General features: G+C 71.7%; 106 protein-coding genes and 5 tRNA genes (2 of these 111 cut by a window edge). 68 read left to right on the top strand and 43 right to left on the bottom strand.

What is annotated here, in order from left to right:
- The 8 genes from gltX to ACZ63I_RS08885 all read left to right on the top strand — a co-directional run.
- Positions 1-88, top strand: partial view of a glutamate--tRNA ligase gene (gltX, locus tag ACZ63I_RS08920; RefSeq protein ID WP_469336776.1) — the 3' portion only. 1,385 nt of this gene lie to the left of the window's left edge; only the last 88 of its 1,473 coding nucleotides appear in the window; the start codon falls outside the window, past its left edge; it ends in the stop codon at positions 86-88.
- A gap of 5 nt (positions 89-93) precedes the next feature.
- On the top strand, positions 94-249 hold the full coding sequence (locus ACZ63I_RS08915; protein WP_469336774.1) for a hypothetical protein: 156 nt from the start codon (positions 94-96) through the stop codon (positions 247-249).
- 24 nt (positions 250-273) lie between these two features.
- Positions 274-993, top strand: a complete 720-nt coding sequence (locus tag ACZ63I_RS08910; protein WP_469336772.1) for an HAD family hydrolase — start codon at positions 274-276, stop codon at positions 991-993.
- 87 nt (positions 994-1,080) lie between these two features.
- Positions 1,081-1,152: transfer RNA gene (locus ACZ63I_RS08905), tRNA-Gln, on the top strand.
- A 21-nt stretch (positions 1,153-1,173) separates the two neighbouring features.
- A tRNA-Glu gene (locus ACZ63I_RS08900) sits at positions 1,174-1,246 on the top strand.
- Positions 1,247-1,307: 61 nt separating this feature from the next.
- Positions 1,308-1,380 (top strand) — tRNA-Glu (locus ACZ63I_RS08895).
- Positions 1,381-1,389: 9 nt separating this feature from the next.
- Positions 1,390-1,461, top strand: a tRNA-Gln gene (locus tag ACZ63I_RS08890).
- An 18-nt stretch (positions 1,462-1,479) separates the two neighbouring features.
- Positions 1,480-1,552 (top strand) — tRNA-Glu (locus tag ACZ63I_RS08885).
- A 105-nt stretch (positions 1,553-1,657) separates the two neighbouring features.
- Here the strand turns inward: ACZ63I_RS08885 and ACZ63I_RS08880 are convergent.
- Positions 1,658-2,122 carry a GNAT family N-acetyltransferase gene (locus tag ACZ63I_RS08880; protein WP_469336770.1) on the bottom strand — a complete coding sequence of 155 codons (465 nt, stop codon included), beginning with the start codon at positions 2,120-2,122 and terminating at the stop codon, positions 1,658-1,660.
- A 112-nt stretch (positions 2,123-2,234) separates the two neighbouring features.
- The gene (gene ndgR / locus ACZ63I_RS08875; RefSeq protein WP_041995019.1) at positions 2,235-2,954 is read right to left on the bottom strand and encodes an IclR family transcriptional regulator NdgR; all 720 of its coding nucleotides are present in this window, start codon (positions 2,952-2,954) and stop codon (positions 2,235-2,237) included.
- Positions 2,955-3,136: 182 nt separating this feature from the next.
- Between ndgR and leuC the strand changes: the two genes are divergently transcribed.
- The 4 genes from leuC (at position 3,137) to ACZ63I_RS08855 (ending at position 6,307) form a co-directional block, all read left to right on the top strand.
- A complete protein-coding gene (leuC, locus tag ACZ63I_RS08870; RefSeq protein WP_469336768.1) occupies positions 3,137-4,570 on the top strand; it encodes a 3-isopropylmalate dehydratase large subunit in 1,434 nt (477 codons plus the stop codon).
- A gap of 2 nt (positions 4,571-4,572) precedes the next feature.
- On the top strand, positions 4,573-5,181 hold the full coding sequence (gene leuD, locus ACZ63I_RS08865) for a 3-isopropylmalate dehydratase small subunit (RefSeq protein ID WP_469336766.1): 609 nt from the start codon (positions 4,573-4,575) through the stop codon (positions 5,179-5,181).
- A gap of 104 nt (positions 5,182-5,285) precedes the next feature.
- Positions 5,286-5,513: an SCO5555 family protein gene (locus tag ACZ63I_RS08860; protein ID WP_469336764.1), complete on the top strand. Its 228-nt coding sequence runs from the start codon at positions 5,286-5,288 to the stop codon at positions 5,511-5,513.
- Positions 5,514-5,656: 143 nt separating this feature from the next.
- Positions 5,657-6,307, top strand: a complete 651-nt coding sequence (locus tag ACZ63I_RS08855) for an HU family DNA-binding protein (RefSeq protein WP_469336762.1) — start codon at positions 5,657-5,659, stop codon at positions 6,305-6,307.
- Between the two features lie 112 nt (positions 6,308-6,419).
- Here the strand turns inward: ACZ63I_RS08855 and ACZ63I_RS08850 are convergent, their stop codons facing one another.
- Both ACZ63I_RS08850 and cofC read right to left on the bottom strand, forming a co-directional pair.
- Positions 6,420-6,623, bottom strand: a complete 204-nt coding sequence (locus ACZ63I_RS08850) for a hypothetical protein (protein ID WP_041984012.1) — start codon at positions 6,621-6,623, stop codon at positions 6,420-6,422.
- Between the two features lie 16 nt (positions 6,624-6,639).
- Positions 6,640-7,329, bottom strand: a complete 690-nt coding sequence (gene cofC / locus ACZ63I_RS08845) for a 2-phospho-L-lactate guanylyltransferase (RefSeq protein ID WP_469336760.1) — start codon at positions 7,327-7,329, stop codon at positions 6,640-6,642.
- A gap of 157 nt (positions 7,330-7,486) precedes the next feature.
- Here cofC and ACZ63I_RS08840 point away from each other — a divergent pair, with 157 nt between their 5' ends.
- The 3 genes from ACZ63I_RS08840 to ACZ63I_RS08830 all read left to right on the top strand — a co-directional run bounded on the left by ACZ63I_RS08840 (position 7,487) and on the right by ACZ63I_RS08830 (position 10,521).
- Complete coding sequence (locus ACZ63I_RS08840; protein WP_469336758.1) at positions 7,487-8,290, top strand: lysophospholipid acyltransferase family protein; 804 nt, start codon at positions 7,487-7,489, stop codon at positions 8,288-8,290.
- Complete coding sequence (locus tag ACZ63I_RS08835) at positions 8,287-9,288, top strand: NAD(P)H-dependent glycerol-3-phosphate dehydrogenase (RefSeq protein ID WP_469336756.1); 1,002 nt, start codon at positions 8,287-8,289, stop codon at positions 9,286-9,288. The genes ACZ63I_RS08840 and ACZ63I_RS08835 overlap by 4 nt, the downstream gene beginning before the upstream one ends.
- Before the next feature lie 69 nt (positions 9,289-9,357).
- Complete coding sequence (locus ACZ63I_RS08830; protein WP_469336754.1) at positions 9,358-10,521, top strand: D-alanine--D-alanine ligase family protein; 1,164 nt, start codon at positions 9,358-9,360, stop codon at positions 10,519-10,521.
- Positions 10,522-10,534: 13 nt separating this feature from the next.
- On the opposite strand, the gene ACZ63I_RS08825 is transcribed toward ACZ63I_RS08830, so the two are convergent.
- Together ACZ63I_RS08825 and ACZ63I_RS08820 are read right to left on the bottom strand one after the other, a co-directional pair.
- Positions 10,535-11,035, bottom strand: coding sequence for a DUF3515 domain-containing protein (locus ACZ63I_RS08825; RefSeq protein WP_469336752.1), 501 nt, complete (start codon positions 11,033-11,035; stop codon positions 10,535-10,537).
- Positions 11,036-11,055: 20 nt separating this feature from the next.
- Complete coding sequence (locus ACZ63I_RS08820; RefSeq protein WP_041984003.1) at positions 11,056-11,289, bottom strand: Lrp/AsnC family transcriptional regulator; 234 nt, start codon at positions 11,287-11,289, stop codon at positions 11,056-11,058.
- A gap of 217 nt (positions 11,290-11,506) precedes the next feature.
- Between ACZ63I_RS08820 and ACZ63I_RS08815 the strand changes: the two genes are divergently transcribed.
- Both ACZ63I_RS08815 and thiD read left to right on the top strand, forming a co-directional pair.
- On the top strand, positions 11,507-12,478 hold the full coding sequence (locus ACZ63I_RS08815; RefSeq protein ID WP_469336750.1) for a thiamine-phosphate kinase: 972 nt from the start codon (positions 11,507-11,509) through the stop codon (positions 12,476-12,478).
- A gap of 31 nt (positions 12,479-12,509) precedes the next feature.
- Entirely contained in the window at positions 12,510-13,322 is an 813-nt protein-coding gene (gene thiD, locus ACZ63I_RS08810; protein ID WP_469336748.1) for a bifunctional hydroxymethylpyrimidine kinase/phosphomethylpyrimidine kinase, read from the top strand.
- Positions 13,323-13,430: 108 nt separating this feature from the next.
- Here the strand turns inward: thiD and rpmB are convergent, their stop codons facing one another.
- A complete protein-coding gene (rpmB, locus tag ACZ63I_RS08805; RefSeq protein WP_003957616.1) occupies positions 13,431-13,616 on the bottom strand; it encodes a 50S ribosomal protein L28 in 186 nt (61 codons plus the stop codon).
- 231 nt (positions 13,617-13,847) lie between these two features.
- Between rpmB and ACZ63I_RS08800 the strand changes: the two genes are divergently transcribed.
- From ACZ63I_RS08800 to mutM, 9 genes are all read left to right on the top strand, one after another.
- Positions 13,848-15,488, top strand: coding sequence for a DAK2 domain-containing protein (locus tag ACZ63I_RS08800; protein WP_469336746.1), 1,641 nt, complete (start codon positions 13,848-13,850; stop codon positions 15,486-15,488).
- Between the two features lie 25 nt (positions 15,489-15,513).
- Positions 15,514-17,736 carry an ATP-dependent DNA helicase RecG gene (gene recG, locus ACZ63I_RS08795; protein ID WP_469336744.1) on the top strand — a complete coding sequence of 741 codons (2,223 nt, stop codon included), beginning with the start codon at positions 15,514-15,516 and terminating at the stop codon, positions 17,734-17,736.
- Positions 17,737-17,930: 194 nt separating this feature from the next.
- The gene (gene rsmD / locus ACZ63I_RS08790) at positions 17,931-18,515 is read left to right on the top strand and encodes a 16S rRNA (guanine(966)-N(2))-methyltransferase RsmD (protein ID WP_469336742.1); all 585 of its coding nucleotides are present in this window, start codon (positions 17,931-17,933) and stop codon (positions 18,513-18,515) included.
- Positions 18,516-18,541: 26 nt separating this feature from the next.
- Complete coding sequence (gene coaD / locus ACZ63I_RS08785; RefSeq protein WP_469337057.1) at positions 18,542-19,021, top strand: pantetheine-phosphate adenylyltransferase; 480 nt, start codon at positions 18,542-18,544, stop codon at positions 19,019-19,021.
- Between the two features lie 98 nt (positions 19,022-19,119).
- Entirely contained in the window at positions 19,120-20,355 is a 1,236-nt protein-coding gene (locus ACZ63I_RS08780) for an ATP synthase F0 subunit B (RefSeq protein WP_469336741.1), read from the top strand.
- 71 nt (positions 20,356-20,426) lie between these two features.
- The gene (locus ACZ63I_RS08775; protein WP_469336739.1) at positions 20,427-21,155 is read left to right on the top strand and encodes a YceD family protein; all 729 of its coding nucleotides are present in this window, start codon (positions 20,427-20,429) and stop codon (positions 21,153-21,155) included.
- Positions 21,156-21,157: 2 nt separating this feature from the next.
- Positions 21,158-21,331 (top strand): 50S ribosomal protein L32, encoded by a 174-nt coding sequence (gene rpmF, locus ACZ63I_RS08770; protein WP_030753522.1) that lies wholly within the window; start codon positions 21,158-21,160, stop codon positions 21,329-21,331.
- A gap of 19 nt (positions 21,332-21,350) precedes the next feature.
- Positions 21,351-22,178 carry a ribonuclease III gene (rnc, locus tag ACZ63I_RS08765; protein WP_469336737.1) on the top strand — a complete coding sequence of 276 codons (828 nt, stop codon included), beginning with the start codon at positions 21,351-21,353 and terminating at the stop codon, positions 22,176-22,178.
- Positions 22,179-22,311: 133 nt separating this feature from the next.
- Entirely contained in the window at positions 22,312-23,172 is an 861-nt protein-coding gene (mutM, locus tag ACZ63I_RS08760; protein ID WP_469336735.1) for a bifunctional DNA-formamidopyrimidine glycosylase/DNA-(apurinic or apyrimidinic site) lyase, read from the top strand.
- Positions 23,173-23,183: 11 nt separating this feature from the next.
- Here mutM and ACZ63I_RS08755 read toward each other — a convergent pair whose 3' ends face one another.
- Positions 23,184-24,077 (bottom strand): CAP domain-containing protein, encoded by an 894-nt coding sequence (locus tag ACZ63I_RS08755; protein ID WP_469336733.1) that lies wholly within the window; start codon positions 24,075-24,077, stop codon positions 23,184-23,186.
- 133 nt (positions 24,078-24,210) lie between these two features.
- Between ACZ63I_RS08755 and ACZ63I_RS08750 the strand changes: the two genes are divergently transcribed.
- The 5 genes from ACZ63I_RS08750 (at position 24,211) to ftsY (ending at position 31,892) form a co-directional block, all read left to right on the top strand.
- Positions 24,211-24,492: an acylphosphatase gene (locus ACZ63I_RS08750; protein WP_469336732.1), complete on the top strand. Its 282-nt coding sequence runs from the start codon at positions 24,211-24,213 to the stop codon at positions 24,490-24,492.
- Between the two features lie 390 nt (positions 24,493-24,882).
- Complete coding sequence (locus ACZ63I_RS08745) at positions 24,883-25,101, top strand: hypothetical protein (RefSeq protein WP_469336730.1); 219 nt, start codon at positions 24,883-24,885, stop codon at positions 25,099-25,101.
- A 219-nt stretch (positions 25,102-25,320) separates the two neighbouring features.
- Positions 25,321-29,040 carry an AAA family ATPase gene (locus tag ACZ63I_RS08740; protein WP_469336728.1) on the top strand — a complete coding sequence of 1,240 codons (3,720 nt, stop codon included), beginning with the start codon at positions 25,321-25,323 and terminating at the stop codon, positions 29,038-29,040.
- 106 nt (positions 29,041-29,146) lie between these two features.
- Entirely contained in the window at positions 29,147-30,568 is a 1,422-nt protein-coding gene (locus ACZ63I_RS08735) for a sugar porter family MFS transporter (RefSeq protein ID WP_469336726.1), read from the top strand.
- A 94-nt stretch (positions 30,569-30,662) separates the two neighbouring features.
- Positions 30,663-31,892, top strand: coding sequence for a signal recognition particle-docking protein FtsY (gene ftsY / locus ACZ63I_RS08730; protein WP_469336723.1), 1,230 nt, complete (start codon positions 30,663-30,665; stop codon positions 31,890-31,892).
- 51 nt (positions 31,893-31,943) lie between these two features.
- On the opposite strand, the gene ACZ63I_RS08725 is transcribed toward ftsY, so the two are convergent.
- Positions 31,944-32,579: a bifunctional DNA primase/polymerase gene (locus ACZ63I_RS08725; protein WP_469336721.1), complete on the bottom strand. Its 636-nt coding sequence runs from the start codon at positions 32,577-32,579 to the stop codon at positions 31,944-31,946.
- Between the two features lie 426 nt (positions 32,580-33,005).
- On the opposite strand from ACZ63I_RS08725, the gene nsdA reads away from it, so the two are divergent.
- The 5 genes from nsdA to ffh all read left to right on the top strand — a co-directional run bounded on the left by nsdA (position 33,006) and on the right by ffh (position 40,374).
- Positions 33,006-34,478, top strand: a complete 1,473-nt coding sequence (nsdA, locus tag ACZ63I_RS08720) for a transcriptional repressor NsdA (RefSeq protein ID WP_469336719.1) — start codon at positions 33,006-33,008, stop codon at positions 34,476-34,478.
- Between the two features lie 238 nt (positions 34,479-34,716).
- Positions 34,717-35,997 carry an ammonium transporter gene (locus tag ACZ63I_RS08715; protein WP_041983967.1) on the top strand — a complete coding sequence of 427 codons (1,281 nt, stop codon included), beginning with the start codon at positions 34,717-34,719 and terminating at the stop codon, positions 35,995-35,997.
- Positions 35,994-36,332 (top strand): P-II family nitrogen regulator, encoded by a 339-nt coding sequence (locus ACZ63I_RS08710; protein ID WP_041983966.1) that lies wholly within the window; start codon positions 35,994-35,996, stop codon positions 36,330-36,332. The genes ACZ63I_RS08715 and ACZ63I_RS08710 overlap by 4 nt, the downstream gene beginning before the upstream one ends.
- The gene (locus ACZ63I_RS08705; RefSeq protein ID WP_469336716.1) at positions 36,322-38,742 is read left to right on the top strand and encodes a [protein-PII] uridylyltransferase; all 2,421 of its coding nucleotides are present in this window, start codon (positions 36,322-36,324) and stop codon (positions 38,740-38,742) included. The genes ACZ63I_RS08710 and ACZ63I_RS08705 overlap by 11 nt, the downstream gene beginning before the upstream one ends.
- Before the next feature lie 96 nt (positions 38,743-38,838).
- Entirely contained in the window at positions 38,839-40,374 is a 1,536-nt protein-coding gene (gene ffh, locus ACZ63I_RS08700; protein WP_469336714.1) for a signal recognition particle protein, read from the top strand.
- Between the two features lie 140 nt (positions 40,375-40,514).
- Here ffh and ACZ63I_RS08695 read toward each other — a convergent pair whose 3' ends face one another.
- Entirely contained in the window at positions 40,515-41,444 is a 930-nt protein-coding gene (locus ACZ63I_RS08695; protein ID WP_469336712.1) for a sirohydrochlorin chelatase, read from the bottom strand.
- A gap of 112 nt (positions 41,445-41,556) precedes the next feature.
- The gene (locus ACZ63I_RS08690; RefSeq protein ID WP_469336711.1) at positions 41,557-42,558 is read right to left on the bottom strand and encodes an N-acetylglucosamine kinase; all 1,002 of its coding nucleotides are present in this window, start codon (positions 42,556-42,558) and stop codon (positions 41,557-41,559) included.
- A 134-nt stretch (positions 42,559-42,692) separates the two neighbouring features.
- On the opposite strand from ACZ63I_RS08690, the gene ACZ63I_RS08685 reads away from it, so the two are divergent.
- The 3 genes from ACZ63I_RS08685 to ACZ63I_RS08675 all read left to right on the top strand — a co-directional run bounded on the left by ACZ63I_RS08685 (position 42,693) and on the right by ACZ63I_RS08675 (position 44,752).
- On the top strand, positions 42,693-43,370 hold the full coding sequence (locus ACZ63I_RS08685) for a uracil-DNA glycosylase (RefSeq protein WP_469336709.1): 678 nt from the start codon (positions 42,693-42,695) through the stop codon (positions 43,368-43,370).
- A gap of 78 nt (positions 43,371-43,448) precedes the next feature.
- On the top strand, positions 43,449-43,988 hold the full coding sequence (locus ACZ63I_RS08680) for a SigE family RNA polymerase sigma factor (protein WP_469336707.1): 540 nt from the start codon (positions 43,449-43,451) through the stop codon (positions 43,986-43,988).
- Positions 43,985-44,752, top strand: a complete 768-nt coding sequence (locus ACZ63I_RS08675) for a hypothetical protein (protein ID WP_469336705.1) — start codon at positions 43,985-43,987, stop codon at positions 44,750-44,752. The genes ACZ63I_RS08680 and ACZ63I_RS08675 overlap by 4 nt, the downstream gene beginning before the upstream one ends.
- A gap of 101 nt (positions 44,753-44,853) precedes the next feature.
- Here ACZ63I_RS08675 and ACZ63I_RS08670 read toward each other — a convergent pair whose 3' ends face one another.
- Complete coding sequence (locus tag ACZ63I_RS08670; RefSeq protein WP_469336703.1) at positions 44,854-45,933, bottom strand: NADH:flavin oxidoreductase/NADH oxidase; 1,080 nt, start codon at positions 45,931-45,933, stop codon at positions 44,854-44,856.
- 160 nt (positions 45,934-46,093) lie between these two features.
- Here ACZ63I_RS08670 and ACZ63I_RS08665 point away from each other — a divergent pair, with 160 nt between their 5' ends.
- On the top strand, positions 46,094-46,933 hold the full coding sequence (locus ACZ63I_RS08665; protein ID WP_469336701.1) for a DUF6214 family protein: 840 nt from the start codon (positions 46,094-46,096) through the stop codon (positions 46,931-46,933).
- 10 nt (positions 46,934-46,943) lie between these two features.
- On the opposite strand, the gene ACZ63I_RS08660 is transcribed toward ACZ63I_RS08665, so the two are convergent.
- Positions 46,944-47,621 carry a DUF305 domain-containing protein gene (locus tag ACZ63I_RS08660; RefSeq protein WP_469337055.1) on the bottom strand — a complete coding sequence of 226 codons (678 nt, stop codon included), beginning with the start codon at positions 47,619-47,621 and terminating at the stop codon, positions 46,944-46,946.
- A gap of 196 nt (positions 47,622-47,817) precedes the next feature.
- On the opposite strand from ACZ63I_RS08660, the gene ACZ63I_RS08655 reads away from it, so the two are divergent.
- A complete protein-coding gene (locus ACZ63I_RS08655) occupies positions 47,818-49,302 on the top strand; it encodes an LVIVD repeat-containing protein (protein WP_469336700.1) in 1,485 nt (494 codons plus the stop codon).
- On the opposite strand, the gene ACZ63I_RS08650 is transcribed toward ACZ63I_RS08655, so the two are convergent.
- The 3 genes from ACZ63I_RS08650 to ACZ63I_RS08640 all read right to left on the bottom strand — a co-directional run bounded on the left by ACZ63I_RS08650 (position 49,287) and on the right by ACZ63I_RS08640 (position 51,493).
- Entirely contained in the window at positions 49,287-49,931 is a 645-nt protein-coding gene (locus tag ACZ63I_RS08650) for a TetR/AcrR family transcriptional regulator (RefSeq protein ID WP_469336698.1), read from the bottom strand. The genes ACZ63I_RS08655 and ACZ63I_RS08650 overlap by 16 nt on opposite strands.
- 171 nt (positions 49,932-50,102) lie before the next feature.
- Complete coding sequence (locus ACZ63I_RS08645) at positions 50,103-50,813, bottom strand: HAD family hydrolase (RefSeq protein WP_469336696.1); 711 nt, start codon at positions 50,811-50,813, stop codon at positions 50,103-50,105.
- The gene (locus ACZ63I_RS08640) at positions 50,810-51,493 is read right to left on the bottom strand and encodes a phosphatase PAP2 family protein (protein ID WP_469336694.1); all 684 of its coding nucleotides are present in this window, start codon (positions 51,491-51,493) and stop codon (positions 50,810-50,812) included. Before ACZ63I_RS08640 ends, ACZ63I_RS08645 begins: the two co-directional genes overlap by 4 nt.
- A 369-nt stretch (positions 51,494-51,862) precedes the next feature.
- Between ACZ63I_RS08640 and lanKC the strand changes: the two genes are divergently transcribed.
- The 4 genes from lanKC to ACZ63I_RS08620 all read left to right on the top strand — a co-directional run bounded on the left by lanKC (position 51,863) and on the right by ACZ63I_RS08620 (position 58,509).
- A complete protein-coding gene (gene lanKC, locus ACZ63I_RS08635) occupies positions 51,863-54,517 on the top strand; it encodes a class III lanthionine synthetase LanKC (RefSeq protein ID WP_469336692.1) in 2,655 nt (884 codons plus the stop codon).
- 34 nt (positions 54,518-54,551) lie between these two features.
- Complete coding sequence (locus tag ACZ63I_RS08630) at positions 54,552-54,683, top strand: SapB/AmfS family lanthipeptide (protein WP_041993935.1); 132 nt, start codon at positions 54,552-54,554, stop codon at positions 54,681-54,683.
- Positions 54,684-54,835: 152 nt separating this feature from the next.
- Entirely contained in the window at positions 54,836-56,617 is a 1,782-nt protein-coding gene (locus ACZ63I_RS08625) for an ABC transporter ATP-binding protein (protein ID WP_469336690.1), read from the top strand.
- Entirely contained in the window at positions 56,614-58,509 is a 1,896-nt protein-coding gene (locus tag ACZ63I_RS08620) for an ATP-binding cassette domain-containing protein (protein WP_469336688.1), read from the top strand. Before ACZ63I_RS08625 ends, ACZ63I_RS08620 begins: the two co-directional genes overlap by 4 nt.
- Positions 58,510-58,563: 54 nt before the next feature.
- Here the strand turns inward: ACZ63I_RS08620 and ACZ63I_RS08615 are convergent, their stop codons facing one another.
- From ACZ63I_RS08615 to ACZ63I_RS08605, 3 genes are all read right to left on the bottom strand, one after another.
- Positions 58,564-59,169 carry a response regulator transcription factor gene (locus tag ACZ63I_RS08615; RefSeq protein WP_469336686.1) on the bottom strand — a complete coding sequence of 202 codons (606 nt, stop codon included), beginning with the start codon at positions 59,167-59,169 and terminating at the stop codon, positions 58,564-58,566.
- 238 nt (positions 59,170-59,407) lie between these two features.
- The gene (locus tag ACZ63I_RS08610) at positions 59,408-60,343 is read right to left on the bottom strand and encodes a M56 family metallopeptidase (RefSeq protein ID WP_469336684.1); all 936 of its coding nucleotides are present in this window, start codon (positions 60,341-60,343) and stop codon (positions 59,408-59,410) included.
- A 114-nt stretch (positions 60,344-60,457) separates the two neighbouring features.
- Positions 60,458-61,096: a DUF5134 domain-containing protein gene (locus ACZ63I_RS08605; RefSeq protein ID WP_469336682.1), complete on the bottom strand. Its 639-nt coding sequence runs from the start codon at positions 61,094-61,096 to the stop codon at positions 60,458-60,460.
- 356 nt (positions 61,097-61,452) lie between these two features.
- Between ACZ63I_RS08605 and ACZ63I_RS08600 the strand changes: the two genes are divergently transcribed.
- The gene (locus ACZ63I_RS08600) at positions 61,453-62,727 is read left to right on the top strand and encodes a glycoside hydrolase family 99 protein (protein WP_469336680.1); all 1,275 of its coding nucleotides are present in this window, start codon (positions 61,453-61,455) and stop codon (positions 62,725-62,727) included.
- A gap of 35 nt (positions 62,728-62,762) precedes the next feature.
- On the opposite strand, the gene ACZ63I_RS08595 is transcribed toward ACZ63I_RS08600, so the two are convergent.
- From ACZ63I_RS08595 to ACZ63I_RS08570, 6 genes are all read right to left on the bottom strand, one after another.
- On the bottom strand, positions 62,763-65,027 hold the full coding sequence (locus tag ACZ63I_RS08595; RefSeq protein ID WP_469336678.1) for an ROK family protein: 2,265 nt from the start codon (positions 65,025-65,027) through the stop codon (positions 62,763-62,765).
- Positions 65,020-68,130 (bottom strand): alpha-mannosidase, encoded by a 3,111-nt coding sequence (locus tag ACZ63I_RS08590; RefSeq protein ID WP_469336676.1) that lies wholly within the window; start codon positions 68,128-68,130, stop codon positions 65,020-65,022. Before ACZ63I_RS08590 ends, ACZ63I_RS08595 begins: the two co-directional genes overlap by 8 nt.
- A gap of 280 nt (positions 68,131-68,410) precedes the next feature.
- The gene (locus ACZ63I_RS08585; RefSeq protein WP_469336674.1) at positions 68,411-69,490 is read right to left on the bottom strand and encodes a Gfo/Idh/MocA family protein; all 1,080 of its coding nucleotides are present in this window, start codon (positions 69,488-69,490) and stop codon (positions 68,411-68,413) included.
- Entirely contained in the window at positions 69,475-70,134 is a 660-nt protein-coding gene (locus ACZ63I_RS08580) for a ThuA domain-containing protein (protein WP_469336672.1), read from the bottom strand. The genes ACZ63I_RS08585 and ACZ63I_RS08580 overlap by 16 nt, the downstream gene beginning before the upstream one ends.
- Entirely contained in the window at positions 70,131-71,417 is a 1,287-nt protein-coding gene (locus tag ACZ63I_RS08575) for an enolase C-terminal domain-like protein (protein WP_469336670.1), read from the bottom strand. The genes ACZ63I_RS08580 and ACZ63I_RS08575 overlap by 4 nt, the downstream gene beginning before the upstream one ends.
- A 104-nt stretch (positions 71,418-71,521) precedes the next feature.
- Positions 71,522-72,307 (bottom strand): IclR family transcriptional regulator, encoded by a 786-nt coding sequence (locus tag ACZ63I_RS08570; protein ID WP_469336668.1) that lies wholly within the window; start codon positions 72,305-72,307, stop codon positions 71,522-71,524.
- Between the two features lie 157 nt (positions 72,308-72,464).
- On the opposite strand from ACZ63I_RS08570, the gene ACZ63I_RS08565 reads away from it, so the two are divergent.
- The 5 genes from ACZ63I_RS08565 to ACZ63I_RS08545 all read left to right on the top strand — a co-directional run bounded on the left by ACZ63I_RS08565 (position 72,465) and on the right by ACZ63I_RS08545 (position 77,271).
- Entirely contained in the window at positions 72,465-73,853 is a 1,389-nt protein-coding gene (locus ACZ63I_RS08565; RefSeq protein WP_469336666.1) for an ABC transporter substrate-binding protein, read from the top strand.
- On the top strand, positions 73,850-74,824 hold the full coding sequence (locus tag ACZ63I_RS08560; protein ID WP_469336664.1) for a carbohydrate ABC transporter permease: 975 nt from the start codon (positions 73,850-73,852) through the stop codon (positions 74,822-74,824). Before ACZ63I_RS08565 ends, ACZ63I_RS08560 begins: the two co-directional genes overlap by 4 nt.
- Positions 74,821-75,699, top strand: a complete 879-nt coding sequence (locus ACZ63I_RS08555; RefSeq protein WP_469336662.1) for a carbohydrate ABC transporter permease — start codon at positions 74,821-74,823, stop codon at positions 75,697-75,699. Before ACZ63I_RS08560 ends, ACZ63I_RS08555 begins: the two co-directional genes overlap by 4 nt.
- Entirely contained in the window at positions 75,699-76,562 is an 864-nt protein-coding gene (locus ACZ63I_RS08550) for an NAD-dependent epimerase/dehydratase family protein (protein ID WP_469336660.1), read from the top strand. The genes ACZ63I_RS08555 and ACZ63I_RS08550 overlap by 1 nt, the downstream gene beginning before the upstream one ends.
- Before the next feature lie 160 nt (positions 76,563-76,722).
- Positions 76,723-77,271 (top strand): GNAT family N-acetyltransferase, encoded by a 549-nt coding sequence (locus tag ACZ63I_RS08545; RefSeq protein WP_469336659.1) that lies wholly within the window; start codon positions 76,723-76,725, stop codon positions 77,269-77,271.
- A gap of 37 nt (positions 77,272-77,308) precedes the next feature.
- Here the strand turns inward: ACZ63I_RS08545 and ACZ63I_RS08540 are convergent, their stop codons facing one another.
- Positions 77,309-77,992 (bottom strand): glycerophosphodiester phosphodiesterase, encoded by a 684-nt coding sequence (locus tag ACZ63I_RS08540; RefSeq protein ID WP_469336657.1) that lies wholly within the window; start codon positions 77,990-77,992, stop codon positions 77,309-77,311.
- Positions 77,993-78,229: 237 nt separating this feature from the next.
- Between ACZ63I_RS08540 and ACZ63I_RS08535 the strand changes: the two genes are divergently transcribed.
- Genes ACZ63I_RS08535 through ACZ63I_RS08525 form a run of 3 tightly spaced genes read left to right on the top strand, consistent with a single transcriptional unit; the run spans position 78,230 to position 81,541 of the window.
- A complete protein-coding gene (locus ACZ63I_RS08535) occupies positions 78,230-79,639 on the top strand; it encodes a DUF6421 family protein (RefSeq protein WP_469336655.1) in 1,410 nt (469 codons plus the stop codon).
- A gap of 55 nt (positions 79,640-79,694) precedes the next feature.
- On the top strand, positions 79,695-80,474 hold the full coding sequence (locus ACZ63I_RS08530; protein ID WP_469336653.1) for an SDR family NAD(P)-dependent oxidoreductase: 780 nt from the start codon (positions 79,695-79,697) through the stop codon (positions 80,472-80,474).
- The gene (locus ACZ63I_RS08525) at positions 80,453-81,541 is read left to right on the top strand and encodes a threonine aldolase family protein (RefSeq protein ID WP_469336651.1); all 1,089 of its coding nucleotides are present in this window, start codon (positions 80,453-80,455) and stop codon (positions 81,539-81,541) included. The genes ACZ63I_RS08530 and ACZ63I_RS08525 overlap by 22 nt, the downstream gene beginning before the upstream one ends.
- Before the next feature lie 73 nt (positions 81,542-81,614).
- On the opposite strand, the gene ACZ63I_RS08520 is transcribed toward ACZ63I_RS08525, so the two are convergent.
- Together ACZ63I_RS08520 and ACZ63I_RS08515 are read right to left on the bottom strand one after the other, a co-directional pair.
- Positions 81,615-82,343, bottom strand: coding sequence for a lysophospholipid acyltransferase family protein (locus ACZ63I_RS08520; protein ID WP_469336650.1), 729 nt, complete (start codon positions 82,341-82,343; stop codon positions 81,615-81,617).
- 141 nt (positions 82,344-82,484) lie between these two features.
- A complete protein-coding gene (locus ACZ63I_RS08515; protein WP_469336648.1) occupies positions 82,485-82,901 on the bottom strand; it encodes a DUF4395 domain-containing protein in 417 nt (138 codons plus the stop codon).
- 75 nt (positions 82,902-82,976) lie between these two features.
- Here ACZ63I_RS08515 and ACZ63I_RS08510 point away from each other — a divergent pair, with 75 nt between their 5' ends.
- The 5 genes from ACZ63I_RS08510 to ACZ63I_RS08490 all read left to right on the top strand — a co-directional run bounded on the left by ACZ63I_RS08510 (position 82,977) and on the right by ACZ63I_RS08490 (position 87,570).
- A complete protein-coding gene (locus ACZ63I_RS08510; RefSeq protein WP_469336647.1) occupies positions 82,977-83,396 on the top strand; it encodes a TlpA family protein disulfide reductase in 420 nt (139 codons plus the stop codon).
- 89 nt (positions 83,397-83,485) lie between these two features.
- Positions 83,486-83,992: a flavin reductase family protein gene (locus ACZ63I_RS08505; RefSeq protein WP_469336645.1), complete on the top strand. Its 507-nt coding sequence runs from the start codon at positions 83,486-83,488 to the stop codon at positions 83,990-83,992.
- Between the two features lie 226 nt (positions 83,993-84,218).
- Positions 84,219-85,004: an electron transfer flavoprotein subunit beta/FixA family protein gene (locus ACZ63I_RS08500; protein WP_469336643.1), complete on the top strand. Its 786-nt coding sequence runs from the start codon at positions 84,219-84,221 to the stop codon at positions 85,002-85,004.
- A 156-nt stretch (positions 85,005-85,160) separates the two neighbouring features.
- On the top strand, positions 85,161-86,123 hold the full coding sequence (locus ACZ63I_RS08495) for an electron transfer flavoprotein subunit alpha/FixB family protein (protein WP_469336641.1): 963 nt from the start codon (positions 85,161-85,163) through the stop codon (positions 86,121-86,123).
- Positions 86,124-86,271: 148 nt separating this feature from the next.
- Positions 86,272-87,570, top strand: a complete 1,299-nt coding sequence (locus tag ACZ63I_RS08490) for a DUF6986 family protein (protein ID WP_469336640.1) — start codon at positions 86,272-86,274, stop codon at positions 87,568-87,570.
- A gap of 24 nt (positions 87,571-87,594) precedes the next feature.
- On the opposite strand, the gene ACZ63I_RS08485 is transcribed toward ACZ63I_RS08490, so the two are convergent.
- The 4 genes from ACZ63I_RS08485 to ACZ63I_RS08470 form a co-directional block, all read right to left on the bottom strand.
- The gene (locus ACZ63I_RS08485) at positions 87,595-88,515 is read right to left on the bottom strand and encodes a carbohydrate ABC transporter permease (RefSeq protein ID WP_469336639.1); all 921 of its coding nucleotides are present in this window, start codon (positions 88,513-88,515) and stop codon (positions 87,595-87,597) included.
- Entirely contained in the window at positions 88,512-89,456 is a 945-nt protein-coding gene (locus tag ACZ63I_RS08480; RefSeq protein WP_469336637.1) for a carbohydrate ABC transporter permease, read from the bottom strand. Before ACZ63I_RS08480 ends, ACZ63I_RS08485 begins: the two co-directional genes overlap by 4 nt.
- Before the next feature lie 129 nt (positions 89,457-89,585).
- On the bottom strand, positions 89,586-90,941 hold the full coding sequence (locus ACZ63I_RS08475; protein WP_469336635.1) for an ABC transporter substrate-binding protein: 1,356 nt from the start codon (positions 90,939-90,941) through the stop codon (positions 89,586-89,588).
- A 354-nt stretch (positions 90,942-91,295) separates the two neighbouring features.
- Positions 91,296-92,339, bottom strand: coding sequence for a LacI family DNA-binding transcriptional regulator (locus tag ACZ63I_RS08470; protein ID WP_469336633.1), 1,044 nt, complete (start codon positions 92,337-92,339; stop codon positions 91,296-91,298).
- A 163-nt stretch (positions 92,340-92,502) separates the two neighbouring features.
- On the opposite strand from ACZ63I_RS08470, the gene ACZ63I_RS08465 reads away from it, so the two are divergent.
- Complete coding sequence (locus ACZ63I_RS08465) at positions 92,503-93,462, top strand: ROK family protein (RefSeq protein ID WP_469336632.1); 960 nt, start codon at positions 92,503-92,505, stop codon at positions 93,460-93,462.
- Positions 93,463-93,582: 120 nt separating this feature from the next.
- On the opposite strand, the gene ACZ63I_RS08460 is transcribed toward ACZ63I_RS08465, so the two are convergent.
- Complete coding sequence (locus tag ACZ63I_RS08460) at positions 93,583-93,969, bottom strand: hypothetical protein (protein WP_469336631.1); 387 nt, start codon at positions 93,967-93,969, stop codon at positions 93,583-93,585.
- 35 nt (positions 93,970-94,004) lie between these two features.
- Positions 94,005-94,181 (bottom strand): hypothetical protein, encoded by a 177-nt coding sequence (locus ACZ63I_RS08455; protein WP_198533456.1) that lies wholly within the window; start codon positions 94,179-94,181, stop codon positions 94,005-94,007.
- A 144-nt stretch (positions 94,182-94,325) separates the two neighbouring features.
- Here ACZ63I_RS08455 and ACZ63I_RS08450 point away from each other — a divergent pair, with 144 nt between their 5' ends.
- Positions 94,326-95,366 (top strand): NUDIX hydrolase, encoded by a 1,041-nt coding sequence (locus tag ACZ63I_RS08450; RefSeq protein ID WP_469337053.1) that lies wholly within the window; start codon positions 94,326-94,328, stop codon positions 95,364-95,366.
- A gap of 45 nt (positions 95,367-95,411) precedes the next feature.
- Here ACZ63I_RS08450 and ACZ63I_RS08445 read toward each other — a convergent pair whose 3' ends face one another.
- Entirely contained in the window at positions 95,412-96,776 is a 1,365-nt protein-coding gene (locus ACZ63I_RS08445) for a M20/M25/M40 family metallo-hydrolase (protein WP_469336628.1), read from the bottom strand.
- Between the two features lie 160 nt (positions 96,777-96,936).
- Between ACZ63I_RS08445 and ACZ63I_RS08440 the strand changes: the two genes are divergently transcribed.
- From ACZ63I_RS08440 to ACZ63I_RS08430, 3 genes are all read left to right on the top strand, one after another.
- A complete protein-coding gene (locus tag ACZ63I_RS08440) occupies positions 96,937-98,229 on the top strand; it encodes a geranylgeranyl reductase family protein (RefSeq protein WP_469336626.1) in 1,293 nt (430 codons plus the stop codon).
- Between the two features lie 690 nt (positions 98,230-98,919).
- Positions 98,920-100,119, top strand: a complete 1,200-nt coding sequence (locus ACZ63I_RS08435) for a sensor histidine kinase (protein ID WP_469336625.1) — start codon at positions 98,920-98,922, stop codon at positions 100,117-100,119.
- Positions 100,116-100,781: a response regulator transcription factor gene (locus ACZ63I_RS08430; RefSeq protein WP_469336623.1), complete on the top strand. Its 666-nt coding sequence runs from the start codon at positions 100,116-100,118 to the stop codon at positions 100,779-100,781. The genes ACZ63I_RS08435 and ACZ63I_RS08430 overlap by 4 nt, the downstream gene beginning before the upstream one ends.
- 69 nt (positions 100,782-100,850) lie before the next feature.
- On the opposite strand, the gene ACZ63I_RS08425 is transcribed toward ACZ63I_RS08430, so the two are convergent.
- Entirely contained in the window at positions 100,851-102,140 is a 1,290-nt protein-coding gene (locus ACZ63I_RS08425) for an MFS transporter (RefSeq protein WP_469336621.1), read from the bottom strand.
- A 75-nt stretch (positions 102,141-102,215) separates the two neighbouring features.
- Here ACZ63I_RS08425 and ACZ63I_RS08420 point away from each other — a divergent pair, with 75 nt between their 5' ends.
- The gene (locus tag ACZ63I_RS08420; protein ID WP_469336620.1) at positions 102,216-103,436 is read left to right on the top strand and encodes an ROK family protein; all 1,221 of its coding nucleotides are present in this window, start codon (positions 102,216-102,218) and stop codon (positions 103,434-103,436) included.
- Between the two features lie 7 nt (positions 103,437-103,443).
- Here ACZ63I_RS08420 and ACZ63I_RS08415 read toward each other — a convergent pair whose 3' ends face one another.
- Positions 103,444-103,743, bottom strand: coding sequence for a hypothetical protein (locus ACZ63I_RS08415; protein WP_469336619.1), 300 nt, complete (start codon positions 103,741-103,743; stop codon positions 103,444-103,446).
- Between the two features lie 144 nt (positions 103,744-103,887).
- Here ACZ63I_RS08415 and ACZ63I_RS08410 point away from each other — a divergent pair, with 144 nt between their 5' ends.
- On the top strand, positions 103,888-104,217 hold the full coding sequence (locus tag ACZ63I_RS08410) for an SHOCT domain-containing protein (protein ID WP_469336617.1): 330 nt from the start codon (positions 103,888-103,890) through the stop codon (positions 104,215-104,217).
- A gap of 108 nt (positions 104,218-104,325) precedes the next feature.
- Here the strand turns inward: ACZ63I_RS08410 and ACZ63I_RS08405 are convergent, their stop codons facing one another.
- Positions 104,326-104,850, bottom strand: coding sequence for an ATP-binding protein (locus ACZ63I_RS08405; protein ID WP_469336615.1), 525 nt, complete (start codon positions 104,848-104,850; stop codon positions 104,326-104,328).
- Between the two features lie 488 nt (positions 104,851-105,338).
- Positions 105,339-105,650: a hypothetical protein gene (locus ACZ63I_RS08400; protein ID WP_469336613.1), complete on the bottom strand. Its 312-nt coding sequence runs from the start codon at positions 105,648-105,650 to the stop codon at positions 105,339-105,341.
- Positions 105,651-105,859: 209 nt separating this feature from the next.
- On the opposite strand from ACZ63I_RS08400, the gene ACZ63I_RS08395 reads away from it, so the two are divergent.
- On the top strand, positions 105,860-106,987 hold the full coding sequence (locus ACZ63I_RS08395) for a PLP-dependent cysteine synthase family protein (protein ID WP_469336611.1): 1,128 nt from the start codon (positions 105,860-105,862) through the stop codon (positions 106,985-106,987).
- Between the two features lie 22 nt (positions 106,988-107,009).
- Here ACZ63I_RS08395 and ACZ63I_RS08390 read toward each other — a convergent pair whose 3' ends face one another.
- From ACZ63I_RS08390 to ACZ63I_RS08380, 3 genes are all read right to left on the bottom strand, one after another.
- On the bottom strand, positions 107,010-108,983 hold the full coding sequence (locus ACZ63I_RS08390; protein ID WP_469336609.1) for a hypothetical protein: 1,974 nt from the start codon (positions 108,981-108,983) through the stop codon (positions 107,010-107,012).
- Positions 108,984-109,174: 191 nt separating this feature from the next.
- Positions 109,175-109,618 (bottom strand): SRPBCC family protein, encoded by a 444-nt coding sequence (locus ACZ63I_RS08385; protein ID WP_469336607.1) that lies wholly within the window; start codon positions 109,616-109,618, stop codon positions 109,175-109,177.
- 95 nt (positions 109,619-109,713) lie between these two features.
- The gene (locus ACZ63I_RS08380) at positions 109,714-110,562 is read right to left on the bottom strand and encodes a DeoR/GlpR family DNA-binding transcription regulator (RefSeq protein ID WP_469336606.1); all 849 of its coding nucleotides are present in this window, start codon (positions 110,560-110,562) and stop codon (positions 109,714-109,716) included.
- Positions 110,563-110,881: 319 nt separating this feature from the next.
- On the opposite strand from ACZ63I_RS08380, the gene ACZ63I_RS08375 reads away from it, so the two are divergent.
- A complete protein-coding gene (locus tag ACZ63I_RS08375) occupies positions 110,882-113,275 on the top strand; it encodes a hypothetical protein (protein ID WP_469337051.1) in 2,394 nt (797 codons plus the stop codon).
- On the opposite strand, the gene ACZ63I_RS08370 is transcribed toward ACZ63I_RS08375, so the two are convergent.
- Positions 113,233-113,317 carry the 3' portion of a right-handed parallel beta-helix repeat-containing protein gene (locus tag ACZ63I_RS08370; RefSeq protein WP_469336605.1) on the bottom strand. 2,333 nt of this gene lie beyond the right edge of the window, so only the last 85 of its 2,418 coding nucleotides appear in the window; the start codon falls outside the window, past its right edge; its stop codon occupies positions 113,233-113,235. The two genes, ACZ63I_RS08375 and ACZ63I_RS08370, sit on opposite strands and share 43 nt — an antisense overlap.

Below are 113,317 nucleotides of genomic sequence, written 5' to 3'. Positions count from 1 at the left end.
CTTGCCGCTCTTCGAGTCCCTGGAAGTCCTGGGCCGCGACCGCACCCTGTCCCGCATCGACGCGGCGCTCGCCAAGCTCACGGGCTGACGGCCATGACCCCGGACCGGGCCGGCCGCACCGCGGCGACGGCGCGCGGGATCGCCTCGGTACGGGCGTATCCGCGGCCGGATCTCACGGACGAGGACGTACGCCGAGCCCGGCTGCGGCGCGCGGCCATTCTCGCGAGGCTGGTCGGCGCCCGGAGGTGACCGGCTGTCGGTAGCGTGGCAGGCATGGCGATCCGTGCCGTCCTGTGGGACATCGACGACACCCTGTTCGACTACACCGGCGCCGACCGCGCCGGAATGCGGCGGCATCTCGCCGCCGAGGGCCTGATCGACCGGTTCGCCACCGTCGACCAGGCCCTCGGCCGCTGGCGCGAGATCACCGACGCGCAGTGGCTGCGGTTCGCCGCGGGGGAGACGGACTTCCTGGGCCAGCGCAGGGACCGTACGCGGGTCTTCCTCGGCGCCGGGCTGACCGACGCCGAGGCCGACGCCTGGTTCGGGCGCTACCTCGGCCACTTCGAGTCCGCCTGGACGCTCTTCCCCGACGCGCTCGCCGCCCTGGACGGCCTCGCGGGCGACTACCGGCAGGCGGTGCTGTCCAACTCCAGCAGCCTGGTCCAGGACCGCAAGCTACGGGTCCTCGGTGTGCGGGACCACTTCGAGGCCGTGGTCTGCGCGGCCGAGGTCGGCGCGGCCAAGCCCGCTGCCGCCGCCTTCCACGCGGCCTGCGACGCCCTCGCGCTGCCGCCCGCCGAAGTGGCGTACGTGGGCAACGAACCCGACATCGACGCCGGCGGCGCCGTGGCCGCCGGGCTCGCCGGGATCTGGCTCGACCGGGGGCGGCTCGGCGGCCGTCCCGATCTTGTGCGGATCGCCGCTCTCGCCGAGCTGCCGGGCCTGCTGCGGGGCGATACTCGTTTTGGAGCGCTGTCCGGCATCGGGTAATGTTCTTCCTGCGTCACCGGAGCAGACCGAAAGGTCCGACCGGGAAACGCAAGCCAAACCAACCCCCACCAGGGGGTTGATTTTTGGTGGGCTATGGTGTAATTGGCAGCACGACGGTTTCTGGTTCCGTTAGTCTAGGTTCGAGTCCTGGTAGCCCAGCTTGCAGACGTTGTCTGCGACGCCCCCGTTGTGTAGCGGCCTAGCACGCTGCCCTCTCACGGCAGTAGCGCCGGTTCGAATCCGGTCGGGGGTACAGATCCTTCTCTCCGACGCCTTCGGGTCGCACCCGGATGCGTCGACGCAGGATCGCCAGGGCCCCCGTTGTGTAGCGGCCTAGCACGCTGCCCTCTCACGGCAGTAGCGCCGGTTCGAATCCGGTCGGGGGTACTACCACCATGGGCTATGGTGTAATTGGCAACACGACGGTTTCTGGTTCCGTTGTTCTAGGTTCGAGTCCTGGTAGCCCAGCCGGACCTCATGGTCCTCGCCCCCGTTGTGTAGCGGCCTAGCACGCTGCCCTCTCACGGCAGTAGCGCCGGTTCGAATCCGGTCGGGGGTACCCACAGATACGAGCAGGCCCTTCCCCAGCAGGGGAAGGGCCTTACTCATGTCCCCTTGTCGGAGCGCCCGTTGGGCTTCGGTTCGCCCCCCACGCCGTTCTGGACTATCCGGCAGGTGAGACATAGCAGATGGCCGCGATCTGCCGGCCGTCTCCGTAGTGATGAGCTGCCTCGCCGATCACCCGCCAACCCATGCGCTCGTAAAGGCGGACAGCGCCGACGTCCTTGGCCATCACGTCGAGGACGAGACGCATGTCGTGCTGCCGGGCGTAGTCCATGGCTGCTCGCGCGAGTCTTTCACCGAGTGCGCGACCTCGCGCTTCCCGCACGACGTAGAGCCGGGCAAGAACGCCGATGCGAGCTTCCTCGTCGCCGCTCTGTGCCTGCCAGAGCAGGACGGCGTCCTCTCCCCGCGGACGCATGACCGCTACGTGTCCCACGATCCGCTGTTCGCCTTCCGCGACCCAGGCGTGGACGACGGCGGGGGAGCTGATCCACTCCTCCGGCCGTTCCACGCCCTCGACCGGGCAGTTCGTACAGCAGCCCGGTCCGATCGGCACGATGCGCATACCGGATTCGGCGTAAGCGGGCGCGTTCTTGAGCGGGAGAGAGTTCAGGCCGATGCGGTCAAGGCCGGGCGTGCTGGGGCGAGTTGCGATGGTGTACGGCCGCGCGGCCGTGTCAACTGCCGCCCCGGCGCAGCGCCTCGCTCAGTCGGCCCGCCGCGTCGATCACGGCCTGGGCGTGCATCCGGCCCGGGTGCCGGCTCAGCCGCTCGATCGGGCCCGATACCGAGACGGCGGCCACCACCCGGTTCGACGGGCCGCGTACCGGCGCCGAGACCGAGGCGACGCCCGGCTCCCGCTCGCCGATCGACTGGGCCCAGCCCCTGCGCCGTACGCCCGAGAGCGCCGTCGCGGTGAAGCGGGCGCCCTGCAGGCCGCGGTGCAGCCGCTCAGGCTCCTCCCAGGCCATCAGGATCTGCGCCGACGAGCCCGCCTTCATGGTCAGCGTGGAGCCGACGGGGACGGTGTCCCGCAGCCCCGAGAGCCGCTCGGCCGCCGCCACGCAGATCCGCATGTCGCCCTGCCTGCGGTAGAGCTGGGCGCTCTCGCCCGTCACGTCCCGCAGATGCGTGAGCACCGGGCCCGCCGTCGCCAGCAGCCGGTCCTCGCCGGCCGCCGCCGCCAGCTCGGCGAGCCGCGGGCCGAGAATGAACCGGCCCTGCATGTCACGCGCCACCATCCGGTGGTGTTCCAGGGCCACCGCGAGCCGGTGGGCCGTGGGCCGCGCGAGCCCGGTCGCAGCGACCAGCCCGGCGAGGGTGGCCGGCCCCGACTCCAGGGCGCTCAGTACGAGAGCAGCCTTGTCGAGAACGCCGACGCCGCTAGAGTTGTCCATGAAACGATACTCGCGTCTCACTCTGTGAAACGCAAGTTCCTTTTTCCGGTGAACTTGCCAACCTGTACGTACGGGCTCGCGGAGACCACGGGTCACCGGCCGGCGTCCGGCTCGCGGGGGGACGGACGTAGGCCCACACATCTCTAGGAATGCCGGCGACGCAGCCGGCCGGAGGGAAAGCGATGGGTAGGACACTCGCGGAGAAGGTCTGGGACGACCATGTCGTCCGGCGCGCAGAGGGCGAGCCCGACCTCCTCTTCATCGATCTGCATCTCCTGCACGAGGTGACCAGCCCGCAGGCCTTCGACGGCCTGCGGCAGAACGGCCGGCCGGTGCGGCGGCTCGACCTCACCATCGCGACCGAGGACCACAACACCCCCACCCTCGACATCGACAAGCCGATCGCCGACCCGGTCTCCCGGGTCCAGCTCGAGACGCTGCGCAAGAACTGCGCCGACTTCGGCGTCCGGCTGCACCCGCTCGGCGACGTCGAGCAGGGCGTCGTCCATGTCGTGGGCCCGCAGTTGGGACTGACCCAGCCCGGCACCACCGTGGTCTGCGGCGACAGCCACACCTCCACCCACGGCGCCTTCGGCGCGCTGGCGTTCGGCATCGGCACCAGCCAGGTCGAGCACGTACTCGCCACCCAGACCCTGCCGCTGGCCAGGCCCAGCACCATGGCCATCACCGTCGAGGGCGAACTGCCCGAGGACGTCACGGCCAAGGACCTGATCCTCGCCGTCATCGCCCGTATCGGCACCGGCGGCGGCCAGGGCTACATCCTCGAATACCGGGGCTCCGCCATCGAGAAACTCTCGATGGAGGCCCGCATGACCATCTGCAACATGTCGATCGAGGCCGGCGCGAGGGCGGGCATGATCGCCCCCGACCAGACCACCTTCGACTACCTCAAGGGCCGCGACCACGCACCCGCCGCCGAGGACTGGGACGCGGCCGTCGCGTACTGGCAGACGCTGCGCACCGACGACGACGCGGTCTTCGACGCCGAGGTGTTCATCGACGCCTCGGAACTCGCGCCGTTCGTCACCTGGGGCACCAACCCCGGCCAGGGCGCGCCGCTCTCGTCGCACGTCCCCGACCCCGCTTCGTACGACGACGCCGCCGAGCGGCTCTCCGCCGAAAAAGCCCTGGAATACATGGGGTTGACGGCAGGTCAGGCGCTGCGCGACATCAAGGTCGACACCGTCTTCGTCGGCTCCTGCACCAACGGCCGTATCGAGGACCTGCGATCGGCCGCAGCGATCCTGGAAGGCCGCAAAGTCGCCGACGGCGTACGGATGCTGGTGGTCCCCGGATCGGTACGGGTCGCCCTCCAGGCCGTCGCCGAGGGCCTGGACAAGGTGTTCACCGGGTCGGGAGCCGAATGGCGGCACGCGGGCTGCTCGATGTGCCTGGGCATGAACCCCGACCAACTGGCGCCAGGTGAGCGCTCGGCGTCCACCTCCAACCGCAACTTCGAGGGCAGGCAGGGCAAGGGCGGCCGCACCCACCTGGTCTCCCCGCAGGTCGCCGCCGCCACCGCCGTGCTGGGCCATCTGGCCTCGCCCGCCGACCTGTCCGACGCCGAAGACCGCACGCCCGCAGGAGCCCGATAACCATGGAAGCCTTCACGACACACACCGGCCGGGCCGTCCCGCTGCGCCGCAGCAACGTCGACACCGACCAGATCATCCCCGCCCACTGGCTGAAGAAGGTCACCCGCGACGGCTACGAGGACGGGCTCTTCGAGGCGTGGCGCAAGGACCCGGAGTTCGTGCTGAACCAGGAGCGGTACGCGGGTGCCTCGGTGCTGATCGCCGGACCCGAGTTCGGCACCGGCTCCTCCCGCGAGCACGCCGCCTGGGCCCTGCAGAACTACGGCTTCAAGGCCGTCATCTCCGCGCGGTTCGCCGACATCTTCCGGGGCAACAGCCTCAAGAACGGTCTGCTGACGGTGGTTCTGGACCAGGACGTGGTCGAATCCCTCTGGCAGCTCGTCGAGAGCGACCCCAAGACCGAGGTCACCGTGGACCTGGAGGGCCGCCAGGTGCGGGCCACCGCCCCCGACGGGACCGCAGTGTCGGCTGATTTCGACCTTGACGAGAACGCCCGCTGGCGGTTGCTGAACGGGCTCGACGACATCGGACTCACCCTTCAGAACGAAGCTGACATCGCGACTTACGAGGCCTCGCGGCCGTCCTTCAAACCCCGCACAATTACCGTCTGATCAGGGCTTTTACCCTCCTGCACCCCCTGCCTCAAGGCAGGGGGTGCAGTTGCATGTTGAGACCCTGTCGGGCGACAACTCGCCCCAGATGGCACAATCGGTGCATGGAACCCGACGGCCAACTCAAGCTTTACCGGTTGGTCGCCGAACAACTGAAAGAGGCGCACATCAGGGTGCGCACCCTGCAAGTCCCGGAGGGCGTACGCACGGCGCTCTCCAGGAAACTGCTGGTCATCACGGCTGCCGCGAAGCACGATCTCCCGGATGCAGCAAGGCGTCTGGACCGATTGATGAAGGACCTCGACGAGGGTCGATTTCCGGAAGGCGACTGACCTCCGAGGAACTCCACCAGGTCGACTTCGTTGCGGCACTAGGGTGATTAGCCCGTTTCGTGTTTGATTTGCGGTATATATCTGCCTAACGTGCGAAAAAGCTTGAACACTTTCGTTCTGGCAATGTCTCCGAAGGGGAAGACGTGAACAAGGCGCAGCTCGTAGAAGCGATTGCGGACAAGGTCGGCGGCCGTCAGCAGGCCGCGGACGCGGTCGACGCGGTACTCGACGCGGTGGTCCGCGCGGTTGTCGCCGGTGACCGGGTCTCGGTGACCGGATTCGGCTCGTTCGAGAAGGTCGACCGTCCGGCCAGGTACGCCCGCAACCCGCAGACGGGTGAGCGCGTACGGGTCAAGAAGACCTCGGTGCCGCGCTTCCGCGCGGGCCAGGGCTTCAAGGATCTGGTCAGCGGCTCGAAGAAGCTCCCCAAGAACGACGTGGCGGTCAAGAAGGCCCCCAAGGGCAGCCTCTCGGGCGGTTCTTCCACCCGTACGACCGCCAAGGCCGCGGCCAAGAAGGCCACCGCCAAGAAGACCACCGCCGCGCGCGGCACCACCGCCCGTACCTCGGCGGCCAAGACGACAGCGGCGAAGAAGACCGGCGCCGCGCGCAAGTCCTCGGCCAAGAAGACCAGCGCGGCCTCCTCGACCGCCAAGAAGACCACCGGCACGGCCAAGAAGGCCGCCGCCAAGAAGACGGCTCCGGCCAAGAAGGCCGTCGCCAAGAAGGCCCCGGCCAAGAAGGCCACCGCTCGCACCACCACGGCGAAGAAGACCGTCGCCAGGAAGAAGTAAGCGGTACAAGGCCACTCACGCACCGGGCCGGGCTCCCTCCGGGGAGCCCGGCCCGCGGCGTTGAGCCCTGTCCGGTCCTGCCGGACAGGGGCAGCACGTCTGCCGGACAGGGTCAGAACGTCTGGAGCGTCACCAGCGTGATCCGGCGCTCCGCGCCGTCGCCCTCGGTCTCGATCCGCACCCGCTGACCCGGCCGGAGCAGTCGGAGCCCGCCGGCGTCGAACGCCTCGGCGGCGAACTCCACGGGTGTGCCGTCGTCCAGGAGGACACTGCCGCTGCGCGTCTGCGCCGAGTAGGTGTAAGCGGTCGCCTGCATGGCCCCAGCGTATCGGTCAGTGCCAGGGCTGCGGCCCCGCCAGCGGCTCGTACCCCGGGTAGCGCGACGCCGTGTGCGGACCGAGCCCCAGCGCCGCCGCCACCAGCAGATCCTCGCCCGTGTCCACATCACGCCGAACCGAATCGACGTCCGTCAGGACAATTTCCACCGCGCCCGACGACAAATGCCGAAGCCGGGAAGGACCGCCGAATGCGGGGGCCAATTCCACGGAAGGGGCAGCGGTCAGCAATGTCGTACCGATTCCTGAAGCATCGGCGAGAAAAGCGCGGGGAAAAACAGCGGCGGCCGACAGCACCCTGGCCAGTTCCTCCGGACGCAGCGCCGGCAGATCCGCGTTGAGCGCCGCCACCGCCGCACCCGGCCTGCGCGCCCTGACCGTACGAGCGCCGTGCGCCAGCGCCGCGTTGAGCCCGGCGCCCGGCGCGTCCGGCACGATGCGCGCCCCCAGCGCCGACAGCCCGTCCGCCGCCGTCGGATCGTCCGTGACGACGGACACATCGCGCACCGCGCCGCAGGACAGCGCCGCGGCCACCGTGTCCTGCGCGAACGCCAGCGCGAGCCTGCGCCGGCGCACGTCACCCGCCGCCTGCGCGAGCCTGCTCTTGGCAAGCCACAGCGGCTTGAGCGGTACGACGAGGGACCAGCGGTCCCGCGGGTCGGTGTTCGTGGCGTGCTCCCCATGCATGTGTACCGGCCCTCTATTGTGGCCCGACCGCGCCGTTGTCCACGGCGCCGGTCACGGAGGCTGGGCGTACGGTGTTCTCGACAGACCAGGGGCCTGGGGCGACACTTGACCCCCGGCGGCCAGGCAGCCAGCCAGGCCCTAAGAGGAAGGTGTCCGAGTGTCCCGCCGCAGAATCGGCTTCTGGTACCGCCTTGCGGCGGTCCTCGCGAAACCACCGCTCATCCTTCTGCTCAAGCGGGACTGGCAGGGAGCGGAACGTATGCCGGCCGACGGCGGATTCATCACCGCGGTGAATCACAATTCGCATCTCGACCCCTTTGCCTACGCCCACTTCCAGTACAACACCGGCCGCGTCCCGAGATTCCTCGCCAAGCACGGTCTGTTCACCAAGGGATTCGTCGGCGCCGTGATGCGCGGTACGGGGCAGATCCCGGTCTACCGCGAGAGCACCGACGCGCTGAGCGCCTTCCGGGCCGCCATCGACGCCGTGGAGCGCGGCGAGTGCGTCGCCTTCTACCCCGAGGGCACCCTCACCCGCGACCCGGACCAGTGGCCGATGACCGCCAAGACCGGCGCGGCCAGAGTCGCTCTTCAGACCAAGTGCCCGGTCGTCCCCGTCGCGCAGTGGGGCGCCAACGCCGTGCTCCCGCCGTACGCGAAGAAGCCCGACCTCTTCCCGCGCAAGACGCACCACGTGCTCGTCGGCGACCCGGTCGACCTGTCGCGGTTCTACGGCAAGGACATGACCCCCGAGGTGCTGCGGGAGGCCACCGAGGTCATCATGGCCGCCGTCACCGAACTGCTGGTGGAGCTGCGCGGGGAGCCCGCGCCCGCCGAGGTCTACGACCACCGCAAGGCCAGGGCCGAACAGCGCCGCGCCGCCGCCGGGAAGGCGGCCGGGCAGGCCGCCGACAGGCCGGCGCGCGGCGAACGAGAAGTGGAAGAAGAGGGATCGACGTGACACGGGTTGCCGTCTTCGGAGCGGGATCGTGGGGCACGGCGTTCGCCATGGTCCTCGCCGACGCGGGGAGCGAGGTGACCCTGTGGGGCCGCCGCCGTGAACTCGTCGAGACCATCGACCGTACCCACACCAACCCCGACTACCTGCCGGGCGTCGAACTCCCCGCCTCCGTACGGGCCACGGCCGATCCGGCGGAGGCCGCCGAGGGCGCCGACTTCACCGTGCTCACCGTCCCCTCGCAGACACTGCGCGCCAACCTCGCCGAGTGGGCGCCGGTCCTGCCGCCCGAGACCGTCCTCGTCTCGCTGATGAAAGGCGTCGAACTCGGCACCGCCAAGCGGATGAGCGAGGTGATCGAGGAGGTCGCCAAGGCGCCCGCCGAGCGGATCGCCGTCGTCACAGGACCCAACCTGGCCGGCGAGATCGCCGCCAGGATGCCCGCGGCCGCCGTGGTCGCCTGCCGCGACGAGTCGGTCGCCGAACGGCTCCAGGCCGCCTGCCACAACCCGTACTTCCGCCCGTACACGAACACCGACGTCGTCGGCTGCGAACTCGGCGGCGCCGTCAAGAACGTGATCGGTCTGGCCGTCGGGATCGCCGACGGCATGAAGTTCGGCGACAACACCTCCGCCTCCCTGATGACCCGCGGCCTCGCCGAGACCACCCGGCTCGGCCTCGCCATGGGCGCCGACCCGCACACCTTCTCCGGACTCGCCGGGATGGGCGACCTGATCGCCACCTGCTCGTCGCCGCTCTCCCGCAACCACACCTTCGGCATCAACCTCGGCCGCGGGATGACGCTCCAGGAGACCATCGCCGCGTCGAAGCAGACCGCCGAAGGCGTCAAGTCCTGCGAGTCGGTGCTCGATCTGGGCAGGCGGCACGGTGTCGACATGCCGATCACCGAAACCGTCGTGGACATCGTCCACAACGGCAAGTCGCCGCTGGTCGCCCTCAAGGAACTCATGTCACGCAGTGCCAAGGCCGAGCGGCACTGAGTAGCGGGCGCGCCGGTGCGGGCGCGGGCCGCTGACCTGGGCGCCTGCACCGGGTACTCTCATCGCGATATGAGCAGCGAGAACTCCTTCCAGAGCCCTGAGCAGCCGCTCCGCAAACCCCGCGTGGCCGTCGTCTTCGGCGGCCGGAGCTCCGAACACGCCATTTCGGTGGTCACGGCCGGCGCCGTACTGCGGTCCATCGACCGCGAGAAGTACGACGTCCTGCCCATCGGGATCACCACGGACGGCCGCTGGGCCCTCACCGCCGACGACCCGGAGCGGATGGCCATCACCGGGTCGACCCTGCCGAGCGTCGAGAACATCGCCGAGTCCACGGACGGCGCGGTCGTCCTGTCGGTCGACCCCGGCAGCCGCGAAGTCGTCTACAGCGAACCCGGCTCGGTGCCCAAGGCACTCGGCGAGGTCGATGTCGTCTTCCCCGTCCTGCACGGCCCGTACGGCGAGGACGGCACCCTCCAGGGGCTGCTGGAACTGGCCGACGTGCCCTACGTCGGGGCGGGCGTCCTCGCCTCCGCCGTCGGCCAGGACAAGGAGTACATGAAGCGGGTGTTCACCTCGTTCGGGCTGCCGGTCGGCCCGTACGTGGTCGTACGCCCCCGCGAATGGCAGGCCGCCGACAACGGCGCCGCCGCCCGCAAGAAGATCGTGGACTTCGCCGCCGAACACGGCTGGCCGCTCTTCGTGAAGCCGGCCCGCGCCGGGTCGTCCATGGGCATCACCAAGGTCGACGACGCCGCCGGGCTCGACGAGGCCATCGCGGAGGCGCAGCGCCACGACCCCAAGATCCTGGTCGAGTCGCTGCTGCGGGGCCGTGAGATCGAGTGCGGTGTGCTGGAGTTCGAGGACGGGCCGCGCGCCAGCCTGCCCGCCGAGATCCCGCCCGTCGTCGACCACGGCTTCTACGACTTCGAGGCCAAGTACATCGACTCGGCCACCGGTCTCGTCCCCGCGCCGCTCACCGACGAGCAGACCGCCGAGGTGCGGCGGCTCGCCGTCGAGGCGTTCGAGGCCGCGTCCTGCGAAGGGCTCGTGCGCGCCGACTTCTTCCTCACCGAGGACGGCACGTTCGTCATCAACGAGATCAACACCATGCCGGGCTTCACCCCGATCTCGATGTTCCCCCGGATGTGGCAGGAGACCGGCGTGAGCTACGCCGAACTCATCGACCTGCTGATCCAGGCGGCGCTGCGCCGCCCGACCGGTCTGCGCTGAGCACCGCCGCGAGCTAGAGGCTGGCGGGCACCGTCTTCTTGACCGGTTCCGCCAGCCCGGCGAGCGGGGTGGCGTCGTTCGCGTACTGCTTGCCCATGGTGACCTCCACATACGTCTTGCGGTAGGTCGTGGTGAAGCGGGGCCCCGAGTCCCGCTGCTCCACCAGCCAGTTGACCCCGTCGGCCTCCACGGCGTTCGCGGCGGGGTCGGTCATCTTCGCCGGCCGGGGGATGCCGCAGCGCAGGACGATCGCGCCATCCCCCCAGCCGGCGGTCAGCTCGGAACTCGGCTTCGGATCCTTCCGGTCGAGCCCCGCCAGGGTCTTCGGCAGCGCCTTGTGCAGCGCGTCGCAGAGCTTCGCCTCCGGCGGGGGCGGGCTGGGAACCGCCACCGGCGCCGCCGCGTCTGTGGCGGAGCAGCCCACGGCGGCCGACAGCAGGACGACGGCGGGCAGGCAGCCGAGCAGACGGCCGGATAGCCTGCGGCGGAGGGCCGGGTGGCGGGAACGGATCACCGGCCAAGCGTAGACGGGGGCTACAGGTGCACGACCGGGCAGGTCAGGGTTCGGGTGATGCCGTCCACTTGCTGGATCTTGGCAACCACCATGCGGCCCAGCTCGTCGACGGTGTCCGCCTGCGCGCGGACGATCACGTCATAGGGGCCTGTCACGTCTTCTGCCTGGATGACTCCCGGAAGCTTTGCGATGGTCTCGGCGACCAGAGTCGCCTTTCCCACCTCGGTCTGAATAAGGATGTACGCCTGTACCACGGAACCTCCAGGGCGGCCACGAGGATCATGTGGGGGGTAAAGAAACGCCACGGTATCGCGTCGTCACCGGCCACGGGGAGACCCGGGCACCCAGTGACACCCGCAGCGTGGCGCGTGGCGTCGGGAAGTTGACGTATCACTTGACGGTACCTAGGGCAGTGACGGCTCGCGACCGCAGACGCAGGACGCGGCGAGACACGATGAGAGGGGAGACTCGGTGAAGGGAACCGTGGGCGAGTTGGGGGAGTTCGGGCTCATCAGGGAGCTCACTTCCCGGCTCACCACCACCCCGGCGGTCAGGCTGGGGCCAGGCGACGACGCCGCGGTCGTGGCCGCACCCGACCGCAGGGTCGTGGCGAGTACGGATCTGCTCCTCGAAGGGCGGCACTTCCGCCGCGACTGGTCGACCGCCTACGACGTGGGACGCAAGGGCGCGGCCCAGAACCTCGCCGACATCGCGGCCATGGGCGCCGTCCCGACGGCGCTGCTCCTCGGGCTCGTCGTGCCTGCCGAACTCCCCGTCACCTGGCCGACGGAGCTGATGGACGGCATCCGCGACGAGTGCCAGGTGGCCGGCGCAGCCGTGGTCGGCGGCGACGTCGTACGCGGCGACACGATCACCCTCGCCATCACGGCGCTCGGCGACCTCCGCAACCACGAACCGGTGCTCAGGTCCGGCGCGCGGCCCGGCGATGTCGTCGCGTACACCGGCTGGTTGGGCTGGTCGGCGGCCGGGCACGCGGTGCTCTCCCGGGGGTTCCGCTCACCGCGCGCCTTCGTCGAGGCGCACCGCAGGCCCGAACCGCCGTACCACGCGGGCCCGGCTGCCGCCGGGCTCGGCGCCACCGCCATGACGGACGTCAGCGACGGACTCGTCGCCGACCTCGGCCATATCGCGGAGGCCAGCAAGGTCCGTATCGATCTGCGCTCCGGGCTCATCGACATCCCCTCCCAGATGAACGACATCGGGCAGGCCGTCGGCATCGACCCGCTGCAGTGGGTGCTGACCGGGGGAGAGGACCACGCCATCGTCGCCACCTTCCCGCAGGACGTGAAGCTGCCGGCCCGCTGGAAGGTGATCGGCGAGGTGCTCAACCCCTCGGCGCTGCCGCAGGTGACGGTCGACGGTGCGCCGTGGACCAGGAAGGGCGGCTGGGACCACTTCGGGGACATCGAGGACGCGAAGTAGCCCGCGACCCGGCGCGAAGTAGATTCGGGGCATGCCCGAACCCATGCCGGCGGCGGCGCCGCCCCGTGTCCTCACCGTCGCCGGATCGGACTCCGGTGGCGGTGCGGGCATCCAGGCCGACCTGAAGACGATGCTCGCCTTCGGGGTGCACGGCATGAGCGTGCTCACCGCGGTCACCGCGCAGAACTCACTCGGGGTGCAGGGCGCCTGGGAGCTGCCGGTCGAAGCGGTACGGGCCCAGTACCGCAGCGTCGTGGACGACATCGGCGTCCAGGCGGTGAAGACCGGCATGCTCGCCTCCGCCGAACTCGTCGCCGCCGTCGCCGAACTGCTCGCCGGGACGCGGGCGCCCGTGGTGGTCGACCCGGTCGGTGTCTCCAAGCACGGCGACCCGCTGCTCGCCGCATCCGCGCTGGACGGCGTACGGACCCTGCTGCTGCCGGTCGCGACCGTCGCCACCCCCAACCTGGACGAAGTGACACAGCTCACCGGGGTCCGGGTCGCGAGCGAGGCGGATCTGCGCCGCGCCGCTGACGCCGTCCTCGAATTCGGGCCGCGCTGGGCGCTCGTCAAGGGCGGCCATCTGCCCGGCGGGGCGGCGGCCGTGGACCTGCTGACGGACGGCACCGAGGAGCACTGGCTGCGGGCCCCCCGGCTCGACAACCGGCACACCCATGGCACCGGGTGCACCCTCGCCTCCGCCGTCGCCGCCGGACTCGGCAAGGGGCAGGGCGTGGTGGAGGCGGTGAAGGCCGCGAAGGAGTACGTGACGGGCGCCATCGCCGCCGGGTTCGCGCTGGGTACGGGCATCGGCCCGGTCGACCACGCCTGGCGCTACCGCTGAAGGCCCCGGCGGTGGTGGCTGCCGGGGCCGGGGCACGACAAAAAGCCGGCCCACCGAGGTGGACCGGCTTTTCAAGGCAACCGCAGGGGCTGCGCTACGACGCAGGCGTCAGCGCGAGACCTTGCCGGCCTTGATGCACGAGGTGCAGACATTGAGCCGCTTCGGCGTCCGACCGACCACTGCACGCACGCGCTGGATGTTCGGGTTCCAGCGACGGGACGTACGGCGGTGCGAGTGCGAAATGTTGTTGCCGAAGCCCGGCCCCTTGCCGCAGACGTCGCAGTTGGCAGCCACGGGTCACTCCAAAGACTTCAGATGTACGTACAGAGAAATCCGGCCGTCCCTCATCATTGACTGACGGGGTGTTGCCGGGGGAATGGCCCGACTCTCGTCGGGCAACCGAAGCAGCATACAACGGCTGCCTCGATACAACGAAACTACCATGGCGCCCGCCGCCCCAGGTCCGGCTACCCTGCGTGCAGCCCGCCACCAGCCCCTTCGGGGCCGCTCAAGGAGGACCGCCAGGTGCCGCACACCCTCGACGCCCCAGCGGTGCGCACCTGGTGCGCACTGGCACTGGAGGCCCTCGGCAGGGAGCGCGCTGAGATCGACGCGATCAACGTCTATCCGGTCGCCGACGGCGACACCGGCACCAATCTCTATCTGACCGTGGAGTCCGCGGCGCAGGCCGTCGAGGCGGTCTTCGCCGCCCACGAGACCGGCGCATCGGCGCCCGCGCCCGCCGACGCCGTACGGGCCATGGCGCACGGCGCCCTCATCGGGGCCCGGGGCAACTCGGGCACGATCCTCGCGCAGTTGCTGCGCGGCATGGCCGACGTACTCACCGAGGACGCCGGCACCCCCGGTCTTTCGGACCCGGCAGCCGTAGGCGACCGGCTCGCCCCCGCGCTGCGCAGGGCCGCCGAACTGGCCCGCCAAGCCGTCGCGCACCCCGTCGAAGGCACCATCCTCACCGTCGCGGCAGCCGCCGCCACCGCAGCCGAGGGCGCGGGAGCCGGCGCCGACATCGCGGCGACCGTACGCGCCGCGCACGCCGGTGCCTGCGCCGCGCTCGACGCGACCCCCGGACAGCTCGCCGTCCTCGGCAGGGCAGGCGTGGTCGACGCGGGCGGCCGCGGGCTGCTCGCCGTGCTCGGGGCGCTCGTCGAGACCGTCACAGGACAGGCGCCGCCCGCCGTCGTGACGGAGATCCGGGTGTACGAGGCCGCGGCCTGCGCCCGCGACGAGGACCCCGAGGAAGGCGGGCCCGCCTTCGAGGTGATCTACCTGCTGGAGGCGGACGACGCGGCCGTGACCCGGCTCAAGGACCGGCTCGACCCGCTGGGGGACTCCCTGGTCGTCGTCGGCGGCGACGGGCTGTGGAACGTCCATGTGCACGTGGACGACGCCGGGGCGGCCGTCGAGGCCGGTGTGGAGGCCGGGCGCCCGCACCGGATCCGCATCACCCACTTCGGCCCGGCCGCCGGACCGCAGCCGGAACCCGTCCAGCGCGCCGTCGTCGCCGTCGTACCCGGCGAAGGGCTCGCCGGACTGTGCGCCGAGGCCGGTGCGACGACCGTGCTGAACCGGCCGGGGGAGCCGCCCGCCAGCGGCGAACTGGTCGACGCGATCCGCCGGGCCCACGCACGTGAGGTGGTGCTCCTGCCCAACGACACGGAGCTGCGGCACACCGCGGCCGCGGCGGCAGAACAGGCGCGCACCGAAGGCGTACGGGTCGCCCTCATCCCCACCAGGGCCGCGGTCCAGGGCATCGCCGCGCTCGCCGTGCACCAGCCCGAGCGCAGCTTCGACGAGGACGTCGTCGCGATGACCTCGGCGGCCGGCGCCACCCGCTACGCCGAACTGGCCGTCGCCGAGCGGCAGTCCTGGACCATGGCGGGCATCTGCCAGGCCGGGGACGTGCTCGGCCTCATCGACGGGGACGTCGCGGTGATCGGCGCCGACCTCACGGCCACCGCCGAGGCCGTGCTGGCCCGCATGCTCGCGGCCGGCGGCGAACTCGTCACGCTCGTCCTCGGCGACGGCGTGCCGGACACCTTCGCCGACCGGCTGGAGGCGTACGTACGCGACGGGCACCTCGCCGTGGACACCGTCGTCTACCGGGGCGGCAGCCGATCCGTACCGCTGCTCATCGGCGTGGAGTAGCAGCCTGTCAGTGGCGTGGTGTGCAATGGACCGCGTGTCCGCGCTGGATGAAGACCTCAAGAAGACGCTCGGCCCCGCCACGGCGAAGGTGATGGCCGAACAGCTCGGCCTGCACACGGTCGGCGATCTGCTGCACCACTACCCCCGGCGGTACGAGGAGCGCGGCCAGCTCACCAAACTGGCCGACCTGCCGCTCGACGAGGACGTGACGGTCGTCGCCCAGGTCGCCGACTCCCGGGTGCACACGTTCAACGCGGGCCGCGGCAGGCGGCTGGAGATCACCCTCACCGACGGCAGCGGCCGGCTCCAGCTCGTGTTCTTCGGCAAGGGCGTGCACCGGCCGCAGCAGGACCTGCCGCCCGGCAGCCGCGGCATGTTCGCCGGCAAGGTCTCCGTCTTCAACCGCAAACTCCAGCTCGCGCACCCCACGTACGTGGCGCTCGGCAGGACCACCGAGGGGGACGACGAATCGGCCGACAGCGCGGTCGACTCGTTCGCGGGCAAGCTGATCCCGATCTATCCCGCCTGCAAGGGCCTGGAGTCCTGGAAGATCACCAAGGCGGTCGACGCCGTACTGCCCAGGGCCGCCGAAGCCGTCGACCCGCTGCCGCCCGCGCTGCGCGAGGGGCGCGGCTTCTCCTCGCTGCCCGAGGCGCTGCTCAAGATCCACCGCCCGGAGACCAGGGCGGACATCGAGGCCGCCAGGCAGCGGCTGAAGTGGGACGAGGCGTTCGTGCTCCAGGTCGCGCTGGCCCGCCGCCGCCACGCCGACGCCCAGCTCCCCGCGGTGCCGCGCAGGCCGGTCGCCGGCGGACTGCTCGACCAGTTCGACGCGACCCTGCCCTTCACCCTCACCGAAGGGCAGCGGAAGGTCACCGCCGAGGTCTTCGCCGACCTCGCCACCGACCACCCCATGCACCGGCTCCTCCAGGGCGAGGTCGGCTCCGGCAAGACCCTGGTCGCGCTGCGCGCCATGCTGGCCGTCGTCGACGCAGGAGGTCAGGCGGCGATGCTCGCCCCCACCGAGGTGCTCGCCCAGCAGCACCACCGCTCCGTCACGGAGATGATGGGCGAGCTGGCCCAGGGCGGCATGCTCGGCGGCGCCGAGCACGCGACGAAGGTCGTGCTGCTCACCGGCTCCATGGGGACGGCGGCGCGCCGCCAGGCGCTGCTCGACCTGGTCACCGGCGAGGCCGGGATCGTCATCGGGACGCACGCGCTGATCGAGGACAAGGTGCAGTTCCACGACCTCGGTCTTGTCGTCGTGGACGAGCAGCACCGCTTCGGGGTCGAGCAGCGCGACGCGCTGCGCTCCAAGGGCAAGCAGCCGCCGCACCTGCTCGTCATGACCGCCACCCCGATCCCCCGTACGGTCGCGATGACGGTCTTCGGCGACCTGGAGACCTCCGTACTCGACCAACTGCCCGCCGGGCGCTCGCCGATCGCCAGCCATGTCGTCCCCGCCCTGGAGAAGCCGCGCTTCTTCGACCGGGCCTGGGAGCGGGTGCGCGAGGAGGTCGAGGGCGGCCATCAGGCGTATGTGGTCTGCCCCCGGATCGGCGACACCGACGACACCGCCGAGGGCGCCAAGAAGAAGGCCGCCGCCGAGGAGAAGGCGGCCGAGGCCGACAAACGGCCGCCGCTCGCCGTGCTGGAGGTGGCCGAGCGGCTGGCGGCGGGACCGCTCGCCGGACTGCGGATCAAGGTCCTGCACGGCCGGATGGCGCCCGACGACAAGGATGCGGTGATGCGCGCCTTCTCCGCGGGCGAGGTGGACGTACTGGTCGCGACCACCGTCATCGAGGTCGGCGTCAACGTCCCCAACGCCACCGCCATGGTGATCATGGACGCCGACCGGTTCGGGGTCTCCCAGCTCCACCAGTTGCGCGGCCGGGTCGGCCGGGGCTCGGCCCCGGGGCTCTGCCTCCTCGTCACCGACGCCCCCGAGGCGAGCCCGGCCAGGGCCAGGCTCGCCGCCGTCGCCGCCACCCTCGACGGCTTCGAGCTCTCCCGTATCGACCTCGAACAGCGCCGCGAGGGCGACGTACTCGGCCAGGCCCAGTCCGGCGTCCGCTCCTCGCTGCGGATGCTCACGGTCATCGACGACGAGGAGGTCATCGCCGCCGCACGCGAGGAGGCCGTCGCCGTCGTCACGCAGGACCCGGACCTCGACGGCTACCCGGAACTGCGCACGGCCCTGGACGCGCTGCTGGACGCCGAACGCGAGCAGTACCTCGACAAGGGGTGACCCCCCGCCCCCCCGCCCCCCCGCCCCCCCCGCCCCCCCGCCCCCCCGCCGCTCACCCCCCGCCGCCCGCCGAAGGCCGTCGAAGGAAGGGGTGGATCCCTAGACAAGGGGCGGACCCCTCGCGCCCGGCCGGTGCTTACGCCATATCGTTGTGGCGTACGAGCAGGCCGCCCACGAAGCGAGGATCGACACCCATGACCCGCGTGATCGCCGGCGCCGCCGGCGGGCGCCGACTCGCCGTACCGCCGGGCGACGGCACCCGCCCCACCTCCGACCGGGCGCGCGAGGGCCTCTTCTCCAGTTGGATCTCGCTCCTCGGCACCCTCGAAGGACTGCGGATCGCCGACCTGTACGCGGGCTCGGGCGCCGTCGGCCTTGAGGCGCTCTCCCGGGGCGCCGCCCACGCCCTCCTCGTCGAGGCCGACGCACGCGCCGTACGCACCGTCCGGGACAACGTCGCCACGCTCGGGCTGCCGGGCGCCGACGTACGCGCGGGCAAAGCCGCCCAGATCGTCGCGGGACCGGCCCCCGCCACCCCCTACGACCTGGTCTTCCTCGATCCGCCGTACGCCGTGACCGATGACGATCTTGGCGAGATCCTGCTCACACTACGCACTCAGGGCTGGCTCAGCGGCTCCGCCGTCGTCACCGTGGAGCGGAGCACCAGGGGCGGCGAGTTCGGCTGGCCGGACGGTTTCGAGCCCGTGCGCTCGCGTCGCTACGGCGAGGCGACGCTCTGGTACGGCCGCACCGCCCCCACGCGCCAAGACGCATCATGACCGGACCGGAGAGCGAGGAAACCCCATTGCGCCGCGCCGTCTGTCCCGGGTCCTTCGACCCCATCACCAACGGACACCTCGACATCATCGCCCGCGCCTCCAAGCTGTACGACGTCGTCCATGTCGCGGTGATGATCAACCAGTCCAAGAAAGGGCTGTTCACCGTCGAGGAGCGGATCGAGCTGATCCGCGAAGTCACCGCGGAATTCGGGAACATCGAGGTGGAGTCCTTCCACGGACTGCTCGTCGACTTCTGCAAGCAGCGCGACATCCCGGCCATCGTGAAGGGGCTGCGAGCCGTCAGCGACTTCGACTACGAGTTGCAGATGGCCCAGATGAACAACGGACTCTCGGGCGTCGAAACCCTCTTCGTACCGACCAACCCCACCTACAGCTTCCTGTCGTCCTCCCTCGTCAAAGAGGTCGCGACCTGGGGCGGAGACGTCACCCACCTGCTGCCGCCGGCCGTCCACGCCGCCCTCACGAAGCGCCTCGCCGAACGCTGAGCGGATGACAGTGCGTCACCCGGTGTCCGGAGGGCTCCGAGTGGTCGTACAGTCGTTGCGTCCGTCTCCAAACCAGCCGAGAGAGTGGCGAGCACACGGTGGACGTGCAGAAGAAGCTCGACGAGATCGTCGACACGGTCGGGAGCGCCCGGTCCATGCCCATGTCGGCGTCCTGCGTGGTGAACCGCGCCGAACTGCTCGCCATGCTCGAAGAGGTACGGGACGCCCTGCCCAGCTCCCTGGCCCAGGCCGAGGAACTGATCGGCGGGCACGAGCAGCTCTCCGAACAGGCCCGCCAGGAGGCGGGGCGGATCATCGAAGAGGCCCACGCCCGGCGCTCCTCGCTGATCTCCGACACGGCGATCGCCCGGCAGGCCCAGGACGAGGCCGACCGCATCCTCGGCGAGGCCCGCAAGGACGCCGAGGAGGTGCGCGCCGAGGCCGACGACTACGTCGACTCCAAGCTCGCCAACTTCGAGGTCGTCCTCACCAAGACCATCGGCTCCGTCGACCGGGGCCGCGAGAAGCTCCTCGGCCGCGCCCCGGCCCTCGGTGACGAGGGGTACGACGGCGCAGCCGCCGCCGACGACGACGCCCCCGAGCACAGCACCGACCCGGACACGCTGATCCGGCGGGCCGACGAGTACGTGGACGCCAAGCTCGGCGCCTTCGAGGCCGTGCTGTCCAAGACCCTGGACGCCGTCGGCCGCGGCCGGCAGAAGCTGCACGGCAGGACCGACGCGGACGCCCTCGGCCTGCACATGGCCGAGCAGGACGCGGCGGGCCGCCAGGGCCACACCAGCGACGCCGACTTCCTGGCCGACCTGGTCGAGACCCCGCAGATGCAGGCCCAGTCCCTCAACCGGGCCTCGCACACCCAGCTCCCCTCCCAGGCGCAGGTGCCCGACCAGCCGCAGATCCCGGCGCAGGACCAGCAGCAGTACGCGGCGGACCTGGCCGGCTACCCGGCGCCCGGCACGCCGTACCAGGAAGCGGCTCCGGGAGCCCCGGGAGCCCCCGGGTACGCGGCAGGCGGGTACCAGGACCCGGCGTACGGCGCCGAGCCGACCTACGCCGGATACCAGCAGCAGGACGCGTACGGCTACCAGCAGGACCCGTACGCGTACCAGCAGCAGGAGTACGCGCAGGAGCAGATGCAGGCCGCCCAGGCGCAGCAGGGGTACGACCCGAACTACGGCTGGCAGCAGCAGCCCGCGCCGCCCGCGCTGCCGCCCGGCGCCCCCGACCAGCAGGGCGCCCTCGACGAGACCAGCCTCTTCGACACCAGCATGATCGACCTCGATCAGCTCCGCCGGTACGAACAGGGCCACTGACCGCGGACCCGGAAAAGCCCGGATTGGGTCTACGGCTGCCGGACCGGTATCCTGGTCCTTCGGTCGCGTGTATGTCCGCGATCCCGGCTGCCCGCTTCGCCCCCGGCGACCTTGGCGGCCCACCCCACGAAACGAAAGCAGGGACAGTTCTGAACGCGCGCCTCGACCACCGCAACCCCCTCGTGTTCGACACACACGAGCTGGGGCGGCGTCCTGGTGCGCTCAGGAAGCTGACCCGCACGGTGCCCGGACCCGGTCCTGAAGCGGCCTTCGGCATCGCCGATGTCATCGGGATCCCCGAGGGCGCCCCCGTCGAACTCACCCTCCGCCTCGAATCGGTCATGGAGGGCGTCCTGGTCACCGGTACCGCCCGAGCGACCGCCGAGGGGGAGTGCGTAAGGTGTCTGGAGCCGCTCAGCCAGGAGGTTGCGGCGGATTTCCAGGAGATGTTCGCGTACCACGACGCCGACGACCGGGGCCGCAGCCGCGCTGCCGAACCGGCCGCCGACGCCGAGGACGACGAGGACACGCTCTACATCGAGGACAGTCTCTTTGACCTCGAACCCGTGCTGCGCGATGCGGTGGTGCTCGCACTGCCCATGCAGCCGGTGTGCCGGGAGTCCTGTGCCGGTCTGTGTTCCGAATGCGGGATCAGGCTGGACGAGAACCCCGACCACCACCACGATGCCGTCGACATCCGTTGGGCGGCATTGCAAGGACTCGCCGAAACCATTCCGGCCGGCGAGAAGGACAACATGGGCGGCGCCGAAGCGGGCGTCGACGAGAAGCAGGAGAAGTAGCCGTGGCTGTTCCGAAGCGGAAGATGTCGCGCAGCAACACGCGCCACCGCCGGTCGCAGTGGAAGGCTGCGGTCCCCACTCTGGTCGCGTGCGAGCGCTGCCAGGAGCCGAAGCTCCAGCACATCGCGTGCCCGAGCTGCGGCACGTACAACAAGCGCCAGGTCCTCGAGGTCTGAGCGGCCGGTGAGAGGCTCAATGTCTGAACTGTCCAACGCCGACCAGCAGACAGACACGGTCAGTACAGCCTCGTCCCACACGCTTCTGGAAGGGCGGCTCGGGTATCACCTTGAGTCCGCCCTTCTGGTGCGTGCGCTGACCCATCGTTCGTTCGCGTACGAGAACGGCGGTCTGCCCACCAACGAACGGCTCGAATTCCTCGGGGATTCGGTGCTCGGCCTGGTGGTCACCGACACGCTGTACCGCATCCACCCCGACCTGCCCGAAGGCCAGTTGGCCAAGTTGCGGGCCGCGGTGGTCAATTCTCGTGCGCTGGCGGAAGTGGGCCGCGGCCTGGAACTCGGCTCCTTCATCCGGCTCGGCCGGGGCGAAGAGGGCACGGGCGGCAGGGACAAGGCGTCGATTCTCGCCGACACGCTTGAAGCGGTGATCGGTGCTGTCTATCTCGACCAGGGCCTCGACACGGCGTCCGAGCTGGTGCACCGGCTCTTCGACCCGCTGATCGAGAAGTCCTCCAACCTCGGAGCCGGCCTGGACTGGAAAACCAGTCTCCAGGAACTCACGGCGGCGGAGAGCCTCGGAGTCCCCGAGTACCTCGTCACCGAGACCGGCCCCGACCATGAGAAGACCTTCACCGCTGCCGCCCGCGTCGGTGGTGTCTCGTACGGCACCGGCACCGGCCGCAGCAAGAAGGAAGCGGAGCAGCAGGCGGCGGAATCCGCCTGGCGGTCCATCAGCACGGCGGCGGAGGAACGCGCCGCCGCGGGCAAGGCGGCGGGCGGCACTGCCGCCGGGGCCCCCGAGGCCCCGTCGGTGTCGGCCCCCGCCGACTCCGCCGACGTCTGACGGCCGACGCCCCGCTTCCGCACGCGCCCCTCGCTCCGCACCCACCGGTGCGGCGGGGGGCGTGTGCTGTTGCCACCCCACCCCCACCCCACCTCCATCCCACCCCTGACCTTTCCGCCCCCTGAGGAGTGCCGTGCCCGAGCTGCCCGAGGTCGAAGTCGTACGCCGCGGACTTGAGCGCTGGGTCAGCGGCAGGACCGTCGCCGGCGTCGAGGTGCTGCACCCGCGCGCCGTACGCCGGCACCCGGCGGGCGGCGCCGACTTCGCCGCCCAGCTCACCGGCCACACCATCGGGGCGGCCATGCGGCGCGGCAAATACCTCTGGCTGCCGCTCGCCGACACGGACGCCTCGATCCTGGGCCACCTCGGGATGAGCGGCCAGCTCCTCGTCCAGCCGGAGACGCTGCCCGACGAGAAGCACCTGCGGATCCGCATCCGCTTCGCCGACGACCTCGGCACCGAACTGCGCTTCGTCGACCAGCGCACCTTCGGCGGACTCTCGCTGCACGACAACACCCCCGAGGGCCTGCCGGACGTCATCGCGCACATCGCACGCGACCCGCTGGACCCGGCCTTCGACGAGGCCGCCTTCCACACCGCGCTGCGGCTGCGCCGTACGACGATCAAGCGCGCGCTGCTCGACCAGTCGCTGATCAGCGGCGTCGGCAACATCTACGCCGACGAGGCCCTGTGGCGCAGCAAGCTCCACTACGAGCGCCCCACCGCGACACTGACCCGGCCGCGCTCGGCCGACCTGCTCGACCAGGTCAGGGTGGTCATGAACGCGGCCCTGTCCGTCGGCGGCACCAGCTTCGACAGCCTGTACGTCAATGTGAACGGCGAGTCCGGCTACTTCGACCGCTCGCTGGAGGCGTACGGCCGCGAGGGTGAACCCTGCCACCGCTGCGGCACTCCGATCCGCCGCCGCCCCTGGATGAACCGCTCCAGCTACTTCTGCCCGCACTGCCAGCGCCCGCCACGCGCCACGCGCTAGTCAGGATTCGCTCAGAAGCCGAAGTCCTGCGTCCACCAGGGGCCGCCGGAGCCGGTGTGGACGCCGACGCCGAGGCGGGTGTAGTCGCAGTTCAGGATGTTCGCGCGGTGGCCCTCGCTGTTCATCCAGGCGTCCATGACGGCCTGGGCGTCGGCCTGGCCGCGGGCTATGTTCTCGCCGCCCAGGCCCTCGACGCCCGCCTTGTCGGCGCGGTCCCAGGGCGTGTCGCCGTCCGGGTCCGTGTGGTCGAAGAAGCCGCGGGCCGCCATGTCGTCGCTGAAGTTCTGCGCGAGGGTGCCCAGCGAGGCGTCGGCGCGTACCGGGGCGCAGCCCACCTTCGCGCGTTCGTCGTTGACCAGCGACAGGACGGTGGCCTCGGTGGAGCTGGGGGCCGAAGGCGCCGCCTGGACGGCGCGCTCGGTGGTCTGGCGGGGCGCCGGGGCCTTGCTCGGCGTCTCCTCGGGCTGCGTCTTCGTCGCCTTCGGCGGGGCCGTCGAAGGCTTCGCCGTCTTGGTCGGCTTGGTCGGCGGCTTCGAGGGGGTCGCCGACGGCGTCTTCTCCGGCGCCGACGAGCGGCCCGTGCCGCGGCTCGGCGAGACGGACGGCCGCTCGTCCTGGTCCGGGCTCTGCACCCCGCCGTTCTGCAGCAGCGTCGGCGGGCCGCCGTCGGTGCGTATCTGGTCACCGTTGGTGGGACTGCCGCCCACCACGAACTGCGAGCCGCCGGGCAGCATGCCGGAGGTCACGGCGACCGCGCCCACCGCCATGGCGGCCGAAGCGCCGAGCAGCCCGGTGCGGACGGGGCCTATGCGCCGCTTCTGGCGTGCGCCACCGCGGTGCCTGCCCGCGGGGACGGCCTCTTCGACGGTGGCGGGCCGGGCAGCGGAGCGTCCGTGGCGTCCCATCTGCGTGCCCCTCTCGTGCTCTCGACGACAACGTGACTCACCCGAACGAGTGAGGCTCATTTCGACGGGACTGTAGCCCATGACGTGTGGGGTCGCTGGGCCGTGTGAGCAATTGGGCAGTTAGCGTGCGTGCATGACGGAAGATGTACGGCTCACCGCTTGGGTGCGCGGCCGAGTGCAGGGAGTGGGCTTCCGCTGGTTCACCAGGGCAAACGCTTTGGAAATCGGCGGCCTCACCGGATTCGCCCTCAACCTGGACGACGGACGGGTGCAGGTTGTGGCCGAAGGGACGCGTGAGAATTGCCACCGTCTGCTGGAGTGGCTCGAATCGCCCGACACACCCGGACGCGTCGACGGAGTCACTGAGATCTGGGACACGCCACGCGGCGGCTACGAGAGCTTCGCGATCCGCTGACGCGCCTCGGCGCGAGCCGGAAAGGCGGGCTCGGGCCATGCCACTGGCACATGCGTACGTCCCCGGTGACCTGGTGGTTGCCAAGAACACCCTGGTCGTGCCAGGCTGCGCGGTTAACGTTGATCGACACCTGGCGAGATGCCCCCGGCGCCCGCAGGAGAGGCGCCCCCGCCGATTTCACGGCGGCGTGCCCCCGGGCCGTCCGCCGTCGCGGGCTGTGATCGTGTTGACCGTCAAACTTTTTGGTGAGACTCTGGAAGCCCCGCGCACCTCAACTGTTTGGCAGTAAGAACCGCAGTGATCACAGCACTGTCAGGCACCGCGGGTGCGATATTCCCCTATGACCCGAACCGCATCCGGTCGGTCACTCAGTGTGGAGGACCAGCAATCATGGCAAAGGCGCTTCTCGGTTATGTCGGCGGTTCCGACCCGCGACTTCTCGCCGAGATGCGACGGCTTCAGCAGCGCGTCCAGGACCTCGAATCCGAGCTCGTACGGATCCAGTCCGAGAACGACGCGTTGAACGCCGCCGTCGCACAGCACCCTGGAGACTCGCTGTTCGACAGCATGGACATCGACGTCCCCCAGGCGGAGCCTGCGCTCACCTGACGGCGGCCCCCAACCGGGGCCAGGTGAGAAACACTCTCGCGAGATCAAGAATATGCAAGGGACGCTTCGGCGTCCCTTCTTTTCTTGATTCTTTCCCCTCATCTCCCGCCGCACGAAGCGCCATTGCCCGTACGCCGGCTTTCTTAACGTCTGATGTGCCCTGCACGTTCGCCGGTGAAACCGCCGAAGGACGATCCGGGCCGGGTAGAGTCCGGCGGCGTGCACCTCAAGGCCATGACCCTGCGCGGGTTCAAATCCTTCGCCTCCGCCACGACGCTGCGTTTCGAGCCGGGAATCACCTGCGTCGTGGGTCCCAACGGCTCAGGCAAGTCCAATGTCGTGGACGCGCTTTCCTGGGTCATGGGCGAGCAGGGCGCGAAGTCGCTGCGCGGCGGCAAGATGGAGGACGTCATCTTCGCCGGGACGACCGGCCGCCCCCCGCTGGGCCGCGCCGAGGTCTCCCTCACCATCGACAACTCCGACGGCGCGCTGCCCATCGACTACGCCGAGGTCACCATCACGCGGATCATGTTCCGCAACGGCGGCAGCGAGTACCAGCTCAACGGCGACACCTGCCGGCTCCTCGACATCCAGGAACTGCTCTCCGACTCCGGCATCGGCCGCGAGATGCACGTCATCGTCGGACAGGGCCAGCTCGACTCCGTCCTGCACGCCGACCCGATGGGCCGCAGGGCCTTCATCGAGGAGGCGGCCGGCGTACTGAAGCACCGCAAGCGCAAGGAGAAGGCGCTGCGGAAGCTCGAAGCGATGAAGGCCAACCTCGCCCGCGTCCAGGACCTCACCGACGAGCTGCGCCGCCAGCTCAAACCCCTGGGACGGCAGGCCGCCGTCGCCAGGAGGGCCGCCGTCATCCAGGCCGACCTGCGCGACGCCCGGCTGCGGCTCCTCGCCGACGACCTGGTCAAACTGCGCGAGGCGCTGCGCACCGAGATCGCCGACGAGGCCGAACTCAAACAGCGCAAGGAGGCGGCCGAGACCCGGCTCAAGACGGCGCTGATCCGCGAGGCCGAGCTGGAGGACGAGGTACGCCGGCTGGCGCCACGGCTCCAGCGCGCCCAGCAGACCTGGTACGAGCTGTCCCAGCTCGCCGAGCGGGTGCGCGGTACGGTCTCGCTCGCCGACGCCCGCGTGAACAGCGCGAGCCAGGCCCCCGCCGACGAGCGGCGCGGCCGCGACCCCGAGGACATGGAGCGCGAGGCCGCCCGCATCCGCGAGCAGGAAGCGGAGCTGGAGGCCGCGCTGGAGGCCGCCGAGCACGCCCTGGAGGACACCGTCGCGCACCGGGCCGAGCTGGAGCGCTCGCTCACCGCCGAGGAGCGCCGGCTCAAGGACGCGGCCCGCGCCATCGCCGACCGCCGCGAGGGCCTGGCCCGGCTGCACGGCCAGGTCAACGCCGCCCGCAGCCGCGCGGCCTCCGCCCAGGCCGAGATCGGCCGCCTCGCCGAGGCCCGCGACCAGGCGCGCGAGCGCGCCGCCGGCGCCCAGGAGGAGTACGAACAACTCAAGGCGGAGGTCGAAGGACTCGACGCCGACGACCACGAACTGACCGAGCGGCACGAAGCCGCCCGGCAGGCGCTCCGCGACGCCGAGCAGGGGCTGACCGCCGCACGCGAGGCCGCGACAGCCGCCGAACGCGAACGGGCCGCCCTCGCCGCCCGCCACGACGCGCTCGCGCTGGGCCTGCGCCGCAAGGACGGCAGCGGCGCGCTCCTCGGCGCCCGCGACCGGCTGACCGGCCTGCTCGGCCCGGCCGCCGAACTGCTCACCGTCACCCCGGGCCACGAGGTCGCCGTGGCGGCGGCGCTCGGCGCCGCGGCCGACGCGATCGCCGTGACCGGCCCGTCGACGGCTGCGGACGCCATCCGCCTGCTGCGCGAACAGGACGCGGGCCGCGCCGCCCTGCTGGTGAGCGCGCCGCGCCCCAACGGCACGGTGCCGGGCCAGGCCGAACACCGGACGACCGGCGCGCGGCCGGCGCCGGACGCCGTACCCCGACAGAGCGCCGGGGCCGCGACGGAAACCGGCTCCGGCACCGTCCCCGCGACCGACGGAGCCGTCCCCGCGACCGACGGACCCGTCCCCGCGACCGCTCCCGCCGTCGCCGTGTCGCTCGCCACCACGCCACCCGTCGTCGACCTCGTCCGGGGACCCGCCGAACTCATGGGCGCCGTCGCGCGGCTCGTCCGGGACATGGTGGTCGTCGGGACGCTGGAGGACGCCGAGGAGCTGGTCGCCGAGCGGCCCGAGCTGACCGCCGTCACCGCTGAGGGCGACGTGCTCGGCGCGCACTTCGCGCACGGCGGGTCAGCGGGCGCGCCCAGCCTGCTCGAAGTGCAGGCGTCCGTCGACGAGGCGGCGGCGGCGCTCGCCGAACTCGCCGTACGGTGCGACGAGCTGGCGGCGGTCCAGCACACCGCGAGCACCCGGCGTACCGAATGCGCCGCGCTCGTCGAGGAGCTGGGGGAGCGCAGGCGGGCCGCCGAACGGGCCAAGTCCGCCGTCTCCGGGCAGCTCGGCCGGCTCTCCGGGCAGGCGCGCGGCGCCGTCGGCGAGGCCGAACGCACCGCCGCCGCGGCGGCGAAGGCGCAGGAAGCCCTGGAGCGCGCCACCGGCGAGGCCGAGGAACTGGCCGAGCGGCTGCTCGTCGCCGAGGAGGCGCCGGTCGAAGAAGAGCCCGACACCTCCGTCAGGGACCGGCTCGCCGCCGACGGCGCCAATGCCCGGCAGACCGAGATGGAGGCCAGGCTCCAGGTCCGTACCCACGAGGAGCGGGTGAAGGGGCTGGCCGGACGGGCCGACTCGCTCGACAGGGGAGCCCGCGCCGAGCGCGAGGCGCGGGCGCGCGCCGAGCAGCGCCGGGCCAGGCTGCGCCACGAGGCGCAGGTCGCGTCGGCCGTCGCCGCGGGCGCCAGGCAACTGCTCGCGCACGTCGAGGTGTCGGTCGTACGGGCCGAGGCGGAACGGGTCACGGCCGAGGCGGCCAAGGCGGAGCGCGAACAGGAACTGGTCGCCGAGCGCAACGAGGGCCGCGATCTGAAGGCCGAACTCGACAAGCTCACCGACTCGGTGCACCGGGGCGAGGTGCTCGGCGCCGAGAAGCGCATGCGGATCGAGCAGTTGGAGGCCAAGGCGCTGGAGGAACTGGGCGTCGAACCGGCCGGGCTCATCGCCGAGTACGGACCCGACCAGCTCGTCGCACCGTCACCCGCGGCCGAGGGCGAGGAGCTTCCGGAGGACCCGGAGCATCCGCGCAACCAGCCCGTGCCGTACGTACGCGCCGAACAGGAGAAGCGGCTCAGGTCCGCCGAACGGGCGTATCAGCAACTCGGGAAGGTGAATCCGCTCGCCCTTGAGGAGTTCGCCGCGCTGGAGGAGCGGCACAACTTCCTCTCCGAGCAGCTCGAAGACCTCAAGAAGACCCGCGCCGACCTGCTCCAGGTCATCAAGGAGGTCGACGAGCGCGTCGAGCAGGTCTTCACCGAGGCGTACCGGGACACCGCGCGCGAGTTCGAGGGCGTCTTCTCGCGGCTGTTCCCCGGCGGCGAGGGGCGGCTGCTGCTGACCGACCCGGAGAACATGCTCACCACCGGCGTCGACGTCGAGGCCCGGCCGCCGGGCAAGAAGGTCAAGCGCCTCTCGCTGCTCTCCGGCGGCGAGCGCTCCCTGACCGCCGTCGCCCTGCTGGTCTCCATCTTCAAGGCCAGGCCCAGCCCGTTCTACGTGATGGACGAGGTCGAGGCGGCGCTCGACGACACCAACCTGCAGCGGCTGATCCGCATCATGCAGGAGCTGCAGGAAAGCTCCCAGCTCATCGTGATCACGCATCAGAAGCGGACGATGGAGGTCGCCGACGCGCTGTACGGCGTCTCCATGCAGGGCGACGGCGTGTCCAAGGTGATCAGCCAGCGGCTGCGCTGACGCCGCGCCACCTCCGGTGGTGAAGGCGGGCGACCTGTGCCCAACTGGAGGGGCCTCGCATCCCCACCCGCCGGGCCGGCACGGCGGCGCGGCCCCAGGAGTTCATGTGACCAGCACAGCGCAGGCGCCGCCGCCCGGAGGGCGGACGGCCCGTCCCGACCATCTCCGCCATGTCGTCTTCATCACCGCGGCCGCCGCCATGGGCGGCTTCCTCTTCGGCTACGACAGCTCGGTGATCAACGGCGCCGTCCAGGCGATCAGGGACAAGTACGACGTCGGGTCCGCAGCGCTCGCCCAGGTCATCGCCATCGCCCTGATCGGCTGCGCGATCGGCGCCGCCGTCGCGGGCCGGATCGCCGACCGGATCGGCCGTATCCGCTGCATGCAGATCTCCTCGGTCCTGTTCACCATCAGCGCCGTCGGCTCAGCGCTGCCGTTCGCCATCTGGGACCTGGCCATCTGGCGGATCATCGGCGGCTTCGCGATCGGCATGGCGTCGGTGATCGGCCCCGCCTACATCGCGGAGGTCTCACCCGCCGCGTACCGGGGCCGGCTCGGCTCGTTCCAGCAGGGCGCCATCGTCATCGGCATCGCGCTCTCGCAGCTCGTCAACTACGGCATCCTGCAGATCGCCGACGGCGACCAGCGCGGCAACATCGCCGGCCTCGAAGCCTGGCAGTGGATGCTCGGCGTGATGGTCGTCCCCGCGATCCTGTACGGGGTGCTCTCCTTCCTGATCCCCGAGTCACCGCGCTATCTGATCTCCGTGGGCCAGCGGGACCGCGCGCGGGAGGTGCTCGCCGAGGTCGAGAACGACGACGTCGACCTGGACGCCCGGGTCGCCGAGATCGACACCGCGATGCGCCGCGAACACAAGTCGACCTTCAAGGACCTGCTGAACGGCCACCGCAACTTCCTGCCCATCGTCTGGGTCGGCATCGGCCTCTCCGCCTTCCAGCAGCTCGTCGGCATCAACGTGGCCTTCTACTACTCGGCGACGCTCTGGCAGTCGGTCGGCATCGACCCGTCCAGCTCGTTCCTCTACTCGTTCACGACCTCGATCGTGAACATCATCGGCACCGTGATCGCGATCGTCCTGGTGGACCGGGTCGGCCGCAAACCCCTCGCCCTCGTCGGCTCCTGCGGCATGACGGTCGCGCTCGCCCTGGAGGCCTGGGCGTTCTCCGCGAAACTCGTGAACGGCAAACTCCCGACGCTCGAAGGCACCACGGCCCTCGTCGCCGCGCATGTCTTCGTCCTGTTCTTCGCCCTGTCCTGGGGCGTCATCGTCTGGGTCTTCCTCGGCGAGATGTTCCCGAACAGAATCCGCGCGGCGGCCCTCGGCGTCGCCGCGTCCGCGCAATGGATCGCCAACTACGCCATCACGGCAAGCTTCCCGAGCCTGTCCTCCGACTGGAGCCTGTCGGGGACGTACATCATCTACACCTGCTTCGCGGTGCTCTCCATCCCGTTCGTACTGATCTTCGTGAAGGAGACAAAGGGAAAGACGCTCGAAGAAATGGGCTGACGCGCTCGGTGCCCGCTCCGTCGGGGACGGGTTCCGGCTTGTGCGATCCTCTGGGATCAGGGCCGGTGCGGCCGTAGCCGATACTGGGAGCGTTATGGAAATCGTCATCCTTGTTGTAGTCATCGCCCTGGTCGCGGTCGTCGCCGTCGGCGGGCTTGTGGTGGGCAGCCGTCGGAAGAAGAAGCGGCTACCGCCATCGGCACCGTCGTCCGCGCCGACCATTACAGCTCCGCCCGCCGAGCCGCATGTCGGCGACGAGGCGGAGACGCCGCGGGACGAGTCCCGTCGCACCATCGAGGAGGTCGGCCTGCCCGGGGCCGATCAGGCGGTCGGGTCGCCGGTGGCCGTCGAGGACCCGGTGGTGGCCGAGCCGCCCGTACGGGAACTGGACGTGCCCGAGCCCACCGCGGGCCGGCTGATCCGGCTGCGGGCCAGGCTCGCCCGTTCGCAGAACACGCTCGGCAAGGGGCTGCTCACGCTGCTCTCGCGCGAGCACCTCGACGAGGAGACCTGGGAGGAGATCGAGGACACCCTGCTCACCGCGGACGTCGGTGTCGCGCCGACCCAGGAGCTGGTGGAACGGCTCCGTGAGCGGGTGCGGGTCCTCGGCACGCGTACGCCGGAGGAGCTGCGCACCCTGCTCAGGGAGGAGCTGGTGACGCTGCTCGGCACCGACTTCGACCGCGCGGTGAAGACGGAGAGCGGTCTGGACACGCCCGCCGTCGTGATGGTCGTCGGGGTCAACGGCACCGGCAAGACCACGACGACCGGCAAGCTCGCGCGGGTGCTGGTGGCCGACGGGCGGTCCGTCGTGCTCGGCGCCGCCGACACCTTCCGCGCCGCCGCCGCCGATCAGCTCCAGACCTGGGGCGAGCGGGTCGGCGCGCGTACCGTGCGCGGGCCCGAGGGCGGTGACCCCGCCTCGGTCGCCTTCGACGCCGTCAAGGAGGGCATCGCCGAGGGCGCGGACGTCGTACTGATCGACACGGCGGGCCGGCTGCACACCAAGACCGGGCTCATGGACGAGCTGGGCAAGGTCAAGCGGGTCGTCGAGAAGCACGGTCCGCTGGACGAGGTGCTGCTCGTCCTGGACGCCACGACCGGGCAGAACGGTCTCGTACAGGCCCGGGTCTTCGCCGAGGTCGTGGACATCACCGGCATCGTGCTGACCAAGCTGGACGGTACGGCCAAGGGCGGCATCGTGATCGCGGTCCAGCGCGAGCTGGGCGTGCCGGTCAAGCTGATCGGTCTCGGCGAAGGCGCCGACGATCTCGCGCCGTTCGAGCCCGGCGCCTTCGTGGACGCCCTGATCGGCGACGCGTAACCGCTCCGGCGGGGGTGCGGCCGCCGCCGCACCCCCCGGCGGTGCCTGGGCTCAGGCCTCCGTCGAGCGGTGGCAGATGTACGCCAGGGTCCCCAGCACCAGCCGCGCCTGCGGAGGTTCCGCCGCCGTGTCCAGAGACGGCGGGCGCAGCCAGCGGACCCCGGGGGTGGGCGGCGCCGTGACGAAGCTGTCGGGGCCGTGGGCGACGAGGTCGAGATTCGCGTCGTCCCAGCCCATGCGGTAGAGCAGCTCGGGCAGTTCGGCGCAGGCGCCGGGCGCCACGAAGAAGAGCGCGCGGCCCGCGGCCGTCGCCATCACGGGCCCCAGCGGCAGTCCCATGCGCTCCAGCCGTACCAGCGCCCTGCTGCCCGCCGGCTGCGCGACGTCGATGATGTCGAACGTACGGCCCACCGGCAGCAGGACGGCCGCGCCCGGTGCCCGCGACCAGGCCCGCGCCACCTCGTCCAGCGTCGAGCCCGCCGGGATCTCGGCTGCCGTGCCCGGCGGGATCTCGGCCGCCGTGCCCGGCCCCGCGCCGCTGACGGCGGCGCCGGTGCCCACGCCCGGGGCCACGTCCCAGCCCCAGAGTCCCGTGTACTCCGCCACCGCGGTGCACTCCGTGCTGCGGCGGCGCGCGCCGGACCGCATCTCCCGGATATCCCGGATTCCGCCGATCGTGAAGCCCATGCCCCCTCCAACGGGTCGAGCGCACCGGTGGTTACGACTCGCAGTCTGCCTGTGACTCTCTGTCGTCATCCGGTCGCATCGGCGGCGCTTGGAGGCATCGGGGGTGGTGCGGAGGCGATCTCCGCGCCCCGGCGCACGACGCTCCGCCGTCGTGACTGTTGCCTGTCAAGTGAATCGCGCCCGGCCGCAGGTGAGTTCATTCGAAGGGGTGGCGAATGGTGGCGTTTGTTGAATCCCCCTCGCTAGAGGGGTGATCGTAGGATTACTTTCAGTGCACGAACCCCGGGGAGAGCGTGCTCGCGGGTATGCCGGAGGCATCTCGGTTTCCTGTTCGAAGGGTGACAACCTCCGGACAGCCACCGGCAACTCAGGGCATTCTGGCAGTGGTTCGCGCGACAGGTGGTTTCAGCGGATGGGGGCGTTCCAGTGGGTGGCAGCGGCACAGGCGGCACGGACGCCGGCAAGCGCGCGAACGGGCGGCTGGGCTCGTGGTTCGTGCGCAGCGCCTGGTCGAAGGGCGAACTCGCACGCCAAGTCAACCGCAAGGCACGTGAGATGGGCGCGCACCACATCAGCACCGACACGTCGCGGGTCAGACGCTGGCTCGACGGCGAGCAGCCGCGCGAACCCATCCCGCGCATCCTCTCCGAGCTGTTCTCCGAGCGCTTCGGCACGGTCGTGACCATCGAGGACCTCGGCCTGCGCGCCGCCCACCAGTCGCCTTCGGTCTCCGGGGTCGATCTGCCCTGGGCCGGGCCGCAGACCGTGGCGCTGCTCAGCGAGTTCTCCCGCAGCGACCTGATGCTGGCGCGGCGCGGCTTCCTCGGCTCCTCGCTGGCGCTGTCGGCGGGACCCGCGCTCGTCGAGCCGATGCAGCGCTGGCTGGTGCCGGGGCCCGCGGGGGAGACGGAAAGGCCGCCGCCCCCGGCCGAGCAGCGCCCTTCGCGGCTCTCCAAGCCCGAGTTGGAACTGCTGGAGTCCACCACGGCGATGTTCCGGCTGTGGGACGCGCAGTGCGGCGGCGGGCTGCGCCGCAAGGCGGTCGTCGGCCAACTCCACGAGGTGACCGACCTGCTGCAGGAGCCGCAGCCGGAGGCGACGTCGCGGCGGCTGTTCACCTGCGCCGCCGAACTGGCCGAGCTGGCCGGCTGGATGAGTTACGACGTCGGCCTCCAGCCCAACGCGCAGAAGTACTTCGTCCTCGCGCTGCATGCCGCCAAGGAGGCCGGCGACAAGCCGCTCGGCTCGTACATCCTGTCGTCGATGAGCCGTCAGATGATCCATCTCGGCCGCCCCGACGACGCGTTGGAGCTCGTGCATCTCGCCCAGTACGGCAGCAGGGACTGCGCGACGCCGCGCACCCAGGCGATGCTCTACGCGATGGAGGCGCGCGCGTACGCCAACATGGGCCAGCCCAGCAAGTGCAAGCGCGCCGCGCGGATGGCGGAGGAGACCTTCGCCGACGCGGGCACCGACGCCGAGCGCGAGCCCGACTGGATCCGGTTCTTCTCCGAGGCGGAACTGAACGCGGAGAACGCCCATTCGTACCGTGACCTGGCATATGTGGCGGGTCGCAGCCCCACGTACGCGTCGCTCGCCGAGCCGGTCATGGAGCGCGCCGTCGAGCTGTTCGCCAAGGACGACGACCATCAGCGGTCATACGCTCTTAACCTGATTGGCATGGCGACCGTGCATCTGCTCAAGAAGGAGCCCGAGCAGTCGGCGGCCCTGGGCCGGCAGGCGCTCGACGTCGCGTGCAAAGTCCGCTCGGAACGGGTGAACACCCGGCTCCGCAAGACCGTATATACGGCTGCCAGGGATTTCGGCGGTGTGGCCGAGGTCACCGAACTCACGGATCAGCTCAACTCGCAGCTTCCCGAAAGTGCGGAAGCCGTCTGAAAAGCTCCGGCCGCGGCGCTCACCCCGTACAGCCCGACACGGCTCCCCCGCCGCCAGGACCGCAGGGTGGGTACCGCGGCCGGTTCATCTGCCCGTAACACAGAGGTTGCCTTCGTCACTGTCGTGAAACATCGAGCGGCACTGGCCGAAACCACCCTGGGCGATTCTCCTCAACACAGTCGGCCCACACCTCCCACACTCGGCAGGGGCCGTACCGACTCGCGAGGAGACGCCGGCCTTGAATGGCGCAGATACCGCATTCGTTTTGATCATGGCCGCGCTCGTCATGCTAATGACGCCCGGCTTGGCATTCTTCTACGGCGGCATGGTGCGGGTGAAGAGCGCCCTCAACATGCTCATGATGTCGATGATCTCCCTGGGCGTCGTCAGTGTGCTCTGGGTGCTCTACGGATACTCCCTGGCATTCGGGGACGACGCCGGTGGCGGGTTCATCGGCAACCTGGACCACATCGGCATGAAGGGCATCACAGCGGACACGCTGACCGGCGGAAAGACCGGCATTCCGGTCTTCGCCTTCGCCCTCTTCCAGCTCATGTTCGCCGTCCTCACCCCCGCTCTGATGAGCGGTGCGCTCGCGGACCGCGTGAAGTTCACCGGCTGGACGCTGTTCATCGCGCTCTGGGTCACCATCGTGTACTTCCCGATCGCCCACTGGGTCTGGCAGTCCGACGGATGGCTGTTCAAGCTCGGCGTGATCGACTTCGCCGGTGGTACGGCGGTCCATATCAACGCCGGTATCGGAGGCCTGGCGGCAGTCCTTGTCGTCGGTAAGCGCATCGGCTTCAAGAAGGACCCGATGCGTCCGCACAGCCTGCCGCTCGTCGTCCTCGGCGCCGGACTGCTGTGGTTCGGCTGGTTCGGCTTCAACGCCGGCTCCGCGCTCGCCGCCAACGGCACGGCCGCCCTCATGGCCTTCAACACCCAGATCGCCACTGCGGCGGCGATGATCGGCTGGCTCGCCTACGAGCGCATCCGGCACGGCGCGTTCACCACCCTCGGCGCCGCCTCAGGCGCGGTCGCCGGCCTCGTCGCGATCACGCCCTCCGGTGCCAACGTCAACGCGTTCGGCGCGCTGCTCATCGGTGTCGTCGCGGGTGTCATCTGCTCCTGGGCCGTCAGCCTCAAGTACAAGCTGGGCTACGACGACTCGCTCGACGTCGTCGGTGTCCACCTCGTCGGCGGTGTGATCGGTACCCTGCTGGTCGGCGTGCTCGCCATCGACGGTGTCGGCGGTGTCTCGCAGCTCGGCAAGCAGGCCGCCGGAGCGTTCTCGGTGATGGGCTACTCGTTCGTGGTCTCCTGGATCCTCGCCATGATCGTCCACAAGACGATCGGCTTCCGGGCCACCGAGGACGAAGAGACCAGCGGCGTCGACATGGCCTTCCACGCGGAGTCCGCCTACGACTTCAGCTCGGTGGGCGGATCGCTGTCCAACGGTCAGAATGGTGTGGCGCCCGACGCGCTGGCCGGGGCGACGAACAAGAAGGTGGACGCATGAAGCTCATCACCGCAGTCGTGAAGCCGCACCGGCTGGACGAGATCAAGGAGGCCCTGCAGGCCTTCGGCGTCCAGGGGCTCACGGTCACGGAAGCCAGCGGGTACGGCAGGCAGCGCGGCCACACCGAGGTCTACCGCGGTGCGGAGTACACCGTGGATCTCGTACCGAAGATCCGCGTCGAGGTGCTCGTCGGCGACGACGACGCCGAGGAACTGCTCGAAGTCATCGTGAAGGCCGCACGCACGGGCAAGATCGGTGACGGCAAGGTCTGGAGCGTGCCGGTCGAGACGGCCATCCGGGTACGTACCGGCGAACGCGGTCCCGATGCCCTCTGAGGCACCGGAAACCGCTGGACCCAGCGGCTATGCGGCGGCCCGGCTGCGTCTTCTCCAGGAGAAGACGCGGTCCGGGCCGCCGCGCCGGGCCGCGCTCGCCAAACTGACCGACGACTGGCTGAACGCGCTCTTCACCACCGCCGCCAGGGAGACCGGCGCGCGGGGCGTCGCCCTCGTCGCCGTCGGCGGCTACGGCCGCGGCGAACTCTCCCCGCGCAGCGACCTCGACCTGCTGCTCCTGCACGACGGCAGCGCCGAGTCCGTCGCCGCGCTCGCCGACCGGATCTGGTACCCCGTCTGGGACCTCGGCCTCGCCCTCGACCACTCCGTACGCACCCCCGCCGAAGCGCGCAAGACCGCCGGCGAAGACCTCAAGGTGCAACTCGGACTGCTCGACGCCCGGCACGTGGCCGGCGATCTCGGCCTGCTCACCAAGCTCCGCACCACCGTCTTCGCCGACTGGCGCAACCACGCCGCCAAACGCCTCCCCGAACTCGACGAGCTGTGCCGCGAGCGCGCCGAACGCCAGGGCGAGCTGCAGTATCTGCTGGAGCCCGACCTCAAGGAGGCCCGCGGCGGGCTGCGCGACGCGACAGCGCTGCGCGCCGTCGCCGCGTCCTGGCTCGCCGACGCCCCGCGCGAGGGCCTGGACGACGCCCGCCGCCGGCTGCTCGACGCCCGCGACGCCCTCCACCTGACGACAGGACGCGCCACCGACCGGCTCGCCCTCCAGGAGCAGGACCCCGTCGCCGCCGAACTCGGCCTCCTCGACGCCGACGTACTGCTGCGCCAGGTCTACGAGGCGGCCCGCACCATCTCGTACGCCTCCGACGTCACCTGGCGCGAGGTCAACCGCGTCCTGCGCGCCCGCTCCGTACGGCCCCGGCTGCGCGCCATGCTCGGCGGCAAACCGGCCCCCGAGCGCAACCCGCTCGCCGACGGTGTCGTGGAGCAGGACGGCGAAGCCGTCCTCGCCCTCGCCGCCCGCCCCGAGCGCGACCCCGTGCTGCCCCTGCGGGCAGCCGCTGCCGCCGCCCAGGCCGGCATCCCGATCTCGCTGCACGCGGTACGGCGGCTCGCCCTCGCCGCGAAGCCGCTGCCCTCGCCGTGGCCGGCCGAGGCCCGCGAGGAACTCGTCACCCTGCTCGGCGCCGGTGAGTCGACCATCCCCGTCTGGGAGGCCCTGGAGGCCGAAGGCCTCATCACCCGGCTGCTGCCCGACTGGGAGCGGGTCCGCTGCCGGCCGCAGCGCAACCCCGTCCACACCTGGACCGTCGACCGGCACCTCGTGGAGGCAGCCGTCCAGGCGTCCGCCATGACCCGCCGCGTCAGCCGCCCCGACCTGCTGCTGGTCAGCGCCCTGCTGCACGACATCGGCAAGGGCTGGCCCGGCGACCACTCCGTGGGCGGCGAGGCCATCGCCCGCGACATAGCGGCACGTATCGGCTTCGACGCCGAGGACACCGAGGTCATCGCGACCGTCGTACGCCACCACCTGCTGCTCGTGGACACCGCGACCCGGCGCGACCTCGACGACCCCGCGACCGTCAGCGCCGTCGCCGCCCGGATCGGCTCGATCGGCACCCTGGAACTCCTGCACGCCCTCACCGAGGCCGACGCGCTCGCCACCGGACCCGCCGCCTGGTCCTCCTGGCGCGCCGGACTCGTCACCGATCTCGTCGCCCGCGTCGCCGCCGTACTGACCGGCGAGGCCAGCCCCGAACCGGAACCCGAGGCGCCCAGCGCAGAACAGGAACGGCTCGCCGTCGAGGCCCTGCGCACCGGCGAACCCGTGCTGGCCCTGCACGCCCAGACCCCGGAGGAGTCCGACGAACCGGAACCCGTCGGCGTCGAACTGCTCATCGCCCTGCCCGACCAGCCCGGCGTCCTGCCCGCAGCCGCCGGGGTGCTCGCCCTGCACCGGCTCACCGTGCGGGCCGCCGACCTGCGCGCCATCGCGCTGCCCACCGACATCGGCGAAGCCTCGGTCCTGCTGCTCAACTGGCGGGTCGCCGCGGCGTACGGCTCGCTCCCGCAGGCCAGCAGGCTCCGCGCCGACCTGGTGCGGGCGCTGGACGGCTCGCTCGACATCCCCTCCCGGCTCGCCGAACGCGAAGCGGCCTACCCGCGCCGCAGAGGCGTGAAGGCCCCGCCGCCCCGGGTGACGGTCGCCCCCGGCAGCTCCCACCGCGCCACGGTCATCGAGGTACGCGCCCAGGACGCCCCCGGGCTGCTGCACCGGATCGGCCACGCGCTGGAGGAGGCCGCCGTACGGGTGCGCAGCGCGCATGTCTCCACGCTCGGCTCGAACGCCGTCGACACCGTGTACGTCACGCGCGAGGACGGCTCACCTCTGCCGGAACAGGAGGCAGCGACCCTCGCGAAGGCGCTGGAAGGCGCCTTGAACTGAGACGGATCCGGTAGCAGGGACCGGTTCGCCTGCCCGGCCGGATACCCTGGAGGGCGACCTGTCCGCCCGCCCCCGACCTGAGGATTCGCGACCACCGTGTTCGACACTCTCTCCGACCGCCTCGCAGCCACATTCAAGAGCCTCCGGGGCAAAGGGCGCCTCAGCCCGGAGGACATCGATGCCACGGCCCGTGAGATCCGTATCGCCCTGCTCGAAGCCGACGTCGCCCTGCCCGTCGTCCGCGCCTTCATCAAGCAGGTCAAGGAGCGCGCCAACGGCGCCGAGGTCTCCCAGGCGCTGAACCCGGCGCAGCAAGTCATCAAGATCGTCAACGAGGAACTCGTCGGCATCCTCGGCGGCGAGACCCGGCGGCTGCGCTTCGCCAAGCAGCCGCCGACCGTGATCATGCTCGCCGGTCTGCAGGGCGCGGGCAAGACGACCCTCGCGGGCAAGCTCGGTCTCTGGCTCAAGGGCCAGGGCCACTCCCCGCTGCTCGTCGCCTGCGACCTCCAGCGCCCCAACGCCGTCACGCAGCTCTCCGTCGTCGCCGAGCGCGCGGGCGTCGCCGTCTACGCGCCCGAGCCGGGCAACGGGGTGGGCGACCCGGTCAAGGTCGCGAAGGACTCGATCGAGCACGCGCGCGCCAAGCAGTACGACGTCGTGGTCGTGGACACCGCGGGCCGCCTCGGTATCGACCAGGAGCTGATGCGCCAGGCGTCCGACATCCGGGACGCGGTCAACCCCGACGAGGTCCTGTTCGTCGTCGACGCGATGATCGGTCAGGACGCCGTGAACACGGCGGAGGCGTTCCGCGACGGCGTCGGCTTCGACGGCGTCGTCCTGTCGAAGCTCGACGGCGACGCACGGGGCGGCGCCGCGCTGTCCATCGCGCATGTCACCGGCAAGCAGATCATGTTCGCCTCCAACGGCGAGAAGCTGGACGAGTTCGACACGTTCCACCCCGACCGGATGGCGTCGCGCATCCTGGACATGGGTGACCTGCTCAGCCTCATCGAGAAGGCCGAACAGACCTTCAGCCAGGCCGAGGCCGAGAAGATGGCCGCGAAGCTGGCCAAGGGGCCGAAGGAGTTCACGCTCGACGACTTCCTGTCCCAGATGGAGCAGGTCCGCAAGATGGGCTCGATCTCCAAGCTGCTCGGCATGCTGCCGGGCATGGGGCAGATCAAGGACCAGATCGCCAACCTGGACGAGAAGGACGTGGACCGCACCGCCGCGATCATCAAGTCCATGACGCCGGGGGAGCGCGCGGAACCGACGATCATCAACGGCTCGCGCAGGGCGCGTATCGCCAAGGGCTCGGGCGTCGAGGTCAGCGCGGTGAAGGGGCTGGTCGAGCGGTTCTTCGAGGCCCGCAAGATGATGTCCAAGATGGCGCAGGGCGGCGGGATGCCGGGCATGCCGGGGATTCCGGGCATGGGCGGTGGCCCTGGCCGTACGAAGAAGAAGCAGAAGCAGGCCAAGGGCAAGCAGCGTTCGGGCAACCCGATGAAGCGCAAGGCGGAGGAGCAGGCGGCGCTGGCGCGCCGGGAGGAGTCGGCGCTGGCGGTGCCGGTGGAGGAGCAGGCGAAGAACTTCGAACTCCCGGACGAGTTCAAGAAGTTCATGAGCTAGCCGCGGTCCGGGGGCGGTGTCGCCGTCCGGCGGGGTGACCGGTCCGGGTTGCGGTTGTCGCCGGGGGGGGGGGGGGGGGGGGGGGGGGGGGGGGGGCCCGGGGGGGGGGGGGGGGGCCCCCCCCCCCCCCCCGCCGCCGCTCAGAGCGCCGGGGAGCCCTGCGGCTGCTGGGCGATGCCCAGGATCGCCGCGTACTTCGACAGCACGAGCTTGCCGATCGCCGGGTACGCGCCCAGCGGTTCGGCTGCCGCGCAGTCGGCCTCCTTGAGCGCGGCGTCGAGCAGCCCTTCGGACAGCTCGGGGCCGATCAGGTACGGCGCGAGCGCGAGCTGGTTCGAACCGGCGCCGCGCAACTGCTCGGCGATGGAGCTGACGGACCCCGGTACGTCGAGCGCCGCCGCCATCACCGGTACGGCGAGCCTGGCCGCCAGCAGCATCCCCGTGATCCCCGCGGTGTCGACCGCCTCCTTGCCCCCCACCGTGGCCAGGATGATGCCGTCGGCCGCAGTCGTGACCGTGAACAGCCGGGCGCGGTCCGCGCGCGCCAGACCCACCTCCGAGAGCCTGACGTGCAGCGCCTCGGCGAGCAGCGGGTGCGGACCGAGTACGTCGGTCAGCTCCGCGCCCGCACCGCTGTCGGCGACGGCCTGCTCTATCCGGCTGATCAGGTCGCCTTCGGGGCCCGCGAGCAGCGGCACCACGACAGCGGCGGGGCCCTCGGGCTCGGCGACCTCGCGTCCTGCCACCTTCGCCAGCTCGTAGCGCTCGGTGCGCTGCGTCGCTGTACGCGCCACGACGGTGTGCAGCGCCGGGAACTCGGCGTCGTCCGCGCTGTCGCCGTCCAGATAGCCGATCCTGGCCTCCAGGCCGGGCAGCTCGGAGCGGGCGATGGAGACGACCTCTTCGGCCAGACCGCGGACGGCGGCCGAGGGCGTGCCGGGCACGGCGAGGACCAGGGTGGGCGCGCCTTCGGGCGCGGCCACGGGCTCCGGGCGGCGGTGGCGCCCCGACTGGCGGGGTCGCGGCATTCGTACAGGCAGGCCGGGTGCGGGCCCAGTGGGGGTGCTCATGACCCAGAATGCTACTGGTTTTGTGGGTGCGGCTGTTCGGGGAGGGGGCAGACGCGCGCTACCCATCCGTATTTGTCCGTTAGGTGTTTTTCCGCTCATCCCTCCCGTTCTGTCAGGGGTGTTCGGTCAGGACGCGCAGCAGCCGCGGATGGGACGGCAGCGTGAGGGAGTCCGCGGCGAGCGCGGCGGCGATGACCAGTGCTCCCGTGAGCGGATCACCGGCGGCCGGGACCGTGGTGGCCTGCGGCAGTTGCCCGGCCAGCTCGGTCCGCAGCGGACCGAGCAGCGGCTCACCCAGCTTGAACAGACCACCGGTGAAAGCGACTTCGCAGTCGCCGTCCGGCGGGCACACCGCCGCCGCGGCCTCGGCGATCTGCCGCGCGGCGGCCGCGAGGATCCCGGCGGCCACCGGATCGTCCGCAGCGCGGGCCGCCACCTCCGGTGCGAACGAGGCGAGCAGCGCGGTCCTGTCGGTCCTCGGGTAGAGCAGCCCCGGCAGTTCGCCCGCAGGTCCGAACACCGCTTCCACAGCGGACAGCAAAAAAGCCGAACCGCCGCGCCGCCCGTCGTGGGCGCGCAGGGCGGCCTCCAGTCCGGCCCGGCCGATCCAGGCGCCGCCGCCGCAGTCGCCGAGCAGATGCCCCCACCCGTCGGCCCGCCGCCAGTCCGTCAGATCCGTACCGAGCGCGATCATGCCGGTACCGCCGGCGACGACGGCGCCGGGCCGCTGCCCGAGCGCTCCCGCGTACGCGGTGACGGCGTCGGCGGCGAGCGCCAGCCTGCGTACCCCCCAGGCCCGTTCGAGGGCGGCGGGCAGTTCGGCGCGCAACTCGTCACCGAGCGTCGCCATCCCGGCCGCGCCGATCGCGACGGCCGACAGGCGGGCGCCGACGTCGACCCGCGCCAGCAGTGTGTCGGCGGCGGGCAGCAACTGGTCCAGCAGATGGCGCGCTTCGATGCCCGCAGGACCGGTACGCACCGGCTCGGCGGTCGCCGTCACGGCAGCCGCCACCGGCCCGGCGCCCGTACCGGAACCCGGTGCCGTAGTGGCGGTTTCGGCGAGCGCGACCCGCAGCCCCGAACCACCCGAGTCCACGCCAAGTACCCAGCTCACGACGGCGACCGGCTCCAGGAAGAGAGGGGGAGTGACGACGGCACCTTATCCGAGCCCCGGACCCGGGACCGCCGGTCCGCTGCTTCCCGGCCGGAGTCGGCAGCACCCGCGTTGCACCAGTAGAGTGAATCGCCGTGGCAGCACAACCGTTGAACGAACTTGTCGAGCCCGGCTGGGCGGACGCGCTGCGTCCCGTGGCCGGACGCATCGCCGAAATGGGCGACTTCCTGCGCGCGGAGATCGCGGCGGGGCGTACGTATCTGCCGGCCGGCGCGAACGTACTGCGCGCCTTCCAGCAACCCTTCGACGAGGTAAGGGTCCTGATCCTGGGTCAGGATCCCTACCCCACACCGGGCATGGCCATCGGGCTCAGCTTCGCCGTGGCGCCCGAGGTGCGTTCGCTGCCCGGCAGCCTGGAGAACATCTTCCGTGAACTGCACGGCGACCTCGGCCTCGACCGGCCGTCCAACGGTGATCTGACGCCGTGGACCCGGCAGGGGGTCCTGCTGCTCAACAGGGCGCTGACCACGGCCCCCCGCAAGCCCGGCGCACACCGCGGCAAGGGCTGGGAGGACGTGACCGAGCAGGCCATCCGCGCGCTGGTCGCGCGCGGCAAACCGCTCGTCTCGATCCTGTGGGGACGGGACGCGCGCAATCTGCGGCCCTTCTTCGGCGACTACCCGGCGATCGAGTCGGCCCACCCTTCCCCCAGGTCGGCGGAGAGCGGCTTCTTCGGCTCCCGCCCCTTCAGCCGCGCCAACGACCTCCTGGTCAAGCAGGGCGCCCAGCCGGTGGACTGGCGCCTGCCGTAGCCCGCTCAAGGACCGGATCCGGAGCGCCGGGCAACGAAACACCGCCCCCGTGGACTCCCTTGGAAAAGGAGGTTGTCCATGGGGAGACCTGAGCAGAGCGCGGACGTCGAATTCCAGAGATTCGTCGTCAGCCGCTGGACGCGGTTCACGCGCACGGCGTTTCTCCTGACGGGGGAGCGGTACGCGGCCGAGGACCTGGTGCAGTCGTCCCTGGAGCGGATCTATCTGGTCTGGCCCAAGGTCGCCGCGGCCGACGACCCGGACGCGTACGTGCGGCGGGTGATGATCAATCTGCATGCCCGCAAGCACCGCAGGAAGCTCAAGGAGATCCTGGCGCCCGGTGACGACACCGGTCTGACGCACGAACTGCCCGAGCGCGACGACCGGATCGCGCAGGCCGACGACCGCTCCGATCTGCTGACGGCACTGGGCCAACTGCCGCCGCGCCAGCGGGAGGCGGTGGTGCTGCGCTACTGGGAGGACCTGAGCGAGACCCAGACCGCCACTGCCATGGGCTGCTCCGTCGGCACGGTCAAGAGCAACGCGGCCAAGGGCATCGCGAAGCTGCGCACCGTGCCCGGCCTGCTGGACATGATGACGAAGGGCGGACGGACATGATCAGGGAAGAGCGGGACCCGGCACACAGGACCGTCGCCCTCCTGCTGGCGGACGCGGCGGCCGAGGTGGAGATCGGCCCGCCGCCCGTCCAGGCCGTCGTACGGGGCGGCAGGCGCCGCAGGGCGCGGCGCAGGGCGCTCGCCGCTGCGACGGCGCTGGTGATCGCCGGCTCGGTCGGCGCCTCACTGGCGGCCGGGGCCCTGGCGGACGGGAACGGAAAGAGCCAGGTGGCGGAGCAGCCGCTGGAAGGCGTACGGGAGCCGGCGCTGCTGCCGCTGACGTCCACGCTGGCCGCGGGGCACACGGACGGCAAGCAGTGGCGTATCACCGTCGATGTCTGGGCTCCGGCGAAGAACGCCGCGCAGGCCGGGCGGTTGGCGACCGCCATGAACGACGGCGAATACCTCGACGTCGACCGCGGTGGCACGGGCGGCCGGGGGCTGATCGGCACGGGGTGGTACTTCGTCCGCGTCGCCGTCGGCGGCCGGGACTCGTTCGCGCTCGACGGCCCGGTCGAGGCCGGCCAGGAGCTGCGCGAGAGTCTGGAGGTCCGGCCCGCCCGGCTCGGACCCCAGGGCACCGACTGGGTGGTGGTCGGCAAGGCATCTCCGGACACCAGGCGCGTCGTGTGCACGTGGGACGACGGCACGACCACGGAGCTGCCGCGCTCGGCCCTGCTGCCGGTCGGCGGTGACGGGGCGCGGTGGTTCGTCGCCGAGGTGCCGAAAGGGCGCACGTTCGCGTCGGCCAAGGGGCTGTACTGACCGGCTCCTGAGCCCCTGAGCCCCCGGCCCCTGAGCCCCTGAGTCCCGGAGCCCCGGACCCCCGGAGTCGGGACCCCGGAGCCGGTCCGGACAGCCGCAGGTCAGAAGGCCCGCAGATACTGCGAAGGGGTGGGCACGGAAGCGCCCAGGTCGGCGGCCGCGCGGCGGGCGAAGTTCGGGTCGCGCAGCAGCTCCCTGGCCAGCAGTACGGCGTCGGCCTCCCCGTTGGCGAGGATCTTCTCCGCCTGGTCGGACTCGGTGATCAGACCGACCGCCGCCACCGGCATCCGGGTCTCGGCCTTGATCCGCGCGGCGAACGGCACCTGGTAGCCGGGCTTGAGCGGGATGCGGACCCCTGAGGCGTTGCCGCCGCTCGACACGTCGAACAGGTCCACGCCGTGGTCGACCAGCAGGTCAGCCAGGCGCACCGAGTCGTCGGCCGTCCAGCCGCCCTCGTCGAGCCAGTCGGTCGCCGAGACCCGGAAGAAGACCGGCAGGTCGGCGGGGAAGGCGGCGCGCACGGCGTCCACGACCTCGACGGCGAACCGGATCCGGTTCTCGAACGAGCCGCCGTAGGCGTCCGTGCGGTGGTTGCTGTGCGGGGAGAGGAACTGGTGGATGAGATAGCCGTGCGCGCCGTGGATCTCGGCGACCTGGAACCCGGCCGCCGCCGCCCGCGCGGCGGCGGCGCCGAACTGCCCGACGATCTCGGCGATCTGATCCACCGTCAGCTCGGTGGGCACCAGATGCCCCTCGGCGAACGGTACGGCGCTGGGCGCGACCGGCTGCCAGCCGTCGTTCTCCGGACCGACCGGACCGCCGCCGTTCCAGGGCTTGTCGGTCGATCCTTTGCGCCCAGCATGAGCAAGCTGGATGCCGCGCGGTGTGCCCTGCGAGGCGAGGAAGCGGTTGATCCTGCTGAACGCCTCGACCTGGGTGTCGTTCCAGATGCCGAGGTCGAACGGGCTGATCCGGCCCTCCGGGCTGACGGCCGTCGCCTCGGTGATGATCAGGCCCGTACCGCCGACGGCGCGCGCGGCGAGATGCGCGAAGTGCCAGTCCGTCGGCGCACCCGCGGACGGGCCCGTGGGTTCGGCGGAGTACTGGCACATGGGCGCCATCCACACCCGGTTGGGCAGGGTCAGAGACCGCAGCGTGTAGGGGGTGAACAGTGCGCTCACGGCAGGCTCCCATCGGGACGAGTGGATACGTCCCTTACCGTACCTACGGTGGTCAGGCGGCTGTCAAACTACGATGATTCTCGTACTGGGGCGGCGGGCGGCGCGTCACGGCAGTCGGAGCGGATTGCCTGATTAAGTTGAGAATGTGTCGGAACATAACGTGATTTCCGCCGATGGACCCCACGAGCCTGCCGCCCGCGACCGCCCGGTGTGGGAGGTGCAGGGATACGGCACCGTCACCGGCGCCGGACAGGAGCCGGACGGTGCGGTGCGCCGCGAGATCCTGCCGCCCTGGGTCGACGTCCGGCTGACCTTCCCCGACGGGGCGCGGGTCGACGTACTCGCCGTGGTGCGGGACGGCCGCATGGCCATCGAGGACGCGCAGGCCGATCCGCCGCTGACGCTGGAGGACTTCGCCGCGCTGGCCGGGGTGATCGACTCGCCCCTCCAGGACGCGTGGCAGGTGGTGGCCGACCGGCACCGCCCGGCGGAGCGGCTGCCGGCCGCGGAGATCCCGGCAGCCGAGCCCCCCGTTGCCGACATCCCGGCCGTAGAGGTTCCGGTCGTCGAGTTCCCTGCCGTCGAGCCGCCCGCCGTGGAGCTGTCCGTGGTGGAGGCGCCGGTGACGGCGCCGCCGATGACGGCGCCGCCCGCCGTGGAGCCCGTACCGTACGAGCCCGAGCCCGAGCCCGCGCCCGAGGCCCCGGCCACCCACGCACCGACCCCGGTCGATCCGGCCGTGGACGCGTCAGCCGTAGACGAACCCGCCGTCGGCGAACCGGCCGAGCCGCCCGGTCGGCATCGCGCCCGCAGCACCCCGCCCCGTGGACCCGCCGGCCGGATCGGCGCCGCCGAGGTCTACCGCGCGGCCCAGCGCGACGGGGTCGATCCCGTACTCGCCGTCATGGCGGCCACCGGGCTCAGCCGCCGCAAGTCGCTCAGGCTGATCGCGGGCGCCCGCGACGAGGGGCATCTGTCGCCGCGCCACAACCGCCGCTGACCGGCGGCCGTCAGAACGACCGCATCCGGTCCATCTCGACGGTCTGCTGGGCGACGATGTCGGTCGCCATCTCCTCGATCTGCACGTTGTTGCCCTCGGAAAGCGCCTCGGTGGCCATCGTGACCGCCCCCTGGTGATGCGTGATCATCAGCCGGACGAAGAGAGCGTCGAACGCCTTGCCCTTGGCCGCGCGCAGTTCGGCCAACTGCTCGGGGGTGGCCATTCCGGGCATCGCGCCATGGTCATGACCTTCCTGACTCTTTGCCCCGCCATTGTTTTCCAGCCACCCGCGCATTGCCTCGATCTCCGGCCGCTGGGCCGCCGTGATGCGCGCCGTGAGCCGCTTCACCGGGGTGGATTGCGCCCTGCCGGTCGCCAGCCGGGTCATCTCCAGTGCCTGTCCGTGATGGACGATCATCATCCGCGCGTACGTCAGATCGGCCGCATTGGGCGTGTTGTCGGGGGCGGCCCGCACCGCCTCCTCCGGCGTCAGGGTCTTGGCCGGCTCGCCCGGACGGCCCGGCGCCACCACGCCGGGTGCGCTGCCGCCTGCGGCTTCGGGTGTCCGCGCGGTGTCCGCGGTGTCCTTGTCCGCCGAGTCGCAGGCGCCCAGGGCGAGGAGCGCGACCACGGCCGTGGCCGCGACGAGCGTGCCGCGTACGCGCGGGCTTCTGCGACGGATCAACACAGCGGCCTCCTGGGGGACATGGCGCGGCCGGCCGCCGGCATCGGGTGCTCGGCCACCGTAGTAAGACGCTTCCGCGTTTCGATGATCGGAAACTTTCATTACGTCTCTATTGCCGTCTGTTGAGATGTACATGATGAGGGCCATACTGCCGTGATCCCCGACCCGTTCCCCCCGAACGGATTCAAGGAGGACCGCAGTGACCTCGTTGCACCTCATCCGCGCGCGGCGCAGACGTCTGGCCGTGGCCGCCGCCACGGCCGGTCTCTTCGCCGCGCTGCTGGCAGCCGGACCCATGGCTGCCGCGGACCCGGGCGACGGCCCCGCCCGGCGGGCGATCTCCGCCGAGCAGGCCGCAGAGACGGCTACCGCCGTCAAGAACGGCGAGATTCCCGCTGTCGACGAAGTCGTCCACAGCGCCAACATCAAGCACCTGACCAACATCCCCAAGGACGCGCTGGCCGACTTCAACTCGGACCTCGCCTTCCAGGGCGATTACGCCTTCGCCGGAAACTACAGCGGCTTCCGGATCTTCGACATCAGCAACCCCAGGTCGCCCAAGTCGGTGGCCCAGGTGCTGTGTCCGGGAGCCCAGAACGACATCACCGTCTCCGGTGACCTGCTCTTCCTGTCCACCGACTCGTCACGGAGCGACAACTCCTGCGCCAGCACCTCGCAGCCGGCGACCGAGAAGTCGTCCTGGGAGGGCATGAAGATCTTCGACATCAGCGACAAGCGCAACCCCAAGTACGTCGCCGCCGTCGAGACCTCCTGCGGTTCGCACACCCACACGCTGGTGCCGGAGCGCAAGGACGTGTACATCTACGTCTCCTCGTACTCGCCGAACGCCAACTTCCCCGACTGCCAGCCGCCGCACGACGGGATCTCCGTCATCAAGGTGCCGCGCAAGGCGCCCCAGCAGGCCAAGGTCGTCGACTTCCCCGTCCTTTTCCCCGACGGCGGCAACCCCGGCGCCCCCGACAACCCGGGCGTCTCGAAGACCACCGGCTGCCACGACATCACCGTGCTGCCGTCGAAGGACCTGGCCGCCGGTGCCTGCATGGGTGACGGCATCCTCTTCGACATCAAGAACCCGGAGCGCCCCAAGGTCATCGACCGGGTCCAGGACAACGTCAACTTCGCCTTCTGGCACTCGGCGACCTTCAACCAGAAGGCCGACAAGGTCGTCTTCACCGACGAGCTGGGCGGCGGTGGCGCCGCCACCTGCAACGCCGAGGTGGGACCCGACCGCGGCGCCGACGGCATCTACGACATCACCGGCAGGGGCGACCACCGCCGACTGGTCTTCCGCAGCTACTACAAGATCCCCCGGCACCAGGCCGCCACCGAGAACTGCGTCGCGCACAACGGCTCGCTGATCCCGGTCAAGGGCCGCGACATCATGGTCCAGGCCTGGTACCAGGGCGGCGTCTCCGTCTGGGACTTCACCGACTCCGCCGAGCCGAAGGAGATCGGATACTTCGAGCGCGGCCCGGTTTCGACCGAGACCCTGTCGGTGGCCGGCTCCTGGTCGGCGTACTACTACAACGGCTACATCTTCTCGAACGACATCGCCAAGGGCTTCGACGTGCTGAAGCTCGACGACCGCAGGACCGATCCGGCGAAGCGGGTGCGGATGGACGGGCTCAACGTCCAGACCCAGCCCGACTACTTCGACCGCTGAGGGACCGTGCTCTGATCCGTTCCGCCGGGCGGCTCGTCGCCCGGCGGAACGCCCAGCTCCCAGTCGAGGCCGTAGCGGCTGAACAGCTCGGCGCGCAGCGGCGCGAGCGGCATCGGCGCCCCCGGCATCAGCGCGGCGAAGACCGTGCCCATCAACTGGGCGCGCAGCAGCGGATAGTCGCGGTCGGGGTCCGGCGACCCGTACCGCTCGACGGTCTCCCGCAGCAGCTCGGCCAGCTTCTGCTGCTCGGGGCACTGCACGAACCCCTCGGCCTGCAGGATCCCCGCCATGTGCGTACGCATCAGCACGGGGCTGTCCACCACGAGCCCGATGATCGAGTCGATCGCCCGCGCCATCAGCTCGGCGCCGTCCTCGGTGCGCGGCTCGCGGTCGAGCCCGGCCCGCAGCGTGCGGTGCATCAGCCGGTGCACGGCCGACTGCAGAAGCTGCCGCTTGCCGGGGAAGTAGTACGAGACGAGCCCGCGCGCCGAGCCTGCCCGGTCGGCGATGTCGGCGAGCGTCGTCGCCTCGTACCCCCGCTCGGCGACCAGCTCGACCGTGGCCTGCAGCAACCGCTCCCGGGAACGCCGACGAAGCTCCTCATTGACCGATGCGCTCCGCGGGGACATGCTTTACTCCTGCGTTGACTGGCTCTTAGTCAGTATACTCAGCGTGTCCTGCCACGGTCCCTTCCGGGCCTGGTCAGCAGGGCTGCCGTCTGTCTTGGGCGACGCGGGGGATCGTCCAAGACGGACGGCTTCCGGCTGCCCGGACGCGGAAGGCGCCCGGACAGGGCGGACCTACGGGAGCGGTCCGCGGCCCGCGAGGGTGAGCACCGGGCGCAGTCCGGCCGGCCGTTCCTCCACCGGCAGATGGTCCACGAAGTGCACCGAGCAGCCGATGTCGGCGGCTCCGCCGTCGGCCGTGCGGTCGTCGCCGACCATCAGCACGTCGTGCGGATCCTGCCCCAGCTCCTCGCAGGCCGCCCGGAACAGCCGCGCGTCCGGCTTCTGGACGCCGTGCTCGTACGAGAGGACGTACGCGTCCACGAGGCTGTCCAGACCGTGGGCGCGGAAGACCGGCCGCAGGTCCCAGCCGATGTTGCTGACCACGGCGACCCCGAGCCCGCCGCGCCGCAGCGCGCCGAGCACCTCGGCGGCGTCGCCGTACGGACGCCAGGCGTCCGGGGTCATGTGCCGCTCGTAGAGGGCGTCGTACAGCGCCGGGTCGGGCAGCGGCACCAGCCGGGCGAGGCCGGTGTACGCGGCGCGGTGGCCCGCCGCGCTCGCGTCGCGGCCCGCCCACACCTCGGCCAGCTCGGCCGGTACCTGCTGCGGCGACGGGCCGCCGGGCAGCGCCCCCGCCACGGCCAGCCGCATCGCGGACCGCCGGACCTCGTCGGGCGGCACGCAGACACCCGTCTCGTCGAGCACGGCCCGCAGCCACGATCCTGCCGATTCGATGCGGAAGAGGGTCCCGGAGAAGTCGAAAAGCACTGCCTTGAACGTCATACGCCCGATCCTTCCCGGCCAACGGCCCCCTGGACAAGGCCGGACGGCCGTACACGCCCGTACGTGGCGATGGACAGGGCGACAAGTCCGGCACCCAGCAGCCAGCCGGCCAGCACGTCCGAACTCCAGTGCACCCCCAGCCAGAGCCGGGTGAACCCCACGCCGACCACGGAAACGGCCGCCACCAGCACGGCGGCGCCCCACGCCGCGCCACGCGTCCCGTGCCGGCGCAGCAGCCACAGCAGCAGTCCGCAGGTGACGGCGGCGGTCATGGCGTGCCCGGAGGGGAACGAGGCGTAGTGGGCCGAGTCGACCGGATCGGGCCAGTGCGGACGCGCCCGCCCGACGGCCGCCTTCAGCCCCTGCTGGACGACGGAGCCGACCGCGCTCGTCGCGCCGACCCACAGGGCGAGCACCCGTTCGTGGCGCAGCCACAGCACGACGACGGCCGCTGCGGTCAGCGCGCGCATCGTCCAGGGGTCCCACACCCAGTCGCTCAGCACCCGGTTGGTCCGGGTGAGCCCCGGTTCGGCGACGGCCCAGCGGTGCAGCCGGGACGCCGAGGAGCGGTCGAAGGAGAGCAGCGGCCCCCACTCGGTGACGACGAGCGCCGCCAGTACCCCGGAGACGACGGCGAGCAGGGCGGCCGCGCGGGCGAAGGTGACCGGTGAGGAGTGCATGGGGTGATCCTTGCCGAGGATGCCGCCCGCAACCGGAACCGGGTGGCACCGCCGGTGATTCGCGCCGCCCCGCGAGATTCGAACGACCGGCCCCCGGGCGGCTCCGCCGGGTGAAGCGGCGTTCGAAACGGGGTGGCCGGCAGCCGCGCGAACCCGGGTGCCGCGCATGCCGGGCCACCGCTGAACCCGTGCGATCGGCGGCGTCCGGTGTGCGGGTGAGGGGTGCATTGTGCACGTCCGTGCGCACACGCGAGACGTGACAGCGGTGACTGTTGCGGCTCTCCCGCGGCGTGGCACCTTCTGTAGCGCGCCGACAACGACACCGCGTCGGCAACACGTCGGCACCACCGCGACAGCAGGGGAGTGAGTGTGAATCCGGAGTACGCCGCATACTGCGAGGCGGACCGCGTCTTCTACGACGCACCGCACCGCTCCTCCGCCGGTCGCCAGGGTGAAGGCGCCCTCTACGGTCCGGCCCGCGAGCCCGCCCCCGAGGGCTGGGAGCGGTCGCGGCGCGGTGACTGGCTCTCCCTCAGCCCGCTCGGTCTGCGGGTGCCGTCGCAGGGCTGGAAGATCCACATATCGGCGGGACTCGACAACGCGGAACCGGTACTGCGGCGGGTGCTCGACTACTGCGTCCCGCGCCGGCTGCCCGTCAAGTTCATACCCGGGCCCGCCCTGTTGCATCTGCGTAACGCGAAGTACGCGGACCGGGCGGGCAGTGGCAAATTCATCACGGTCTACCCGCACTCCGAGGACGGGTTCCAGGACGTGTGCGAGGGGCTGACGGCCCTTCTCGAAGGGGAGCACGGTCCCTACATCCTGAGCGATCTGCGCCTCGGCAGCGGCCCCGTGCACGTGCGCTACGGGGCGTTCGCGCCGCGGTTCTGTCCCGCGCCCGACGGCCGCCTCGTGCCCGCCGTCGCCGATCCGCAGGGGCGGCTGGTGCCCGATCCGCGCGGCCCTTCGCTGAACATCCCCGCGTGGGTGACACCCCCGCCGTTCCTGCTGCCGCATCTGGAGGCGCGCAAGTCCGTCGGGCTGGCCGACGTGCCCTACAGCGTCGAGGGCGCTCTGCACTTCTCCAACGGTGGAGGCGTCTACCTCGGCCGGGACACCCGCAGCGGCGAGCGGGTGGTGCTCAAGGAAGCACGGCCGTACGCCGGACTGGCCGCCGACGGCGCCGACGCGGTGGCCCGGCTGGAGCGCGAGCGGGTGGCGCTGGAGCAACTGGCCGGGCTGGACTGCGTACCCGAGGTCCGGGACACCCTCGACATCGGTGAGCACCGCTTCCTCGTGCTGCAGCATGTGCCCGGCGCGACCCTCAACGCCGTGTTCGCCCGCAGGTTCCCGCTCTCGCAGGCGGCGCCGACACCGGAACTGATCGCCGAACACGCCGCGTGGGCAACGAGGTTGTACGGACTCGTCGAGCGCGCCGTACACGACGTCCATGACCGCGGTGTCGTCATCAGCGACCTGCACATGAGCAACATCATGGTCTCCGAGGACGAATCCCGGGTCGTCCTGCTGGACTTCGAGGCCGCGTCGAGAACCGACGAGCAGCGCCGCCAGATCGTGGCCAACCCGGCGTTCGTCGCGCCGTCCGACCGGCGCGGGGCCGACATCGACCGGTACGCACTCGCCTGTCTGCGCCTCGCGCTGTTCCTGCCGCTCACCACGCTGTTCGCCATCGACCGGCGCAAGGCGGCCCGGCTCGCGGAAGAGATATCCCTCATCTACGGGATACCGGAAGCCAGCCTCCGACCGGCCGTCGAGGAGATCCTGCGGGACGCCGCGCCGGTCGCCGGGACCACGGCCGCGGTAGTGGCGGACAGCCGACCCGAGGCGTGGGGGGCATCGGTCTCCGCGCTCGGCGACTGGCCGCGCAGCCGGGACTCGATGGCCCGCGCGATCATCGACTCCTGCACACCGGAGCGCGACGACCGCTGCTTCCCGGGCGACATCGCCCAGTTCGCCTCGCCCGCCGGCGGCCAGTCCTTCGGCTACGGCGCGGCAGGAGTCCTGCACGCCCTCCAGGAGACCGGAGCGCCCTCCTGCCCTGAGGCCGCCGAATGGCTGCTGGCCCGCGTCAAGTCCCCGGCCCCCGGCACACCCGCCGGCTTCTACGACGGACTGGCCGGCATCGCCTGGACGCTCGGCCGGCTCGGACACCAGGACCAGGCGACCGAACTCGCGCTCCTCGTCGCGAAACAGCCACTCGAAGGACTCACCGCCGACCTGCACAGCGGCCACGCAGGAGTGGCCCTCGCCCTCCACGACCTGGCCCGCGAAGCCGACACCCGGGACGCCGCCGTACTCGCCGAGGCCGCCGACCGCTGTACGGCGCTGGCCGCCCAGGCGCTCACGGACGGCCCGCCCACCTCCAGGACCGGGCTGCTGCACGGCGCCACCGGGCTCGCCCTGCTCTTCGTACGCCGGTACGAGGCGACCGGGGACCCCGCCCTGCTCGACCTGGCCGCCACCGCGCTCCGCCGCGACCTGGCCCGCTGCCAGGAAGGCGCCGAAGGCGCGCTCCTGGTGGTCGAGGGCAAGCGGACGATGCCGTACCTCGGCGCCGGCAGCGCCGGCCTCGCGACGGTCGTCGACGACTACCTGCGCCACCGGCCCGGCGACGAGGCGTTCACAGCCGCGCTGCACGCGCTGCTCCCCGCCTCCCGGTCCGCCTTCTACGTCCAGCCCGGCCTCTTCCGGGGGGTGGCCGGACTCGTCCTCCAACTGGCCCGCACCTCCGTGGGGGAGCCGGCCGACCGGCAGCGCGTCATCCGCCGGCACACCGCGCTCCTGGGACTCCACGTCATGCCCTACCAGGGTGAAGTGGCCTTCCCCGGAGAGCAGTTGATGCGGCTGTCGATGGACCTGAGCACCGGCACCGCAGGCTGCCTGCTCGCTCTGGGCAGCGCGCTCGGGGACACCCCGGCGTCGCTGCCGTTCCTGCCGCCGAACGGCGCACACCGCGCCGGACAAGGCGGCCCACAGACCGGTCCCATTCGGGGCCGTTGCTAAATCGCACACAACAGTCCCCAGAAAGGACACCATCATGGCTCTTCTTGACCTTCAGGCGATGGAGACCCCCGCCGAGGAAGCTTTCGGCGACGTGGCCACGGGCAGTCAGGTCAGCCTGCTCATCTGCGAGTTCAGCTCGCTGAGCGTCGTCCTCTGCACCCCGTGACCCGCGTCGGCGCGCTGACCGGTCGCTGATACGACCGGTCGGCCGCCGACGGCACGGCACAGTCTGATCCCGGGCCGCTCCTCGGCCCGGGATCAGACGTACCCGATTCGGCGCGCGGTGCACGCGCGACGCACCGACGGAAGGATTCCGGCGTGACCAGCGCTCCCGACGCCCCGTCCGCCGGCGGTACGGCACTGGATCTCGCCCGCAGGCGGCCCGCCGCGCTCACCGGTGTCCTGGTGTGCTCCGTGGGCGCCGCGCTCGCCGCCGTGGCCCTGCCCGCGGCGCTCGGCACCGCCGTCGACCACCTCGTGACCGGTAGGGCCGTCCCCTGGCCGGCCGTCCTGCTGTGCGCCGCGCTCACCGCTGCCGAGGTCCTGCTCGACGCCGCCGCCGCCCTGCTGGGCGGTGGCGCCACCGGGTGGCTGACCGCGTGGCTGCGCGGGCAGACCCTCGACCGGGTGGTGCGCGCCGAGCCCCGCCACGGGGAGACCGTCGCCCCCGGCGACCTCGCCACCCGGCTGTCCGCCAACGCGGCCGACGCCGCTTCCGCCCCCGTCACCCTGGCCGGCTCCGTCGCCGCCGTCCTCCTGCCCGTGGGCGGACTGGCCGGACTGCTCCTGATCGACCCCTGGACGGCCGCCGCCCTGCTCACCGGCGCCCCCGCCCTCGTCGCCCTGCTGGTGGCGTTCGCCCGGCGCACGGCCGACACCACCGCCGACTACCAGCGCGTACAGGCCGACGTCGCCACCCGGCTCACCGAAGTGCTCGACGGCGCTGCGACCGTCCGGGCCGCGCACACCGGGGCCCGGGAGTACGCCCGCATCCTCGAACCCCTCTCCGCGCTCGCCCGGTACGGACGGCGCACCTGGGAGGTGTACGGCCGCGCCACCGGCCGCAGTGCCGTACTGCTGCCCCTGCTCACCGTCCTGGTCCTCGCCGTCGCCGGACTGCGGCTGTCGGCCGGCGCGATCAGCGTCGGCGACCTCGTCGCCGTCTCCCGCTACGCCATGCTCGCCGTCGGCCTCGGTTCGCTGACCGGCACCCTGGGCGCGCTGGCCCGCAGCCACGCGGCGGCCCGCCGCCTCGCCCCCCTGCTCGCCCTCCCCGCCATGCCGCACCGCTCGCTCACCCTCCCGCCCGGCGGTCCCGGAACGCTGGAGCTGCGCGGCGTGACGGTGGTCCGCGACGGCAACGACCTGCTGCGGGACGTGAGTTTCACCGTCCCCGGCGGTACGTCGACAGCCGTCGTCGGCCGGTCAGGAGCCGGCAAGTCCGTCCTGGCGGCCGTGGCGGGCCGGCTCACCGACCCCGACGCCGGAACCGTCACCCTGGACGGCGTACCCCTGGACGCCGTGGAACCCGTACGGCTGCGCCACGACGTGACGTACGCCTTCGCCCGGCCCGCGCTCCTCGGCACGACCGTCGAGGACACCATCGCCTTCGGCGCCGTCCACCCGTCGCCGTCCGAGGTGCGCTCCGCCGCACGGGCCGCTTCGGCGGACGGCTTCATCGCACTGCTGCCGTACGGGTACCTGACCCCGCTCGCGCAGGCGCCGCTGTCCGGCGGCGAGCGCCAACGCCTCGGCCTCGCGCGCGCGTTCGCGCACACCGGGCGGCTCCTGGTCCTCGACGACGCCACCTCAGGACTCGACACCGTCACCGAACGGCAGGTCCAGCGGGACCTCGCCCGCCGGGCCGGTACGAGCACCAGGGTGATCGTCGCCCACCGGCTCTCCTCGGTCGTCGAGGCGGACCAGGTGGTGTGGCTCGACAACGGCGCCGTGCGCGCGGTGGGCCGGCACGAAGACCTGTGGGCGGACCACGCCTACCGCGCCGTCTTCGTCGTCCCGCCGGCCGGGGACGAGGAGACGCCCGCCGACGGGCCCGGATCCGGCGACCCTGCCCCCGTCGGAGAAGAGGCCCCGCGATGACCCGCGAATCCGCCGCGACCGCCGAACCCCGGGCCCGGCGCCAGGACCCGCCGGCAGGGCCGGCAGCCGGCTCCGACGCACCGTCGTCAACCGGCGCGCTGCGCCGGGTCGCACGGGAAGGGGCGCCGTTCCTGCGGGCCCGCACCTCGGTCCTGCTGCGCCTGGGGGCCTGGTCGTCGGTCGAGTTCGTCCAGACCTTCCTGACCGGGTACGGGGTGGCCCGCGCCCTCGACCGGGGCTTTCTGGCCGGGAGTTCGTCAACCGGCCTGCTGTGGCTGGCGGTCGCCGCCGCGGCCACCCTGCCCACCTGGCTCGCCACCCGGGGCATCTTCGCCCGACTGGCCGACCTGGTCGAGCCGTTCAGGGACGGACTCGTCCGGCGCGCGGTCGCCCGAGCCCTGACCACCGCACTCGACCGGCGGACCGACACCGCCACCACCCGGTCCGTCTCGCAGGTCACCCACCAGAGCGAGATCGCCCGCGACAGTTGGGCGGGGCTCGTACTGACCCTGCGCTCCTTCGTCTTCACCGCTGCGGGCGCCCTCGTCGGCATGGCCGCCCTGGCACCCGAGTTGCTGCTCGTCGTGCTGCCGCCGCTGGCACTCGGCCTGGCACTGTTCCTGGCCACCCTGGTCCCGATGGCGGCCGGACAACGCGCCTATCTCGGCGCAGACGAGGCGTTCGCCGCGCACGCCGGGCACACCGCGTCAGCGCTGCGCGACATCGCGGCGGCCGGCGCCGCCGAACCCGTCGCGCGCGCGGGCAGGGAGCTGGCCGACCGGCAGGCGGCCGCCGCGCGTTCGCTCGCCCGGTGGGCCGCCGTGCGCGTCGTCGCGCTCGCGGTGTGCGGCCGGGTGCCGCCGCTCGTCCTGCTCTGCGCCGCGCCCTGGCTGATGCGCCGAGGACTCACCGGCGGCGCGCTGGTGGGGGCGCTGACCTATCTGACCCAGGCGCTGGCCCCGGCCGTACACGCCCTGATGAGCATGCTGGGCACGGCAGGGGGGCGGCTGGTGGTCGTCCTCGACCGGTTCACCGACCCCGTACCACCGCCGGCCGAACCGCCGTCCGCGACCGCACCGGCCCCGTCCGGTACGCCTGCACCGGCCCGTACGCCGGTCCCCGCGCAGATCCGGCCCGCCACCGTCGGCAGCGGCCGGACCGCGCCCGCCGGTCCCGCTGCGGCCGAGCTGCGGAAGGTCACCTTCGCGTACGGCCCGTCCGCCCGCCCCGTGCTCGACGGGCTGGACCTCACCGTCCGGTGCGGCGAACACCTCGCGGTCGTGGGCCCCAGCGGCAGCGGCAAGTCGACGCTCGCAGCGGTGCTCGCCGGGGTCGTCCCGCCGACCGGGGGAGAGGTGCGCTGGTACGGGCGTCCCACGGCCGACCTGGACCCCAGGAGCGCGCGTACGCTCCTTCCGCAGCAGGCCTACGTGTTCACCGCTTCGCTGCGGGACAACCTGCGCTACCTCCGTACCGACGCGTCCGCGCAGGACATCGCCGCGACGGTGGACGCTCTCGGCCTGCACGGTCTGCTGGACCGGCTCGGCGGGCCGGACGCCATGGTCGAGCCCGCACTGCTGTCCCAGGGCGAACGCCAGCTCATCGCGCTGGGCCGGGCCCATCTCGCCGCGGCCCCGCTGCTCATCCTCGACGAGGCCACCAGCCACCTCGACCCGGCGGCCGAGGCGCGGGCCGAGACCGCGCTCGCCGCGCGCGCCGGGACGCTCGTGGTCATCGCCCACCGGCTGACGTCGGCGGCGCGCGCCGACCGGATCCTGGTGGTGGACGCGGCCCGGACGGCGCAGGGCACCTCGGCCGAACTGCTCAAAAGCTCGGCCCTCTACCGGGACTTGACCGGCACGTGGGCGCCGGAGCCGGACCGGGCGCCGTAGGGCTGCTCCGTGCCCGGCGCCGCGTACGCGGCGCTCCATGCCCGGCGGGTCGCCTCACAGCCAGCCGAACTGGTTCGACAGGCGTATCGCGTCCTGCCGGTTGCGCGCGCCGCACTTGCGGATGGCCGCTGCCATGTAGTTGCGTACCGTGCCGCTGCTCAGATGCAGGGCGCTCGCTATAGCGCCTATGGACTCGCCCTCGGCCGCCAGCGACAGCACGCTTAACTCCCTTGCGGACAGCGGCAGATCGGCGGCCTGCAGCAGCCCGAAGGCCAGCGACTCGTCGATGTGCCGGCCGCCGTCGGCGATCTTGCGCATCACGTCGGGCAGGCTCTTGACCGGACCGTACTTGTCTATGTAGCCGCGCGCGCCGGCGGCGAAGGCTCTTCGCAGCCCGCCGGGCCGGTCGCGGCGGGCCAGGACGACCAACGCCCCTTCGCAGTCCATCGACTTGCGTGCCGACTCCACCTCCATGAGGACCTCCACCGAGTACGGACAGTCGAGGTCGGCGACGAATATGTCCGGGAGTGACTCCTCGGATGCGGCCTGGACTCCGCCCTTGTCCGCGGTCCGTACGTGCAGTACGTGGTCGCTGCTGAGCAGGCTCGCCAATGAGGCCCGCCACAAAGGGACTGCGTGTACCAACAGAACCGTCGTCATGAGCCAGTCCGTTCCTTTGTCGGGTCAATACGTGCGAAACAGGTACTCCGCCATGTGCGGGCAGTAACCAGTTCATCGCAGTGAGACGCCCTACCCGACGCAAACTGTCTTATTCCCGGGATGCGTTGAGGCGATGGGGGCGTGCGGGCCCATCGCTGAAGCACGAAATGCGCCCTCATGGCGCGCCATGGACCGGCCGATCGCCCCCTGGCCCAGGGCCCCCTTGGCTCAGGGCTCGCTAGCCGAGGGCGCGCAGACCGGGCACGAAGGCGACGAGTAGCGGGACGGCCGGTACCAGCGCTGCCGCCGCCGTCAGCCGCAGTCTGCGGGCCGCCGTCAGCCGGGGCACCGGCGACAGCAGCCGGTTGACCCGCTGCGGCAGTTCGGCGTCCGGGGCGGTGCCGGGGCCGAACACCCCGCGGTCCTCGTTGAGTTCGACCAGGGCGAGCGCGGTCGTGCGGCTGCCGAAGCGGCGGGACGCCATGTCGTCCGCCGCGAGTTCCACCAGCCGGTGCATCTCGTCGCGGAACGCGGCGAACACCGGCACCTGCGGGAAGCCGTTCGCCAGCGCCGACGAGCAGTGCCGCAGCCAGTCGTGCCTGGCACGCGCGTGGCCCTGCTCATGGGCGAGTACGGCGTCGAGCTGGCGGCCCTTGAGCCGGCGCAGCGCGGCCGTCGTGATGACCAGTTGCGGAGCGGCGCCGGCCAGCCACCAGGCGTCCGGGCGCTCGGCCTCCAGCACGACCAGCGGCTCCTCGCCCGGCTGCTCGCCCGGCAGTACGGGTGAGCGGACGAGCAGCTCCTTGCGGCGCTGCTTGCGCCGCTTGCGTGAGCGGTGGATCTCCCTGGTGAGCATGGCGGCGGTCCACACCCCACCGCTCGCCAGCAGCACGGCGAGGACGGCGGAGCCCTGCGGATGGCCGCCGAGGGAGTACGCCTGCACGACCCCGGCGGGCGCGGTCGCGAAGACATGGCCGCGTACCGCCTCCCAGGCGGCGGCGGCGCTGAAGATCATGGAGAGCACGCAGCTCAGCAGTACGGCGGCGACCACGCACTGCCACACCCACAGCGCGACGACGGGCTCACGCTCCGGCCACTCGGCCCGCGCCAGCAGCTTCGGCGCGACGGCGGCGGCGAGCGCACCGAACAGCAGCAGCGCCAGGGAGACCATCATGGTCACCAGCCTATGAGGGGCGACCGCCGGGCGAGGCGGCCTCGGGCGTCAAGTGACGCATGACACGCTCAGGTGGGCACAGCCCGGCACCGCCCCGGCGTCGTCACCGCGTCGTCACAGCGTGAGCAGCATCGCCAGCATGGCGAGCCCCATGGAGAGCCGGCAGGCCAGCGCCAGCTCGGCCCTGTCCCCCCACCCGGTCCAGCCGGTCCCGCCGGTCCCGGTCCCGGTTCCGCCCGTCCCGGCCGCGCCTGCGCCGCCCGCGGGCGCGGCGACGGCCATGAGCGGCAGCAGCCGGGTGCCCGCCCACAGCACGTACACCGCGTAGTAGACCAGCAGCAGCCCCGTTATCAGCGGGACGCCCCCGGCCATGCCCGCCCCGGACATCCCCGCCATCTCCTCGTGGCCGCCGCCGTGCGCTCCCGCCGGCGCCGCCACCATCGCCCCCGCCATGTAGACCATGGCGAGCATCCCCAGCAGATGGTGCAGATGGTGTCCCGTCGCGCGGGCCCGGACGAGCGCGTACAGCGCGGCAGCGCCGAACACGAGCGCGTAGGCCGCCCAGACCCACCGGGGCGGCGCAAGCGCGGCGGCCGGCACCGCCATGGCCGCCATCCCGAACCCCATCAGCGCCTCGCCGCCCGCCGTGCCGCGCCGCCCACCGCCCCCGCCGCGCAGCCGGAGCAGGCAGTAGCCCCCGGCCGCCGCGCAGAGCGCCACGAGCAGCCAGCCGACCGTCGCCGGTCCATGCACCCCGTACCTCCCCCGATCGGTGGTGTCGGGAAGGTGATGCCCAGCGCGGTCCTGGCACATACGAGCGCAAGGGGTCACTGGGGGAGCGCGGCGGGGCGGACGCGCGCCCCGGCCAGGACCCGCAGAGCGCAATTCGCATTCCACCGGAAACGGAAAGCGTAAAGAAATTGGGCTGACACAGCTCCGGGATTCTTGGCCGAATGCGGTACGCGCACGGCCTTGTGGCGGAGTGTGCGGCCGACTACCTTGCAAATGCGTGCCCTTGGGGGCCGGGCGGGCTGCCGCCGCCTGTAAATCCCCCCACTCCCGAGGACTTTACGCATTTCTGGCAGATATCTAGTGGGAGGAAATCCTCCGTGAGTATGTCACGACGTTCGGCCATCGCATCGGCGCTGGCCGCCACGGCCGCGATCGGTGGCCTCGGCGCCGCTCAGCAGGCCGGAGCCGCGTCCGCACCGAGACGCAAGAGTGCCTTCGGGCCCGCCGCCAGTCCCGTCGGCGACGTGGTCGGCAAAATCACCGTCGGCTATCAGGGCTGGTTCGCCTGTATCGGCGACGGCGCCCCCATCAACAGTTGGTGGCACTACAGCGCCAACGGTGGCCAGCCGCCGTCCCCCAGCAATACGACACTCGTGTCGTGGCCCGATATGAAGGAGTACAGCAAGACATATCGCACCGCGTACCCGAACCTGAACAGCGGTCAGCCCGCCACGCTGTTCTCGTCGTGGGACCAGCAGACGGTGGACACGCACTTCCGCTGGATGCAGGAGAACGGCTGCGACACCGCGGCCCTCCAGCGGTTCAACCCCTTCGGCGCCGAGGGGCCGACCCGCGACGGCATGGCGCAGAAGGTGCGCCAGGCCGCTGAGGCGCACGGCCGCAAGTTCTACATCATGTACGACGTCTCCGGCTGGACGTCGATGCAGTCGCAGATCAAGGACGACTGGACGTCGAAGATGAAGGCGTACACGGCGTCGAGCGCGTACGCGAAGCAGAACGGCAAGCCGGTGGTGTGCATCTGGGGCTTCGGCTTCAGCGACCCCGGGCGGCCCTTCGAGCCCGCGCCGTGCCTGGACGTCGTCAACTGGTTCAAGAACCAGGGCTGTTACGTGATCGGCGGGGTGCCGACCCACTGGCGCACCGGCACGGACGACTCACGCCCCGGCTTCTCCGACGTCTACCACGCGTTCAACATGATCTCGCCCTGGATGGTGGGCCGGATCAGCAACGTCAGCCAGGCGGACCAGTTCGCCCGCGACCTCAACGGCCCGGACCAGGCGGACTGCAACGCGCACGGCATCGACTACCAGCCGTGCGTCATCCCCGGCGATCTGCAGGGCAGGGCCCGCGCCCACGGCGAGTTGATGTGGCGCCAGTTCTACAACCTCACGGGCGTCGGGGCGCAGGGCTTCTACATCTCGATGTTCGACGAGTTCAACGAGGGCAACCAGATCGCCAAGACCGCCGAGACGGCTGCCGACGTGCCGGCCGGGTCGGGGATCTTCGCCCTGGACGAGGACGGCACCTCCTGCTCGTCCGACTACTACCTGCGGCTGACCAACGACGGCGGCCGCATGCTCAAGGGGCAGATCGCCCGGACCCCCAACCGCCCGACGCAGCCACGCGTCTGACGCTGCATCACACATGGGTCGGGTCGCCGGGACGGTCAGTCCCGGCGGCCCGCGCCGCCTCTGCCCCGCAGCCGCGGGGTGAAGGTGGCGTGGAAGATGGTGGAGGCCGCGCCCACCGCCGCCGCCTCCGCGCTGAGCAGCGACGGTTCGACCTCGACCCGGCGCAACCGCCGCGCGGTCGGGAACTCGTTGACGGTGCGGCCGATCTCGTCCAGATAGAAATCGGCGACGTCCGCGGTGAAGAACGGGCCGCCCAGCACGATCAGATCGATGTCCAGCAGATCGATCATCCCCAGCGCGCCGCGCCCCACCGCCCTGGCCACCTCGCGCACCGCGCCCGCCGCCGCCGGATCCCCGGCGGCCGCCGCCTCGCCCACCGCCAGATAGGCCGCCGTGCTCCCGGCTGCCGACGGCGCGGGACGCATACCGCGCCGTACGGCGAAGTCGGGCACGGAGACCGGCGGGTTGCACTCGGGCATCATCTCCGGCCTGCCGTCCTCACCCACCCGCCCCATCGCGATGGCGCACAACTGGCCGAACTCACCGGCGTTGGCGCTGATGCCCCGGTAGATGTCGCCGTTGAGATAGAGCCCGGTGCCGACTCCCGTACCGAGATACAGATACGCGAAGTCGCGCGCCCTGCGGTCCCGGCCGATCCAGCGCTCGCCCGCCGCCGCCGCGATGCAGTCCTTCTCCATGATGACCGGGCAGGGGAAGTGGTCCTTGAGCAGATACAGCAGCGGCAGATCGCCCCACGCCGACATCAGCGGCGGCCCCAGCACCGTGCCCGAGGCGATGTCGACAGGGCCCGGCACGGCGACCCCGATGCCGAGGAAGCCGTCGGCGCGCACGGCGCCGCGCGCCTCCTCCAGCGCCTCCCTGCCCAGCGCGGCGACCCGGTCGACGAACTCCGCCGGGTTGATGTCGGCGGTGACCGGCCGGGTGCGGGTGCAGACGATCGCCCCGTCCAGGTCGATGACGACGGCCGTCAGCAGCTCGGGGTCGATATGGATCCCCAGCGCGTGCGCCGCGGTCCCCGAAAGCCGCACCGGCGTACGGGGTTTGCCGGACGTGGCGCGCCGCTGCGCGTCCTCGATCAGGATGCCCCGGTCCAGCAGCGAGCGGGCGATCCTCGACACCGACTGCTGGGTCAGCCCGGTGCGGTGCGCGATCTCGCCCCGGGTGATCGTGCCGGACAGCCGTACCGTCTCGATGACCACACACTCGTTGAACGAGCCGAGATCGATCTGGTTGACACCGCTCCACGTGTGGCCGCGCGCCGCACCGTCCCTCGCGCGGCCGGTGCCGAGGTGTCCGGCCACGGTCTCCCGCAGCCAGCGCACCGCCTCGCCGCCGCCCTCGGCCCGCGCGGCGACGTACCGCTCCAGCTCGGCCGACAGATCGAGGTAGACCCGGCGCGAGGACTCGGGATGGCTGGTCGAGTCGAGGGCGATCATCGCCCGCAGGAAGCTGCGCCAAGTGGCGCGGGCCGGGATCTGATGGCAGGTCACGGGCCCGGCCGGCGCTTCGGGCAGCAGCGGCAGCCCGGGAGCGTCCCACAGGGTGATCGCGTGCAGGTCGAGATCCGGATGGCAGCGGCCCGCCTCCGCCAGATAGCCGGCCAGCGCGCCTGCGTCGTACGGGGCAGCGGTGGATTCGGCGGGTCCGGTTCCGTTTGCGGCGCGTGCGGGGGCCGCGGTCAGCGCCAGGTCCAGGGCCTTGTCGAGCCCGGCGAGCACATCGGCGCCGATCACCGTCCCCGCGGCGGCCGGCGGGTGCGTACGGTCCCTGGTGCCCGCCAGCAGTACGGCGCGGCGCCGGTCGACGTACAGGCCCATCACCCACACGTCACCGCCGGGCAGCGGCGGTCTGGTCGGTACGGAAGGGGCCGGCGACTCGTCCGGGTTGAGCCGCCAGCGCCGTCTGATCCCGGCGACCGTGGCGTGCGAGAGGCCCAACTCCCGTGCCACGGCCCGGGAAGCGCCCGAGCCGCCGGGCGCGAGCAGCGTACGGGTGACGACCTCGGCCTCGTCGACCGTCGCCGGTCGGCCGGTGCGCGGCCGGTGTTCGAGGCCGCCGATGCCCGCGCTCGTCCAGCGCTGGCGCCAATTGCCCACCGTCTGCCGGGAGACGCCGAGCCGCCGGGAGATCTCGGCGTCGCGCAGGCCGTCGGCCGCGAGCAGCACGACGTTCGCCCGGACGGCGAGCGGGCCGCCGTCGGCGGCCCAACGGCGCAGCAGGGAACGGTCGTCCGGGAGGAGCAGACCGACCGCGCCTTCGCCGGGGCGGTCGTCAATCATCGCTGTCTCCCGACGACTCGGCGGCGCGTACAAGACGCAGGGTGAGAATCTGGAACGGCCGCAGGGTGAGCGGGACTTCGCCGCGATCATGCGGCCGGACGGCCAGTGTCTCCTCCAGCAGATCCGTCTCGCACACACCGCTGATGGGGAACCCGGCGGTGAGCGTGGTGGCGACCCGGCCGCCGCGCGACTCGTAGAGCCGTACGACCACGTCCCCCGAGCGGTCGTCGGCGAGCTTCACCGCCTCCACGACGACATCCGGATGGCCCACGGCGACCAGCGGCTCCGCGGCGGCAGCCGGTCCCGGCGCGGGGCGCAGCGGCAGATTCAGCGCGTACCCCTCGGCGATGGCGTCGCCCACCCCGGCCCCCGGCCGCAGGGTGTGCCGGAAGCGCTGCGGCCCCCGGTCGGCGTGCGGGTCCGGGCTGTGCGCGGCGCGCAGCAGCGACAGCCGTACGGTCGTGGTGGTCCCGCCGTCCTCGCGGGTGTGCCGCGACACGTCGTAGCCGTACGTGGCGTCGCAGGCCAGGGCGACTCCCCAGTTGTGCTCGCCGACATGGATCCAGCGGTGCGCCCACAGCTCGTAACGGGCCGCCTCCCACCTGGTGTTCTCGTGGGTGGCCCGCTCCACCTGGCCGAACTGGACCTCGCCCGTGCTGCGTTCGGCGTGCACGTCCAGCGGCCAGGCCATCTTGAGCAGGGTGTCGCGCTCGCGCCAGTCGACGTCGGTGGTGACGGCGAGCGACCTGCCGCCCGCCGTCAGGGACAGCTCCTGCGTGACGGCCGAGCGGCCCGTGGTGCGCCGCACCCGTACGGTCACCAGCAGCGGCCCGCTCTCCGTGACGTCGACACCGGTCGCCGGGCCGAGATCGCGAGGTGTGGCGCGGTGCCCGGATTCGAGGTTCCAGGCGCTGCCGTACGGCGGGTCGTCGTGGCGCAGTTGCAGCAGATTGCCCGCGCCGCCCGGTGCCACGGCGTCCCGCCCCGTGCCGAGGTCGACCGCCGAACGCACCAGCCCGTCCCCGTCGATCAGGATCCGCACCAGCCCGTTGTCCAGCAGATGCCCGCCGTCCTCGGTGGTCCGCACGGTCACCGGGGCGGTCCCGGCCGCCGGGCCGCCGAGCTTTCCCGCACCCAGGGCCGGTGCCTCGGCCAGGGCCGCCGTCCGGCCGTCGGAGAGCCGCTGGCCGCCGTCGGCGGGCAGGCCCGCTTCGAGCACGACCACCTCACTGCGGGCCAGCGGGCCCGCGTTGAAGACGGCCGTGTCACCGCCCGAACCGGTACCGGGTGTCCCGACGGCGCGCCGGACCAACCGGTCGAGCCGGCGGTGGATGTCGCGGTACGCCTGCTCGGCCTCCTGGTGCACCCAGGCGATCGAGCCGCCCGGCAGGATGTCGTGGCACTGGTGGAGCAGCACCCGCTTCCACAGCGTTTCGAGTTCTTCGTACGGATACGGCACACCGCACCGTACGGCTGCCGTGGCCGACCACAACTCCGCCTCGCGGAGCAGCGATTCGGCCCTGCGGTTGCCCCGCTTCGAGCGCGCCTGACTCGTGTAGCCGCCGTGGCGGCCCTCCAGATACAACTCCCCGCGCCACACCGGCGCGTCCCCGTACTCCTCGGTCGCCGCGCGGAAGAAGTGCGCGGGGTGCTGGATCTCGACCCGCGGTGAGCCTTCGAGATCCGCGAGCCTGCGGGCCCGCTCCAGCATCTCCCTGGTCGGGCCGCCGCCGCCCGCCGTGCCGAACGGCAGCAGCGAGCGGGTGGCACCGCCCTTGTCGGCGAACGCGTCCACGGCGTCCGCCAGTTCACCGCCGGTCAGCGCGGAGCTGTGCGCGTCGGCCGGCGGGAAGTGGCTGAAGATCCGGCTGCCGTCGATCCCCTCCCACCAGAAGGTGTGATGCGGCATGGCGTTGGTGTCGTCCGCGGCGAGCTGGTGCCCGAGGAACCAGCGAGCCCCGGCGAGCAGCGCCAACTGCGGGAAGGCGGCGGTCATTCCGGGGGAGTCGGGCAGCCAGACCCCGTCCGTCTCCACCCCCAGCTCCTCCCGGTGGAAGCGCCGCCCGTACACGAACTGCCGGGCCAGCGCCTCGCCGCCGGGCAGAGTGGCGTCCGGCTCCACCCACATCCCGCCGGCCGGCGACCAGTTGCCGTCGGCGACGGCCTTGCGCACCCGCTCGAAGACATGCGGATGGTGGTCCTTCATCCAGGCGTACTGCTGCGCCGACGAAGCGGCGAACGCCAGCTCCGGATACTCCTCGGCGAGGGTGGCCATGGTGCTGAAGGTGCGGGCGCTCTCGCGTACGGTCTCCCGCAGCGGCCACAGCCGCGCCGAGTCGGGACGCGCGTGGCCCACGGCGGTGACGGTGTGCGCCGACTCGTGGGCGCGGCGGGCCAGTACCGGGGCGAGCACCGCGCGGGCGCGCGCGGCCGTACCGGCGATGTCCCGCGGGTCCACGACATCGACGGCGTGTTCCAGGGCGCGCAGGATCTCGTGCCTGCGCGGGGTGCGCTCGGGCAGCGCCCGCATCAGCCCGTCGAGCACGTCGATGTCGTGGATGAGCTGCCAGATGTCCTCGTCGCGCACCGCGAGATCGGCGCGGACCAGCCGGTACAGGGGCTCGTCGCCGACGGTGAGCGGGTCGCCGTAGTGGCTGCCCGCGCCGGAGTCCGCGTCGATCGGGGGATTGGCCGCGGCCTCGACCAGCAGCCGCACCCGCTCGCCGCCGCTCGCCGAAGTGGACAGCGTCACCGCCCTGTTGGCGGCGTGCAGCCCTTGCAGCGGCGTGCCGTGCTCGTCATGGACGAGCCCTTCGGCGCCGTCACCGAGGTCGATGACCGCCTCGACCCGGCGGCCCGCCCAGCGCGCCGGTATCTCGCAGCCGAGCCGGAACCAGCTCGTGGACCACGGGCCGCCCCAGGCGTCGCCGACCACGAACGGGCGGTACTCGGCGCGCAGCGCGACCCCGACAGGAACCGGCTCGCCGGGGATGTGCCAGGCGGTGACATCCATCGGGAGCCGCCCGGTGTACAGCGCGGGACGCAAACGGTCCGCGAGGAAATGCGCGGTCCGCGCTTCTCCCTGCTTACTGCGGTCATGCATGGGCGGCCCTCCTGTCCAGCCTGTGACCGCCATGTAAAACCAAGAGTGTTATCAAGTCAACGTCTTCACCTGCACCCTTCTTCTGCCAGGTGGAACGGGCCAGGTCAATGAATTGTCAGGCGACTTAAATTCCGAAGTGTGAGGCTTCTGTGCATTAATTTACTTGGCATTTGGCGGACAAAGGAGCGGACAAAGGAGCGGACATAGGAGCGGACAAAGCAGCGGACAAGGAAACGGCGGGAAGGCCGCCGCCTCCCCGCCGTCCCCAGCAGAGATACCGCTACAAGGTGACCGGCTCAGGCCGGGCGCAGGTACTCCCGATGTCGAGCGTCCTGCCTTCCTTCGCCGAGTCGAGCAGCGTCAGCATCACATCGAGGACATGGCGGGCCACCTCGCCCGACGCCCGGTGCGGCCGCCCCTCGGCGAGCGCGTCCGCCAGGTCGGCGAGCCCGGTGCCGCGGCCCCCTCCCGCGTAGCCGGCCGAGACGGGCAGCGTCTCCCAGTCGCCACCGGTCCTGAACAACTCGACGGCGCCGTCGAAGTTGTTGGGGTCGGGCACCGAGAGGGACGCGTCCGTGCCGTGCACCTCGATACGCGGCAGCCGGGCCTTGGCGATGTCGAAACTCATGACCAGCGTGCTGAGTTGGCCGCCGGCGTGGTGGAGCACCCCGGTGACATGGGTGTCGATCTCCACGGCGAACCGCTCGCCGGCCCGTGGACCGCTGCCGATCTGCCGTTCGGCGCGCGGCCGGGAGGAGGCGCCGGTGACCTTGACGACGGGGCCCAGCAGTTGGACGAGGGCCGAGACGTAGTACGGGCCCATGTCGAGCAGCGGCCCGCCGCCCGGCCGGTAGTAGAACTCCGGGTCCGGATGCCACGCTTCGTGGCCCGGTGTGGTCATGAACGCCATCGCCGCGACCGGCGTGCCGATCAGTCCGTCGTCGACCGCCTTGCGCGCGGTCTGCACGCCCGTGCCGAGGACGGTGTCGGGTGCGCAGCCGATCCGCAGCCCGGCCGCCCCTGCGGTGGCGAGCAGTTCGTCGGCCTCGGCCAGGTCGGCGGTGAGCGGCTTCTCGCCGTACACATGCTTGCCGGCGGCGAGGGCCGCCCGCGCGACCTCCGCGTGCACGGCGGGGATGGTCAGGTTGAGCACGGCGTCCACGTCGTCCCGTACGACGAGGTCGGCGACCGAGTCGACGACCACCACCCCCGGCACCCGGTCGGCGACGGCCTTGGCCCGGTCGGCGTTCAGATCGGTGACGGCGGTCAGCGCCACGTTCTCCAGGCGTTCCAGGGTGTCCAGATAGGCGCCGCTGATCTTCCCGGCGCCGACCATCCCGATCCTCAACGGCTCGCCCACAGCAGTCCCCTCTCGGTGAGTGCCCGCACCTCGGGCACGTCGAAGTCGTCCGGTTTGTGTCCGACGGCGGAGACGAAGACCCGCCCGGCGCCCGAGGTCCTGGTCCACACGGCGGGCATGGTGACCGGCCGCTCGCGGCCCTCGCCTGCCTCGAACTCCACCGTCGCCAGTACGTCGATGGCCGGGTCGGTGGCCAGCCAGTACTTCTCGGTGTGCACGTCGAAGTCGGTGAGCCCTGCGGTCACCGGATGGTCCGCGCGGTCCTTGACGAGGGTGACCCGGTGGTCCGAGTAGCCGGGCGGATGCATCAGGAACTGGCCGCCGGTGAGCAGCGTGTAGTCGACACTGCCGCGGAAGGCGTCCACGATCCCGCCGTGCCAGCCGGCGAATCCGGTGCCGGCCCGGACGGCAGCGGTGAGTCCGGCGACCTGCTCCTTGCTGATCTCGCCCATGGTCCAGCACTGGACGACCAGATCGGTCGCGGCGAGCAGCGCCGCTTCGGTGTAGACGTCGAGGGTGTCGGCGACCTCCACGGCGTAGCCGCTGTCGTGCAGGAAGGGCAGGAAGAGGTCCGTGGTCTCGACGGGCGAGTGTCCCGCCCAGCCGCCACGGACGACGAGTGCCCGTCGGGTCTCGGTCGTCACGGTCGTTGCACGCTCCCATCGGTGTTGCGCAGCATGGCCCAGCGGTCGTGCTCCAGCGGCTCGGGCACGGGGTAGCGGCGGGCCGCGGCCTCGTCGAAGTCGACGCCGTGGCCGGGTGTTTCGGGTGGTGCGAGGCTCCCGCCGACGGCGGTGACGGTGCCGGGGAACACCTCGTGCACCGGCGGCTTGAACACGGCCGCCTCCTGGACGCCGAAGGCGTGGCTGCTGATGTCCATGGCGATCGTGGCGGCCTGCGCGACGGGGCTGACATCGGCTGGGCCGTGCGGCGCCAGCCGGACGCCGCGCAGCTCGCACAGGACGGCGAGCTTGCGGGCCGGGGTCAGGCCGCCCAGGGTCGGTACCCGGATCCGCGCGAAGTCGATGGCGGGTCCTTCGAGCAGCGGCAGGAACTGGCCGATGTCGCTGAAGAGTTCACCGACGGCCAGCGGTACGGGTGAGCCCGCGCGCAGTCCGGCGAAGTGGGCCGCGTCCTCGGGGGCGAGCAGATCCTCCACGAAGTACAGCCCCGCGTCCTCGACCCGGCGCAGGAAGTCGCGCGCCTGGCGCGGGTCGAGCCGTTCGTGGACGTCGTGCAGCAGCTCCACCTCGTCGCCGACGAGGGCGCGTACCTCGGTCAGGATCCGCGGCACCGTGCGCAGATAGGCGGCGGAGTCCCAGGGCACGGAGCGCTGCCGCGCCGCCCGGGGGTCGGCGCCGTTCGCCGCTTTCGTGCCGTACGTGTCGGAGCCGGGGACCGCCGCCTGGACGCGCACATGGCGGTAGCCCAGCTCCCGCGCCGCCGTGACCTTGTCGGCGATTTCGGCCGCTTCGGCGCCGTCGACATGGGTGTAGGCGTCGGCGCGGCTTCTGACCCGGCCGCCGAAGAGTGAGTAGAGGGGAGCGCCGAGGCGCTTCGCCTTGAGGTCCCACAGGGCGACGTCGACCCCGCCGAGCGCGTTGCCGGTCAGTGAACCGCCGCGCCAGTAGGCGCTGTTGAGCATCAGCCGGTGGATGTCCTCGATGTCGTCGGGATCGCGCCCGACCAGCATCGGAGCGAGATAGTCGTCGAGGACCGAGCGGACGGCGAGGGTGCGCTGCGGATCGCTCGCACACCCCAGACCGTAGAGCCCGGGTTCGTTGGTCTCGACGCGGACGATGAGATGGGGACAGCCGTGCGGGGCTGTCAGGAACGTGCGTACGGCCGTGATGCGGATTGTGGCGCCGCGTTCCTCGACCCAGGGGGCTGGGGCGAGAACGTCGGAGCGGGCATCAGGCTGAGCCATGCGAACTCCAGCGTACAGATAGCAGGATGTTGTACTGCTATCCGAACGTACGGAGGGCGAGATCAATTTGTCAACGACTCTACCAAATAAGGGTCGCCGGGTCTTCAGTGCTGACCGAGGCGTTTGAGCAGGGTGCGCAGCGAGTGCGCCGCCTCGGTGACGGCGCCGGCGATCTCCTCGGCGCGCGCGTCGTCCATCCGGACCTTGGGCACGGAGCAACTGATCGCGTCGCCGCCGCCGTGTCCGGTACCGAGTGCGACGGCCACGCACCGGATGTCGACGGAGTTCTCCCCGTCGTCGGACGCCCAGCCGCGCAGCCGGGCGTCGGCGAGCTGCGCGAGCAGTTCGTCCGGATCGGTGACGGTGTCGGGGGTGAGCCGCTCCAGCGGCCAGTTGAGCCGCATCCGCACCTCGGCCGCCTCGTACTGGGAGAGCATCGCCTTGCCCAGCGCCGTGGCGTGCGCCGGCAGCCGTCTGCCCACCGCCGAGTACATCCGCAGCGCGTGCCGCGACTCGCGTTTGGCCAGGTAGACGACGTCCGTGCCGTCGAGCCTGCCCAGATGGACCGACTCGCCGGTCTCCTCGGCGAGCGCGTCGAGCACCGGACCCGCGAGGCTCGTCACGTCGTCGCCCTCCAGATACGCGGTCCCCGTCAGCAGGGCCTTGAGGCCCAGGCTGTAGCGGGTGCCGGTGCCGTCCAGGTCCACCCAGCGCCTGGCCTCCATGGTGCGGAGGATCGCGTGCAGGCTGCTCTTCGGCACGGCCATCGCCGACGCCATCTCGGCGAGCGAGAGCCGGGCGCCGTTCTCCCCGAGCAGTTCGAGCACCTCAAGTACCCGGGCGGCGGACTTGACCTCTTCCGGCCTCCGCCCACGCGCTGCTGCTGCCACCGATTCCACGGAACCTCCGCTTCTCGTACCGGGCGCCCCTCGGCGACCGGTCAGCACGATTCTCGACGTGCGTCTTGACGCTATATCACTACGACCATAAGTTCAGTGACTCCAACGTCATTCGGTCTTCTGAACGCTTGATTCCTAGGTAGGGGCCATGCGCATACCTTTCACGCGGAATGCCAGGTTCGCGGCGGTCGCCGCGGTTACGGCACTCTCACTCACCACCCTCTCCGCCTGCGGCGGTTCAGGAGGCTCCGGCAGCGACGCGAAGTCGCTGGAGATGTGGACCTTCAAGCAGTCGCACGTGGCGGCGCTGCGGACCGCCGCCGCCCAGTTCAAGAAGCAGACCGGCATCACGGTCAAGATCGACGCGTACACCCCCGACGACGCCTACACCACCAAGGTGCAGAGCGCCGCCAAGACCGGGGACCTGCCGGACGTGCTCGAAGTCCACTCCGACGGTGAGGACCGGGTGTTCGGCGCGGCAGGGGTCGTCAGCGACATCAAGGACGACTTCAAGGGCGCCTGGGCCGGCCGGATGCAGGACGCGGTGCAGAACTCGGGCCTGGTGACCGACGCCCGGTTCAAGGCCGCGCAGCCCGCGTCCGCCAAGGACCACGGGATCAAGAACGGCGCCCGCTACAGCGTGCCGTTCACCGCCGGCACCTTCGGCATCGTCTTCGCCAACAAGAAGATGCTGGCCGACGCCGGATTCACCAAGCCTCCCGCCAGTTGGGAGGAGTGGCTCGACATGCTGAAGAAGACCACGGCCAAGGACCCGAAGAAGGGCGGCATCTCGCTCGGCCTCAAGGTCCAGGCGACCGGGCTGACCTGGATCCTCCAGCCGCTCGCCTTCGCCCAGCTCGGACAGCAGCCCTACGAGGCGCTGTTCAAGCAGGACAAGAGCACCGACTTCGCCTCGCCCAACGGCACCAAGGTCCTCGGCCTCTACGACCAGTTGACGCCGTACTGGATGCCGGGCACCCAGACCCTCACCATCGACGAGGGCGACCAGGCCTTCGCCCAGGGCAAGTCGGCGTTCGACGTGGGCGGCACCTTCACCCTCGCCTTCCTCAAGCAGAACGGCATGAACCCCGAGGACGTCATCGCGTTCGGACTGCCCGCGCCCAAGGACGGCGCCGTGCCCCAGCGCGCCCTCGGCCCGCAGGCGCTGACGGGGCTCAGCGTCTCCGGCACCAGCAAGCAGCCGGAGAACGCCAAGAAGTGGATGGAGTTCCTGTCCGGCGAGAAGGTCGCCGCCCAGTTCGCCAAGGACTCCGCCGACCTGCCCGCGACCGAACTCGGCGCCGACTCCGAGGCGTTGCTCGGCCCGACCCTCAGCGCCCTGGTCGCCAGCTTCAAGGGCACCCCGGAGAACACCTACAACCCCAGCCCCGACGTGGACTTCCGCCCCTCGGGCTACGAGCAGGACGACGCGGGCGCCATCCTCGCCGACCTCACCCCGCTGAAGCAGCAGTCCGTCGAGGTGACGGGCCAGAAGCTCAGCAAGCTCATCGACTCCTACTGGGCGGCCCTGCGGTGACGACGGCCGTCCGCAGTACCGTGCCGGACACGGCGGGCGGCGGCGGCGCGGGCAACACCTCGCCGCGCCGCCGCGCGCGCCGGTACGAAGCGCTGTCCGGGTATCTGTTCGTCGCCCCCGCGGTGGTTCTGTTCCTCGTCATGGGCGTCTACACCGTGGGGTACGGCTTCGCCCTCAGCTTCGCGACCTGGAACGGATTCACCCCCGACTGGACCTGGGTCGGCCTCGACAACTACGCCGACCTGCTGTGGCGCGACCCGATCTACGCGCCCCGGGTGCGGCACGCGGCGCTCAACACCCTCTGGGTCATGATCGCCGTACCCACCCTGACCGTCGCGGTGTCCTTTCCGCTCGCCGTCCTGCTCAACCAGGCCAAGCGGATGCAGTCCGTGCTGCGTTCGGTGTACTTCGTGCCGTACGTGACCACCGGCATCGCCGTCTTCTTCGCCTGGCAGTACATCCTCCAGCCGGACGGCGCGATCAACACACTGCTCGACGGGCTCGGACTCGGCTCGCTCGCCCAGCCGCAGGGCTGGCTCGGCAATCCGCACACCGCCCTGCCCACCATCATCGTGGTGACGGTGTGGAGTTCGGTGCCCGTGTCGATGCTGCTGTATCTGACGGGCCTTCAGGGCATCGACCGCAGCGTGCTGGAGGCGGCCCAGCTCGACGGCGCCGGCTGGTGGCGCACCAACGCGTCCGTGGTGTGGCCGCTGCTGCGGCCGATCACCGCCATCGTCGTCCTGCTCAACCTGCGGGAGTCGCTGCAAGGCTTCCAGACCTTCCTGGTCATGACCAACGGCGGCCCGGGCGACCACACCAACGTGCTGGGCCTTGAGGCGTACCGCCTCGCGTTCCTCAAGAACCTCTCGCCCACGCTGGGGCTCTCCAGCGCGCTCGGCTGGATCCTCTTCGCCGTCGCGCTGATCCTCGCCCTGATCAATCTGCGAGCGCTGCGGAGCAAGACATGACATCGATATCGGTCAAGGCACGCCCCGGCACACCGGACGACGCGAAGGCCCGCAGGCACCGGCTCACCGCCCGTGCGGTGGTGGGCGTGCTGCTCGGCCTCTACGGACTCGTCAGTGTGTACCCGTTCCTGTGGATGGTCTCGGCGGCCTTCAAGGACCAGGTCGAGGTGGTGCGCGGCGGTCATCTCATCCCGCAGAACCCGACGTTCGACACCCTGGTCGACACCTGGAACAAGCTGCACTTCTTCGACTTCTTCATGAACAGCCTGCTGGTCACCCTCTACACCGTCGTGCTGACGGTGGTGGTGTACTCGGCGGCCGGCTACGCGTTCGCCGTGCTGCGCTTCCCCGGCAGGGGCGCGCTGCAGAAGCTGTTCGTCTCGCTGCTGTTCGTGCCCGGGGTCACGGTGATGCTGCCGATCGTGATGCTGGAGAACAAACTGGGCATCCTCGGCACGCACTTCGGGCTCGTACTGCCGTTCGTCAACGGCGGCGCCCCGCTGTCCATCCTGCTGATGACCGGGGCGTTCCTCGCCGTGCCGGGCGAGCTGCGCGACTCGGCACGGGTCGACGGCGCGAGCGAGCTGCGGATCTTCACCGGGGTCTATCTGCCGCTGGCACGGCCCGCGTTGATCACCGTGGCCCTGCTGACCGCGATCCCGACCTGGAACGAGTACCTGCTCACCCGGGTCTCGCTGAACGACCCGTCCACCTTCACACTGCCGCTCGGGCTGCAGACGCTGTCGTCGGAAAGCGTGCCACACTACAACAACCTGATGGCGGGCGCGCTGATCGTGGTGATCCCGGTGATCGTGCTCTTCCTGAGTCTCCAGAGGTATTTCGTGAACGGTCTCGTCGGGGCGGTGAAGGGCTGATGCGGGTGCTGGTCACCGGCGCCGCCGGCCATATCGGGCGCTACGTGCTGGACGATCTGCTGGCGCACGGCCACGAGGTCGTCGCCACCGATCTCGTACCGGTCGACGAACCGCGCGCCGAGCGGGTGCACACCGGCGACCTCCAGGACCCCGAGCTGGTGCGCAAGGCGATGGACGGCGCCGAGGCCGTCGTCCATCTGGGGGCCATCCCGCACCCCAACGGCCCAGATCCCAGCGCCCTGTTCGCGACCAACTGCCTCACCGCGCACCGGGTGCTGGACGAGGCGGGGCGCGCCGGGGTCGGCCGCGTGGTGGCGGCCTCCAGCCTCTCCGCCGTCGGTCTCGCCTGGTCGCCCGAACCGCAGTCGCCGCGGTACGTGCCGCTGGACGAGGAGCACCCGATCCTGGTCCAGGACCCCTACGGGCTCTCCAAGGTGGTCCTGGAGGAGACGGCCCGCGCCACTCACCGCCGCTACGGCACCGGCATCGTCTGCATGCGCTTCCCGTTCGTCGGCGCCGGCGACCGGCTGCGGATCCAGCTCGACCACGTACGCGCCGATCCCGGCTCCAACCGCGCCGAGTTGTGGGGCTGGCTGGACACCAGGGACGCGGCCGAGGCGATCCGCCGCGCCCTGGAGGCGGAGATCGGCGGCTGCCACGTCGTCAACGTCGTCGCCCCGGACACCGCGTCCGACCTGCCGACGGCGACGCTCATGGCGCGGTACCACCCCGGAGTGCCGGCCTTCGCCGAACTGGCCGGGCACGGCGGGCTGTTCGACATCGGCGCGAGCACCAGGCTCCTCGGTTTCGTGCCCCGGCACAGTTGGCGCACCGGCACACCGCCCCCCACCGAGGAGCCCTGAGCGGATATCCAGGACATGTCACCCTGTGCGTCCGGGCTACTCCGCACGGTGACGACACGTCTCGCTTCGGGTACGGTGCGCGCGACCCGGAGGCCATGGTGGGAACGCCCGCGTTAGGCTGCGGGCGTTTCAGCCGAGCGAGATACGGAGAACGCGCACGATGGACACCGCTTCGCGCCGTGCGGGCGAACTGACCTACCGGGACGCCACCGCGGCCGACACCGACGCGATCGTCGCCCTCGTCGAGTCCGCCTACCGCGGTGACACCAGCCGCACCGGCTGGACCACGGAGGCCGACCTCATCGACGGGCAGCGGACCGACCCGCAGGGCGTGCTCGACGTCATCGAGGCCCCGGACAGCCGCATGCTCGCCGTGGAGCGCGACGGCGGGCTGATCGCCTGCTGCCAGCTCGAACACCGCGCTCCCGCCGCCTACTTCGGGATGTTCGCGGTGCGGCCCGGACTGCAGGGCGACGGGCTCGGCCGGCGGATCATCGCCGACGCCGAGCGGATCGCCTGCGAGACCTGGGGGGTGCGGGAGATGCAGATGACGGTCCTCACCCCGCGCGAGGAACTGATCGCCTGGTACGAGCGGCGCGGCTACCGCCGTACGGGAAAGCTGACGCCCTTCCCGTACGGCGACGAGCGCTACGGCGTACCGCGGCTCCCCGACCTGAAGTTCGAGCTGCTGGTCAAGCCGCTCGTCTGAGTTCGCGCGCGGGCCGCTCCCCGGTCCTGGCCCGCGCTCAGGCGGTGAACCGGCCGGTCCGCCTGATCTCCGGGAAGTCGGTGGTCACGGCGTCCAGCTCGAACGCCCTGGCCAGCCGCAACTGGTCCTGGGTGTTCACCACCCAGCCGATGACCCGCAGCCCCTCCGCGTGCGCCCGCTCCACGACCTCCAGCGTGAGCCTGCGGATGTTCAGGGCCAGCGAGCCGGCGCCCACCGCCGTGGCCCTGTCCACCACGTCGGCCTCCCAGCGGCTGGCGATCAGCACCGTACGCACCCCCGGCACCAGCGAGGCGATCTCGGCCACCGCCTCGTCGTGGAACGAGGACACCTCCACCCGCCCCGCCAGCCCGCGCCGGTGCAGCACCTCGGCCAGCGCGCGCGCCGCCGCCACATCCTTGATCTCGGCCTGCAGCGGCGAGCGCACCGCGTCCAGGACCTCCTCGAAGACCGGCACCCGCTCGCCCTTGCCCGCGTCGAGCTCCCGCAGCTCCGCGAGTGTCCGGTCGGCGATCGCGCCCGACCCGTCGGTCGTACGGTCCACTTGCGCGTCGTGCATCACGACGAGCGCGCCGTCCTTGCTCAGATGCAGATCGAGCTCGACGGCATCCATCCCCGCTTCCTGGGCGCGCACGAACGAGCGCAGGGTGTTCTCGGGTTCGACGCCCATCACTCCACGATGACCGATGGTGAGGAAAGTCAAGATCGTCTCGCTTCCTTCGACGGCGGCTCCCGCGCGGCACCGGTGCCTACGCGGCACTGCGGAAGCCTAACGGTCGGTAATCGGGATGTCTGTGCCGACGGCGCTCGACAGGAAAAACGACGGCCGTGACCCAGGTTTGACAGGAGAATTTACCCTGCCCGACTTGTAGGGACGGAAGAGACGCCTATACGCTCTCTTAACGGCGACAACGCAAGTTTCTCCCGTGGAGGATGTGACATGACGAAAATTCTTGAGCCGAAGGCCGCGCAGAACGGAATATCCAGCGACATGCGGGTGATCGATCACCCGGCCTGGCCCGCGCTCAAGAACGCCGTCGAAGAGATCAGGCCCTGGCAGTCCAAGGACGGCTCCATCGACTTCGACGCCGAGGGCGCACCCGCCCGCATCGCGGTGGAGGCGACACTGGACCGGGCCATCTCGGCCGTCGAGCAGCTTTCGCCGCTCCTGCCGCACGACGCGGACTACCACGCGGCGCTCGTCGCCGACCTGCGCCGCTGGGCCGACAGCGCCTTCGACGTACCGGACTTCCTCGACTCGCTGCTCGCCTTCCAGCCGGCCGCGCACCGGGCCGACGGGCTCCAGCATCTCGCCGTCTTCCCCATGTACACGCAGAACGGCAACCCGGACCGCAACCTCGAAGCGGTCGTGCTGCGGATGGTCTGGCCCGACTGGCTGGCCGAGCTGGAGCGCACCCGCTACGACAACCCGCTGTTCTGCGGCATCACCTTCGAGGACTTCACCCCGGGGTACGACACGAACTCTGCGGTGTTCTTCCCCGAGACCATCGCCGTGCGCGAGGCCCCCGAGCGGTTCAGTTGGGGCGGTATCTTCTGCGACCGCGAGGCCGCCCGCTTCCGCCGCGTCACCGAGGCGGCCGTCGACCTGCTCCATGTCGACCTGCCCGACGACGTCCGCGACATGCTCCGCGACCAGGACCGCTGCCAGCAGGCCTTCGTGCTCTGGGACATGATCCACGACCGCACGCACAGCCACGGCGACCTGCCGTTCGACCCCTTCATGATCAAGCAGCGCCAGCCGTTCTGGATGTACGGCCTGGAAGAGCTGCGCTGCGACCTCACCGCGTTCCGCGAGGCCGTGAGGCTGGAGGCTGACGGCGTGCCGCAGGGCCACGACGTGCAGATCGCGATGCTCTTCGACCGGCTGTTCCGCTTCCCCGTCACCGGCGCGCGCAACCGCAACTACGACGGTCTCGGCGGCCAGCTCCTCTTCGCCTACCTCCACAAGCACGACGTGGTGCGCTGGACGGACAACAGCCTGCGGATCGACTGGGCCGAGGTCCCGAAGGTCACCAACCAGCTCTGCGGCGAGATCGAGGAGCTGTACCGGGCCGGCATCGACCGCCCCAAGCTGGTCCACTGGTTCGCCGCTTACGACCTCGTCTCGACGTACCTCTCGCCGCACCCGGGTTCCCGCTGGGCCAAGGGCCCCGACGCGCTGGACCTCTCCCAGTTGCCCCGCAAGCTCGTCGACGACGTGCTTCCCGACGAGTTTCCGCTCAGCATGTTCTACGAGGCGCTCGCCAAGAAGCTGAAGAATGTGATCGCCTCGACCAAGGGCATCACGGCCACCGGCGCCGGACAGGGCGTCGAGCGGGCAGCCGCGTGAGCCCTGGCACGGACGGGCGAGCGGGGCTGCGCATGACGAGCGGGAGGCTGTACGGATGACGACGACCACGACCACGGACGGAACCGGCGAGGTGGCCGGCGGACTCGACGGCGCCGTGATCGCCGTGGCCGGAGCGGCGGGACCGGCAGGACAGGCGGCGCTGCTGCGCCTCGCGGGGGCGGGCGCGACCGTCGTCGGCGCCGACGCCGACCCCGTACGGCTGGCCGAGGCCGTCGAGGCGACCCGCGCGAAGCACGGCGGGGCGAGCGTCACCGGGGCCACCGTCGACCTGCTCGACCTTGACGCCACCAAGGCGTGGGCCGCCCGCGTCGAGGAGGAGCACGGCCGGATCGACGGCCTGGTCCACCTCGTCGGCGGCTGGCGCGGCGGGCGCTCCTTCACCGGGACCGACCTGGCCGACTGGGACCTGCTGGAGAAGCTGCTGATCCGAACGGTCCAGCACACCTCCCTGGCCTTCCACGACGCCCTGCTGCGCAGCGACCGCGGCAGGTTCCTGCTGATCAGCGCGGCCGGCGCGAGCAAGCCGACGGCGGGCAACGCCGCCTACGCCGCCGCGAAGGCGGCGGCCGAGGCGTGGACGCTGGCCCTGGCCGACTCCTTCCGCAAGGCGGGGGGCGAGGAAGGCCCGCGCACCGCTGCTGCGATCCTGGTGATCAAGGCACTGGTGCACGACGCGATGCGCGCCGAGCGCCCGGACGCGAAGTTCGCGGGCTTCACCGACGCCACCGACCTGGCAGACGCCGTCGCCGGTGTCTGGGACCGGCCCGCCAGGGAAGTGAATGGAACCCGCCTGTGGCTGACTCCCAAGCCGTGAGGTCCGCAGCGACGGACGCCCGCCGCCACCACGACCCCGCGTCGCGCGGCTTCGCAAGCGACAACTACGCGGGAGCCCACCCCGAGATCCTGGCGGCCCTGGCCCTCGCCAACGGCGGCCATCAGGTCTCGTACGGCGAGGACGACTACACCGGCCACCTCCAGCGCGTCATGCACAGCCACTTCGGCCCGACGGCCGAGGCGTACCCCGTCTTCAACGGCACGGGATCGAACGTCGTCGCACTCCAGGCGGTCACCGACCGCTGGGGCGCTGTGGTGTGCGCCGAGTCGGCGCACATCAACACCGACGAGTGCGCCGCGCCCGAGAAGGTCGCCGGGCTCAAGCTGCTGACCGTACCGACCCCGGACGGCAAGCTCACCCCCGAGCTGATCGACCGGCAGGCGTTCGGCTGGGACGACGAGCACCGGGCCAGGCCGCAGGTCGTCTCGATCACCCAGAGCACCGAGCTGGGGACGCTCTACACACCGGCCGAGATCAGGGCCATCTGCGAACACGCCCACGGGCTCGGCATGAAGGTCCATCTGGACGGCGCCCGCATAGCCAACGCCGCCGCCTCGCTCGACGTACCGATGCGGGCCTTCACCAACGCCGTCGGCGTGGACATCGTCTCCTTCGGGGGCACCAAGAACGGCATGCTCTTCGGCGAGGCCGTCGTGGTCCTCGACCCGGAGTCGGCGCACGCGATGAAGTACCTGCGCAAGCTGTCCATGCAACTGGCGTCCAAGATGCGCTTCGTCTCCGTACAACTGGAGGCACTGCTCGCGGGCGACCTGTGGCTGCGCAACGCCCGGCACAGCAACGAGATGGCGCAGCGGCTGGCCGCCGGGGTACGGGACGTGCCCGGCGTCGAGCTGCTGTATCCCGTCCAGGCCAACGGCGTCTTCGCCCGGCTGCCGCACGACGTCAGCGTCCGGTTGCAGCAGCGCTTCCGGTTCTACTTCTGGGACGAGGCGGCGGGCGACGTCCGCTGGATGTGCGCCTTCGACACCACGGAGGACGACATCGACAGCTTCGTCCAGGCGCTCAAGGAAGAGATGGCGCGCTAGCGCGCCAGGGTCTGTCGCCCGCGCGCCGCACTCCTCGGAGTGCGGCGCGCAGGCGTCGGCGCGCCCGGACGCGTCAGTTCTGCTCGGCCTCGCGGGCCTCGGCCGCCGTCGGCGCCGTACCGCCCAGATGCGCGGGCACCCACCAGGTGTCCGACGCGTCCCTCGGGCGGACCGGATAGGCGCGCTGCGCCGCTTCCAGCAGCTCCTGCACGCGCTCGCGCAGCCGCCGGGTGATGGCGCCCGCGTACTGGTCGGCCGGTGCCTCGACGCGCTCGCCGACCCGGATCGTCACCGGGATGTGGTTGCGCCGGAAGTTGCGCGGCCTGCCCTTGGTCCACAGCCGCTGGGTGCCCCACAGCGCCATCGGGATCAGCGGCACGCCGGCCTCCTGCGCGAGGCGCGCCGCGCCCGACTTGAAGCTCTTGAGCGTGAACGACGGCGAGATCGTCGCCTCGGGGAAGACCCCGACGATCTCCCCGGACCGCAGCGAACGCAGCGCGTCGGCGTACGCCTTCTCGCCTTCCTTGCGGTCCACGGGGATGTGCTTCATCCCGCGCATCAGCGGACCGGAGATCCGGTGCCGGAAGACCGATTCCTTCGCCATGAAGCGGACGAGGCGCTTCTGGGGGAGCGAGGTGACGCCGGCGAAGATGAAGTCCAGATAGCTGATGTGGTTGCTGACCAGGACGGCCCCGCCGGTACGCGGAATGTTCTCGGTCCCCTGGGTGTCGATCTTCAGGTCGAGCGCCTTGAACCACGTACGGGCGACGCCGATGACCGGCCGATAGACGAGCTCTGCCATCTGGGGAGGACCCTTCTGTTCCGGGGAGGTTCTCCCAGCGGAAGTTACGCAGCCGTAGGTTTTCGGCATTGGGCCGATGGTGCCCCATACACGCCGCCGTGGCCAGTCCTCTTGTGCGCGTCAGGCGAGATTCTCGTCACGTCACCGCAGGCCCGGTGCCGTCCGCCGGAACAGCAGGTACATCTCGCAGCCCAGGCAGTAGGCGAAGGCCGCGTTGAGGAAGGCGGCCGCCAGGGCGCAGCCGGTGGCCGCGAGGGCGAGCCACTGCGGACCCCAGAAGTAGCCGACGAGACCGACCGCGGCGAAGGCGAACCCGACGGCCTGCGCGAAGCGCGGGGGAGCGGGCGACTCGAACTCCCTGGCGGGGCCGAGCCGCGGGCGTACGACGGTGCGGAACAGCCAGCCGTACGGCGAGCGCGGCACACCGGCGGCGGCGCCGAGGGCGAAGCACAGGGTCTGCCAGACCAGCAGCCAGCCGCTGCCGGTGACGAGGACCACGGCGAGTACGAGCGTCGTGACGGCCGCTCCGAAGCGGGGCCCTCTGATGTCGATGTCCATCCCACCAGCATCGCCTACCCCGGGCGTTCGGCGGCCGGGGAATATTTTGCGGTTCTGTGAACGCTGAACCGGTCCATGACGACGACTGGGCTCGTGGTGTGTGCCGCCGTGCTCGTGGCCGCGAGCGTGTTCGGGCTGCTGCACCGCCGTGCCGACGGGAGGCTGAAGGTGCGCGGTGACGACGGCGAGCGGCGGCTCGACTCCGGCGACCTGGGCGCCGAGCTGGGGGCGCGGGCCACGCTCGTGCAGTTCTCCAGCGCCTTCTGCCAGCCCTGCCGGGCGACCAGACGCACCCTCACCGAGGTGGCCGAGCTGGTCGACGGCGTCTCCCATGTGGAGATCGACGCCGAGCAGCGGCTCGAACTCGTCCGCGAGCTGGGCATCATGAAGACCCCCACGGTGCTCGTGCTCGACGCCACCGGGCGGATTGTCCGGCGCGCCGCCGGGCAGCCGCGCAAGGTGGACGTGATCGCGGCGCTCGGCGCGGCGGTGTGAGGTGCGCACTTGACTGCGCCCGGCCCGCCTCGTCACGCTGAGCAGGGGTTCACGGACCCGTTCGTAACCCCTCCCAGAAGGACGGCTCGATGACGGCGACGCACGGCGCTGGCACTCCCCGGCTCGCCTCGGCCGATCTGCTCCGCTCCGTCTTCCGGCAGCACGCGGCCGGCGTGGCCGTCATCACCGCCGCCGGCGAGAGCCCGGTCGGCTTCACCGCCACCTCGCTCAACTCCGTCGCCGCCGAACCGCCGCTGGTCTCCTTCGGCGTCGGCACCGGCTCCTCCAGTTGGCCGGTGATCGCGCGGGCCGACCATGTCGGGGTCCACATACTCGGCGAGCACCAGGACGCGCTGGCCGCCACCTTCGCCCGCAGCGGCGCCGACCGCTTCGCCCCGCCCACCTCCTGGCGTACCGGACCCGAGGGCGTGCCGGTGCTCGACGGCGTACTGGCCTGGCTGGTCTGCCGGGTCGTCGCGCGGATACCCGCCGCCGACCACCGCATCGTCGTGGCCCAGGCGGTCGTGGGCGATCCGGCGGGTTCCGGACGGCCGCTGCTGTACCACCAGGGGCGGTTCAACGCCCTGCGTGACTGACCTGCGCGCCAGACCGGCGCGCCAGGGCGTTCGTGCTTGCGGCAACCCGTTGGCAAGGTCACAGTTATGAGCGCTTGCTTACTGGGCACGAGGTACACAAGGATGGAATTACTGACGAGTAATAATGTTGCCGGTGCGCCGGTCTCCCTGACCGGCCGCCCCCTGGGGCACCTATGCTGTATGCAATGAGGCAGCCCGGAAATGACGACGTAGTAGGAGAGCCGGCGTGAGCTTGAGGATCGTTGTCTGTGTGAAGTACGTGCCCGACGCCACCGGCGACCGGCACTTCGCCGATGACCTGACCGTCGACAGGGACGATGTCGACGGTCTGCTGTCGGAACTCGACGAGTACGCGGTGGAGCAGGCGCTGCAGATCGCCGACTCCGCCGACGACGCGGAGGTCACCGTCCTGACGGTCGGACCCGAGGACGCCAGGGACGCGCTGCGCAAGGCGCTGTCCATGGGCGCCGACAAGGCCGTCCATGTCGAGGACGACGGACTGCACGGCACCGACGTCCTCGGTACGTCGCTGGTGCTCGCCAAGGCCATCGAGAAGACCGGATACGACCTGGTCGTCTGCGGCATGGCCTCCACCGACGGCACGATGGGCGTGCTGCCCGCGATGCTCTCCGAGCGGCTCGGCGTCCCGCAGGTCACGCTGCTCTCCGAGATCTCCGTCGAGGGCGGCACGGTCAAGGGCCGCCGCGACGGCGACGCGGCGAGCGAGCAGCTCGAAGCGTCGCTGCCGGCCGTCGTGTCCGTGACCGACCAGTCGGGCGAGGCGCGCTACCCCTCCTTCAAGGGCATCATGGCCGCGAAGAAGAAGCCGGTGGAGACGCTGGACCTGGAAGACCTGGACATCGAGGCCGACACGGTGGGGCTGGCCGGCTCCTGGACCGCTGTCGACTCGGCGGCGCAGCGCCCGGCCCGTACGGCGGGCACGATCGTCAAGGACGAGGGCGACGGCGGCAAGCAGCTCGCGGAGTTCCTGGTGAGCCAGAAGTTCATCTGAGCTGCTTCGGGAGTCCCGGCCGAAGCGAGCGGGCAATCGCATGCGAATTGCATGCAATGACCGCCGCCGCCGGCTCCGAACGACTCCGCCACACCCGGCCCTCGCGGTCGGACCGCCCTCCCGGACCGAGTCCGGACATCTCGCGCAGGAGTAGCAATGGCTGAAGTTCTCGTCTATGTCGACCATGTGGACGGTGCCGTCCGCAAGCCCACCCTGGAACTGCTGACGCTGGCCCGCCGGATCGGCGAGCCCGTCGCCGTCGCGCTCGGCGCGGGAGCGGCGGACACGGCGGCCGCGCTCGCCGAGCACGGCGCGGTGAAGGTACTCACCGCCGACGCCCCCGAGTTCGCCGACTACCTCGTCGTGCCGAAGGTCGACGCGCTGCAGGCCGCGTACGACGCCGTGTCGCCCGCCGCCGTGCTGCTGCCCTCGTCGGCCGAGGCCAAGGAGATCGCCGCCCGGCTCGCCGTGCGCATCGGCTCGGGTCTGATCACCGACGCGGTCGACCTGGAGGCCGGCGACGGCGGCCCGGTGGCCACGCAGTCCGCGTTCGCCGCCGCCTTCACCACCAAGACCCGGGTCTCCACGGGCACGCCCGTCATCACCGTGAAGCCCAACTCGGCGCCGGTCGAGCCCGCCGCCGCCGCGGGGACCGTCGAGGCCCTCTCGGTCTCCTTCGGCGCCGCGGCGACCGGTACCAAGGTCGTCTCCCGCACCCCGCGCGAGTCGTCGGGCCGCCCGGAGCTGACCGAGGCCGCGATCGTGGTCTCCGGCGGCCGCGGGGTCAACGGCGCGGAGAACTTCGCCGTCATCGAGGCGCTCGCCGACTCGCTCGGCGCGGCCGTCGGCGCCTCGCGCGCCGCCGTCGACGCCGGCTGGTACCCGCACTCCAACCAGGTGGGCCAGACCGGCAAGTCGGTCTCCCCGCAGCTCTACGTCGCCTCCGGCATCTCCGGCGCCATCCAGCACCGCGCCGGTATGCAGACGTCGAAGACGATCGTCGCGATCAACAAGGACGCCGAGGCGCCGATCTTCGACCTCGTGGACTACGGCGTCGTCGGCGACCTCTTCGAGGTCGTGCCGCAGTTGACCGAAGAGGTCAAGACCCGCAAGGGCTGACCCGCCACGTCGGAACGGGCCACGGGGCCGCGCGGTGCACTCCACCGCGCGGCCCCGCCGCGTTTCCGGCCGCCATTGACGTGGCCCGGGGTGCCACATACCGTCGTTCAACAGAATGTTGAATCAGTGCAACCGGGAGGGTGTGTCCATGGGGCAGCAGGAGAAGGTGGCCACGAGCATCGCCGGCGCGGTCAGCGCGGAGATCAGCGCCTCACTCGCACCGGTCGACGCCGAACTCGCCCGCCGCTACCCGGGCGACCCCGGCACCCGCCAGCCCGTCCACACCGTCTACGTGCCCGCCGACGTGTTCGAAGCGGGCACCGTGCGCTCCTGGGGCGACCAGGCGCTCGCCGCCCTCGACGAACACGCCCCGGACGCCGCGTCGCTGGCGAAGGTCCTCGGCCTCTCCGACGAACTCGCCGGGCCCGTCCACGAGCGCGTACGGGCCAAGCTGGCGCGCGAGCCGGTCGAAGACCTGCGCATCGACTTCGAGGACGGCTACGGGCCGCGCCCGGACGCCGAGGAGGACGCGGCGGCGGCCCGCGCCGCCCGGCTCGTCCAGGAGGCGTACGCGAACGGCACGGCGCCGCCGTACCTGGGCATCAGGCCCAAGTGCCTGGAGGCGCCCGTACGGGAGCGCGGCATCCGCACCCTCGACGTCTTCCTCACCGGGCTGCTGGCGTCCGGCGCTCTGCCCGAAGGGCTCGTGCTGACCCTGCCCAAGGTCACCTACGCCGAGCAGGTCGCGGCGATGGCGCGGCTGCTGGCCGCCTTCGAGGAGGCGCGCGGTCTCGCGCCCGGCCGGATCGGCTTCGAGATCCAGATCGAGACCAGCCAGTCCATCCTGGCCGCCGACGGCACGGCGACCGTGGCCCGCATGATCGAGGCGGCCGGCGGCCGGGCCACCGGACTGCACTACGGCACCTTCGACTACAGCGCCTGCGTCGGCGTCAGCGCCGCCTACCAGTCGAGCGACCACCCGGCGGCCGACCACGCCAAGGCCGTCATGCAGGTCGCCGCAGCCGGCACCGGCGTACGGGTCTCCGACGGCTCGACCAACGTGCTGCCGGTCGGCCCGACCGCCCAGGTGCACGAGGCGTGGCGGCTGCACTACGGGCTCACCCGGCGCGCTCTGGCGCGCGCGTACTACCAGGGCTGGGACATGCACCCCGGGCATCTGCCGACGCGTTACGCGGCCGTCTACGCCTTCTACCGCGAGGGTATGGCGGCCGCCGCCGGCCGGCTCGCCGCGTACGCCGCCAGGACGGGCGGCGACGTGATGGACGAGCCGGCGACGGCGAAGGCGCTCAGCGGGTATCTGCTGCGCGGTCTGGACTGCGGTGCGCTCGACGACGACGAGGTCGCCGTACTGACCGGGCTGACCCGCGGCGACCTGGAGGCCTTCGCCGTACCCCGGCGCGGAGCCCTCACGGTCACGGCTCCGTAAGGTCCTCGCGCGCGGCTCCGGCCGTCAGCCCTTGCTGGAGCCCAGGGTCAGCCCGGAGACGAACTGCTTCTGGAGGGCGAAGAACACCACCAGGGTCGGGACGGCGACGATCAGCGCGGCGGCCGCGATCAGGTTGTTGTTGACGAAGAACTGCCCCGTGAGGTTGTTCAGCGCCGCGGTGATCGGCCGGTTGCTGCCGGTCTGCATCAGCACCGTCGCCCAGAAGAAGTCGTTGTAGATCCAGGTGAATTCGAGCGTCGCGAGGGCCGCCAGCACCGGCCGGCACAGCGGCATGACGATCTGCCAGTACTGCCGCCAGGCGGAGGCGCCGTCGACCAGCGCCGCCTCACCCAGCTCGCCCGGGATCGTGCGCATGTAGTTGGAGAGCACGAAGGTGCAGAAGCCGGTCTGGAAGGCGATGTGGATCAGGATGATGCCGAGGAAGGAGTCGTTGAGCTTCCCCGACTCGGCCATCCAGCTCGGCAGTTCGACCAACTGGTAGATCTTGAACAGCGGGGTGATCAGCGCCTGCTGCGGCAGCAGGTTGCCCGCTGTGAAGAGCACCAGCAGGGCGATGTTGATCCGGAACCTGAACCGCGCCACCACGAAGGCGACCATGCTCGACAGCAGCAGCGTGATGATCAGCGCGGGCACCGTGATGAGCGCCGAGTTCCAGAAGTAGTGCGGCAGTTCGGCCTGCTGCCAGGCGGAGGTGAAGTTGTGCAGGTTGTAGTGGCCGCCGACCGACACGTACCCCAGCCGCTGGGTGTCCTCGTACGGCCGCAGCGCCGTGTACAGCGCGTAGATCAGCGGGGCGATCCAGATCAGGCAGGTGATGACGAGGAAGGTGTGCAGCAGGACGCGCCTGGTCTGGGACGGCCGCACGCCGCCGGCCACGGGCGAGGTGGCGATCCGCCGGGGAAGCTCGGTGGTCGTCGCGGTCATGCTCGCTCGTCCTTCCGGAACATGCTGATCAGATACGGCACGATGAAGATCATCGAGATCACCAGCAGGATGGTGGCCAGCGCGGAACCGAATCCGATGCGGCTGCCCGCGCCGATGATGTTGTTGGTGACCAGGACGGACAGCAACTCAAGACCGTTGGTGCCCTTGTTGATGACATAGACGATGTCGAAGGCGCGCAGCGACTCGATGACCGTGATCACCAGCACGACGATGTTGATCGGCCGCATCGCGGGCCAGACCACGTGCCGGAAGGTCTGCCAGCCGCCCGCGCCGTCCAGGGCCGCCGCCTCCTTCTGCGAGGGGTCGACGCTCTTCAGCCCGGCCAGGAACAGGATCATCACGTAACCGGCCTGCCGCCAGCAGGCCATCACCATGACCGCCCAGATGTTCAGGGACGGATTGCCCAGCCAGTCGACGACGTTGTGCTCCGCGTGCCCCGTCAGGTTGTTGATCAGGCCCTGGGTCGGCGAGAAGATCAGCTCGGTCATGAAGCCGACGAGCGCCAGCGAGAGCACCACCGGCAGGAACAGCACACTCTGGTAGATCCGGGAGAACCGGATCTGCTTGTCCAACTGGACGGCGAGGAAGAGCCCGAAGGGGGCCGGTACGCAGAAGAAGACCGCCAGCCAGATCAGGTTGTGCTCGATGGCCGGCTGGAACGGCGGATAGATCTCGAAGATGTTCTTGTAGTTCTCCGTGCCGACCCACTGGATGGTGGAGAAGTCACCGAACCCGGTCCAGGAGGAGAAGGAGAGGACGACGGACGCCAGCGCGGGGACCCAGACCAGGCCCACGGTCAGCAGCGTCGGTATCCCGGCCATCAGGCTCAGGACCACCCGGTCCCTGATGCTGAGCTGCCTCAGCTTTCGTCGCTTCGCCACCGGGGGCGCGGACCGCGCCGCGCCTTCCATTGCAGTCATGCGTTCCTCGCTGTCGTCACACTCTGGCCCGTTGTGCCGAACCGTGTCACCGGACACGGCGCGCCGGCCCCGAAGGGCCTTTCGTCTGGATCAGGCGAAAGGCCCTGGGCCCGGCGCCGCTGAATCCTGTCAGCTCCCCGCCGCCCAGATGGACTTGGCCTGCTTGTCGACGTTCGAGAGGATCCCCGACACATCACCGGGCTTGTTGAAGAAGCTCTGGATGGCGGGCAGCATCACCGGGTCGGCGAAGTCGGGCCGGGTGTCGCGGTCCATGAACTGCGAGAGGTTCTTCGCACCCTGGATCAGCTTCGTGGCCTCCTTCTGCGGGGCCGTGTACTTGGACTCGTCCACACCGGTCGCCGTCGCGATGTCGGCGGGGTTGGTACCGAGCCACACCTGCTGGGCCTTGGCCGTGCCCAGGTACTCCAGCAGCTTGTTGGCACCGGCCTTGTTCTTGGGCGACTTGGAGACCATCATCCCGTCGATCGGCGCCTCGACCGCGTCCTGGCCGTTGGCCGGGTCGATCTCGGGGAACGGGAAGAAGCCCAGGTCGTCGGCCTTGGCGCCGGTGAAGATCGTGCCGATCTGGTCCAGGCCGAGCACCATCATGCCGGCCTTCTGGTTCAGGATCTGCTGGGCGCCCTCCTGCCAGGTGAGACCCGCGAACCCCGGTGAGTAGTAAGGGATCAGCTCGCGCCACTGGTCGAACACGGCCTTGACCTTGGGGGAGTTCCAGTCCTCGCCCTTGCGCATCAGGTCGATGTGGAACTGGAACCCGTTGATGCGCATGTTGAGGTAGTCGAACGTACCCATGGACGGCCAGCCGTCCTTGTTGGTGAACGCGATCGGGATGAGCCCGTCGCCCTTGATCTTCTTGGCCAGGGCTATGTACTCGTCCCACGTGGTGGGCGGCTCGTAACCCTTCGACTTGAACAGGGACTTGCTGTAGAAGACCGCCCAGGGGTAGTAGTCGAACGGCACCAGGTAGTAGTGGCCGTCCTCCCCCTTGCTCTGCGCCTTCATGGCGTCGGTGTAGTTGGGGCCGATCTTCTTCCACACGTCGTCCACGTCGCTGACCAGGCCCTGGCCGGCGAAGAACTGCATGCGCTCACCGGCGAACCAGTTGAACACGTCGTCCGGGTTGCCCTGCAGATACGTCGAGATGTTCTGCTGGAAGGTGTTGTGGTCGACCCAGTTGGGCTTGACGGTCAGCCCGGTCGCCGACTTCGCCGAGTTGAAGAGCGTCTGGTACGCGCCCTTCGGCTGCGGCACCGCCGCGTTGGACCCGAAGGTCACCGTGCCCGTCGCGCTGCCGGAGTCGCCGGAGTCGTCGTCGCCACCGCACGCCGCGAGGAGCGGCGCCACGGCCAGCGAACCAACTCCGAACAGCGCGCCGCGCAGGATCGAGCGGCGATCGACCGTTCGCCGTGCGCTGTTGAACACGGACGATGCCGGCAGCCGGTCATCGGTCGGAGACTGAGTCATGAGCCCTCCCAGGACTGCGATCAAACAGAAGCGAACACGCTTGCTCAGATAGCAACAAGATCGCCTTGGCTGTCAAGGTATCGCCTGACACCAAAATCCCTGCGCATCCCGCCACCTCCGGCTCGACGCCACCGCGGGGACGCCGTGAAGCGGGTCCTGAGCGGGCGCTTTGCCGCCGAAGGGGAGGAAAGGTGCTCGCGAACGGGGATGTAACGATCCGGAAACCGAGCGGTGTCGCCGAATGCCGGTGGGAGAGTACCCGGTCCGCGCCGTTTCACGGCCCCGCCGCCGGGCCGGGATCGACACGATCGGCAACGGCGGCGGACGGGCGGGGAGTCGGGCCCGTTTCCGGGGTCAGCCCCGCGGCTGCGGAGCGATCTCGCCGGATCCGCGCGCGATGAGCCGGGTCGGCAGCACCACTCTCGACGGGGCGTCGGCGGCGCCGTCCAGCCGCTGGAAGAGCCGCTCGGCCGCCGTACGGCCCAGCGTCGCCGCGTCCTGCGCGACGACGGTGACACCGGGCTCCAGCAGATCGGCCAGCTCGATGTCGTCGAAGCCCACCAGGCCGACCGGCCGCCGGTGCTCCGCCAGCGCCCGTACCACGGTCACCGTCACCCGGTTGTTGCCGGTGAAGATCGCCGTCACCGGGTCCGGCGCCGCGAGCATCGAGACGACCGCCTCGTGGACCCGGTCCGGAGCGGTGGTGCCGAGCGACACCCACTCGTCCTCGATGTCGAGCCCCGCGTCCGCCATGGCGGTGCGATAGCCGCGCAGCCGCTCGACCGCGGTGTGGATCCGGGGCTGGTCGCCGATGAACCCGATCCTGCGGTGGCCGTGCGCGATCAGATGCGCCGTGCCCGACCGCGCGCCGCCGTAGCTGTCGGAGAGGATCGCGTCGGCGTCGATCCGGCCGGCCGGCCGGTCCACGAAGACGGTGGCGACCCCGGCCTTGATCTCCGGCTCCAGATAGCGGTGGTCATGGCCCGCGGGGATCACGATCAGCCCGTCGACCCGCCGCGCGCACAGCGCCAGCACCAGTTCCTGCTCGCGCTCCGGGTCCTCGGCGCTCGACCCGTTGATGAGCAGCGCGCCGTGCGCGCGGGCCACCTCCTCGACCGCGCGGTTCAGCGGGCCGTAGAACGGGTCGGCCAGATCCTCCAGCACCAGCCCGATACTGGCGGTGCGCCCCTTGCGCAGCACCCGGGCCGAGTCGTTGCGCCGGAAGCCCAGCGCGTCGATCGCCTCCTGGACCCGGCGCTCGGTGTCGGGCGTCACGCCCGGCTCGCTGTTCACCACACGGGAGACCGTTTTGAGGCCCACCCCCGCGCGGGCGGCCACGTCCTTCATGGTGGGCCTGCTGCCGTAGCGGTGCTCGGGGCGACGGGGGGTCTCGGCCACAGTGCGCTGTCCTGTCGTCGGTCGGTTTGCCCTGTCTGGGCGTGGCGACGAGCATAGGCCCTGGACAACGTTGTCAGGTGAATGGAGACTGTTGACTAGCAACAGGTCCACCCATCCTCCGCCACCCGCGGAGATGCTTCTTCACCCGGGAGATCCGACACCGATGCAAACCGACACCGTCGCCGCCCTGGACATCGGCGGTACCAAGATCGCCGGCGCGTTGGTGGACGGCAGCGGCAGGATCCTCGTGCGGGCCCAGCGGCCGACCCCCGCGCAGGAGGACGGCGAGGCCGTGATGGGCGCCGTCGCAGAGGTGCTGGCCGAGGTCGCCGCCTCGCCGCTCTGGCCGTCCGCGACGGCTGTGGGCATCGGCAGCGCGGGTCCGGTCGACGCGTCGACCGGTACGGTCAGCCCGGTCAACGTGCCGGGATGGCGCGACTTCCCGCTCGTGGAGCGGGTGAGCAGGGCGACCGGAGGACTGCCGGTGACGCTCGTCGGCGACGGGGTCGCGATCACGGCCGCCGAGCACTGGCAGGGCGCGGCCCGCGGCTACGACGACGCGCTGTGCATGGTCGTCTCCACCGGTGTCGGCGGCGGACTGGTCATCGGCGGGAAGCTCCACCCGGGCCCGACGGGCAACTCGGGCCACATCGGCCATATCAGCGTGGACCTGGACGGCGACCTCTGCCCGTGCGGCGGGCGCGGCTGCGTCGAGCGCATCGCCAGCGGCCCCAACATCGCACGCAGGGCCCTTGAGGGCGGCTGGCAGCCGGGCGCCGACGGCGACACGTCGGCCGCCGCCGTGGCCGCCGCCGCCCGCGCCGGGCATCCGGTCGCCATCGCCTCGTTCGAGCGGGCCGCCAAGGCGCTGGCCGCGGGCATCGCCGCGACGGCGACGCTGGTCGAGATCCGGATCGCGGTCATCGGCGGGGGAGTGGCGAACGCGGGCGAGGTGCTGTTCGCGCCGCTGCGCCGCTCGCTGCGCGACTACGCCACGCTCTCCTTCGTCCAGGACCTGACCATCGCCCCCGCGCTGACGGGCAGGGACGCGGGGCTGGTCGGCGCGGCTGCCGCGGCCTCGCTCGGTGCGAGGGACGACACGGCAGCGCCGGTCGCGGGCTGAGCCCGTCACGGACGCCGCCGTCACGTACGCCGCCGCCCCGGCCGCCGGGGTGGCGGATTGCGCCACGCCCGCCCGTACGGACAGCCGCACCGATGCCCGTAGGGCCGCCGGGGCGGGCGGTCAGCGGGTGGTCTGGCAGGCCATCCGCTCGCTGCCCCGGAACTTGACGCACAGCCGGCTGTCCGTGCCGGTGTTGCGGGTCGGCCAGGTGTGGCTGAGGGCGCGGCCCGAGCGGGTCGCCGTGCCCGTACCGGCCTGCCGGCCGTCCTGGTACAGCGTGACGCCGCGTGAGGTGAGACCGTCCGGCGGATTGGTCCACAGCGCCGTGACCGCGTTCGAACCACCGCTGCCGCGGAGCTGGATGCAGATCTGCGGGCCCGAGAAGTCATGGGTGCAGGCGCTGCTGTCGGCCGCCGCGGGCGCGGCCGTCAGGGACAGGGCGAGGCCCGCCAGGGCGAACGTCAGCGCGCCGCGCAGACCGGCCGGCGGGATCGGGTTCAGGGTCATGAATGCTCTCCGGGTCGTCCGGCGGTGGGCTGGGTTCACACGCCGGGTTCGCCGGCCTGCTGCGGTACGACCACGAGGAAGGCATCCGCCTCAAGGTCTATCACCACCTCGGCGGGCGTCCCTTCCGCCCGCCTGGCCCGCGCGAACTCCTCCGCGGGCCAACTGCCGCGGGGTCCGCCCGCGGGGAACTTCTCCAGTACCGTCCGGCGCATCGCGCACCCCCTTGTCACATCCGTGTCCAACGATTACCGGCCGCGTCCGTCACGGCCCTGCGGGGCGGCAGGTTCTGGCCAAGGGTTTCCCTCCCCGGGTGTTGCGGGCAATCCACTGAAGGCTACGGAAGAGGGGGAACCGTGATCGTTGTCTGGATCAACGGTGCGTTCGGAGCGGGCAAGACCAGCACCGCACGCGAACTGATCGACCTGATCCCGAACAGCACGTTGTACGACCCGAGACTGATCGGCGAGGGGCTGCGCTACCTGCTGCCGCCGAAGCGGCTCGCCGAGGTGGGTGACTTCCAGGACCTGCCGATCTGGCGGCGGCTCGTGGTGGACACGGCCGCCGCCCTGCTGGCAGAGGTGGGCGGCGTCCTCGTCGTTCCGATGACCCTGCTGCGGCAGGAGTACCGCGACGAGATATTCGGCGGCCTCGCCTCCCGGCGCATAGGCGTCCGGCATGTGCTGCTGACAACCGACGAAACGATCCTGCGCAACCGGATAGCGGGCCGCGACCCGGTCGACGACGACCCGGAGGTGGACGAGCGGGCCCGGCAGTGGTGCTACGAGCACATCGACGCGTACCGCGCGGCCCTCGGCTGGCTCGTCGGTGACACCCACGTCATCGACAACACCCGCCGCACGGCGGCCGAGACGGCGCGGGTGGTGGCCGAGGCGCTGGCCAGCGGCGCCGCCGGATTCTGCGACATCGTGCAGACCCCGGAGCCCACCGCCGAGACCGTCGCAGCCGGGGTGCTGCTCTTCGACGAGCAGGGCCGGGTGCTGCTCGTCGACCCCACCTACAAACCGGGCTGGGAGTTCCCCGGCGGCGTCGTGGAGGCCGGGGAGGCGCCCGCGCAGGCCGGGATCCGGGAGGTCGCCGAGGAGATAGGCATCGAACTCGACCACGTACCCAAGCTGCTGGTCATCGACTGGGAACCGCCCAGACCCCCCGGCTACGGCGGGCTGCGGTTGCTGTTCGACGGCGGCGAGCTGCCCGCCCGGTCGGCCGGACGGGTGCTGCTGCCGGGGCCCGAACTGCGCGGCTGGCGCTTCGTCGGCCCCGAGGAGGCGGCCACACTGCTGCCGCCCGCCCGCTGGGAACGGCTCCGCTGGGCGCTGCGGGCGCGGGCCGACGGGACCGTGCTCAACCTGGAGGCCGGCGTCCCGGTCGGCCGCTGAACCGGCGTACCGCCCCCGCGCACACGGGGGCGGTACTTCAGACCGTCACGCCTGCTTCGACTGCGCGTACTTGACGAGGAAGTGCGCCTCGGCGACGGAGAGCCGCCGCAACTCGTCGGGCGACACGCTCTCGTTCACCGCGTGGATCTGCGCGTCCGGCTCGCTCAGCCCGATCAGCAGGATCTCCGCGCTCGGGTACAGCTCGGCCAGTGTGTTGCAGAGCGGGATGGAGCCGCCCTGCCCGGCGATCTGCATCCGCTGGCCCGGATAGGCGACCTCCATCGCCTCGGCCATGGCCGTGTACGCCGGGCTGCTGGTGTCGGCGCGGAACGGCTGCCCCTGGCCGGACTGCTCCACCGTCACCCGGGCGCCCCACGGCGTGTGCTTCTCGATGTGCGCGGTCAGCAGCTTCGTCACCTCGACGCTGTCCTGCCCGGGTGCCACCCGCAGACTCACCAGCGCCCGTGCGCTCGCCTGCACGGACGGCGTCGCGCCGACCACCGGCGGGCAGTCGATGCCGAGCACGGTCACGGCGGGCCGCGCCCAGATCCGGTCGGCGACCGACCCGTCGCCGATCAGCTCGACCCCGTCGAGCACCTTGGCGTCCGCGCGGAAGTCGGCCTCCGGGTAGTCGAGTCCGGTCCACCCGTCCGAACCGGGCAGTCCGTCCACGGTCGTTGAGCCGTCCTCGGCACGCAGCGAGTCGAGGACGCGGATGAGCGCGGCGAGCGCGTCAGGGGCGGCCCCGCCGAACTGGCCCGAATGCAGGTTGCCTTCGAGCGTGTCGATCTGCACCCGCAGCATCGTCATCCCGCGCAGCGTGGCCGTCGCCGTCGGCACACCGACGCGGAAGTTGCCCGCGTCACCGATGACCACGGCGTCGGCCGTGAGCAGCTCCGGGTGCTGCTCCGCGTACCGTTCGAGCCCGCCGCCGCCCTGCTCCTCCGAACCCTCCACGATCACCTTGACGTTGACCGGCACCCCGCCGGCCGCCTTCAGGGCGCGCAGCGCGAGCAGGTGCATGATGAAGCCGCCCTTGCAGTCGGCGCTGCCCCGGCCGTACCAGCGCCCGTCGCGCTCGGTCAGCTCGAACGGCGGTGTCAGCCACGCGGACTCGTCGAGCGGCGGCTGGACGTCGTAGTGCGCGTACAGCAGGACGGTCGGGGCGCCTGCCGGGCCGGGCAGCAGACCGTAGACCGACTGGGTGTCGTCAGGCGTGTCGAGTACGGCGACGTCCTGGAACCCCTCGGCGCGCAGCGCGTCGGCCACCCACACGGCGGCGGCCTCGCACTCGCTCTTCGGGAACTGCGCCGGGTCCGCGACCGATCGGAAGGCAACCAGCTCCGACAGCTCCGTGCGGGCACGGGGCATGAGTGAGAGGACGGTTTCTGCGATCGGATCCGCGGGCATGGGCACGCTCCTGGTGAGTACGGCGTTGGGTAGGTGGAGGTAGGGCAAAAGTCAGTGGTGATCCTCCCACAGCGGGTAGAGGGCGCTCGCGCCGTAGGATGCCGTTCGAGAAGAAGCAGGTCGTAAGGCCCACCGGTCGAATCAGGAGCAGAAGCACATCGTGAGCAGCGAGAACGCAGACGCCGGAAGCGAGCACGACGAGCCGGTGTGGGATGTCGTCGTGGTCGGCGCTGGACCGGCGGGAGCTTCCGCGGCATATGCCGCGGCGGTCGCCGGCCGCCAAGTGCTGCTGCTGGAGAAGGCCGAGTTGCCCCGGTACAAGACGTGCGGCGGCGGCATCATCGGCCCCTCGCGCGACTCGTTGCCCCCGGGCTTCGAGCTGCCGCTCAGGGACCGGGTGCATGCGGTGACCTTCTCGTTGAACGGCAAACTGGCCCGCACCCGCCGCTCGAAGCGGATGCTCTTCGGGCTCGTCAACCGCCAGGACTTCGACGCGAGTCTGGTCGAGCACGCCCAGAAGGCGGGCGCCACGCTCCGCACGGGCGTCACGGTCGCCCGCGTCGAGCAGCACGGCCCGGGAGTCCCCGACCGCCGCACGGTCGCCGTGGTGCTGGCCGGCGGCGAGACGCTGCTGGCGCGCGCCGTGGTCGGCGCCGACGGCAGCGCGAGCCGGATAGGAGCCCACGTCGGGGTGAAGATGGACCAGGTCGACCTCGGCCTGGAGGCGGAGATCCCCGTACCGCCCACCGTGGCCGAGGACTGGGCCGGCCGGGTGCTCATCGACTGGGGCCCGCTGCCCGGCAGTTACGGCTGGGTCTTCCCGAAGGGCGACATCCTCACGGTCGGCGTGATCTCGGCGCGCGGCGACGGAGCCGCGACCAAGCGCTACCTGGAGGACTTCGTCGCGCGGCTCGGCCTCGCCGGCTTCGAGCCCTCCATCTCGTCCGGCCACCTCACCCGCTGCCGCAGCGACGACTCGCCGCTGTCCCGCGGCCGGGTGCTGGTGTGCGGCGACGCGGCGGGCCTGCTGGAGCCGTGGACCCGCGAGGGCATCTCCTTCGCGCTGCGCTCGGGGCGGCTCGCCGGCGAGTGGGCCGTCCGGATCTCCGAGGCGCACGACGCGGTGGACGCCCGCCGCCAGGCGCTGAATTACGCGTTCGCCATCAAGGCGGGGCTCGGCGTCGAGATGGCGGTCGGCCGCCGGATGCTCGCCGTCTTCGAGCGCCGCCCCGGCCTGCTGCACGGCGCGATCACGGGCCTGCGCCCGGCCTGGAACGCGTTCGCCGACATCGCCCGCGGCTCGACCACGCTGGGCGGCCTGGTCAGGACCCACCCCCTGGCCCGGCGCGCGCTGAACATCCTGGACCGCAGGATGGAGTCGGCGGGGCCGAAGGTCGTAGCGGTGCAACCGGAAACGGCGGACGCGGCGCGGGTGGCGGGGCCGAGCGACTGACGTGGCGGCGCGGTGTCGCCGTCCGGCGGTGTCGCCGTCCGGCGTGGTCTGGGTTGCCGGTTTGGGTTGCGGTGGTCGCCGGGGGCGGTGTCGCCGTCCGGCGCGGTTCGGGGTGACCGGTCTGGGTTGCGGTGGTCGCCGGGGGCCGTTCCGGGGTCATGTCCTGCGCTGCACGATTTACGGCGCGTGCGCCTCTGACGTGCAGTGAGCGCCGAGATGCGCCGCAAATCACGCTTTACGCTCCGGACACCACCCCTGCACGACCCCCTTCAGCCTCGCCGTCCGGGACATCCGTACCCGGCCACCGGGGGAAGGTGACCGGGCGTCTACGCCTGGGACGCGGCCCCGGCCCGCACGCACCCACATGCCGCGCCCTCGCGGACGGCTGGTGGGGACTCACGGACGGGAGGGGGCCGGGGTCGGAGGAGGGGGGTGTCCGGACGTAAAGCGTAGGAGTTCTAGCGATCGAGCAGTCCGGACACCCCCCTCCGGAGGCCCCGGAACCCGCCACCGGACAAGCGGACCGCAACCGAAACCCGCAACCGAAACCGCGCCGGACCCCGGCAGACGAACAACGCACCGCAACCCACGCCACCCCGCGACGCCGGCGCTCGTACTCCCCGGGGAGTACGGACGACCGCCACGTCCGGCTGACGACCCGCAGGCGCGCGGCGGTCTAGCGTGGCCGGTATGGACGACGAGCGGGGCATCCGGCGTGGGCGTCGCGGGCCCCGTGGCCGGCGGGGGCGGCGCGTGCCGTGGGTTTCCAGTCTTCTGCTCGCCGTCGTCGTCGTGCTGGGCAGTGGGTTCGCGGCTCGCGCGCAGCACGCCTCGCTCGACGCCTCCGGCCGGCTGCTGCTGCTCGCCGGGCCCGCTCTGCTGCTGTTGCGGCGGCGGTACCCCGTGGTCGCCGTCTTCGGGGTCGCCGCGTCCGCGCTGCTCTACTTCGGGGCCGGTTACCCGTACGGCCCGGTCTTCGTCACCGTCGTCGTCGCCTGCTTCAGCGCCGTCGTGCACGGGCACCGGCGCGCCGCGTGGTGGGCTGCCGGGGGGTTCTGGGGCGGGCTCGTGCTCGTCACGCACTGGCTGTACCAGTGGTTGCCGTCGCACACCGAGCACGCCGCGGGGTGGGGCGCGGGCTGGGGCACCGAGACGGTCGTCGGCGCTTGGATCGTCGCCGTCCTCGCCATCTCCGACGTCGTACGCGCCCGCCGCGAGCAGTGGGCCGCAGCCGCCGCCGAGCGGGCCGCCGCCGAGAAGCGGCGCAGGGACGAGGAGCGGTTGCGGATGGCCCGTGAACTCCACGACGTGCTGGCCCACTCGATCTCGGTCATCAACGTCCAGGCGGGGATGGGGCTCGCCCTGCTCGACTCCGACCCCGAGCAGGCCCGCTCCGCGCTCACCACCATCAAGGCGGCGAGCAAGGAAGCCCTCGGCGAGGTGCGCCAGGTGCTCGACTCGCTCAGAGCGCCGGGCGAAGCGCCGCGCGCGCCGGCTCCCGGGCTCGACCGGCTGCCCGAGCTGGTCGAGCAGGCGGCGAGCGCCGGGCTGACCGTCGAGATCCGGCGCGAGGGCGCGCCGGTGCGGCTGCCGCCGGGCGCCGATCTGGCCGCGTTCCGGATCGTCCAGGAGGCGCTGACCAATGTGGTCAGGCACTCGGGGTCCCGTACCGCCGTGGTCGTACTCCGGCACCCGCCCGGTCTGCTCGACCTGCGGGTCGACGACGCGGGGCCAGCGACCGGCACGGCGGCGGGCGGCAGCGGGAACGGTCTGACCGGCATGCGGGAGCGGGCCGCCGCGCTCGGCGGCTCGGTCGAGGCAGGGCCGCGCCCCGACGGCGGGTTCCGGGTGCGCGCCACCTTTCCGCTCACGACCGAGGAGACACCGTGATCCGCGTCCTGCTCGCCGACGACCAGGCGCTCGTACGGGCGGGCTTCCGCGCGCTGCTCGACGCGCAGCCCGACATCGAGGTGGTGGGCGAGGCGGCCGACGGCGGTGCGGCGCTGCGCGCGGTACGCGAACTGCGGCCCGATGTCGTGCTGATGGACATCCGGATGCCCGTGCTCGACGGGCTCGCTGCGACCCGGCGGATCACCGAGGACACCGCGCTGGACTGGGTGAAGGTGGTCATGCTCACCACCTTCGAACTCGACGAGTACGTCTTCGAGGCGATCCGGTCAGGCGCGTCCGGCTTTCTCGTCAAGGACACCGAACCGGACGAACTGCTGCGCGCGGTAAGGGCGGTGGTGGACGGCGCGGCCCTGCTGTCGCCCGGGGTCACCCGGCGGCTGATCGCGGAGTTCGCCTCCCGTTCCAAGACCCCGACGGACGAGGTCGGTCTCGGCGAACTCACCGACCGGGAAAGGGAGGTGATGGCCCTGGTCGGCATCGGCCTGTCCAACGACGAGATCGCCCGCAGGCTCGTCGTCAGCCCGCTCACCGCCAAGACACACGTCAGCCGCACGATGGTGAAGCTCGGGGCCCGCGACCGGGCGCAACTGGTCGTCCTGGCCTACGAGTCGGGGCTGGTGAGGCCGGGCTGGCTCGGCTGACCGGCAGCGCCCGGCGGCCGACCTGCGCCTCGGCGATCCGTACGGCCCACTCACCGGCGGCGGGCCGGCTTACGCCTCGGCCGCCTCCGTCGCCGCTCCCGCCGTCGCGCCCGGGGGCGAACCCGCAGGCGACGCCGAGGCGTTGCGTGCCGCGTAGCCGATGAGCGCCGCCGCGCCGGCCAGCATCGACACCGTCGTCAGGGCGATCGGCAGGGTCAGCCAGTCGGCCAGGAAGCCGATGGCGGGCGGCCCGACCAGCATTCCGCCGTAGCCCAGTGTGGACGCGGCGGCGACGCCGCTCGGTCCGGCCAGGGCGCCGGCCCTGCCGATCGCGACGGGGAAGATGTTGGCCAGCCCGACACCGGCCACGGCGAAGCCCAGCAGGGCCAGCCAGACGGCCGGGGCGAGGGCGCCGAGCAGCATGCCGAGCGCCGCCAGCACACCGCCGGAGATCAGCGCCCGGGTCTGGCCAAGGCGCTCCTGGAGGGCTGTGCCGGACAGCCGTCCCGCCGTCATCGCCAGTGCGAAGAGCGTGTACGCGGCGGCGGCCACCCCCGCGCTCGCGCCGAGGTCGTCGGAGAGGTGCAGCGCGCTCCAGTCGGCCATCGCGCCCTCCCCGTACGCCGAGCACAGCGCGATCACCCCGAAGAGCAGGACGAGGTTGCGGCTGCGCCCGGTGAGCCGCCCCGGCGCCGGGCCGGCCGCGCCTGCCGCCGTGGTGTCCGCGGCTTCGGCCACGGGGACCCGATGCCGCAGCAGGACGGGCCCGGCCACGGCCGTGACCACCAGACCGATACCGGTCAGCATCAGCAGATGGACGCTCGGGGTGAGGCTGCCCGCGACCAGCCCGCCGAGCCCCGCCCCCACCATGCCGCCGAGGCTGAACGCCGCGTGGAAGCTGGAGATCACCGGGCGCCGCAGCGCGGCCACCACATCGACGGCCACGCTGTTCATGGCGACGTTGAGCGCGCCGTACGCGCCGCCGAACACCAGCAGCAGCAGGCCGAGCGCCACCGCGGAATGCGCGTGCGGCGGGAGGGCGATGCTGAGCGAGACCAGGACGGCGCTGACGACCGTCACCGGGCGGCTGCCGAAGCGGCGGCAGAGACCGCCGGTGAACACCATGGTGATCACGGCCCCGGCCGACACCCCGAGCAGGGCGAGACCCAGGGTGCTCGCCGAGGCGCTGACCTGGTGTTTGATGGCCGGAATCCGGACCACCCAGCCGGCGAAGACGAAACCGTCGAGGGCGAAGAACATCGTGAGCGCGATCCGGAGCCGGACCAGGGAGGAATGAGCGGCGCGGTCGCCGCCGCGGCCCCCCTGAGCGGCCGCCGGTATTTTGTTTAGGTACGGCACAAACGCAGCATAGGCATGGCAGGACGCCGGGGACAAGGCGGTTGCCGCGCCTCGGACCATGGGAGACTCGCCCACATGAACGGCAAGGTGACCACCACCCGGACGAGACTGGAGAGAGGCCGCAGCGCGCTCGGTCCCGCCCTGGAACTCGTTCACACGGGCCGCGCGCCGACCCGCGCCGTCCTCACCTCCGAGCTGGGTGTGACCCGTGCGACGGCCGGCGCCGTCGCCGCCGAACTGGAGGCGCTCGGGCTGATCCGCGTCGATTCGAGCCCCGGCGCGGGAGCCGGGTCGCAGGGCCGCCCCTCGCACCGGCTGGCCGTCGACGAGACCGGCCCTGTCGCACTCGCCGTACAGGTCCATGCCGACGGCTTCAGGACCGCGCTCGTCGGGCTCGGCGGGCAGATCGTCGCCACCGCCGCAGGCCGTGACGAGGTGCCCGCCGACCCCGCGGCCGTACTCGGCAAAGCGGTCGCCGTCGGGGCCGGGCTGCTGCGCGACGGCGGACGGCGCTGTGTGGGCGCCGGACTCGCCGTACCGTCCGCCGTGGCCGAACCGGAGGGCGCGGCGCTCAACCCGCTGCATGTGGCATGGTCGGCCGGCACCCCGGTCCGGCAGACCTTCGCCGAGCAGGTGCGCGCCGCCGGGCTCGAAGGCCCCGCCTTCACCGGCAACGACGTCAACCTCGCCGCCCTCGCCGAGCACCGGCACGGCGCGGGCCGCGGCGCCCGCCATCTGCTGTGCGTGGCCACCGGGCACCGCGGCGTCGGCGGCGCGCTGGTCGTGGACGGCAGGCTGCACACCGGCAGTTCGGGGCTCGCCCTGGAGGTCGGCCATCTCACCGTCAACCCGGAGGGCCGGCCCTGCTACTGCGGCAGCAGGGGCTGTCTCGACGTCGAGGCCGACCCGCTCGCCTTCCTCGTCGCGGCGGGCCGCACACCCGGCCCCGAGGTGTCGCTGTTGCAGCAGGCCCGCGACCTGCTCCGTACGGAGGGCGCCGACCCGGCCGTGCGCGGTGCCACGGAGGAGCTGATCGACCGTCTCGGCCTCGGGCTCGCCGGTCTTGTCAACATCCTCAACCCCGACCGGATCATCCTCGGCGGACTCCACAGGGAGCTGCACGCCGCGGACCCGCAGCGGCTGCGCGCCGTCGTCGCCGACCGCAGCCTCTGGGGCCGCAACACCGGGGGAGTGCCCATTCTGGGCTGCACGCTGGATTACAACAGCCTGGTCGGCGCCGCAGAGGTGGCCTGGCAGCCGGTGCTGGACGATCCGCTGGCCGCGCTGGCACGCTGACGCACCGTCAGAGCGTCCCGACGCCCGACGGCAGTTCGCCGCGGTGCGGTTGAGACACCCGCAGCACCTGGAAGCGGTCGCCCACCGCCTGGGGCGACGCGCTGTCCCGGAGGGAGAAGTGCGGCAACTCCCAATGGCGCGGGTCGAAGGCGAGGTCGGCGCAGACCACGCCCGCGACGCCGGTGCCGTACCGCAGAGAGCGGCGTACGGTCGGCCGCCGGCCCTTCCTCGTGGGCGAGACCCGCCCACCGCTGGACGACCGGCCCCCCGGCGGAGCTGCGGTGTGCGGGGCTGACGGTCGGCTCACCGTACATACCAGTAGGTACAACTGCTCCCGCCGGGGTACGTGCGGTGCCGCCGGCTGTACGACGACGCGGCACCCCGCCAGGGGCGAGGCTCGTGAGCGACAACGAAGTACCCGGAACACCCGCTCCGAAGGAGCTGAACCGCGATGAACACACTGGCGTTTCACGGCGGCCCAGGGCCGTGGATCCTCTTCTTCCCGCTGATCTGGGCGGCCGTCGTCCTCGGGGTCGTGACCGTGCTGCGGCGCACCGCGTGGCGCGGTCGCGGGATCGGCCCGCGCGGCCCGTGGCGGGGCGGGCCCTGGCAGGGCGGGGCCTGGCAGGGCGGCGCCGGGCGGCCGGTGGACGACGAGCGGTCGCCGATCGCGATGCTCGGCCGCCGGTTCGCCACCGGCGAGATCGACGAGGACGAGTACTGGCGGCGGCTCTCCGTACTGGACGAGCAGTTCGGCCGCGGCAAGGGCGGCGTGGCCTGAGCGTGGCGCCCCGCCACCGGAGGCGCGCGGCGGGGGCCGCGCACCGCACCGGAGGAGGACCCGTACCGCCACCCTGGCAGGCGGCGGTGCGGGTCTTCTCGGGTTCGGTCAGCCGACCACGGCCGACCTGGCGGTGGCATGCCCGTATTCCAGCGCCACCGCGTCGATCTCCGTCCCCATGAAGGGGCCGTCCGTCGTCGCGCCGTACACCGGCCGGGGCGGCAGGGCCGCGGCGCCCGGCGGGGTCGGGAGGGTGAACCAGATGCTCTTGCCCGACTCGCCCTGGGGGCGCACGCCCCAGCTCTCGCTCACCGCGGCGATCAGGGCGAGGCCGCGGCCGCCCGTGTCGAACAGGGCCGCATCGTTGACCGTCGGCAGCCGCGGGTCGTGGTCACTGACCGAGACCGTGAGCCGGTCGAGCAGCAGCTCGACATCGACGGTGCATCGCTTGTCCGGCTGGGCGTGCCGGTGGACGTTGGTCAGCAGCTCGGTGACTCCGAGCGACGTGTGGTCGATCAACGGGTCGAGGTGCCAGTAGCGCAGTTGCGCCGAGATGATTCTGCGGACCTGGCCGATCCGCGACGGCAGGGCTTGGAGCTCCACCGTGCAATGCCTGCTGGGCTGGCTGATCACGGCTGCGACTCCCCGAATGAGGTCCGGAAGAAGACGAAGGATCGGATCCAGCGGCCTGGTCGGTCCGGTCAGTGACCGGATCGGAGCCGCTGTTCGTGCCCGGCGGGGCTGGATCGCAGCGTCACCGCCGGTTTACCCTGAGTGACGTGCCTCCAGCGTGGCCCAGCGCGGCCCGGTCCGCAACTCGCGACCGCTCGACCCGTGATCAGGCTCAGGGAGTGTCCGCAAAGGATCGTCGTCCGCCCGCGGGGCGGGGCGCGCGTGCCGGGCGTCGCGCGCCGGACGAGACTTCGCGGACGGGACCCAGGGTCTGTCGTTCGGATCAGGCCGGATCAGGGAGCGCCCGCCGCGGCAGCGGCTGGTGTCGCGTTGGTGCCGTGGATCGCAAGGCGGAGGAGGGAGGCGACGCGGAGCGTCGCCGACCGACGACAACGCCGCGAGGCGCGGTGCCAGACCCCGCGAGCCCCGCAAGGTCCACACGACAGACCCTAGGTGCGCGCCGCCCTGCCCAGCGTGTCCAGGAATCGGCCCGCGAGCGCCTTCGCGTCCGGCCTGCGGCTGCGCTGCCCCATGGTCAGCCGGTAGCGCTTCCCGTTGACGGTCGCCACCATCGATCCCTCGCCCGCGAACCACGGCCTGGCCGTCCGTACGGCCCGCAGCGGCGCGCTGTCGATCACCCGGCCGTAGCTGTTGAGCAGGGCGAGCCTGCCGTCCTGTATCAGGACCTGTCCGGCCCTGGTGAGCGAGCGGGGCCACCGCTCTATCCGTACGCCCCGTGCGCTGAACTCCGGTTCAGCCATGGCCGCTCAGCCCCCTCCGTGCCTGTTCCTGTCGCCAGTCTGCCCAAGTATGCGCGTCCCCAACAGCGGTAGGGGCCCCTCCCTGACGGCCGCCGGGACAGCTCGTGGCACAAGCGATCCCTATGGACACCCAAAGTGAGCGTTTGCGCACGGGGTGCGGATACGGTCAGCGGAAGGGGGCCAGGTCCGAAAGGCGAGGAACAGCGCGCATGGCACAGGACGAGACACTCCGCACGGTCGACGTGGACCGCAGCGATCCCGAGTACCGCGCGTGGCTCAAGGAAGCCGTACGCAAGGTGCAGGCCGACGCGAACCGCTCGGCCGACACGCATCTGCTGCGCTTCCCGCTGCCCGAGTCCTGGGGCATCGACCTGTATCTGAAGGACGAGTCGACGCATCCCACGGGCAGCCTCAAACACCGGCTGGCCCGCTCGCTGTTCCTCTACGGGCTGTGCAACGGCTGGATCAGGCCCGGCAAACCGGTCATCGAGGCGTCCAGCGGCTCGACCGCCGTCTCGGAGGCGTACTTCGCCAAACTGATCGGTGTGCCGTTCGTCGCCGTGATGCCGCGCACGACGAGCGCCGAGAAGTGCCGGCTGATCGAATTCCACGGTGGACGCTGCCACTTCGTGGACGACTCGCGCACCATGTACGAGGAGTCGGCGGGCCTCGCCGCCGCCACCGGCGGCCACTACATGGACCAGTTCACCTACGCCGAGCGGGCCACCGACTGGCGCGGCAACAACAACATCGCCGAATCGATCTACCAGCAGCTCAAGTTGGAACGCTTCCCCGAGCCGACCTGGATCGTGGCGACGGCCGGCACGGGCGGGACGTCGGCGACGATCGCCCGCTACGTCCACTACATGCAGTACGACACGCTGATCTGCGTCCCCGACCCGGAGAACTCCTGTTTCTTCGACGGCTGGACCCGCCACGACACCCTCGCGAGCAGCGACTGCGGCTCCAGGATCGAGGGCATCGGGCGGCCCCGGATGGAGCCGAGCTTTGTGACCGGCGCCGTCGACCGGATGATGAAGGTGCCGGACGCGGCGAGCGTCGCCGCCGTACGCACGCTGGAGCGGGCCATCGGACGCAAGGCGGGCGGCTCGACCGGTACGGGTCTGTGGAGCGCGCTGAAACTCGTCGCCGAGATGGTCCGCACGGGCCGCGGCGGCAGCGTCGTCACCCTGCTCTGCGACCCGGGCGACCGCTACCTCGACAAGTACTACTCGGACGCCTGGCTCGCGGGGCAGGGCCTGGACATCGCACCGTACGAGCTGACCCTGGACCGCTTCCTGGCCTCGGGGGTCTGGCCCGACGCCACCGCGTCCTGAACTCCGGTCCGCCGGGCACTTCCTAGCCGACACCGTCCAGCGCCCCGCCGTCCGGGAGCTTGCCCGTCAGCCGTACGGTGCCGGTGCGCGGTGCCCGTACGGCCATCGTCGGGCCCTTCGCCTCCGCGCTCACGTCACCCGCAGCGGCGATGTCGCCGACCCCGCGGGACCCGGCGGCCAGCAGATACCACTGCCCCGACGGTGCCTTCCAGTGCGCCCCCGCCAGCACGTGCTGACCGAATCTGCTGCACAACGCGGTGTTCTTCACATCGGCCACCACCGCGCCCGGCGCCGTGTGCGAGGTGCCTGGGCGCTGGAACTGGACCAGGATCCGGCCGGGTCCGCGCCAGGTGTCCGCGCGGGTGCAGACCCAGGTGGACACACCGCCGCGCTCCGGCAACTGCTGCTCGGCGAAAGCCCAGTTGTTGACCGCCCGCACCCCCGAACCCCGCAACTCCCGCAGCGAGCAGGCGGTGTGCGCCCAACTGAGCAGCGCGGGAGTGCTCGTCGCCTCGCGCGGCGCACGCGGTGGGTTGTCCGGGGCCGGCGGCGGTGTGTAGGTGAGATGCACCGGCGAGAGATCACCGAGGTCGCTGACCAGGAACGCGTGCCGCTCCACGATCTTCTCCGACGAACGCAACTGCAGCACCGGCCACGACGCACACGACCCGTCCGTGGCGGGGCGCGCCACCGGGTCCGTGACACCGTCCTCGGCCACCCGCAGTGCACGGGCCGGTGTGTCGGGCGCCAGCAGATCGCGCGTCGTGGACTCGGCGATCCACGGGGCGAGCAGATAGCGCGCCCGGCCGGCCGTGCGGCTCACGACCACGGCGGCGGCCGTCGTCACATCCGCGTCGTCGGTCCGTACGAAGTCCAGCGCCGCCTGACCGTCCCCGGACAGCGGCTCGGCGTAGCGCGCGACGCGTACCCCGTCGTGCAGCAGGACCACGGCGGCGCCGCCGCTCTCGCCCGCGTACAGCAACTGCGGCGGCTGCGACGGCGGTGCGGTGCTCGTCCCGGGTGCGGCCGACACCCGTACGCCGCTGCCGGGGCTCGCCCAGACGCGCAGCGCGCGGCCCAGCAGCGCCGTGTCCCTGACGCGGCTCCCACGGGCCGGCCAGAGCGTGAAGTCGACCCGCGAGGAGTCGGCCCACTCGTCGGCGGGCGCGCGGCGCAGTTGCCCTGGGTCGACGGCCTTGGCCAGTGCGCTGCCCGCTGCGGGACCGGCCGTGACGAGCCGCTGCTTCGACGGCGGGTCGTGCGGCAGCGTGACGGCCAGGACCGTCCCCGTCACCACCACGGCGGCAGCGGCGCCGAGCAGCCGCTTGCGGTGCCTGCGGCGCAGCAGATCGGTCGGCCGGGTCTGCACGGTGCACGGGTCGAACTCCGGCGTGCGCAGCAGCTTTTCGGCTTGACCGTCCCGGTCGGACGCGAGCCGGCCGGCGGCGCGCAGCGCCTCGTCGGGGTCTTCGGAGCCCGCATCGGAGAGCAGCGCGTGCACGGTCCGCTCGGGGAGCCCTTCCAGGACCCGCAGCGCAAGCGCGGCGCGCGCCGCCGCCGTGGCCGCCGACAGGGCCTGGTCGAGGGCGAGTTCGTCGGTGCCGCCGGCCCGGGGGAACAGTCGGAGACCCACCACCAGCGGCAGCAGCCCGTGCCGGCCCGCGCGCAGGGTGTGCAACCGGGACCGGTGCCCGTGGGCCAGCGACGCTTCGAGCACGCGCCCGCGGATCCAGGCGTACGCCGACTCGTCCGCACTCCGCCGTCCCGGTGCGGGGGCCGACCCCGGTCGCCGGCCCGGTCGCCGTCCCGGCAGGACGTGCTGGACGGTGGCGTGGGCGGCGAGCACGCGTCTGTGCCGGCCGAGGGAGGGCGGCAGGGTCAGATAGGCCAGGCGTACGAGACGCGGGTAGTGCTCGACAAGGGCCGCCTCGGCCTCGTCGATACCGGGACGCGCGCCGGAGACGGCGGGGTCGGTCGGCTGTCGGTGTGTCGGCATCGGGACTGTGCCCTTTCCTGTGCCCTTTCGCATGTGCTGATGCGCTGTCACTCGCTCCTGCTTTTAGGGAGAACGAGTGAATGATCCGAAGGTCACACCGCAACTGCGTTCGGCAGCAGGCAGCAGGCAGCAGGCAGCAGGAAGCAGGAAGCAGGCGCCAGGCAGCAGAGACCGGGCCTCGGGGCCGGTGCTCAGGGCTCCTTGCGCAGCAGCCCGTCGACCGCCCGGCCGAAGACGGCGTGGCCGACGCGCGCGGTCACCGGGTCGAACAGCCGGGGGAGCGGTCCGACGCGCAGCTCCTCCGACCAGCGCACACGCGTGACACCGCCCTCGGCCCGCACCTCGATCTCGGCCCAGCCGGTGACGACCTTGCCGCGCTTCTCCAGCCGGCAGTGGCCAGGGCCTTGCGCCGTCGGCGGCTGCCAGGCCACGACCTCCATGGGGTCGTCGAACGCCACCCGGCCTGGCAGCGCGGTACGGGCGACGAAGACCGTGCCGACCCGGGTCGGTCCCGGCGTACGGACCTCGATGCGCGTCAGCGGTACCTGGTCGGCGTGGGCCGGCCAGTCGGTGAGCCGCCGCCAGGCCTCGGCGGCGGAGAGCGGCGGGGTGCGGTCGACGCGGAAGACGGTCACCTGGCGATCGTAGGACGGCGGCGCCCGGCACCCGGCGCCCACGCGCCGAACGGATCACGCGCAGGACTGACGGATCCCGCGTCCCGAGGGACGGATCACGCGTCCTGGGAGTGCGGCTCCTCGTCGCTCCCGCCGGCGACCACCAGGCCCGGCAGCCGCTCGGCGATCTCGGCGCGCGCGCCCGCCGACAGGCCCGCGTCCGTCACCAGCATGTCGACCTGCTCCAGCGTCGCGAACGAACTCAGCCCGACCGTGCCCCACTTGGTGTGGTCGGCGACGACGACCACCCGGCGGGCCGACCGCACGAACCGCCGGTTCGTCTCCGCCTCGGCGAGGTTGGGGGTGGAGAGCCCGGCCTCGACCGAGATCCCGTGCACGCCGAGGAACAGCACGTCGAAGTGGAGCGAGCGGATCGCCTGGTCGGCGACAGGACCCACCAGCGAGTCGGAGGGAGTACGAACCCCGCCGGTGAGCACGACCGTGGCGGCGCCGGGCCGCTGGCCGCCCGCCGTGCCGGCCGGCTGCGCCGCGTGGAAGACGTCGGCGACCCGTACCGAGTTGGTGACCACCGTCAGATCCGGTACGTCCAGCAGATGCTGGGCCAGCGCGAAGGTCGTCGTACCGCCGGACAGCGCGATGGCGCTGCCGGGCACGGCCATGGCCGCCGCCGCCCGTGCGATGTCCTCCTTGGCGGTCAGCTCCAGCGCCGACTTCGCCTCGAACCCCGGTTCGTGCGTGCTCGCTTCGACCACGGGAACGGCCCCGCCGTGGACCTTCTCGATGACGCCCTGGCGGGCCAGCGCGTCGAGGTCCCTGCGCACGGTCATGTCGGAGACGTTGAGCTTGCGGGTGAGTTCGTTGACGCGGATGCCGCCGCGCTTGCGCACCTCGTCCAGAATCAGGGCGCGGCGCTGCTCAGCGAGAAGGTTCTGGTTGTCACTCACCACCCTGTCGGGTCCTTCCGTCGTGTGCCGGGCGTCGCAGCCGCTCGCCCTGTCCGCTCGTCAAGGCCCCCATCCTCCCACGCTGTTCCGCCGGCGGCGCCCGTGCCAGGGGCGGCCGGAGTCGGGGAGATTCGGTGAGGGCAGCGCGGCGGGGGCCACCCCTGCCGCGGTCTGCGGCAGCCTTTCGGGGTCGTGTTCGCAGTACTTTGCCACGTCGAGAGCGAGTTCTGAAGTGTCCTCCCACCCCACGGCCGCCGGTGACGGCCGAGCGACGCTGGAACTGCTCGTCCACGGCGTCGGCGGTACGACCCCGCAGGAGATGCTGGCCGACTCCCGTACGGTCAGGATCACCGGCGACGAGACCGCCGCCGTCCACCGCCGCGCCGAGGACGTGGACGCCGAGAGCCGCGGTGCGCGCGGCGACCGGCCGGTGCCCGAGGCGTACTGCTGGTCCAACCTCACCTCGGGCAACGGCTCGCGCGCCCTGTGGCTGCTGCTCCTGCCCTTCATGGTCGTCAATCTCGCCCACTGGATGCGGCCCGCGACGAACGGGGCTGCCAGGACCCGCCGGTGCTACGGGCTGCTGGTACGGCTCGTCGCCCTCACCCTGACCGTGCTGCTGACCGCAGCCGCCTGCGAGGTCGCGCTCGACCTCGCCGCCTGGCAGTGCGCGGGCGCCGCGCGGTGCACCGCCGCACACTCCTGGCTGGGCTTTCTGGCGCCGGAGCGGCACGGCTGGTGGTCGCAGCCCGGCCGGCGGCTCGCCCTGGGCGCGCTGGTGCCCACGGGGCTCGTGGTGCTGCTGTGGTACCTCTCCCACAGGACCTGGGGCGCCTACGAGTCGCAGCGCCCGCCCACCGACGGACCCACCGACGGAGCTACCGGCGGACCCACCGCCGACCCGACCGGCGGGCCTGCCGAAAGCACCGCCGAGCCGGAAGAGGCGGCCGACGCCCCCGGCGTGCGGCCCGCGCTCGGCGCACCCGGGTTCTGGTACGGCCGCCGGCTCGTCGCGCGGCTCAGGGCGGCGCACACCGCGGCCGGCTTCCTCACCGTCGCCACCATGATCACCGTGGCCGCCGGACAGTACGACCGAGCAGCGGGATCCCCGCTCGCCGACGTCCTCGGACTGCTCCTCCTGGCGGCCCTCGGCTGCTGCGGCTGCGCCGTGCTGTGGGTGGTGTGCCGCAGAGGGCGCAGCGAGGTCAGCCGCGATCTCGTCCTCGACCGGGCGATGACCGGCCGGCTGCCGGGCACCTCGATCGGGCTGCTCGTCGGCGCCGTCGTGTACGCGGCATGGTCACGGCCCGGCTGGGTCTCGGCCGGACCGCTCCCCGGCGACCTCGCCTTCCGGGTGATCGCCGTGGCGCAGATCGCGCTGGTCCTGGCGCTGGCCGGCGCCGCCGCCGCGCTGCACCGCTCCGCCGCGCATCCGCGTACGGTGCTGCGCGGCCAGGCGGGTCCCGCTGTCGCGACCCTCGCCTGCGCGCTGGGCGCCGTGCTGACCGGCGGTCTCGCGCAGCGCGTCGCCGACTGGCTCGACGGGGACGCGACCCCCGGCATGGGCGGCGGCCGGATCGCGGGGCCGCCGGTCCTGCTGAGCTGGCAGGCCGCCGTCATCCCCGTCCTGCTGGTGCTGCTGCTGATTCCGGTGGCCGTCCTCGCCGTCCGCACGGCACGTGCCACCCGCCGGCTCGGCCCTGTGGTCGAGGCGGAGTTCCACCCGAGGACCGTGGACACGGTCCGCAGCCGCACGGTGGCGGGGGTGCGCGCCAGGGCCATGCTCACCGACGCCGCCCCCCGGCTCGTCGGGGTGGTCTCGGGCGCCGCCCTGCTGCTGGGCGCTGGCGCCGTCGCCGGGTCGTGGCTGAGCGGCGAGGTGCCGGGAGAGGCCGCCGAAGGCACCGACTCGCTCGTCGAGTCCATCACCGACACCGCGCAGGCGCTGGGCTCCTGGCTGACAGGGCTCGGCTTCATACTGTTCGTCGCCTGGGGCCGCCGGGCCTACCGCCACGCGTCGGCCCGCAGGACCGTCGGCATCCTCTGGGACGTCGGTACGTTCTGGCCGCGCGCGGCGCACCCCTTCGCACCGCCCTGCTACGCCGAGCGGGCCGTCCCCGACCTCACCTGGCGCGTCGAGACCTGGACGGCGCGCACCGGCGGCAGGCTCGTCCTGTCCGGCCATTCGCAGGGCACGGTCCTCGCCGCCGCGACCGTCTGGCAGTTGCGCGCCGCCACCCGCCGCCAGGTGGCGCTGCTGACGTACGGATCACCGCTGGAGCGGCTCTACGGCCGCTGGTTCCCCGCGTACTTCGGGCCCGACCAGCTCAACGACCTGTGCGGACGGGTCCGTTGCTGGCGCAACCTGTGGCGGAACACCGACCCGATCGGCGGCCCGGTGCGGGTCGCCCCGGGGGAGGGCCCCGAGGTCGACAGGGGGCCGCTCAAGGACCCGCAGGCGTACGGCCGTTCCGTACGCCGTCCGCTGCCGGAACCGGTCCTCGGCCACGCCGGGTACCAGGCCGATCCGGCGTTCGCCGAGGAGCGCGCCGCGCTCGTCGACCAGTTGCGGCCGGGGCTGCCGGGCCAGCGCGGCGGACCTGCCGAGCCGGCAGCCCCAACAGGGCCGGCAGCTCCAACAGGGCCGGCAGCCCCAACAGGGGTGCGGGCTCAGGACAGTTCCGGCGGCAGTTCCGGCAGGTCGTCCGCGTAGAGCAGGGTCAGGTCGTCCGTGCTCGTCTCAGGCAACTGGGCG

Source organism: Streptomyces sp. NPDC087906, assembly GCF_055584925.1.
This window is presented reverse-complemented; position numbering and strand designations above follow the sequence as displayed.

What these genes read in the sequence shown, in the direction of transcription:
- ACZ63I_RS08915 (WP_469336774.1), top strand. Translation starts at nt 94, where the DNA reads ATGACCCCGGACCGGGCCGGCCGCACCGCGGCGACGGCGCGCGGGATC.
- ACZ63I_RS08910 (WP_469336772.1), top strand. Translation starts at nt 274, where the DNA reads ATGGCGATCCGTGCCGTCCTGTGGGACATCGACGACACCCTGTTCGAC.
- ACZ63I_RS08880 (WP_469336770.1), bottom strand. Translation starts at nt 2,122, where the DNA reads ATGCGCATCGTGCCGATCGGACCGGGCTGCTGTACGAACTGCCCGGTC.
- ndgR (WP_041995019.1), bottom strand. Translation starts at nt 2,954, where the DNA reads ATGGACAACTCTAGCGGCGTCGGCGTTCTCGACAAGGCTGCTCTCGTA.
- leuC (WP_469336768.1), top strand. Translation starts at nt 3,137, where the DNA reads ATGGGTAGGACACTCGCGGAGAAGGTCTGGGACGACCATGTCGTCCGG.
- leuD (WP_469336766.1), top strand. Translation starts at nt 4,573, where the DNA reads ATGGAAGCCTTCACGACACACACCGGCCGGGCCGTCCCGCTGCGCCGC.
- ACZ63I_RS08860 (WP_469336764.1), top strand. Translation starts at nt 5,286, where the DNA reads ATGGAACCCGACGGCCAACTCAAGCTTTACCGGTTGGTCGCCGAACAA.
- ACZ63I_RS08850 (WP_041984012.1), bottom strand. Translation starts at nt 6,623, where the DNA reads ATGCAGGCGACCGCTTACACCTACTCGGCGCAGACGCGCAGCGGCAGT.
- cofC (WP_469336760.1), bottom strand. Translation starts at nt 7,329, where the DNA reads ATGCATGGGGAGCACGCCACGAACACCGACCCGCGGGACCGCTGGTCC.
- ACZ63I_RS08830 (WP_469336754.1), top strand. Translation starts at nt 9,358, where the DNA reads ATGAGCAGCGAGAACTCCTTCCAGAGCCCTGAGCAGCCGCTCCGCAAA.
- thiD (WP_469336748.1), top strand. Translation starts at nt 12,510, where the DNA reads ATGCCCGAACCCATGCCGGCGGCGGCGCCGCCCCGTGTCCTCACCGTC.
- recG (WP_469336744.1), top strand. Translation starts at nt 15,514, where the DNA reads ATGGACCGCGTGTCCGCGCTGGATGAAGACCTCAAGAAGACGCTCGGC.
- rsmD (WP_469336742.1), top strand. Translation starts at nt 17,931, where the DNA reads ATGACCCGCGTGATCGCCGGCGCCGCCGGCGGGCGCCGACTCGCCGTA.
- ACZ63I_RS08775 (WP_469336739.1), top strand. Translation starts at nt 20,427, where the DNA reads ATGTCCGCGATCCCGGCTGCCCGCTTCGCCCCCGGCGACCTTGGCGGC.
- rnc (WP_469336737.1), top strand. Translation starts at nt 21,351, where the DNA reads ATGTCTGAACTGTCCAACGCCGACCAGCAGACAGACACGGTCAGTACA.
- ACZ63I_RS08755 (WP_469336733.1), bottom strand. Translation starts at nt 24,077, where the DNA reads ATGGGACGCCACGGACGCTCCGCTGCCCGGCCCGCCACCGTCGAAGAG.
- ACZ63I_RS08750 (WP_469336732.1), top strand. Translation starts at nt 24,211, where the DNA reads ATGACGGAAGATGTACGGCTCACCGCTTGGGTGCGCGGCCGAGTGCAG.
- ACZ63I_RS08745 (WP_469336730.1), top strand. Translation starts at nt 24,883, where the DNA reads ATGGCAAAGGCGCTTCTCGGTTATGTCGGCGGTTCCGACCCGCGACTT.
- ftsY (WP_469336723.1), top strand. Translation starts at nt 30,663, where the DNA reads ATGGAAATCGTCATCCTTGTTGTAGTCATCGCCCTGGTCGCGGTCGTC.
- ACZ63I_RS08725 (WP_469336721.1), bottom strand. Translation starts at nt 32,579, where the DNA reads ATGGGCTTCACGATCGGCGGAATCCGGGATATCCGGGAGATGCGGTCC.
- ACZ63I_RS08710 (WP_041983966.1), top strand. Translation starts at nt 35,994, where the DNA reads ATGAAGCTCATCACCGCAGTCGTGAAGCCGCACCGGCTGGACGAGATC.
- ACZ63I_RS08705 (WP_469336716.1), top strand. Translation starts at nt 36,322, where the DNA reads ATGCCCTCTGAGGCACCGGAAACCGCTGGACCCAGCGGCTATGCGGCG.
- ACZ63I_RS08695 (WP_469336712.1), bottom strand. Translation starts at nt 41,444, where the DNA reads ATGAGCACCCCCACTGGGCCCGCACCCGGCCTGCCTGTACGAATGCCG.
- ACZ63I_RS08680 (WP_469336707.1), top strand. Translation starts at nt 43,449, where the DNA reads ATGGGGAGACCTGAGCAGAGCGCGGACGTCGAATTCCAGAGATTCGTC.
- ACZ63I_RS08675 (WP_469336705.1), top strand. Translation starts at nt 43,985, where the DNA reads ATGATCAGGGAAGAGCGGGACCCGGCACACAGGACCGTCGCCCTCCTG.
- ACZ63I_RS08650 (WP_469336698.1), bottom strand. Translation starts at nt 49,931, where the DNA reads ATGTCCCCGCGGAGCGCATCGGTCAATGAGGAGCTTCGTCGGCGTTCC.
- ACZ63I_RS08645 (WP_469336696.1), bottom strand. Translation starts at nt 50,813, where the DNA reads ATGACGTTCAAGGCAGTGCTTTTCGACTTCTCCGGGACCCTCTTCCGC.
- ACZ63I_RS08640 (WP_469336694.1), bottom strand. Translation starts at nt 51,493, where the DNA reads ATGCACTCCTCACCGGTCACCTTCGCCCGCGCGGCCGCCCTGCTCGCC.
- ACZ63I_RS08630 (WP_041993935.1), top strand. Translation starts at nt 54,552, where the DNA reads ATGGCTCTTCTTGACCTTCAGGCGATGGAGACCCCCGCCGAGGAAGCT.
- ACZ63I_RS08620 (WP_469336688.1), top strand. Translation starts at nt 56,614, where the DNA reads ATGACCCGCGAATCCGCCGCGACCGCCGAACCCCGGGCCCGGCGCCAG.
- ACZ63I_RS08615 (WP_469336686.1), bottom strand. Translation starts at nt 59,169, where the DNA reads ATGACGACGGTTCTGTTGGTACACGCAGTCCCTTTGTGGCGGGCCTCA.
- ACZ63I_RS08610 (WP_469336684.1), bottom strand. Translation starts at nt 60,343, where the DNA reads ATGATGGTCTCCCTGGCGCTGCTGCTGTTCGGTGCGCTCGCCGCCGCC.
- ACZ63I_RS08595 (WP_469336678.1), bottom strand. Translation starts at nt 65,027, where the DNA reads ATGATTGACGACCGCCCCGGCGAAGGCGCGGTCGGTCTGCTCCTCCCG.
- ACZ63I_RS08590 (WP_469336676.1), bottom strand. Translation starts at nt 68,130, where the DNA reads ATGCATGACCGCAGTAAGCAGGGAGAAGCGCGGACCGCGCATTTCCTC.
- ACZ63I_RS08575 (WP_469336670.1), bottom strand. Translation starts at nt 71,417, where the DNA reads ATGGCTCAGCCTGATGCCCGCTCCGACGTTCTCGCCCCAGCCCCCTGG.
- ACZ63I_RS08565 (WP_469336666.1), top strand. Translation starts at nt 72,465, where the DNA reads ATGCGCATACCTTTCACGCGGAATGCCAGGTTCGCGGCGGTCGCCGCG.
- ACZ63I_RS08555 (WP_469336662.1), top strand. Translation starts at nt 74,821, where the DNA reads ATGACATCGATATCGGTCAAGGCACGCCCCGGCACACCGGACGACGCG.
- ACZ63I_RS08550 (WP_469336660.1), top strand. Translation starts at nt 75,699, where the DNA reads ATGCGGGTGCTGGTCACCGGCGCCGCCGGCCATATCGGGCGCTACGTG.
- ACZ63I_RS08545 (WP_469336659.1), top strand. Translation starts at nt 76,723, where the DNA reads ATGGACACCGCTTCGCGCCGTGCGGGCGAACTGACCTACCGGGACGCC.
- ACZ63I_RS08535 (WP_469336655.1), top strand. Translation starts at nt 78,230, where the DNA reads ATGACGAAAATTCTTGAGCCGAAGGCCGCGCAGAACGGAATATCCAGC.
- ACZ63I_RS08530 (WP_469336653.1), top strand. Translation starts at nt 79,695, where the DNA reads ATGACGACGACCACGACCACGGACGGAACCGGCGAGGTGGCCGGCGGA.
- ACZ63I_RS08520 (WP_469336650.1), bottom strand. Translation starts at nt 82,343, where the DNA reads ATGGCAGAGCTCGTCTATCGGCCGGTCATCGGCGTCGCCCGTACGTGG.
- ACZ63I_RS08515 (WP_469336648.1), bottom strand. Translation starts at nt 82,901, where the DNA reads ATGGACATCGACATCAGAGGGCCCCGCTTCGGAGCGGCCGTCACGACG.
- ACZ63I_RS08510 (WP_469336647.1), top strand. Translation starts at nt 82,977, where the DNA reads ATGACGACGACTGGGCTCGTGGTGTGTGCCGCCGTGCTCGTGGCCGCG.
- ACZ63I_RS08505 (WP_469336645.1), top strand. Translation starts at nt 83,486, where the DNA reads ATGACGGCGACGCACGGCGCTGGCACTCCCCGGCTCGCCTCGGCCGAT.
- ACZ63I_RS08495 (WP_469336641.1), top strand. Translation starts at nt 85,161, where the DNA reads ATGGCTGAAGTTCTCGTCTATGTCGACCATGTGGACGGTGCCGTCCGC.
- ACZ63I_RS08490 (WP_469336640.1), top strand. Translation starts at nt 86,272, where the DNA reads ATGGGGCAGCAGGAGAAGGTGGCCACGAGCATCGCCGGCGCGGTCAGC.
- ACZ63I_RS08485 (WP_469336639.1), bottom strand. Translation starts at nt 88,515, where the DNA reads ATGACCGCGACGACCACCGAGCTTCCCCGGCGGATCGCCACCTCGCCC.
- ACZ63I_RS08480 (WP_469336637.1), bottom strand. Translation starts at nt 89,456, where the DNA reads ATGACTGCAATGGAAGGCGCGGCGCGGTCCGCGCCCCCGGTGGCGAAG.
- ACZ63I_RS08475 (WP_469336635.1), bottom strand. Translation starts at nt 90,941, where the DNA reads ATGACTCAGTCTCCGACCGATGACCGGCTGCCGGCATCGTCCGTGTTC.
- ACZ63I_RS08465 (WP_469336632.1), top strand. Translation starts at nt 92,503, where the DNA reads ATGCAAACCGACACCGTCGCCGCCCTGGACATCGGCGGTACCAAGATC.
- ACZ63I_RS08460 (WP_469336631.1), bottom strand. Translation starts at nt 93,969, where the DNA reads ATGACCCTGAACCCGATCCCGCCGGCCGGTCTGCGCGGCGCGCTGACG.
- ACZ63I_RS08455 (WP_198533456.1), bottom strand. Translation starts at nt 94,181, where the DNA reads ATGCGCCGGACGGTACTGGAGAAGTTCCCCGCGGGCGGACCCCGCGGC.
- ACZ63I_RS08445 (WP_469336628.1), bottom strand. Translation starts at nt 96,776, where the DNA reads ATGCCCGCGGATCCGATCGCAGAAACCGTCCTCTCACTCATGCCCCGT.
- ACZ63I_RS08435 (WP_469336625.1), top strand. Translation starts at nt 98,920, where the DNA reads ATGGACGACGAGCGGGGCATCCGGCGTGGGCGTCGCGGGCCCCGTGGC.
- ACZ63I_RS08420 (WP_469336620.1), top strand. Translation starts at nt 102,216, where the DNA reads ATGAACGGCAAGGTGACCACCACCCGGACGAGACTGGAGAGAGGCCGC.
- ACZ63I_RS08410 (WP_469336617.1), top strand. Translation starts at nt 103,888, where the DNA reads ATGAACACACTGGCGTTTCACGGCGGCCCAGGGCCGTGGATCCTCTTC.
- ACZ63I_RS08400 (WP_469336613.1), bottom strand. Translation starts at nt 105,650, where the DNA reads ATGGCTGAACCGGAGTTCAGCGCACGGGGCGTACGGATAGAGCGGTGG.
- ACZ63I_RS08395 (WP_469336611.1), top strand. Translation starts at nt 105,860, where the DNA reads ATGGCACAGGACGAGACACTCCGCACGGTCGACGTGGACCGCAGCGAT.
- ACZ63I_RS08390 (WP_469336609.1), bottom strand. Translation starts at nt 108,983, where the DNA reads ATGCCGACACACCGACAGCCGACCGACCCCGCCGTCTCCGGCGCGCGT.
- ACZ63I_RS08375 (WP_469337051.1), top strand. Translation starts at nt 110,882, where the DNA reads ATGCTGGCCGACTCCCGTACGGTCAGGATCACCGGCGACGAGACCGCC.